Origin of the sequence: Xanthomonas hydrangeae, from assembly GCF_032697525.1 — a bacterium.
GTDB classification, from domain to species: Bacteria; Pseudomonadota; Gammaproteobacteria; order Xanthomonadales; family Xanthomonadaceae; genus Xanthomonas; species Xanthomonas hydrangeae.
Genome location: NZ_CP103836.1, coordinates 2350515 through 2465857 on the forward strand (window position 1 = coordinate 2350515; position 115343 = coordinate 2465857).

General features: G+C 65.5%; 91 protein-coding genes, 1 other RNA gene and 2 pseudogenes (2 of these 94 cut by a window edge). 62 read left to right on the forward strand and 32 right to left on the reverse strand.

Annotated elements, in window-relative coordinates:
* Positions 1-199: the 3' end of a DUF6984 family protein gene (locus NYR97_RS09685; RefSeq protein WP_316697720.1), read on the forward strand. The gene continues 242 nt to the left of window position 1, outside the view; the window shows 199 of its 441 coding nt (coding positions 243-441); its start codon lies beyond the left edge, outside the window; its stop codon occupies positions 197-199.
* 85 nt (positions 200-284) lie between these two features.
* Here NYR97_RS09685 and NYR97_RS09690 read toward each other — a convergent pair whose 3' ends face one another.
* A complete protein-coding gene (locus NYR97_RS09690; protein ID WP_316697721.1) occupies positions 285-1913 on the reverse strand; it encodes an alkaline phosphatase D family protein in 1629 nt (542 codons plus the stop codon).
* 147 nt (positions 1914-2060) lie between these two features.
* On the opposite strand from NYR97_RS09690, the pseudogene NYR97_RS22445 reads away from it, so the two are divergent.
* The 10 genes and pseudogenes from NYR97_RS22445 to rpmG form a co-directional block, all read left to right on the forward strand.
* Positions 2061-2213: pseudogene (locus NYR97_RS22445) on the forward strand (MFS transporter); the annotation flags it as partial.
* A 48-nt stretch (positions 2214-2261) separates the two neighbouring features.
* Positions 2262-2903, forward strand: a complete 642-nt coding sequence (gene rsmG, locus NYR97_RS09695) for a 16S rRNA (guanine(527)-N(7))-methyltransferase RsmG (RefSeq protein WP_316698145.1) — start codon at positions 2262-2264, stop codon at positions 2901-2903.
* 225 nt (positions 2904-3128) lie between these two features.
* Positions 3129-4955: a DUF885 domain-containing protein gene (locus NYR97_RS09700; protein ID WP_316697722.1), complete on the forward strand. Its 1827-nt coding sequence runs from the start codon at positions 3129-3131 to the stop codon at positions 4953-4955.
* A 415-nt stretch (positions 4956-5370) separates the two neighbouring features.
* Complete coding sequence (locus NYR97_RS09710) at positions 5371-5754, forward strand: hypothetical protein (RefSeq protein ID WP_023905633.1); 384 nt, start codon at positions 5371-5373, stop codon at positions 5752-5754.
* Positions 5755-5809: 55 nt separating this feature from the next.
* On the forward strand, positions 5810-7081 hold the full coding sequence (locus NYR97_RS09715; protein WP_316697723.1) for a TolC family protein: 1272 nt from the start codon (positions 5810-5812) through the stop codon (positions 7079-7081).
* A gap of 245 nt (positions 7082-7326) precedes the next feature.
* Positions 7327-8598 (forward strand): permuted SH3 domain-containing protein, encoded by a 1272-nt coding sequence (locus NYR97_RS09720; protein WP_316697724.1) that lies wholly within the window; start codon positions 7327-7329, stop codon positions 8596-8598.
* 141 nt (positions 8599-8739) lie between these two features.
* Positions 8740-11955, forward strand: a complete 3216-nt coding sequence (locus NYR97_RS09725) for an efflux RND transporter permease subunit (RefSeq protein WP_316697726.1) — start codon at positions 8740-8742, stop codon at positions 11953-11955.
* Complete coding sequence (locus NYR97_RS09730; RefSeq protein WP_316697727.1) at positions 11952-12584, forward strand: cation diffusion facilitator family transporter; 633 nt, start codon at positions 11952-11954, stop codon at positions 12582-12584. Before NYR97_RS09725 ends, NYR97_RS09730 begins: the two co-directional genes overlap by 4 nt.
* A 277-nt stretch (positions 12585-12861) precedes the next feature.
* Positions 12862-13098 (forward strand): 50S ribosomal protein L28, encoded by a 237-nt coding sequence (gene rpmB, locus NYR97_RS09735; RefSeq protein ID WP_002809459.1) that lies wholly within the window; start codon positions 12862-12864, stop codon positions 13096-13098.
* A 13-nt stretch (positions 13099-13111) separates the two neighbouring features.
* A complete protein-coding gene (gene rpmG, locus NYR97_RS09740; protein ID WP_002809462.1) occupies positions 13112-13279 on the forward strand; it encodes a 50S ribosomal protein L33 in 168 nt (55 codons plus the stop codon).
* A 274-nt stretch (positions 13280-13553) separates the two neighbouring features.
* Here rpmG and NYR97_RS09745 read toward each other — a convergent pair whose 3' ends face one another.
* The 3 genes from NYR97_RS09745 to NYR97_RS09755 form a co-directional block, all read right to left on the reverse strand.
* Complete coding sequence (locus NYR97_RS09745) at positions 13554-14576, reverse strand: amidohydrolase family protein (protein WP_316697728.1); 1023 nt, start codon at positions 14574-14576, stop codon at positions 13554-13556.
* Positions 14577-14942: 366 nt separating this feature from the next.
* Positions 14943-15998, reverse strand: coding sequence for a 4-oxalomesaconate tautomerase (locus tag NYR97_RS09750; RefSeq protein WP_316697729.1), 1056 nt, complete (start codon positions 15996-15998; stop codon positions 14943-14945).
* Entirely contained in the window at positions 15991-16662 is a 672-nt protein-coding gene (locus NYR97_RS09755) for a 4-carboxy-4-hydroxy-2-oxoadipate aldolase/oxaloacetate decarboxylase (protein ID WP_316697730.1), read from the reverse strand. Before NYR97_RS09755 ends, NYR97_RS09750 begins: the two co-directional genes overlap by 8 nt.
* A gap of 101 nt (positions 16663-16763) precedes the next feature.
* On the opposite strand from NYR97_RS09755, the gene NYR97_RS09760 reads away from it, so the two are divergent.
* The 8 genes from NYR97_RS09760 to NYR97_RS09795 all read left to right on the forward strand — a co-directional run bounded on the left by NYR97_RS09760 (position 16764) and on the right by NYR97_RS09795 (position 26061).
* Entirely contained in the window at positions 16764-18074 is a 1311-nt protein-coding gene (locus tag NYR97_RS09760) for a LysR family transcriptional regulator (RefSeq protein ID WP_316697731.1), read from the forward strand.
* 13 nt (positions 18075-18087) lie between these two features.
* Positions 18088-19506, forward strand: coding sequence for a cardiolipin synthase (gene cls, locus NYR97_RS09765; RefSeq protein ID WP_316697733.1), 1419 nt, complete (start codon positions 18088-18090; stop codon positions 19504-19506).
* Between the two features lie 53 nt (positions 19507-19559).
* Positions 19560-19838: a hypothetical protein gene (locus NYR97_RS09770; protein WP_316697734.1), complete on the forward strand. Its 279-nt coding sequence runs from the start codon at positions 19560-19562 to the stop codon at positions 19836-19838.
* 21 nt (positions 19839-19859) lie between these two features.
* Entirely contained in the window at positions 19860-21251 is a 1392-nt protein-coding gene (locus tag NYR97_RS09775; protein ID WP_316697736.1) for an FAD/NAD(P)-binding protein, read from the forward strand.
* 308 nt (positions 21252-21559) lie between these two features.
* Positions 21560-23746 (forward strand): DNA helicase II, encoded by a 2187-nt coding sequence (gene uvrD, locus NYR97_RS09780; protein ID WP_316697737.1) that lies wholly within the window; start codon positions 21560-21562, stop codon positions 23744-23746.
* A 191-nt stretch (positions 23747-23937) separates the two neighbouring features.
* On the forward strand, positions 23938-24540 hold the full coding sequence (locus NYR97_RS09785; RefSeq protein WP_316697738.1) for a DUF6707 family protein: 603 nt from the start codon (positions 23938-23940) through the stop codon (positions 24538-24540).
* Between the two features lie 383 nt (positions 24541-24923).
* Positions 24924-25505: a sugar O-acetyltransferase gene (locus tag NYR97_RS09790; RefSeq protein WP_316697739.1), complete on the forward strand. Its 582-nt coding sequence runs from the start codon at positions 24924-24926 to the stop codon at positions 25503-25505.
* A 109-nt stretch (positions 25506-25614) separates the two neighbouring features.
* On the forward strand, positions 25615-26061 hold the full coding sequence (locus tag NYR97_RS09795) for a universal stress protein (RefSeq protein WP_316697740.1): 447 nt from the start codon (positions 25615-25617) through the stop codon (positions 26059-26061).
* 146 nt (positions 26062-26207) lie between these two features.
* Here the strand turns inward: NYR97_RS09795 and tagK are convergent, their stop codons facing one another.
* A complete protein-coding gene (tagK, locus tag NYR97_RS09800; protein ID WP_316697742.1) occupies positions 26208-26867 on the reverse strand; it encodes a transcriptional regulator TagK in 660 nt (219 codons plus the stop codon).
* Positions 26868-27417: 550 nt separating this feature from the next.
* On the opposite strand from tagK, the gene NYR97_RS09805 reads away from it, so the two are divergent.
* Together NYR97_RS09805 and NYR97_RS09810 are read left to right on the forward strand one after the other, a co-directional pair.
* On the forward strand, positions 27418-28431 hold the full coding sequence (locus NYR97_RS09805) for a patatin-like phospholipase family protein (protein ID WP_316697743.1): 1014 nt from the start codon (positions 27418-27420) through the stop codon (positions 28429-28431).
* A 245-nt stretch (positions 28432-28676) separates the two neighbouring features.
* A complete protein-coding gene (locus tag NYR97_RS09810) occupies positions 28677-29102 on the forward strand; it encodes a hypothetical protein (protein WP_316697745.1) in 426 nt (141 codons plus the stop codon).
* A 352-nt stretch (positions 29103-29454) separates the two neighbouring features.
* On the opposite strand, the gene NYR97_RS09815 is transcribed toward NYR97_RS09810, so the two are convergent.
* The gene (locus NYR97_RS09815; RefSeq protein ID WP_316697747.1) at positions 29455-30963 is read right to left on the reverse strand and encodes a serine hydrolase domain-containing protein; all 1509 of its coding nucleotides are present in this window, start codon (positions 30961-30963) and stop codon (positions 29455-29457) included.
* 430 nt (positions 30964-31393) lie between these two features.
* On the opposite strand from NYR97_RS09815, the gene NYR97_RS09820 reads away from it, so the two are divergent.
* From NYR97_RS09820 to NYR97_RS09830, 3 genes are all read left to right on the forward strand, one after another.
* Positions 31394-31771, forward strand: coding sequence for a DUF2147 domain-containing protein (locus NYR97_RS09820; protein ID WP_232372870.1), 378 nt, complete (start codon positions 31394-31396; stop codon positions 31769-31771).
* A gap of 133 nt (positions 31772-31904) precedes the next feature.
* Positions 31905-32444, forward strand: a complete 540-nt coding sequence (ecfK, locus tag NYR97_RS09825; protein ID WP_205392906.1) for an ECF-type sigma factor EcfK — start codon at positions 31905-31907, stop codon at positions 32442-32444.
* Positions 32423-34951 (forward strand): serine/threonine-protein kinase, encoded by a 2529-nt coding sequence (locus NYR97_RS09830; RefSeq protein WP_316697749.1) that lies wholly within the window; start codon positions 32423-32425, stop codon positions 34949-34951. Before ecfK ends, NYR97_RS09830 begins: the two co-directional genes overlap by 22 nt.
* 95 nt (positions 34952-35046) lie before the next feature.
* Here the strand turns inward: NYR97_RS09830 and NYR97_RS09835 are convergent, their stop codons facing one another.
* Positions 35047-35328: a DUF2782 domain-containing protein gene (locus tag NYR97_RS09835; protein ID WP_104552338.1), complete on the reverse strand. Its 282-nt coding sequence runs from the start codon at positions 35326-35328 to the stop codon at positions 35047-35049.
* A gap of 77 nt (positions 35329-35405) precedes the next feature.
* On the opposite strand from NYR97_RS09835, the gene polA reads away from it, so the two are divergent.
* Positions 35406-38207 (forward strand): DNA polymerase I, encoded by a 2802-nt coding sequence (gene polA, locus NYR97_RS09840; protein WP_316697750.1) that lies wholly within the window; start codon positions 35406-35408, stop codon positions 38205-38207.
* A 421-nt stretch (positions 38208-38628) separates the two neighbouring features.
* Here the strand turns inward: polA and hemF are convergent, their stop codons facing one another.
* From hemF to NYR97_RS09860, 4 genes are all read right to left on the reverse strand, one after another.
* Positions 38629-39528: an oxygen-dependent coproporphyrinogen oxidase gene (hemF, locus tag NYR97_RS09845; protein ID WP_316697751.1), complete on the reverse strand. Its 900-nt coding sequence runs from the start codon at positions 39526-39528 to the stop codon at positions 38629-38631.
* Positions 39529-40044: 516 nt separating this feature from the next.
* Positions 40045-40620, reverse strand: a complete 576-nt coding sequence (locus NYR97_RS09850; protein ID WP_316697752.1) for a hypothetical protein — start codon at positions 40618-40620, stop codon at positions 40045-40047.
* Positions 40617-41333 carry a hypothetical protein gene (locus tag NYR97_RS09855; protein WP_316697753.1) on the reverse strand — a complete coding sequence of 239 codons (717 nt, stop codon included), beginning with the start codon at positions 41331-41333 and terminating at the stop codon, positions 40617-40619. The genes NYR97_RS09850 and NYR97_RS09855 overlap by 4 nt, the downstream gene beginning before the upstream one ends.
* 308 nt (positions 41334-41641) lie before the next feature.
* The gene (locus tag NYR97_RS09860; RefSeq protein ID WP_316698148.1) at positions 41642-44002 is read right to left on the reverse strand and encodes a S9 family peptidase; all 2361 of its coding nucleotides are present in this window, start codon (positions 44000-44002) and stop codon (positions 41642-41644) included.
* Positions 44003-44407: 405 nt separating this feature from the next.
* Here NYR97_RS09860 and NYR97_RS09865 point away from each other — a divergent pair, with 405 nt between their 5' ends.
* Both NYR97_RS09865 and NYR97_RS09870 read left to right on the forward strand, forming a co-directional pair.
* Positions 44408-45751, forward strand: coding sequence for an AMP-binding protein (locus NYR97_RS09865; RefSeq protein WP_316697754.1), 1344 nt, complete (start codon positions 44408-44410; stop codon positions 45749-45751).
* 35 nt (positions 45752-45786) lie between these two features.
* A complete protein-coding gene (locus NYR97_RS09870) occupies positions 45787-46800 on the forward strand; it encodes a hypothetical protein (RefSeq protein ID WP_316697757.1) in 1014 nt (337 codons plus the stop codon).
* A 140-nt stretch (positions 46801-46940) separates the two neighbouring features.
* Here NYR97_RS09870 and NYR97_RS09875 read toward each other — a convergent pair whose 3' ends face one another.
* Both NYR97_RS09875 and NYR97_RS09880 read right to left on the reverse strand, forming a co-directional pair.
* The gene (locus NYR97_RS09875) at positions 46941-47948 is read right to left on the reverse strand and encodes a chorismate transformation FkbO/Hyg5 family protein (RefSeq protein ID WP_316697758.1); all 1008 of its coding nucleotides are present in this window, start codon (positions 47946-47948) and stop codon (positions 46941-46943) included.
* Positions 47945-49291, reverse strand: coding sequence for an NAD(P)/FAD-dependent oxidoreductase (locus tag NYR97_RS09880; RefSeq protein ID WP_316698150.1), 1347 nt, complete (start codon positions 49289-49291; stop codon positions 47945-47947). Before NYR97_RS09880 ends, NYR97_RS09875 begins: the two co-directional genes overlap by 4 nt.
* Before the next feature lie 340 nt (positions 49292-49631).
* On the opposite strand from NYR97_RS09880, the gene xanC reads away from it, so the two are divergent.
* The 9 genes from xanC to fabG all read left to right on the forward strand — a co-directional run bounded on the left by xanC (position 49632) and on the right by fabG (position 57146).
* A complete protein-coding gene (gene xanC, locus NYR97_RS09885) occupies positions 49632-49901 on the forward strand; it encodes a xanthomonadin biosynthesis acyl carrier protein XanC (protein WP_006451937.1) in 270 nt (89 codons plus the stop codon).
* A 37-nt stretch (positions 49902-49938) separates the two neighbouring features.
* The gene (locus NYR97_RS09890; protein WP_316698152.1) at positions 49939-50622 is read left to right on the forward strand and encodes a COG4648 family protein; all 684 of its coding nucleotides are present in this window, start codon (positions 49939-49941) and stop codon (positions 50620-50622) included.
* Positions 50623-50675: 53 nt separating this feature from the next.
* On the forward strand, positions 50676-51425 hold the full coding sequence (locus tag NYR97_RS09895) for a lysophospholipid acyltransferase family protein (protein ID WP_316697760.1): 750 nt from the start codon (positions 50676-50678) through the stop codon (positions 51423-51425).
* A 71-nt stretch (positions 51426-51496) separates the two neighbouring features.
* A complete protein-coding gene (locus tag NYR97_RS09900) occupies positions 51497-51724 on the forward strand; it encodes an ApeI family dehydratase (RefSeq protein ID WP_232372182.1) in 228 nt (75 codons plus the stop codon).
* The gene (locus NYR97_RS09905) at positions 51721-52695 is read left to right on the forward strand and encodes a lysophospholipid acyltransferase family protein (protein ID WP_316697761.1); all 975 of its coding nucleotides are present in this window, start codon (positions 51721-51723) and stop codon (positions 52693-52695) included. Before NYR97_RS09900 ends, NYR97_RS09905 begins: the two co-directional genes overlap by 4 nt.
* Positions 52619-53266 (forward strand): LolA-related protein, encoded by a 648-nt coding sequence (locus NYR97_RS09910; protein WP_316697762.1) that lies wholly within the window; start codon positions 52619-52621, stop codon positions 53264-53266. Before NYR97_RS09905 ends, NYR97_RS09910 begins: the two co-directional genes overlap by 77 nt.
* 180 nt (positions 53267-53446) lie before the next feature.
* A complete protein-coding gene (locus tag NYR97_RS09915; RefSeq protein WP_316697763.1) occupies positions 53447-55813 on the forward strand; it encodes an MMPL family transporter in 2367 nt (788 codons plus the stop codon).
* Entirely contained in the window at positions 55800-56240 is a 441-nt protein-coding gene (locus NYR97_RS09920; RefSeq protein ID WP_205392892.1) for a hotdog family protein, read from the forward strand. Before NYR97_RS09915 ends, NYR97_RS09920 begins: the two co-directional genes overlap by 14 nt.
* Before the next feature lie 168 nt (positions 56241-56408).
* Positions 56409-57146 carry a 3-oxoacyl-ACP reductase FabG gene (fabG, locus tag NYR97_RS09925; RefSeq protein WP_316697764.1) on the forward strand — a complete coding sequence of 246 codons (738 nt, stop codon included), beginning with the start codon at positions 56409-56411 and terminating at the stop codon, positions 57144-57146.
* A gap of 793 nt (positions 57147-57939) precedes the next feature.
* On the opposite strand, the gene NYR97_RS09930 is transcribed toward fabG, so the two are convergent.
* Genes NYR97_RS09930 through NYR97_RS09945 form a run of 4 tightly spaced genes read right to left on the reverse strand, consistent with a single transcriptional unit; the run spans position 57940 to position 62346 of the window.
* Positions 57940-59562 carry an NAD(P)/FAD-dependent oxidoreductase gene (locus tag NYR97_RS09930; RefSeq protein ID WP_316697766.1) on the reverse strand — a complete coding sequence of 541 codons (1623 nt, stop codon included), beginning with the start codon at positions 59560-59562 and terminating at the stop codon, positions 57940-57942.
* Entirely contained in the window at positions 59559-60380 is an 822-nt protein-coding gene (locus NYR97_RS09935) for a glycosyltransferase family 2 protein (protein ID WP_316697767.1), read from the reverse strand. The genes NYR97_RS09930 and NYR97_RS09935 overlap by 4 nt, the downstream gene beginning before the upstream one ends.
* Positions 60377-61150 carry a beta-ketoacyl synthase chain length factor gene (locus NYR97_RS09940; protein WP_316697769.1) on the reverse strand — a complete coding sequence of 258 codons (774 nt, stop codon included), beginning with the start codon at positions 61148-61150 and terminating at the stop codon, positions 60377-60379. Before NYR97_RS09940 ends, NYR97_RS09935 begins: the two co-directional genes overlap by 4 nt.
* Positions 61150-62346: a beta-ketoacyl-[acyl-carrier-protein] synthase family protein gene (locus tag NYR97_RS09945; RefSeq protein WP_316697771.1), complete on the reverse strand. Its 1197-nt coding sequence runs from the start codon at positions 62344-62346 to the stop codon at positions 61150-61152. Before NYR97_RS09945 ends, NYR97_RS09940 begins: the two co-directional genes overlap by 1 nt.
* Before the next feature lie 218 nt (positions 62347-62564).
* On the opposite strand from NYR97_RS09945, the gene NYR97_RS09950 reads away from it, so the two are divergent.
* The 5 genes and pseudogenes from NYR97_RS09950 to zwf all read left to right on the forward strand — a co-directional run.
* On the forward strand, positions 62565-62825 hold the full coding sequence (locus NYR97_RS09950; RefSeq protein WP_205394972.1) for a YcgL domain-containing protein: 261 nt from the start codon (positions 62565-62567) through the stop codon (positions 62823-62825).
* Entirely contained in the window at positions 62818-66138 is a 3321-nt protein-coding gene (locus tag NYR97_RS09955) for an ankyrin repeat domain-containing protein (protein WP_316697772.1), read from the forward strand. The genes NYR97_RS09950 and NYR97_RS09955 overlap by 8 nt, the downstream gene beginning before the upstream one ends.
* A gap of 26 nt (positions 66139-66164) precedes the next feature.
* Positions 66165-66494, forward strand: coding sequence for a low molecular weight protein tyrosine phosphatase family protein (locus tag NYR97_RS09960; protein WP_205394971.1), 330 nt, complete (start codon positions 66165-66167; stop codon positions 66492-66494).
* Between the two features lie 63 nt (positions 66495-66557).
* Positions 66558-68357: a glycoside hydrolase family 15 protein gene (locus tag NYR97_RS09965; protein WP_316697773.1), complete on the forward strand. Its 1800-nt coding sequence runs from the start codon at positions 66558-66560 to the stop codon at positions 68355-68357.
* Positions 68354-70070: pseudogene (gene zwf, locus NYR97_RS09970) on the forward strand (glucose-6-phosphate dehydrogenase); the annotation flags it as partial. The gene NYR97_RS09965 and the pseudogene zwf, both read left to right, overlap by 4 nt.
* An 11-nt stretch (positions 70071-70081) precedes the next feature.
* On the opposite strand, the gene NYR97_RS09975 reads toward zwf, so the two are convergent.
* A complete protein-coding gene (locus NYR97_RS09975; protein ID WP_316697774.1) occupies positions 70082-71893 on the reverse strand; it encodes a monovalent cation:proton antiporter-2 (CPA2) family protein in 1812 nt (603 codons plus the stop codon).
* 547 nt (positions 71894-72440) lie between these two features.
* On the opposite strand from NYR97_RS09975, the gene mgtE reads away from it, so the two are divergent.
* The gene (gene mgtE, locus NYR97_RS09980; protein ID WP_316697776.1) at positions 72441-73808 is read left to right on the forward strand and encodes a magnesium transporter; all 1368 of its coding nucleotides are present in this window, start codon (positions 72441-72443) and stop codon (positions 73806-73808) included.
* A 92-nt stretch (positions 73809-73900) separates the two neighbouring features.
* Here mgtE and NYR97_RS09985 read toward each other — a convergent pair whose 3' ends face one another.
* From NYR97_RS09985 to NYR97_RS09995, 3 genes are all read right to left on the reverse strand, one after another.
* Positions 73901-76240, reverse strand: a complete 2340-nt coding sequence (locus tag NYR97_RS09985) for a TonB-dependent hemoglobin/transferrin/lactoferrin family receptor (protein WP_316697777.1) — start codon at positions 76238-76240, stop codon at positions 73901-73903.
* 143 nt (positions 76241-76383) lie between these two features.
* Positions 76384-77283: an EF-hand domain-containing protein gene (locus NYR97_RS09990; protein WP_316697778.1), complete on the reverse strand. Its 900-nt coding sequence runs from the start codon at positions 77281-77283 to the stop codon at positions 76384-76386.
* 142 nt (positions 77284-77425) lie between these two features.
* Positions 77426-78211, reverse strand: a complete 786-nt coding sequence (locus NYR97_RS09995; RefSeq protein WP_316697780.1) for a DUF4198 domain-containing protein — start codon at positions 78209-78211, stop codon at positions 77426-77428.
* A gap of 201 nt (positions 78212-78412) precedes the next feature.
* Between NYR97_RS09995 and NYR97_RS10000 the strand changes: the two genes are divergently transcribed.
* The 10 genes from NYR97_RS10000 to NYR97_RS10045 all read left to right on the forward strand — a co-directional run bounded on the left by NYR97_RS10000 (position 78413) and on the right by NYR97_RS10045 (position 90756).
* Positions 78413-81121, forward strand: coding sequence for a bifunctional acetate--CoA ligase family protein/GNAT family N-acetyltransferase (locus NYR97_RS10000; protein WP_316698156.1), 2709 nt, complete (start codon positions 78413-78415; stop codon positions 81119-81121).
* 106 nt (positions 81122-81227) lie between these two features.
* Positions 81228-82268 (forward strand): DUF475 domain-containing protein, encoded by a 1041-nt coding sequence (locus NYR97_RS10005; protein WP_205392878.1) that lies wholly within the window; start codon positions 81228-81230, stop codon positions 82266-82268.
* Between the two features lie 1285 nt (positions 82269-83553).
* Positions 83554-86055, forward strand: a complete 2502-nt coding sequence (locus tag NYR97_RS10010) for a ribonucleoside-diphosphate reductase subunit alpha (RefSeq protein WP_316697782.1) — start codon at positions 83554-83556, stop codon at positions 86053-86055.
* Positions 86056-86229: 174 nt separating this feature from the next.
* Complete coding sequence (locus NYR97_RS10015; protein WP_210762450.1) at positions 86230-87273, forward strand: ribonucleotide-diphosphate reductase subunit beta; 1044 nt, start codon at positions 86230-86232, stop codon at positions 87271-87273.
* A 41-nt stretch (positions 87274-87314) separates the two neighbouring features.
* On the forward strand, positions 87315-88316 hold the full coding sequence (locus tag NYR97_RS10020; RefSeq protein WP_316697783.1) for a hypothetical protein: 1002 nt from the start codon (positions 87315-87317) through the stop codon (positions 88314-88316).
* Between the two features lie 32 nt (positions 88317-88348).
* The gene (locus tag NYR97_RS10025) at positions 88349-88831 is read left to right on the forward strand and encodes a flavodoxin (RefSeq protein ID WP_316697784.1); all 483 of its coding nucleotides are present in this window, start codon (positions 88349-88351) and stop codon (positions 88829-88831) included.
* The gene (locus NYR97_RS10030; RefSeq protein WP_316697785.1) at positions 88803-89129 is read left to right on the forward strand and encodes a thioredoxin family protein; all 327 of its coding nucleotides are present in this window, start codon (positions 88803-88805) and stop codon (positions 89127-89129) included. The genes NYR97_RS10025 and NYR97_RS10030 overlap by 29 nt, the downstream gene beginning before the upstream one ends.
* A gap of 306 nt (positions 89130-89435) precedes the next feature.
* Positions 89436-89843 (forward strand): acyl-CoA thioesterase, encoded by a 408-nt coding sequence (locus tag NYR97_RS10035; RefSeq protein ID WP_316697786.1) that lies wholly within the window; start codon positions 89436-89438, stop codon positions 89841-89843.
* Positions 89844-89910: 67 nt separating this feature from the next.
* On the forward strand, positions 89911-90615 hold the full coding sequence (locus NYR97_RS10040; RefSeq protein ID WP_316697788.1) for a single stranded DNA-binding domain-containing protein: 705 nt from the start codon (positions 89911-89913) through the stop codon (positions 90613-90615).
* A 65-nt stretch (positions 90616-90680) separates the two neighbouring features.
* Positions 90681-90756, forward strand: a non-coding RNA gene (locus NYR97_RS10045) — sX9 sRNA.
* 65 nt (positions 90757-90821) lie between these two features.
* On the opposite strand, the gene NYR97_RS10050 is transcribed toward NYR97_RS10045, so the two are convergent.
* From NYR97_RS10050 to NYR97_RS10065, 4 genes are all read right to left on the reverse strand, one after another.
* Complete coding sequence (locus NYR97_RS10050) at positions 90822-91337, reverse strand: hypothetical protein (protein ID WP_043889539.1); 516 nt, start codon at positions 91335-91337, stop codon at positions 90822-90824.
* A gap of 238 nt (positions 91338-91575) precedes the next feature.
* Positions 91576-92520: a 2-dehydropantoate 2-reductase gene (gene panE / locus NYR97_RS10055; protein ID WP_316697790.1), complete on the reverse strand. Its 945-nt coding sequence runs from the start codon at positions 92518-92520 to the stop codon at positions 91576-91578.
* Positions 92521-92525: 5 nt separating this feature from the next.
* Positions 92526-93329, reverse strand: coding sequence for an ABC transporter permease (locus NYR97_RS10060; protein ID WP_316697791.1), 804 nt, complete (start codon positions 93327-93329; stop codon positions 92526-92528).
* Entirely contained in the window at positions 93326-94345 is a 1020-nt protein-coding gene (locus NYR97_RS10065) for an ABC transporter ATP-binding protein (RefSeq protein WP_316697792.1), read from the reverse strand. Before NYR97_RS10065 ends, NYR97_RS10060 begins: the two co-directional genes overlap by 4 nt.
* 35 nt (positions 94346-94380) lie before the next feature.
* On the opposite strand from NYR97_RS10065, the gene NYR97_RS10070 reads away from it, so the two are divergent.
* Positions 94381-95208 (forward strand): ferredoxin--NADP reductase, encoded by an 828-nt coding sequence (locus NYR97_RS10070; RefSeq protein WP_316697793.1) that lies wholly within the window; start codon positions 94381-94383, stop codon positions 95206-95208.
* An 89-nt stretch (positions 95209-95297) separates the two neighbouring features.
* Here NYR97_RS10070 and dmeF read toward each other — a convergent pair whose 3' ends face one another.
* The gene (gene dmeF / locus NYR97_RS10075; RefSeq protein WP_316697794.1) at positions 95298-96260 is read right to left on the reverse strand and encodes a CDF family Co(II)/Ni(II) efflux transporter DmeF; all 963 of its coding nucleotides are present in this window, start codon (positions 96258-96260) and stop codon (positions 95298-95300) included.
* A 65-nt stretch (positions 96261-96325) separates the two neighbouring features.
* Between dmeF and NYR97_RS10080 the strand changes: the two genes are divergently transcribed.
* On the forward strand, positions 96326-96598 hold the full coding sequence (locus NYR97_RS10080) for a metal/formaldehyde-sensitive transcriptional repressor (protein WP_316697795.1): 273 nt from the start codon (positions 96326-96328) through the stop codon (positions 96596-96598).
* 212 nt (positions 96599-96810) lie between these two features.
* Here NYR97_RS10080 and NYR97_RS10085 read toward each other — a convergent pair whose 3' ends face one another.
* On the reverse strand, positions 96811-98382 hold the full coding sequence (locus NYR97_RS10085) for a GH39 family glycosyl hydrolase (RefSeq protein ID WP_316697796.1): 1572 nt from the start codon (positions 98380-98382) through the stop codon (positions 96811-96813).
* Positions 98383-98713: 331 nt separating this feature from the next.
* Between NYR97_RS10085 and NYR97_RS10090 the strand changes: the two genes are divergently transcribed.
* The 5 genes from NYR97_RS10090 to NYR97_RS10110 are packed head-to-tail and all read left to right on the forward strand — an operon-like array spanning position 98714 to position 103119.
* Positions 98714-99301, forward strand: coding sequence for a hypothetical protein (locus NYR97_RS10090; RefSeq protein WP_316697797.1), 588 nt, complete (start codon positions 98714-98716; stop codon positions 99299-99301).
* Positions 99298-99498: a helix-turn-helix transcriptional regulator gene (locus NYR97_RS10095; protein ID WP_205392858.1), complete on the forward strand. Its 201-nt coding sequence runs from the start codon at positions 99298-99300 to the stop codon at positions 99496-99498. The genes NYR97_RS10090 and NYR97_RS10095 overlap by 4 nt, the downstream gene beginning before the upstream one ends.
* Before the next feature lie 60 nt (positions 99499-99558).
* Entirely contained in the window at positions 99559-101151 is a 1593-nt protein-coding gene (locus tag NYR97_RS10100; protein ID WP_316697798.1) for an alpha/beta hydrolase, read from the forward strand.
* A gap of 31 nt (positions 101152-101182) precedes the next feature.
* Entirely contained in the window at positions 101183-101929 is a 747-nt protein-coding gene (locus tag NYR97_RS10105; protein ID WP_205392856.1) for an ABC transporter ATP-binding protein, read from the forward strand.
* The gene (locus tag NYR97_RS10110) at positions 101926-103119 is read left to right on the forward strand and encodes an ABC transporter permease (RefSeq protein WP_205392855.1); all 1194 of its coding nucleotides are present in this window, start codon (positions 101926-101928) and stop codon (positions 103117-103119) included. The genes NYR97_RS10105 and NYR97_RS10110 overlap by 4 nt, the downstream gene beginning before the upstream one ends.
* Before the next feature lie 441 nt (positions 103120-103560).
* Here NYR97_RS10110 and NYR97_RS10115 read toward each other — a convergent pair whose 3' ends face one another.
* The 5 genes from NYR97_RS10115 to NYR97_RS10135 all read right to left on the reverse strand — a co-directional run bounded on the left by NYR97_RS10115 (position 103561) and on the right by NYR97_RS10135 (position 111198).
* Entirely contained in the window at positions 103561-104580 is a 1020-nt protein-coding gene (locus NYR97_RS10115) for an energy transducer TonB (protein ID WP_316697800.1), read from the reverse strand.
* Positions 104581-104720: 140 nt separating this feature from the next.
* Complete coding sequence (locus tag NYR97_RS10120; RefSeq protein ID WP_316697801.1) at positions 104721-106286, reverse strand: tryptophan halogenase family protein; 1566 nt, start codon at positions 106284-106286, stop codon at positions 104721-104723.
* Positions 106287-106298: 12 nt separating this feature from the next.
* Positions 106299-107312: a cupin-like domain-containing protein gene (locus NYR97_RS10125; protein WP_316697802.1), complete on the reverse strand. Its 1014-nt coding sequence runs from the start codon at positions 107310-107312 to the stop codon at positions 106299-106301.
* Positions 107302-108003, reverse strand: coding sequence for a SapC family protein (locus NYR97_RS10130; RefSeq protein ID WP_205394968.1), 702 nt, complete (start codon positions 108001-108003; stop codon positions 107302-107304). The genes NYR97_RS10125 and NYR97_RS10130 overlap by 11 nt, the downstream gene beginning before the upstream one ends.
* Before the next feature lie 180 nt (positions 108004-108183).
* Complete coding sequence (locus tag NYR97_RS10135) at positions 108184-111198, reverse strand: TonB-dependent receptor (protein WP_316697803.1); 3015 nt, start codon at positions 111196-111198, stop codon at positions 108184-108186.
* Between the two features lie 254 nt (positions 111199-111452).
* On the opposite strand from NYR97_RS10135, the gene NYR97_RS10140 reads away from it, so the two are divergent.
* From NYR97_RS10140 to NYR97_RS10150, 3 genes are all read left to right on the forward strand, one after another.
* A complete protein-coding gene (locus NYR97_RS10140; RefSeq protein ID WP_023905577.1) occupies positions 111453-112142 on the forward strand; it encodes a glutathione binding-like protein in 690 nt (229 codons plus the stop codon).
* Positions 112143-112555: 413 nt separating this feature from the next.
* Positions 112556-114784, forward strand: a complete 2229-nt coding sequence (locus tag NYR97_RS10145) for a S9 family peptidase (RefSeq protein ID WP_316697804.1) — start codon at positions 112556-112558, stop codon at positions 114782-114784.
* 242 nt (positions 114785-115026) lie between these two features.
* Positions 115027-115343, forward strand: the 5' portion of a protein-coding gene (locus tag NYR97_RS10150) for a cytochrome c oxidase assembly factor Coa1 family protein (RefSeq protein ID WP_316697805.1). The gene runs 151 nt beyond the window's last position; the window shows 317 of its 468 coding nt (coding positions 1-317); it begins with the start codon at positions 115027-115029; the stop codon falls past the right edge of the window.

Below are 115343 nucleotides of genomic sequence, written 5' to 3' on the forward strand. Positions count from 1 at the left end.
TATCGATGGATATGAAATTCCTCCATATCATGGGCAGTGTCATTTCCCTGTAGAGATCAGGGCTCTGGATTCCGATGGAGGCGAATTGACGGTAATTATTTACAGTGACAGTAATGGAAGGCTATTTGAATTGGAAGTTATTCGCTGGGACGGAAAGGCTGTTATTGACCCAAGACGGGATACGTTGGATTTTTACTGAATGTGTTGTTCTTTCCCAGGGGCGAGCTCGAAGGCATCGATCAGTCCTGGCCCATAATCTTGTAGATGCAGATATTTATAGTTGATCACGCCTCCACCGCCCCCGCCTTGCCGTCTTCGACCACAAAGCGTTTCAACGTCGAGACCGTGGCCTGGCGATCGCGACGGTCGGAGATGCCTTGCAGGCGCGTTTCCATCAGGCCCGGTGTCAGCGTTACCGAGACATAGCCGCGGGTTTCGCCTTCGGCGTAGTGCACATGCGGATTGAGCGCCATGGTGGCTTGCAGCTCGGCGTTGCTTTGGCCGTCGGAGGTGATCGAGGTGCCGACGAATTCGGTGGCCAGCGTCGCCGAGTCCGGGTTGGCCGGATCGGCCTTCAGATCGGTAACCCAGTACGAGTGGATGTCGCCGCCCCAGAACACCGGGTTACGCAGCCGGGTCTTGGCGATGGCGTCGAGCATGCGCGTGCGTGTGGCCGGGTAGCCGTCCCAGCCGTCGGTCCATTGCCCGAGCATGCCGTCGCGGCCGTGCTGGTTCATCGGTGCCACCAATAGATCCTGCGCGATCACGTTCCAGCGCGCGGGCGATCGGGCGAAGGCGCCATGCAGCCAGCGCTCCTGTTCCCAGCCGAGCATGCTGCGGCGTGGGTCGGTGCGTTCGCGGCAACTGTCGTCCACCACATGGCCGCCGCGCCAGCCGTTGGCCTGCGGGCAGGGTTGTTCGCTGCGGTACTGGCGGCCATCGAGCACGTAGAAACGCGCCAGCTGGCCGTAGTCCAGCGATCGGTAGATGCGCATGTCGGCGCCATGCGGTCGATTGCGCGCACGCAGCGGGAAGTGTTCGTAAAAGGCGCGGTAGGCGGCGGCGCGCCGGGCCAGGAAGGTATCGACCGCAATCGCCGGATCCTGCGACCAGCGATTGGCGTAGTCGTTCTGCACCTCGTGGTCGTCCCAGGTCGCCACGCAGGCGCTGCCGGCGTGCAAGGCCTGCAGGTCGGGATCGGTGCGGTACAGCGCATAGCGGTTGCGGTAGCCGGCCAGATCCAGGCACTCGCCGCTGCCGTGCGGGCGCACGATCTTGTTCGCCGCCTCGCCGTGGTTGCTGTATTCGTAGATGTAATCGCCGAGGAAGAACACCAGGTCCGGTTGTTCGGCGGCCAGATGGCGGTAGGCGCTGAAATAGCCCAGCTCCCAGTGCGAGCAGGACACAAAGCCCAGCCGCGCGGCATCCGGCAATTGATGCGGTGCCGGCAAGGTGCGCGCGCTGCCGATGGCGCTACGCGCACCCAGCGCCTGGAAGCGGTACCAGTACGGACGATCGGCGGCCAGGCCGGCGACTTCCACATGCACCGCATGGCCCCAGGCCGGGCTGGCGACGGTTTCGCCCTGGCGCACGATGTTGCGCATGCCCGGGTCACTGGCCACCTGCCAGCGCACCTGCACCGGTGCGGTCAGCCCGCCGCGTCCATCCGGGTCCAGCGGCCGGGGCGCCAGCCGGGTCCAGAGTACGAAGCCGTCGGCCAACGGATCGCCGGCCGCCACGCCCAGCGTGAACGGGTCCGGGCTGCCGCTGGCGCGCGCGAACGGGCTGAGCAGTCCGGCCGCTGCCAGGGTCGTAGCGGCGAGCAGAATGCGGCGGCGGCCGTGATCCACGGCGGCAGGTGCGTTGTCGGGGCCGGGCAGGGGCGATGCGGACGACGGGTCGATCAGGGGCATGAGCACAAAAGCGATCTAGCGGACGCGACCATAGTGCGACCGGCGGATGTCCGTTCAATGGCAGCGGCAGTGGTGTCGCTGCTGGCGCAGGTTTGCTCGCATCATCGACTGCGGATGGCGGATACGGCGTGTGCCAACGCGGCCGATGCTCCCGCCCACAGCGATACGCACGCGCCGGTACAGCGGCGGCTGTCGTGGTGGCAGGTCCTGCGGCATCGCCAGGCCTGGACGTTTGTGCTGGGCAAGTTCGAGTACGACGGCTTCCTGCCCACGTGCCCACGCGCCACGCATCGCCACCATGCGCGGCACGCGCGCACCTGCACGCCACCCAGCTGCGATAATCGCGCCATGAACGATGCCGCACTCCCCCCCGATGTAGCCGCTGCGCTGGCCAACGGCCTGCAGGCCCAATCCCTGGATGCGGCGTTTGCCGCGCCGTTGTTGCGTTACCTGACGCTACTGGTGCGCTGGAACAAGACCTACAACCTCACCGCCGTGCGCGACCCGCGCGAGATGGTTACCCGCCATCTGCTCGATTCGCTGGCCATGCAGCCCTACATCGCCAGTGGCACCCTGGCCGATCTGGGCACCGGCCCCGGCCTGCCCGGCATCCCGCTGGCGATCACCCGCCCGCAGCTGCAGGTGACGCTGGTGGAAAGCAACGGCAAGAAGGCCCGCTTCATGCGCGAGGCGCTGCGCCAGCTGGCGTTGGGCAACGCGCGCGTGGCCGAATCGCGCGCCGAAGCGCTGGACGAACCGGCCGCGTACGACCACCTCACCGCCCGGGCGCTGGATACGCTGGCCGGCATCATTGAAGTTGGCGGTCACCTGCTGCGCCCGGGCGGCAGCCTGCTGGCGATGAAGGGCATCTACCCGCATGAGGAGATCGCCGCACTGCCCGCCGCCTGGAGCGTAGCCGAGGTGCATCCGCTGCAGGTGCCGGGCCTGGACGGCGAGCGGCATCTGGTGGTGGTGCGCAAGACGGGCTGAAGCGGCGGCCTGCCTGCCCCGGCCGCGTGCATCGGGAGAGCTCAAAAGCCACGGCGCCTGGTCGCTGCTCCCGCCTGCAGGGGAAGGGGCCCGACGTGGCGGTGCGCGCGATCGGCCATAGCCCTCACCTAATCCCCAATCCCCACGCTGGGACTTCCGGCCCATGGCAACGAGCGCCTGCGCTGCCATCATTGCGCGTTCGATCCAGACGCAGGCCGCCCGCACGTGACATCTCCTCTCGCCGCCGCACTCTCGCTCGCCCTGCTGGGCGCAAGCTTCGCCGCCACCTCGGCGCAGGCCGCCGCACCGGCACCGGTGGCACCGCCGGCCACGCTGACTGCCGAGCGCCCTGCTGACGCACGCTTCCGCGCGGTCTACGAGAAAGAATGGGCATGGCGCCAGGCCGAGACCGGCCAGGCCGACGAAGACAGCGACACCACCGGCGACAACACGCATTTGCCCGATGTCGGCCCGGCGGCGCAGCAGGCGCGCCTGGCGGTGTGGGACGGCGTGCTCAAGCAGCTCGACGGCGTCGACCCGAAACAGCTCTCGCCCACCAACCAGGTCAACTACGCCATCTATCGCCCGCAGGTGGAAAGCCTCGCCGCCGAGGTGCGCCTGCGCCTGTACGAGATGCCGTTCAACTCGGATAGCTCGTTCTGGTCCAACCTTGGCTTCATGGCGCAGCGGCCGATGAAAACTGCTGCCGAGTACCGCGCCTATATCGCGCGCCTCAACGATGTGCCGCGCTACTTCGATCAGCAGACCGCCAACATGCGCGCCGGCCTGGCACGCGGTTTCAGCGTGCCGCGCGCGGTGCTCGATGGCCGCGATGTCTCCATCGCCACCGTGGCCGATGTCAAAGACCCCACCGAATCGAGTTTCTACGCACCATTCAAGCAGCTGCCGGCGCAGATCCCGGCCGCCGAACAGGCGCAGTTGCGCGAACAGGCCAAGGCCGCGCTGAGCACCGCAGTGCTGCCGGCCTACGCCAAGCTGCTGAGCTTCTTCCGCAACGACTACATGCCCAAGGCGCGCACCACGCTGGCGGCCGAAGCGCTGCCCGACGGCAAGGCGTTCTATCGCCAGCAGATCCGCGAATACACCACGCTGGAGCTGACCCCGGAACAGATCCACAAGATTGGTGTGGACGAAGTGGCACGCATCCAGGCGCAGATGGACGCGATCATCAAGCAGGTCGGTTTCAAGGGCAGCTTCGCGCAGTTCCTGGCCTTCCTGCGCACCGATCCGCAGTTCTACGCCAAGACCCCGCAGGAGTTGCTCGATCGCGCCGCGTGGATTTCCAAGCGGGTGGACGGGCAGGTCGGCAGATTCATCGGCACGCTGCCGCGCGGGCGCTTCACCATCAAGCCGGTGCCGGACGACATCGCGCCGTTCTGGACCGCCGGGCGCGGCGGCGCCACCACGTACTGGGTCAACACCTACAACCTGCCATCGCGGCCGTTGTACAACCTGCCTGCGCTGACCCTGCACGAGTCCTCGCCCGGGCATTCGCTGCAGGGCTCGCTGGCGCTGGAGCAGGGCGATCAACCGGCGTTCCGCCGCGAAAACTACATCTCCGCCTATGGCGAAGGCTGGGCGCTGTACACCGAGAAGCTCGGCCAGGAGATGGGCATCTACGAGACCCCGTACGAGGAATTCGGCCGGCTCACCTACGAAATGTGGCGCGCCTGCCGGTTGGTGATCGACACCGGCGTGCACCACGACGGCTGGAGCCGCGAGCAGGCGCTGGCCTACCTGCGCGACCGTACCGCGCTGAGCGAGCACGAGGTCACCACCGAGGTGGACCGCTACATCTCCTGGCCGGGCCAGGCGCTGAGCTACAAGCTGGGCGAGATCACCATCGTCAAGCTGCGCGCCGAGGCTGAGAAAGAACTGGGCGACCGCTTCGACATCAAGGCCTTCCACGACGCGGTGCTGAAGCAGGGCTCGGTGACCTTGCCGGTGCTGGAGCAGCAGGTACGGGCGTTTATCGCAGAGAGCAAGGCGCGCCCGGTCGACGCCAAGCGGGCTCGCAACGCGGTGCTGTGATGCCCTGGGGGAGTGGCTGACAGGAACACTGTAGAGCGGCTGGTCTGTGGTTTGGCTGCAGGGCCCTTGCCCGCCCACCATCGCGGGACACGCCGCAAGTACGTCCATGTAGGCTCTTACGCGGCATCCATGCCGCGTAAGGTCCCGCGACGGTGAGCGGGCAAGGACCAGTCGAGTTGGTCTGTGTGCATGGCTTTAAAAAGCCACCGACTAACTCTCGGTGCGGTGTCCTCGCGGATTGCGGGACCGTGTGGCGGCATGGATGCCGCCACCGAACCCCCAGGGACGGATTCACGGCGTGTCCCGCAAGCGGCGAGGGCATCGCGCCCTCGACTCACTAAGCTTTTGACCTGAGCTTCCTAACTACGCCGTGCATGCGATTGTGTAACTAGCCCGGCCCCGATACGCTGCGCCCATGTTGCTTCGCCGCGCCCGCCTGTTGCACCCGTTGCTGCGCCTGATGGCGTTGGCAGTGCTGGTCATGGGCGTGCTGGTCGCACCGGTGGCCTGCGCGCTGGGCGATGTGCATGCACTGGCGCACGACCAGATGCATCTGGAAGACACCGCGCCGCACGGCCATGACGGTGCCGACGAAGGCGATGCCGGCGAGCGCGATGGTGCCGGCCTGATGCACGCCCTGATGCACAGCGGCTACTGCCACGGCCAGAATCCGGCGGTGTTGCCGGCGCTGGCCTGGCTGCCGCTGTCCACGCATACGCAGGCCCAACCTGTGGCGGTCTTCGCGCACTACCGCTCGCAACTGAGCGAGACCGGATTGCGTCCTCCGATCGCGGCCTGATGCATCGCCGGCAGCTGCCGGCCTGTCCATCGATCCCGATTCCGGAGACACCCTCATGTGGTTGCGACTGACGGCAATTGCCGTCTTCGCGGTCGTGCCGTGCGCCATGGCGCAGGACGTACCGCCCAAACCCGTGCTGACCCTGGACGACGCCATTGCGCGCGTTGCCCGGCAGCACCCCGACCTGCGCCTGGCCGATGGTCAGCGCGCGGTTCTCACCGCCGACGCCGAGCGCGACGCATTGCGCCCGCCGTTGCGTATCGGCGCCGAACTGGAAAACGTGTTCGGCACCGGCCCGACCCGCGCGCTGGACCAGGCCGAACTCACCGTCACCCTGGCCGGCGTGCTGGAACGCGGCGGCAAGCTCGACGCGCGCCGCACCCTGGCCCAGGCACGCATCGATGCGCTGGCGCCGCAGCGGGCGCTGGCGCGGCTGGACGTGCTGGCCGAAGTGGCCCGGCGCTATCTGGCCATCGGCATGGCCGCGCAGCGGCATTCGGTGGCGCTGGAAACCCTGGCCCAGCGCCAGCGCACCGTAAGTGCCGCGCGCCAGCGGCTGCAGGCGGGAGCCTCACCTGAATCGGTCGTGCTGACCGCGCAGGCCTTGCAGGCGCGCGCGGAACTGGAGCGCGACCGCGCGCAGCAGGAGCTACTGGCATCACGTCGCCAGCTGGCGGTGTTATGGGGTGAGCGTACGCCGGACTTCGGCGATGTCACCGGCGACCCGCTGCAGTTGCCGGCCATTCCCGAGTTCGAGGTGTTGGCGCAGCTGCTCGATGCCACGCCAGAACTGGCGCGCTTGAACGGCGAGCAGCGCGTGCGCGAGGCGCGGGTGCGGCTGGCACGCAGCCAGGCGCGCCCGGACCTGGACTGGCAGGTGGGCGTGCGCCGGCTCGAGGGCAACGACGCCACTGCGCTGCTCGGCAGCGTCTCGCTGGCCCTGGGCAGCGCCGCGCGCGCGCAACCGGAGATCCGCGCCGCCGAGGCGGAGCTGTCGCTGCTGGACATCGAGCGGCAATCGCAGGCCTTGGTGCTGTACACCACACTGGCCGATGCGCATGGCCGCTACCGCGCCGCACAGCTGGAAGTGACGCGCATGCGCAGCGATGTGCTGCCCGCACTTGCGCGTGCCGACGCCGCTGCCGAGCGCGCGTATCGCGCAGGTGCGACCAGCTATCTGGACTGGGCGCAACTGCAGGCGCAGCGCAGCGATGCACGACAGCAGCAACTGGCCGCGGCACTGGAAGCGCAGACCGCGTTGATCGAGATTCAGCGCCTGACCGGGCAGCCGTTTGTGCTCGACGGTGCTGCGCAGGTGGGGCCATGAGCGCTACGTCCGTTGTGCGTTTTCGCGCGGCCAACATGCGCCCGTCCGGATCTGCTGCGCCGGTATCGGTATCGGTATCGGTATCGGTATCGGCAGTCGCAGCCGCATTCGCAGCCGCAACCGCATCGGCATCCAGCACTCGCCAAGCGATGCTCGCGCCTACCGCGCCTACCGCGCCTACCGCGCAGACCTTCTCCGTTCGTTCGCCCGACGCACTGCGCCGGCGCCAACCAGGACCAATTTCGATGAAAAGTTTTTTGATTGCACCGCTTGTGCTGGCGCTGCTGCTGAGCGGCTGCGGCGGCAACAGCGGCAACAGCGAAGAAGCCCATGACCACGCAACGCCGGGTGCCGAGGGTGAAGCCGACGCCCATGGCGAAGAAGCCGAAAAAGGCGCACACGGCGGGCGCCTGCTCGAACAGGACGGCGACAGCGTGGAGCTGGCGATTGCAGAAGACGGCACGCCACCCACGTATCAAGCCTGGCTATATCGCGAAGGCAAACCATTACCGCCCAGCGCCGGCAGTGTGGAGGTGCGTTTGACCCGGCTCGGCGGCGTCAACGAAGTGCATCGATTGCGCGCGCGCGACGACGGCAGCCTGTTGGCCGACAGCACGGTGGGCGAGCCGCATTCGTTCGATGTGGAGGTGCGCGCCACCGTGCAGGGCAAAGCGCATCGTTGGGCCTATCCCACCTACGAAGGCCGCACCACCATCGCGGGGAAGATCGCGCAGGACGCCGGCATTCGGGTTGCGCCGGTGGGTGCCGGCAGCATTGCCGATCAGCATGAAGTGCAGGGTCTGCTCACGCCGGCAGAAGGTGCGCAGGCGCAGGCCACCGCACGCTTCCCCGGGCCGGTGCGCAGCTTGCGCGTCAATGTCGGCGACCAGGTGCGCGCCGGTCAGGTGCTGGCCACGGTGGAGAGCAATCTCAGCCTGACCACCTACGCGGTCAGCGCGCCGATCAGCGGCACCGTGTTGGCCCGCAACGCCAGCCTGGGCAGCAATGCGGGCGAAGGCCAGGTGTTGTTCGAGATCGCGGACCTGTCGACCTTGTGGGTGGATCTGCACATCTTCGGTGCCGATGCGGGGCACATCACCGCCGGCGCACCGGTGACGGTGACGCGCATCAGCGATGGCGTGGTGGCGCAGACCACCTTGGAGCGCGTGTTGCCGGGCACGGCCACCGCGAGTCAGAGCACGGTGGCGCGCGCGGTTTTACACAACAGCGATGGCCTGTGGCGGCCGGGCTCTGCGGTGAAGGCGCGGGTGACGGTGGCGCAGCAGCCAGCGGCGATGGTGGTGCCGGTGGGGGCGTTGCAGCAGTTCCGCGACTGGGAGGTGGTGTTCGTGCGGGTGGGCGATGTGTATGAGGTGCGGCCGGTGAAACTGGGCGCGCGCGATGCGCAGCAGGTGGAGGTGGTGTCGGGTTTGGCGGCGGGTGATGCGGTGGTGGTGGAGCAGAGCTATCTGGTCAAGGCGGATATCGAGAAGTCGGGGGCGTCGCATGATCATTGATCAGCGTGTTTCCGGTTTGATTCGCCGTCGACCGCACGTGCGTGCGTGGGAGCGGCTCTTCTCTTCTGCGCTTTTAAGCGACGCTCCCGGTAAGCACGGGTGCGGCGATCTCCTCGATCATCGTGCGTGGAGGCGGGTGTCATGCTGACCAATATCATTCGGTTCGCGATTGCGCAGCGGTGGTTGATGCTGGCGTTGACGGGGGTGTTGATTGCGATCGGGGCGTGGAGTTTTTCGCGGTTGCCGATCGATGCGACGCCGGATATCACCAATGTGCAGGTGCAGGTCAATACGGCCGCGCCGGGGTATTCGCCGTTGGAATCGGAGCAGCGGGTGACGTTTCCGCTGGAGACGGTGTTGGCGGGTTTGCCGGGCCTGGAGTCCACGCGTTCGTTGTCGCGCTATGGCTTGTCGCAGGTCACCGCCGTGTTTGCCGACGGCACCGATCTGTATTTTGCGCGGCAACAGGTGGCCGAGCGGTTGCAGCAGGTCAAGTCGCAATTGCCGGCCGATCTGGAGCCGCAGCTGGGGCCGATCGCGACCGGCTTGGGCGAGATCTTCATGTACACGGTGGAAGCCAAGCCGAATGCGCGCAAGCCCGATGGCAGCGCGTGGACGGCCACCGATCTGCGCACCTTGCAGGATTGGGTGGTGCGCCCGCAGTTGCGCAATGTGCCCGGCGTTACCGAGGTCAATACCATCGGCGGCTATGCGCGGCAGATCCATATCACGCCGGATCCGGCGCGCCTGGTGGCGTTGGGTTTTACGCTGGACGATGTAGCGCAGGCAGTGGAAGCCAATAACCGCAATATCGGTGCCGGCTATATCGAGCGCAACGGCCAGCAGTTTCTGGTGCGGGTGCCGGGGCAGGTAGACGATATCGCGCAGATTGGCGCAATCGTGCTGGATCGGCGCGAGGGTGTGCCGATCCGGGTGCGTGATGTGGCGCAGGTCGGCGAAGGACGCGAGTTGCGCACCGGTGCCGCCACGCAAGATGGCACCGAAGTGGTGCTCGGCACGGTCTTCATGCTGGTCGGCGCCAATAGCCGCACCGTGGCGCAAGCGGCCGCGCAGCGCCTGGAACTGGCCAACGCCAGCTTGCCGGCCGGCGTGCAGGCAGTACCGGTCTACGACCGCACCGCGCTGGTGGACCGCACCATCGTCACCGTCGCCAAGAACCTGATCGAAGGCGCCTTGCTGGTGATCGTGGTGTTGTTCCTGCTGTTGGGCAATGTGCGTGCGGCCTTGATCACCGCAGCGGTGATTCCATTGGCGATGTTGTTCACGCTCACCGGCATGGTGCGCGGTGGCGTATCCGGCAATCTGATGAGTCTGGGCGCGCTGGATTTCGGCTTGATCGTCGATGGCGCAGTGATCATCGTGGAGAACTGCTTGCGCCGCTTCGGCGAAGCGCAGTTGCGTCTGGGACGTGTGCTCGAGCGCGACGAGCGTTTCGAACTCACTGCCGAAGCCACCGCAGAGGTGATCCGTCCCAGCCTGTTCGGGTTAGGCATCATCACGGCGGTGTATCTGCCGGTATTTGCGCTCACCGGCATCGAGGGCAAGATGTTCCATCCGATGGCGATCACGGTGGTACTGGCGCTCAGCGGTGCGATGCTGCTGTCGTTGACCTTCGTGCCGGCGGCGATCGCGTTGTTGCTCGGTGGCAAGGTGGCCGAGCACGAAAACCGTGCGATGCGCTGGGCGCGTCGCGTGTATGCGCCCATGCTCGATCGCGCGCTGCGTCACGGCCGTTTGGTCGGCATTGGCGCAGTGGTAGCGGTAGTGGTGTGTGCGGTGTTGGCCACGCGCCTGGGCAGCGAGTTCATTCCGAACCTGGACGAAGGCGATATCGCGCTGCATGCCTTGCGCATTCCCGGCACCAGCCTGGAACAGGCCATCACCATGCAATCCACGCTGGAAAAACGCATCAAGCAGTTTCCGGAAGTGGCGCATGTGTTCGGCAAGCTCGGCACCGCCGAAGTGGCCACCGACCCGATGCCGCCATCGGTGGCCGATACCTTCATGATCATGCATCCACGCGCGCGATGGCCGGACCCGCGCAAGCCCAAGGCGCAACTGGTGGCCGAGATCGAGGAGGCGGTAAAGCAATTGCCCGGCAACAACTACGAGTTCACCCAGCCGATCCAGATGCGCATGAACGAGCTGATTTCCGGCGTGCGTGCGGATGTGGCGATCAAGGTGTACGGCGATGACCTGGACACGTTGGTCACGCTGGGGCAACGCGTCCAGGAAGTCGCCAGCACGGTGCCGGGCGCGGCCGACGTGAGCCTGGAGCAGGCCACCGGCTTGCCGATGCTGGCGGTGGTGCCCGATCGCGCCGCATTGGCCGGTTACGGCCTCAATCCCGGCGTGGTGCAGGACACCGTGTCGGCGGCGGTGGGTGGGCAGGCGGCCGGGCAATTGTTCGAGGGCGACCGCCGTTTCGACATCGTGGTGCGCCTGCCGGAAGGCCTGCGTCAGGATCCCACCGCATTGGCCGATCTGCCGATCCCTCTGCGTGGCGATGGCGAGCGCGCCGATGCGGACGAGTCCAGTCGCGCGGCCGGTTGGCGTAGCGGCGCACCGACCACCGTGCCGCTGCGTGAGGTCGCCAGGATCGAAACCGTGCTGGGGCCCAACCAGATCAATCGCGAAGACGGCAAGCGCCGCATCGTGATCACCGCCAATGTGCGCGACCGCGACCTGGGCGGATTCGTCGCCGAGGTGCAGCAGCGCGTGCAGGCAGAGGTCGTGCTGCCGACCGGCTACTGGATCGGCTACGGCGGCACCTTCGAGCAATTGATCTCTGCCGGCCAGCGCCTGGCCTGGGTGGTGCCGGGCACCTTGTTGCTGATCTTCGCGCTGCTGTACTGGTCGTTCGGCTCGCTGCGCGATGCGCTGGTGGTGTTCAGCGGCGTGCCGCTGGCATTGACCGGCGGCGTGGTGGCGTTGGCACTGCGCGATCTGGCGTTGTCGATCTCCGCAGGCGTCGGGTTTATCGCGTTGTCGGGCGTGGCGGTGCTCAACGGCCTGGTGATGATCGCCTTCGTGCGTAGCTTGCGTGCCGAGGGCATGTCGCTGGAGCAGGCGCTGCGCGAGGGTGCGCTGAGCCGTCTGCGCCCGGTGTTGATGACGGCGCTGGTGGCCGCCCTGGGCTTTGTGCCGATGGCCTTCAACGTCGGCGCCGGTGCCGAGGTGCAGCGCCCGCTGGCCACGGTGGTGATCGGCGGCATCGTTTCGTCCACGCTGCTGACCTTGCTGGTACTGCCGGTGCTGTATCGCTGGTTGCATCGCGAGCGGGTGGGGCGATCCGGACCGGTCTTCGCGGCTACGCCGCAGGCAGGCACGCCATGAGCGAGTCCTGTTGCGGGTGCGGCAAGACCCTGGATGTGGCCGCAATGCAGGCCCGTCAGCGGCGCGTGCTGTGGTGGGTGCTGGCGATCAATGCCGGCAGCTTTGCGCTGATGCTGGCCGGCGCGCTGCATAGTGGCGCCGCTTCGCTGCTGTCCGGCAGCCTGGATAACCTGGGCGATGCGCTGACCTATGCATTGAGCCTGGCGGTGGTGGGGGCCAGCCTGGCGGCCAAGGCGCGGGTCGCCTTGCTCAAGGCCGGGTTGATCCTGCTGGCGGCGCTGGCGGTGGCCGCCGAGATCGGCTGGAAGCTGGCCCACCCGCAGCTGCCGCTGTTTCAGAGCATGGGGCTGGTGGCCGCGCTGAACTTTGCCGCCAATCTGGTGTGCATGCGCCTGCTGTGGCCGTACCGTAACGGCGACATCAACCTGGCCTCGGCCTGGGCCTGCTCGCGCAACGATGTCTACGAAGGCCTTGCGGTGCTGGCTGCCAGTGCGGCGGTGTGGGCGTTCGGCAGCGGCTGGCCCGATCTGGTGATCGCGGTGGCGTTGCTGCTGCTGTTCCTGCGCTCGGCCTGGCAAGTGGCGCGCGGCGCATGGGCGGAACTGCATCGGGTCGCTGCGCTGACGTAGGTCCGGGGAGGCTGATCGACCGCCGCCGTCGGGCCAGGCGCCCACTGCGGCGGGGTTGGCGGGCAAGTGCTGTAAGTGCTTGCGGCACAAAGGAAAGCCGTGCATAATGCGCGGCTCGCTGTGCCCGGATCGCTCCGGATGGCGGCACCCAGCGCGATGGGGTTGCCGGCTTGTTCCCAGCGTAAGTTCTTGATTCCCAACGTTGCGTGGCAGCCTAGCGCTGTCGGGGCCGCCGCTCCCCAGGCTATGGGTGGCAATTCATTTATCGAGGTGCGTAATGTCCCGCGTATGCCAAGTGTCCGGCAAGCGTGTGCAGACGGGTAACAACGTCTCCCACGCAAACAACAGAACCCGTCGTCGCTTCCTGCCCAACTTGCACGAGCGCCGCTTCTGGGTCGCCAGCGAGAACCGCTGGGTGAAGCTTCGTGTCTCCGCGCATGCATTGCGCACCATCGACAAGAACGGGATTGATGCCGTTCTGAAAGAGCTGCGTGCGCGCGGCGAAAAGGTCTGAGGAGTAAGCAGTCATGGCAAAAGGCAAGCGTGACAAGATTCGTATGATTTCCTCGGCCGCTACCGGCCACTTCTACACCACGGACAAGAACAAGAAAAACACTCCGGGGAAGATGGAAATGATGAAATACGACCCGGTCGTGCGTAAGCACGTGATGTACAAGGAAGGCAAGATCAAGTAATCCACCGATTACGTGATCTGCACCGAGCAAACACCCGCCGAAAGGCGGGTGTTTGCGTTTGTGGTGTGTGCTGCGGGTTTTATCGCAACCAAGGTTTTAATCCGCAAACTTCCTGGGCCAATACAACTCGGCGGACTGCATCCCCTCTCCCTGCGGGAGAGGGGTAGGGGTGAGGGTACGGGGCGAAGCCACTCGCAGTAGTTTGAGTGCCAGCGGCTTCGCACGTACCCTCATCCGCCCCTGCGGGGCACCTTCTCCCGGAGGGAGAAGGGGATTACATCCCGCGCGCGCGCAACTGCGCATCCAGGCGCGGATACACCCGCCTGGCATTGCCTTCGAACACCTTGCGCTTGTCGGCATCGGAGATCGCCAAGGCATCGATGTAGCGTTTGGTGTCGTCGAAATACTGGCCGGTCTGCGGGTCGATGCCGCGCACCGCGCCGACCATCTCCGAGCCGAACAGGATGTTGTCGATGTCGATCACCTCGAACAACAGGTCGATGCCCGGCTGGTGATACACGCAGGTATCGAAGAACACATTGCGCATCACATGCGTGGACAGCGGCGGCTTGCCGAGCATGTCGGCCAGGCCGCGGAAGCGGCCCCAGTGATACGGCACCGCGCCACCACCGTGCGGGATGATGAAGCGCAAGTCGGGAAAGTCGCTGAAAAGATCGCCTTCGAGAAACTGCATGAACGCGGTGGTATCGGCGTTGAGATAATGCGCGCCAGTGGCGTGGAAGTTGGCGTTGCAACTGCCGGATACATGCACCATGGCCGGCACGTCGAGCTCGACCATTTTTTCGAAGAACGGATACCAGGCGCGGTCGGTCAGCGGCACGCCGCTCCAGTGGCCGCCGGACGGGTCGGGATTGAGATTGCAGCCGACGAACCCGAGCTCGCTGACGCACCGCTCCAGCTCGGCGATCGAGTGCGCAATCGCCACGCCCGGCGATTGCGGCAACTGGCACACGCCGATAAAGGTGTGCGGATACAGCTGCACCACGCGCGCGATCAGGTCGTTGCAATGCCGCGTCCAGACCTGGCTCACCGCCTCGTCGCCAATGTGGTGCGCCATGGTGCTGGCGCGTGGCGAAAAAATCGTCATGTCCGCGCCGCGCTCGCGCAGCAGCCGCAGTTGATGCTGCTCGATGCTTTCGCGCAATGCGTCGTCGGAGATCTGCGGATACACCGGCGCCGGTAACTGCCGGTCGTCGTAGTGTGCGATCTGCGCCTTGCGGAAGGCGTCATGTGCAGCGGGCGCGGTGGTGTAGTGGCCGTGGCAGTCGATGATCATGAGAATGCTCGTTGAGGTGCGTAGAGCGCGCTACGCATCCGACCGATAGATGTGCAGTGCGCATGTGGACGGACGTCTGGATTCGGATGCATGGAGCTGGGAGCGATGCAGCTGCGCGTATGCACTGCCATCGGTCTGCAGTTGTCGACGAAGCAATGCATCGCACCCGAGCGAAGCGGAATGCCGCGCTGATATCCGGCCGGTAGCCCGAAAAGCGAATCGCGTTGGTCGAGTGCGCAGAGAACGCGCGACGCGCGATCGTGAGTAGCTGGCACGCAGGCTGCAGGACGCAGAAAACCACGCAGCAACGATCCGGGTTCAAGCCAGCGCAATGCCGACCGCCGCATCGCATGCTGGCAGCCGCGCTCAAGCAAACAACTCACCATCGAACAGTTTGCGTGCGGTACGCAGCACGGCGGCACCTACCACCTCACCGTGGGCGCCGAGCGTGATGACGCAGCTGCTCGCACCGCTCGGATGTTCGACATCCAGCTGCTGTGTGCTGCCGCCAGGCAATTGCGCCAGCGCATGCGCGGGAGCGCCGGGCAGCAGGCAGGCAGTGGCGACGGTGACCGCGCCCAGCACGCCGATCGAGGCATGGCAGCGGTGCGGGATGAATGAGCGTACGCTGATCGCGCCGCCGTTGCGCGGTGCGGCGACCAGCATCATTTTCGGCACGGTGGCATCGGTGACATCGCCCAACCGCATCAACGGGCCGGCCTGCAGGCGAATCGATTCCAGGCGGGTCTTCAGCGCGTCGTTGGCATCGAGGCTGGCGCGGTCTTCGTAGCCGCTGATGCCGAGATCGCCGGCGCGCAGCACCACGCAGGGCATGCCGTTGTCGATCAGGGTGACCTCTACGTCGTCGAGTGTCTGCACCGCATGGCCGGTCGGCAGCAACGCACCACACGAAGAGCCGGCGATCTCGGCAAACGCCAGCGCAATCGGCGCAGCGGTGCCGGGCACGCCGTCGATACGGGCATCGCCGTCGTAACGCACCTTGCCGCCGGGCGTCTGTACGGTGGCGGTGGCCAGCGTGTTGGTATTGCGCATGAAGATGCGCACCTCGGTTTCGCCATCGTGCGCGGGCAACAAGCCGCGTTCCAAGGCGAAGGGGGCGACGCCAGCGAGCATGTTGCCGCAGTTCTGCGCATCGCTGACCTGCGCCTGTTCTACCGACACCTGCAGGAACAGATAGTCCACGTCGGCATCGGCACGCGTGGAGCGCGACACCACCGCGACCTTGGAGGTGAGCGGGTCGGCGCCGCCCATGCCGTCGATCTGGCGCAGATCCGGCGAACCGTAGGCGCGCAGCAGAAACGCATCGCGTGTGGCGCGATCGCCGGGCAACTCGTCGGCCAGAAAAAACCCGCCCTTGGAGGTGCCGCCGCGCATCCACATTGCGCGTACGTGCTCAGACATAGCGCAGGCCTTTTGCCGCCAGGCGTTCGCGCATGGCGTAGATATCCAGGCCCAGTTCGCCGCGCGCCAGGCGCTCGCGTTTGAGCAGCTCGCGCGCTTCGCGTGCCTGCGCTTCAGCCAACACCTGCGCAGCAGTGGCGCGCGGCACCACGCAGACACCGTCGTCGTCGGCCACCACTACATCGCCCGGCTGCACCAGCGCACCGGCGCAGACCACTGCCACGTTGACCGAGCCCAGCGTCTCCTTGATGGTGCCCTGCGCGCAGATGGCACGGCTCCAGGCGGGGAACTGCATGGCAGTGAGATCGCGCACGTCGCGCACGCCGGCATCGATGATCAGCCCGCGGCAGCCGCGCGCCTGCGCCGAGGTGGCCAGCAGGTCGCCGAAGTAGCCGTCGCAGCACTCGCTGGTCGGCGCCACCACCAGCACGTCGCCGGGCTGCAGTTGCTCGATGGCCACATGCATCATCCAGTTGTCGCCGGGCGGAATCGACACCGTGACCGCAGTGCCGGCAACACGGCAGCCGGCGTAGATCGGGCGCAGGCGGTGATGCAGCAGGCCGCTGCGCCCCTGCGCCTCGTGCACGGTGGCCACGCCGGCCTGCGCGAGCCCGTCCACGATGGCCAGCGGGGTGCGCTCGATCCGGGTGACGACCTGGCTCATCCATCCATCCTCGTTAGGGGTGTGCCAAGTCTGTGCGCCGATCGCCTGACAGCTCAAGATTCATTTGAGGTATGCATATTGGTTTTGTTTATAGTTAGAGCATGCCGACAATTCTGGAACCGAACCTTCGCCATCTGTACGCCCTGGTCGTGGTGCACCGGATGGGCAGCGTCAGCGCGGCCGCGCCACAGGTGAATCTGTCCCAGCCGGCGTTGACGCAGGCAGTGGCGCGGCTGGAACAGCAGCTCGGGGTGCGCCTGTTCGATCGGCATCCGGGCGGCATGGTCGCCACCGAGGCCACGCAGCTGCTGGTGCCGCGCATCGAGCGTGCGTTGGAGCAGCTGGGCCGTGGCATCCGGGTGGCGCGGCGTGCGCTGCGGCTGCCGGCACGCCCGGGCCTGGAGCGGCGGGTCTCGTTGGGGCAGTTGCAGGCGTTGATCGCGGTGGATGTGGCGGGCAGTTATTCGCTGGCGGCGGCGCGCGCCGGTGTCTCGCAGCCGGCGATCTACCGCGCGGTGCAGGCGCTGGCCGAGGTGATCGAGGTGCCGCTGACGGTGCGCCGCGGCAAGACCATGCAGCCCACGCCGGTGGCAGTGCGGCTGTTGCGGCAGGTACGGCTGGCGCTGGCCGAGCTGCGCGCCGGGCTGGACGAAGTGGCCGCGCTGCGCTCGCAGCACGCCGGCCGGCTCACGCTGGGGGTGATGCCGTTGGCGCGGGCGATCCTGCTGCCGCAGGTGCTGGCGCGGTTTGTGCGCGCGCATCCCGGTGCCAGCGTCAACGTGGTCGAAGGGCCGTATACCGAATTGCTGGCGCATCTGCGCGATGGCGAGCTGGATCTGTTGATCGGTGCGCTGCGCGAGCCCTTGCCGGTGCGCGATGTGCTGCAGGAGCCGTTGTTCGACGACGCGCCGGTGATCGTGGCGCGCAGCGGGCATCCGCTGGCCGGGCAGGCCTATGCGTTCGCGCAATTGCTGGAGTACCCCTGGGTGATCGCCACAACCGGCACGCCGGTGCGCGCGCGCTGGGAGCAGATGTTTCGCGATCAGGGCATCGAACCGCCTGCGCTGCGCATCGAATGCGGCGCAGAGCTGACCATCCGTGGGCTGCTGCTGGAAGACGATTGGCTCACGCTGATGTCGCGCGACCAGTTTCTGTTCGAGCGCCGCGCCGGGTTGCTGTGCGAGATCGGTGCCACCGGGCCGCAGTTGCGTCGTCAGATCGGCATGACGCTGCGCAGCGACTGGCATCCCACCCGCGCGCAGTCGGCGTTCGTGCAAACGCTGCGGCAGGTCTGCGCCGAGCGCGTGCAGCCGGCCGATGCGCACGGCGGGCCGTTTCGCTATTGCGCGCCGGTCAGCGGTATCGCGCCGTTGCGTTCACACGCGGCGCAGTCAGAATCGGAGTCTTCTTGAGAACGGATCGCTGATGCTGCCCGACTGGTTGCAAGGGACCTGGCTACTGGCGCTGGACTGGGCGATCCGCCTGGCCGCGCTACTGTGGATTCCGGCCCGCACCACGCCCGGCGCGGCGCGCAGCTGGCTGTTGCTGATCGGCTTCGTGCCGGTGGTCGGCCTGCCGCTGTATCTGCTGTTCGGCCACCCGTGGTTGTCGCGCTTGCGGGTGGAGCGCCAGGCCACCGCCTCGCAGGTGATCCGCGAGCAGCAACTGCCCTTGCATGCCTTGCGCTGGATGCCGCAGGCAGATTCCAGCAGCGCCGAGGTGGTGCCGCTGATCGAACGCCAGGGCGATTTCATGCCCACGCTGGGCAATGCGGTGGAGTTGCTGGACGACTACGCGCAGTCGTTGCAGGCCTTGACCGACGCGATCGATGCGGCGGAAAAGCGCGTGCATCTGCTGTATTACCTGATGTTCGACGATGCGGTAGGCGATGCGGTGGTGGCCGCACTGGAGCGTGCCAGTGCGCGTGGCGTACGGTGCCGCGTGCTGCTGGATGCGGTGGGCGCCAAGCGTGGCTTGCGCCACTACCGCAAGCGGCTGCAGGCCGGCGGTGTGGAGGTGCTGGCGGTGTTGCCCGGTGGGCTGCGCTGGCGTCGCAGCGGGCGCATGGATCTGCGCAATCACCGCAAGATTGCGGTGATCGACAACCAGGTGGGCTTTGTCGGCTCGCAGAATCTGGCCGACGCCGGCTTTATCGAAGGCGTGCCCAATCGCGAACTGGTGGCGCGCGTGCGCGGGCCGGTGGTCAATCATCTCGAAGCGGTATTCGCCAGCGACTGGTTCACCGAAACCGGGCAGCGCCTGGACGTGTGGCCGGACGCGCCGGTCTGCGAGGCCAACATCGCCACGCAACTGTTGCCGAGCGGGCCGGCATATCCGTTTGAAAACGCGCGCGATGCGATCAATGCGGTGATCCATCTGGCGCGCCGCAAGGTGGTGCTGGTGACGCCGTACTTCGTCCCCGACGAAGCCTTGCTCAGTGCGTTGCGCATTGCCGGGGTCTCGGGTGTGGATGTGCAGCTGATCCTGTCGGAGAGCAACAACCAGGTCCTGGCGGCGTGGGCGCAGGAGGCGTATTTCGAAGAGCTGCTGCGCTGCGGGGTGAAGATTGCGCTGTACCGCCCGCACTTTCTGCATGCCAAGCATCTGAGCGTGGACGAGGACATCGCCCTGGTGGGGTCGATCAACCTGGACATCCGCTCGTTCGCGCTCAACGCCGAGATCGGCATGCTGTGCTACGACCATGGCGTGGTGCAGCGGCTGCGTGCGATCGAGCAGGATTACCTGGCCAACGCACGCCAGCTGCGGCTGGAGCAGTGGCGTAGTCGCCCCGCCTGGCGCCGCAGCCGCGAAGGGATTGCGCGGTTGGCGGATGCATTGATGTAGGGATGGCGTGTGCGTGTTGTATGAAGACGCATTGCCAGCTGGAACGCGCGTCGATGCCTGCGGGTGCGGGCGCATTGCTGGGCGCAAGCACAGGTTGGCAAGGCCTTGCTGCGTTTGAGAGTGCCCGCCTTTCGGCGCAGGCCTCAGGCAAGCCGGCTATTTCCAACGTGACGACGAGCACCTCGCTCGTCGTCACCCAGGTCGGATTGGACGGATTGTGCTCATCGTCTTCCCGGATGTCGGACAACGCGCATCGCACGACGGCGTCTGCGCGGCGGTACGTGATCCCGGCCATGACAGCGGCCATGGCGGTTGTCATCGGTGCGACGTGACGCATCGCCTACAATTGCCGGATGAATGAACTGCGTGATCCCGGCGATGCAGTGATCGCCATCGTCGGCGGCGGCGCATCCGGTGTGCTGGTGGCGCTGCAATTGCTGCGTCAGGCGACCGCGCCGGTGCGGATTGTGTTGATCGAGCCGCACGCCCTGCTGGGCGAGGGCGTGGCGTATTCCACCACGCGTGCCGAACACCTGCTCAATGTGCCGGCAGCGCGGATGAGTGCGCTGGTGGAGGCGCCGCAGGATTTTGTCGATTACCTGAGCGCGCACGCCTGCTGCCTGGAGCTGGAAGACGCACAGCTGCCGCAGCAGTTCGTCGGGCGCCGGCATTACGCGCCTTATCTGCGCGATCGTTTGCAGGCCGCACGTGCGCAGAGCCCGGCGACGCTGACCGTGCAGGCCGCACGCGTGCAGACCTTGCAGCCCACTGCTTCCGGTGCGCTGCTACAGCTGGACGACGGGCAAACGCTGCAGGCCACCAGCGTGGTGCTGGCAGTGGGCAATGCGCTACGGCCGTTGCCGCTGCGTGGTGCCACCGGCTTGTCGAGTGCGCAGAGGGTGGAAGCCTGGGACACAGCGGCGGTCGCCGCGTTGCCGCAGGACGCGGCGGTGTGCATCGTCGGTTCGGGGTTGAGCATGGTCGACACGGTGATTACGCTGGCCGCGCAGGCGCATCGCGGGGCGGTACACGTGGTGTCGCGGCATGGCTTGTTGCCGTTGCCGCAGACGCATTGCGTCGCGGCCGACTTCGATCCGCAACCGTTGTTGGCACTATCGCTGCGTGCGCGCATGCGTGCGCTGCGTCGGCATGCGCGCAAGGCGATGGCGCAGGGGTCGCCCTGGCAGAGCGTGATGGAGCGGATTCGGCCGCTGAGTCAGGCCTTGTGGCAGACGCTGTCGGTCGCCGACCAACGCCGCTTTCTGCGCCATGTGGTGCGCTACTGGGATGTGCATCGTCATCGCATCGCCGCACCGGTGCATGCGCAGCTGCAGGCGATGCATGCGCGCGGACAACTGCAGCTGCATCGCGCGCGGCTGGATGTCGCATTTCAGGTTGGCGGCTGCGTGCGGGTGAGTGCCGGCGCCAGGGCCGGGCATGCGCTGCAGCTGGACGTGCAGACGCTGGTCAACGCCACCGGTGTGGAAATGCGCGTGCAGGCGATGCGCAACCCGCTGCTGCAACAGCTGCTGGGGCAGGGCATCGGGGTGGCCGGGCCGCATGGGATCGGGGTGGGGACCGATGCCGATGGCAGTCTGATCGATGCCGAGGGACGCGCCAGTCCGCAGCTGCGGGTGATCGGCAGTCTGCGGATCGGCGCGTTGTGGGAAAGCCTGGCGGTGCCGGAGTTGCGTGAGCAGGCAACGGCGATTGCGCGGGATGTGCTGGCATTGCTTGGGCGGTGAGGGGCGTTGTTCCCTTCTCCCTCCGGGAGAAGGTGGCGCGTAGCGCCGGATGAGGGTGCGCCTCAGACATCTGCCAGTGCCTGGAATGACAAACGCGTCGCCACGCGCCTTCAGAAGTGATGCACCGACTGCTTCGCCCCGTACCCTCACCCCAACCCCTCTCCCGAGGGGAGAGGGGCTTTGTTTCCTTCTCCCACCGGGAGAAGGTGCCCCGCAGGGGCGGATGAGGGTACGTGCGAAGCCTCGCAATCCCAAACCCTTCATCGCAATCTCAGCCGCAGCGACGCCACAACCGGTAAAATGGTCCGGTGGATGTCTCTCATTTGCTCGATCATTTAAACCCCGCCCAGCGCGAGGCCGTTTCCGCGCCGCCGGGGCATTACCTGGTGCTGGCCGGCGCCGGCTCCGGCAAGACGCGCGTGCTGATCCATCGCATCGCCTGGCTCAACGAAGTCCAGGGCGTGCCCAACCACGGCATCTTCGCGGTGACCTTCACCAACAAGGCCGCCGGCGAAATGCGCCACCGTACCGACCTGCAGCTGCGCAACGGTAGCCGCGGGATGTGGATCGGCACCTTTCATGGGCTGGCGCATCGGCTGTTGCGGCTGCACTGGCAGGACGCGCGGCTGCCGGAAGGCTTCCAGGTCATGGACAGCGACGACCAGCTGCGGCTGGTCAAGCGCGTGGTGCAGTCGCTGGAGCTGGACGAGGGCAAGTATCCACCCAAGCAGATGAGCTGGTGGATCAACGAGCAGAAGGACGAAGGCCGCCGTCCCCAGCATATCCAGCCCGAGCCCAACGACGACTGGACCGAGGTGCGCCGTCAGGTGTACGCGGCCTACCAGGAACGTTGCGACCGCTCCGGGCTGCTGGATTTCGCCGAGTTGCTGCTGCGCGCGCACGAACTGCTGCGCGACACCCCGGCGTTGCTGGCGCATTACCGCGCGCGCTTTCGCGAGATCCTGGTCGACGAGTTCCAGGATACCAACGCCATCCAGTACGCCTTTGTGCGCGTGCTGGCCGGCGAGACCGGCCACGTGTTCGTGGTGGGCGACGACGACCAGGCCATCTATGGCTGGCGCGGTGCCAAGGTCGAGAACGTCCAGCGCTTCCTGAAGGATTTCCCCGGCGCGCAGACCGTGCGGCTGGAGCAGAACTACCGCTCCAGCGCCAATATCCTGGGCGCGGCCAATGCGGTCATCGCGCACAACCCGGACCGCATCGGCAAGCAGCTGTGGACCGATTCCGGCGATGGCGACCCGATCGATCTGTATGCGGCCTACAACGAAGTCGACGAGGCGCGCTATGTGGTCGAGCGCGCGCGGCAGTGGGTGCGCGATGGCGGCAGCTACGGTGAAGTGGCGGTGCTCTATCGCAGCAACGCGCAATCGCGCGCGCTGGAAGAGGCGTTGATTTCCGAGCAGCTGCCGTACCGCGTGTATGGCGGCATGCGCTTCTTCGAACGCGCCGAAATCAAGGATGCGTTGGCTTACCTGCGCCTGCTCAGCAACCGCAGCGACGATGCCGCCTTCGAGCGCGCGGTCAACACGCCCACGCGCGGCATCGGCGATCGCACGTTGGATGAAGTGCGCCGCCTGGCACGCGCCAATGCCTTGTCGCTGTGGGAAGCGGCGATGCTGTGCACGCAGGAAAACACCCTGGCGGCACGCGCGCGCAATGCGCTGGCTACGTTCCTGAGCCTGGTCGGCCAGCTGCAGGCCGAAACCGGCGACATGGAACTGGCCGAGCGCATCGACCATGTGCTGATGCGCTCGGGCCTGCGCGAGCATTGGGCCAAGGAAAGCCGCAGTGGGCTGGATTCGGAATCGCGCACAGAGAACCTGGACGAACTGGTCTCGGTGGCCTCGCGCTTCACCCGCCCGGACGACGAAGACAGCCAGGGCATGACCGAGCTGGTGGCCTTCCTCGCCTACGCCTCGCTGGAAGCCGGCGAAGGCCAGGCGCAGGCCGGCGAGGAAGGCGTGCAGCTGATGACGCTGCATTCGGCCAAGGGCCTGGAATTTCCCATCGTGTTCCTGGTCGGGCTGGAAGATGGCTTGTTCCCGAGCGCACGTTCGCTGGAAGAAAGCGGCCGGCTCGAAGAAGAGCGTCGCCTGGCCTACGTGGGCATCACCCGCGCGCGCCAGAAGCTGGTGCTGTGCTACGCCGAATCGCGGCGCATCCACGGCCAGGACAACTACAACGTGCCCTCGCGATTCCTGCGTGAAATTCCACGCGAGTTGCTGCACGAAGTGCGCCCGAAAGTGCAGGTCTCGCGCACCGCCTCGCTGGGCGCGACGCGCGGCGGGCCGGTACACGGCGTGGTGGAAACCGCACCGATCAAGCTCGGTGCCAATGTCGAGCACCCCAAGTTCGGCGGCGGCGTGGTCGTGGATTACGAGGGCGACGGTGCACACGCGCGCGTGCAGGTGCAGTTCGACGAAGTCGGCGCCAAGTGGCTGGTGATGGCGTATGCGAATTTGACGGTGATGTAGCGGCGGTTGGTGGTTGATGCAGATGCCGTAGGCATACAACCGATCGGCTCCATTCCGGCCCGCACGCGCGTGCAGTCTTGCTTGCGCATATGTAGCCGATTACGTCACGGTACAGCGATGACCAAGGCGCGCAGACAGATGAAGAAAAAGATCGTCATTCTTGTGAGCACCTCATCATGCCGGATCACATCATGAACGCTTTCGAGGCACTCGGTCTTTTTTCAAATGCCGATAAAAAACTAGCGCAGCACTTGGAAAAATTGCCAGCCAAGCAAAAGAGAACAGCCAAAGGCGTCCTGGAGTCATCAGTGAAACTGGCGTATGTGCTGTTTGCCATGGGTGACACGCGCGCTGCCTCTGAACTGGTAGAGCCTATTTCCCAGATCCCTTTTGCCAATAGCTATGATTGTTGGACTTGGATTGAAGCTGCCTTGGTGATGAAGGGTCGGCTGGCAATTGCTCAAGGTCATAACGAAGAATATGACGAGGCATTTCGAGCCGCCGTTGCCGCTCTTAAATCAGGCAGCGAGCTTCAAATGACGGTAAAGGCAAATGTTCACGAACGTTTTATGGATGGACAGACGCTGGACACGGCGTTTGAAGATGAAGAGAATTTCGTGGATGAGTTCGAAATGCGACTTTCCTATATCACTGCACTTATGAAGATTGAATTTTTTGGGTGCAGCGAAACTTGGACTGGCTCCAGAATAGAAAGTGAGTTGCTGAGCAATATTGCTCGGATGAACGATATCATTGTGGCCAAGGGTATCTATAAGCTTGCACCTTACAAGTAATTGGGCCGCTGGAAGTTTTAGCGGCTGAGGGTACATGCTGATCGTAACGATACAGTCTTATGGCAGTTGGTCATGCGCCGGTGCGCCGCCTTCGTGGCCGGAACTTGCAACGTCAACTTGGCAGTTTACGAACGGAGCGCAGTTTTCCCTGCAGAAGACGAGGTGCATGGCACCAGTTGCGCGCCTGTTTCACTGCGGCTAGGTTTCTTCCATCGCGGCTAATCTCCAGGTGCTCCGGCGCCGAGAAGCGATAATCGTCTATCAGTGCGGCGTGCATGTTCCTTGAACCTGTGCATGCACACGATTGGTGCATCGCTCGATGCCTTCTTCGCGGCATCCGTGGCACCCTGTGCCGGCACCGATCGCACAGAGATACGCGCACCATGCAGACCGAGAAACAAAAAATGCTTGCAGGCGAGCTGTACAACGCGGCTGATACCGAATTGCAGGCCGACCAGGCTGCCGCCGCCGACTGGATGGTGCGGTACAACGCCACCGCCGCGAAGCCGTCTGCACAGCGGCGCGCGCTGCTGGTAGAGCGATTGGCCGAGGTAGGCGAAGGCGCGGTGATTCGCCCGCCGTTTCATTGCGACTATGGCTACAACATCCGTTTGGGCGCGGGAGCGTTCCTCAACTTCAATTGCGTGATTCTGGATATCTGCGAGGTCAGCATCGGCGAGGGCACGCAAGTTGGTCCTGCGGTGCAGTTCTATGCTGCCGATCATCCGCGCGATGCGGCAGGACGCGCTAGCGGGCTGGAGTTCGGGCGGCCGATCCGCATCGGTCGCAACGTGTGGATCGGCGGCAGTACGATTATCTTGCCCGGCGTGAGCATCGGCGACGATGCAGTGATCGGCGCCGGTGCGGTGGTCACCCGCGATGTCCCGGCAGGCGCGACTGCGCTGGGAAATCCTGCGCGCGTACGCGCGAGCCGCAACGATCCCGATGCAGCGCCAACTGATTGAAGTCGTGCAGCAATCCGCGTCTCGGCATTGATCTGTATCAAGGCAGGCGCCGGCGCATGATGTCAGGCTGATTCCGCCGGCAAAGCTGGTTATTCAAGGAGATATCACCATGTACAAACGTATCCTGATCGCCATCGATGCATCCGAGCTGTCGCATCGTGGTTTGTTCCAGGGCCTTGAACTGGCCAAGGCGACTGGCGGCAAGGTCGATGTCGTCACCGTGTCCGAGCCATGGGCGATGGGCATGTACGACGCGATGGGCTGGAGCGTGGGCTACGAGGCAAGCCCGGAATATCGCACCGAGCGCGAGGCCGCTGCCGAGAAGATTCTGCGCCCGGCACTGGAACTGGCGGCTGCGGCCAATATCAAGGCCACCTCGCATCACGTGCTGGATCGGTTCGCCGCCGAAGGCATCGTGCAGACCGCCAAGGACTGCAACAGCGATCTGATCATCATGACCTCGCACGGACGCCGCGGCGTGCGCCGCATGCTGCTCGGCAGCCAGACGGTGGAAGTGCTGACCAACAGTTCGATTCCGGTGCTGGTGATTCGCTGACTGGCGGAAGTCTTGCTGCACAAGAACACGCGCAGTGCATCTCAGGTGTCAGTCCGCATGTTCCAGTGTAGGAGCGCGCCTGAGCGCGAGAGGCGTTACCGGTAATGCCCCATCGCGCGCAAGCGCGCTCCTACGCGGATTACGGATCAGTTTTCCATTAGCTCCGGCTGACCCGCAAAGCGGCTCGCCGGCTGTGCAAGACGCCGTAGCGCTTCGGTATGCATCAGCGGGGCGGGCTGGACCGGCAGCGTGCCAGGGCGCACCGGTGCGTGATCGCGTTGCGCATCTTGGCTCAGCTCGCGCATGAAGCGCCATAGCGGCATGTAGTGGCCGCGGCGCGGCGAATGCGTTGCCGGCGCAGCCCGACAGTGGCGGCGCCATTGCATCGGCTGCATGCCGAAACGCTGTTGAAAACAGCGTTGAAACTGCCGTTCCGAGGCGAAGCCCATCTCATACAGCAACCAGGTCAGGCTGCACTCCGGGTAGGCCTGCAAATAGCGGTGCGCGGTGCACAGGCGCTGCTCGCGGATGTAGCGGGCCACGCCGCCACGCGACTGGAACAGCCGGTACAACGAGGCGCGCGATAGCGCGAACGCCTGTTGCAAGGACTCGGTACCGAGCTCGGCCTCGCCGATGTGCTGCTCGATGTAGGCCAGCAGATCGATCATCAGCAGTGCGTGCGCCTCAACCGATGCCGATGCCTGCGGGACGATGGCGTTGTAATCGCCGGTGTTGCTCATGCGGGTGCTGCCTGCGGCCCACTCCCCGGGGCCTGTTATCTGATCAACCGAGAAAAGCGGCGCCAACCCATCACGGTCTTTTATGAACTCCGTGCTGCGTCACGCATCGGTGCGATCGACGGCGATCCAGGCCAACCGGCTGGCCCCTTCCTCAATGCACCGCGACGCTGGGAAGCCGCATGGACCCTGCCTGCACTTTGGGCAGCGACCAATGCAAAACCCATCGCAACGGTATCGCATCGAGATCAGGGCTGTGAACAGCGCTGGCTAGCACTGCGCTGCATGAGGTCGCGCCGATTCGCTGATTCGAAAAGACTGGTTCCTGCAGCGCGATGCCGGTCGCCAGGTGAATACCGAGCTCCGCACGACCGAAGGCACGCAGAAAGGCGGTGGCAGATCACATGATCAATACGCTGAGACGATTTGTCGGGTGATCGACGAAGGTGCTTCTAGGGTGACGCAACGGGAGACGGAAGCGTCGTCGCCACGACTTTCACGCACACGTGGAATCGTCCTGACAGCTGTCGGTATCCGCGCTAGCGGGACAGTCAGATCGCTTGCTCTTGACGCCTTCGCACGCACTTTCAGGACAGTGCTCGCTCTCCAGGAGACTTCAATGTCGTTCAATATCATCAGCTGCGATGGCGGCGGAATTCGAGGACTGATCACCGCGATCCTCATCCAGGACCTGGATCAGCACAGCAACATCCTCAGCCATGCGAATTGTCTTGCCGGCACTTCCACCGGTGGCCTGCTTGCTCTGGCATTGGTGCAGAACGTCTCGATCAACACGATTATCCAGATGTACATGACCAAAGGCGCAAGCATTTTCGAACCCAACGGGTGGCTTCTCGATCAACAGGCCGAGTCGCAACAGCAAGGGGTGGACGCGACGCTGGGTAGCGGGCCGGGCTTCTTCAGCAGCCAGTACAAGAACGATGGATTGATCCAGATTGCGAGCGGATTGTTGGGTACAACGTCGCTTGCAGACGCGAAGCGGCTCGTCGTCGTCAACGCCGCGCGCCTGTGGGACGCGACCAGTGGAAACTGGATGCCTGCCACCTTCTCCAACGGCGTCAACAATGCGTACAGGCAGATCAGCATGGTCGATGCCGCATTGGCGACGTCTGCCGCGCCAACCTACTTTCCGCCTTATCGGGTTTCCGGAGCATACGGCGACTATGGGTTCTTCGCCGACGGCGGCGTGTTCGCCAACAATCCGGCCATGACCGCCGTGGCCGAGGCCATTGCAAGTGGCCTGGTGAACAGCGTCGGCGATATCCAGCTGCTCTCGCTTGGAACCGGCAGCAGCCCGCAAGGAATTCCATCCGCCGCGATCGGCAACCCGCTCGACTGGGGCGCAAAATCCTGGCTGTATCCCTGGGCAAGCGGCTCGGTGCCGGCCATGCCGCTACTGAATCTGACCATGGATGCAACGGCCGAACTTGCAAGCATCCAGGCCGAGCAGGTGCTGGCCGGCAACTTCAAGCGCGCCAATGTCGAACTGAAACGTCCTTACGCACTGGATGACTGGAAGCATGTCGCTGATCTGGCCAGCGAAACCCAGGCTTACCTGCAGACAGATGCGTGGAAACAGACGCGTGACTGGGTCGCCAGCCGCTGGACATAGGGCAAATCTCGGATTTTCGCCTAGGTGCAGCGTGGAACTGCCGGAGCGCAGCTGCGTGGAGAGCCCGCACGCTAGGTTCCAATCGTTTTGTCCGCATCCACCTCGCAGCTCGCTGTGCGTTGTTTGCCAGTCCTGGCGTTGACCCGGAATCGGGACACGCCGGCAGCGACATCGTCATCGCTTTCAGGTTGTAGCAGTGTTCCAGCCGGAACGCAGTGTCTTGGTTTGCCATCAGGAGATAACGAATGAGCACCGCATCGCCACATCCGCATGATGAATCCGGTATCGAATGGACCGACGCCGTCAGCGACAAAGGAATTCCCTACCAAATCGGGTTTCGCGGCAGCAGCCAGGAGACCGAGCAAGCCGATGCTGCAGGCGAAGAAGCGAAGAGAGATTTCGGCATTGCTGTCGCTTGGCCGCTGACCGGAAACAATTGGATCGATACCGCCGCAGAGGTCAAATCGATTGCTGCGATTTCTCGCTATAGTCTCGGAGTCAACGGCGGGACATGGGCATATATCCTGTATTTCAGCAACACCGAACACTACGACTACTATTTCTACGACAAGACAGGCGACAGCTATCAGGTCAACACGTATCGCAATGGCGACCATTACGTGAGGTACAACTCGAGTGATCCGGCGATTGCCTTTATCAAAGGCAGCTGATTGCAGGATGTCAGGCAAAGACCGGCCGCAACGAATCGATTGCGGCCGGTTTTTCAACGCGTCTCGATCCCGACGGGGGTCCCAAGACGTTGTGTCGGATAGTGCGTCTATCTAATTCCTGATCCTGACTCAAGCTTGGAAGACGTTGGCAAGCGGCATGAGTCCAGGCGGTGAATCGATTGGTGTGCATACTCTGGTGACTCTCATGACCGAGACTTCCTGCGAATCAGCGACTGTTCTGCCACTATAGGGAGCAGTAAATCGCAACGGCGTGCTTCGGGCATCATGCCCGTGCTCCGTTACCAGCCATCGGCGTCATGGTGGAAATTTTATGCTGCTTTCCAAGCTTGCTTCACTCGGGCGCAAAAACCATCACTCCATCCCCAGCCATCACTCTCAGCGTCACCACACGACGATCGCTGCCTCGATCAAACTGAAACTGCAGCGTCCCCGCAGGAATGGATGCATCGGCAACAAAGCGATGGCTGTTGAGCGGCTTCAGCGAGCGAGGCCTGCTTTTACCTTCCAGCACCAGTCCCTCGCTGTTTTGCGAAATCACGACCTCCTCGCCGAGAAAGCTCATATCCAGCACGCCGGTGAGCAGCGGTTCCTGATTGGGCCGCCGCACATAGCGGCCGATGTAGTCCTTCAGGAGTGTGGTGAAATCGACGGTGCTGACTTGCACCGACCAATCGCCTGGCCAATGCTGCGCATCGGAGACCGCGTTGCGAATTTCGTTATGGAGCAGGTCGCCGTTTTCACCGTTGGTGAGCACGATCAGGCCGTCGCCGCTTTCGAGATTTCCTTCGAGATAGGCCTTGTAGCTGTCGTTGGATCCGGCATGATGAAAGATGCGCGATTGCCCTTGCCCGGCGAGGCGTGGCCCGAGCCCGTGGATGCCGGGGGCCACCTCGGTCATCATGTCGATGGCCAAGGCTTGCGGCAGAAATCCGCCACTGCTGCGGTAGGAGCTACCCAATGCGATGACCAAGCGGCTCAACTCCTTGGCCGAGGTCCAGAAGCCGGAAGCCGCCAGTTCCGGGAAACTTTGCCATCCGCGCGGTAGTGCGACAGGAGCGCCCGAGTCGTCGTGTGCGTGCGCTACATCGCGCGTGTCTGCGGCAAGGCCTGCATCGAACCTGCTCCTGCGCATGCCCAATGGGCCAAGAAGATGCTCGGTGGCAATCGCATTCAGCGGTTTGCCCACAGCGTCTTCGATCACCGCCTGCGCGATCATGTAACCGCCACCGGAGTAACGTGCGCGGGTGCCGGCAGTATCGATCCGCTGCAAAGGCTTGTTGACTGCGGGCGATGTGCCGGTGAGCGTCTGTACCAGCGTGGGCAATGCAGCGCCTGGGTCGAAGTCCTTGAAGCCGTGCACGTTGAAACCTGCGGTATGCGACAACAGCATGCGCAGGGAAATCTTGCTGGTATCGCCGTCCGGCCCTTGCGGTATCTGCCAACGGCGTAGCCAGGTGCCGACGTCTTTATCCAGATCCACAATGCCAAGCGCGGCAAGCTTCACGCACAGCGCGGCTGTCACTACCTTGCTGACCGAGCCAACCGAGAACAAGGTGTCTTCGCCGATCGGTGAGCGACGTCCCGCCGTTGTCGATCCGAAGCCTTTGATGCTGTGGATCTGTCCCCCGCGCAGGATCGCAACTGCCACGCCTGGCACGCGGTGATGTTGCATGCGCGCTTGCAAGGCCCACTGCTCGTGACCGGTGTGCACGGTTGGGCGCAGCAATGTTTCGAACGAGGCAGGCGGGCTTGATGTTTTTGCGTGAGCAGCGATCGGCAGTGACCACAGTGGCAACGTCAGCCCGCCAATCAACAGCTCACGACGATGGATGACAGGCATGACGATCCTTGTACGTTAGGGCGAGGCAGTGGGAGAAGTGAGCCAGCGTTTGCAGGAGGCCCAGCTAATTGTTTTTGTGATGGTGCAATGCGATTGAAATTTTTTCTGGGCGATAGCAGTGGGTGAGGTTTGCTTGTTACTTCGCTCACCAAGCTATTCGACATCAGCAAGGTAAGCGCAATCGGTGCAAGCCTGATATCAGGTCAAAAGTTTCCATGGATGCGGCCATGCGTGCTTGCTGGCAAGTGATCTAATCATCTCCCAAGACTGCATCGATACGATCTGACCCGCCTGATTCTAACGCTGCTGCGGCTGTGTCGGCGACGCTGCACCAGCGAAAGCACGTTGCGCGTCAATTGCTCTTATCGAAGCTTGGGGAAGTCCAATGAAATGCATCTCCGCAGTATGTTGTGTCGTTTTCGGCCTTGTCGTGCAGAGCACGCCTGCATTCGCCGCCGAACCGATCACCGGAAAATGGTTTACCGATAATCAGCAGGCACTGGTCGACATCCAGCCCTGCGGCACGTCGCTGTGCGGCACCATCGTCAAGGTGCTGCGGGCCAAGCCCGGTAGCCGGAAGACCGATGCGTTCAATCCGGATCCGGCCAAGCGCCACAACCCCATGGAAGGCACGGTGATCCTGAGCGAGCTGGTGGATGCAGGAGATCTGTGGAAAGGCAAGATCTACAACCCCGAATCCGGCAAGACCTACAACGCCAAGATCAAGCGTGGCGCCGATGGCTCCTTGAAGGTGGAGGGCTGCGTGGCCTTCATATGTCAGGGGCCGACCTGGCAGCCCGCACCTTGATGGCTGCCTGACCTGGCCGGCCCGAGGCGCGTTTGCCAGGCCCGGCGCAAGCGAGCTAAACCGTTTGGTTTTGAAATGCCTACCCGGCCGCCAATGCGGGATACTGCGCTCCCACGCAGGCGAGATGGGTCCGATGTCCGAGCTGCCGATCACCGAGTTGTTGCAGGCCTGGCAGCGCGAGGAGCCCGGCGCGGGCGATGCATTGGCGCGGCAGGTGTACAGGGTGCTGCGCGAGACGGCGTTGCGGGTACTGCGGCGCAATGCGCGCGGCGGGCTGCAGGCAACCGAGCTGGTACATGAGGCGTGGATGCGGCTGGAGCAGGGGCAGCAGGGATTTCGCTCGCGTGCGCACTTCTATTCGGTTGCCGCACTGCAGATGCGCCATCTATTGGTGGATCTGGCGCGGCAGCAGGCCAGCGCCAAGCGGGGTGGGCAGGCGGTGACGTTGACCATCAGTCTGTCCGATGGCGCGCCGCGACCGGAGGCCTTGCTGATGGTGGCCGATGCCTTCGACAAGCTGGCGCGCGTGGACGAGCGCAAGGCCAAGGCGTTTGCGTTGACCGAGCTGGTGGGTTTCAGTGTGGCCGAGGCAGCCGAGCAACTGGAGGTGTCGGTGCCCACACTGGAGCGCGATCTGCGCTTTGCACGGGTGTGGCTGGCGGCGCAGCTGTGAGCGTTGTCGCCACTTCCTGGCAACGCCTGGAGGCGCTGTTTCATCAGTCCTGCCTGCTGCCGGTTGAGGCGCGCGAGGCATTCGCGCGTGCGCAGGCCGGTGACGATGTGGTGCTGCGCGATGCGTTGCTGGCGATGCTGGCGGTGGAATCGCAGGCCACGCTGCGCGTGCGTGCGCCGTTGAAACAGGCGGTGGCCGCCTTGTGCGCGCCTCTGCCGGAGCTGCCGGCCGGCACGCGCTTTGGTGCATGGGCGATCGACCGCCTGATCGGCGTCGGCGGCATGGGCCAGGTGTATCTGGGCCATCGCGCCGACGGCGCTTACGAGCGCGAGGTGGCGATCAAGCTGGTGGCCGCCGATGCGCTGGATGTGCAGGGCCGCGCGTTGTTCGAGTTCGAATGCCGCTTGCTGGCGCAAATGGTGCACCCGGCGATCGCGCAGATTCACGATGTGGGCACCGATGCGCACGGCCGCCCGTATCTGGTGATGGAATACCTGCGCGGCGAGCCGATCACCTGGTGGTGCGATGCGCATTTGCTCTCGCTGCATGCGCGCGTGCTGCTGATGCTGCGGGTGAGCGAGGCGGTGCAGCACGCACACCAGAAAGGCGTGATCCATCGCGACCTCAAACCCAGCAATGTCTTGGTCAGCGAAATCGACGGGCGGCCGATGCCGGGCGTGATCGACTTCGGCATCGCCATCGATGCGGCCAACCCCGGCATGACCTCCGCGCATGGCCGCGGCACGCCCGGCTACATGAGCCCGGAACAGGCGCGCGGCGTGCAGGACGTGGATGCGCGCAGCGACATCTATGCGTTGGGCGCAATGTTCTATGAGTTGAGCTGCGGGCTGGCACCGGTGGCCGGGCGCGATGGGCTGCCGCAGCCCCCCTCGCAGCGCGTGGCGGCAGTGCCGGCCGATGCGCGTGCGCGGATCTGCGCCGCACGCGCGACCACCCACGCCCGACTGCAGCGGCAATTGCGCGATGGCCTGGATGCGATCGTGTTGCGTGCGTTGGCGCCCGAGCCGGTTGCACGCTATGCGTCGGTATCGGCCTTGCTGGACGAGTTGCATCGTTGGCTCGACGGCTACCCGCCACGCGCGTTGCAGGCGGGCCGGTGGTGGCGGCTGCGCAAGTTCGCCCAACGCCATCGCAGTGGCGTGCTGGCCGCCGGGCTTGTGTCGGTCGCGCTGATGGGTGGTCTGGGCGCCACGCTGTGGTCGCTGCAGCAAGCCGCGCGCGATGCGCAACGCGCGCAGGTCACCGGCGATTTCATGAGCTCGGTGTTGTCCAGCGTGGACCCTGGCATTGCGCAGGATCTGGACAAGACGCTGATGCTGCGCGTGCTGCAGCAAGCCTCGCAGCGCGCCGCGCGCGAGCTGGCCGATCAACCGGATGCACGCACCGAGGTGGAACTGACGCTGGGTCGCACGCTGATCGCCTTGTCGGACTATCCGCAGGCGGTTGCGCATCTGCGCACCGCGCAGGCGCTGGCGCAGCAGAGCGCGGGTGCCGGCAGCGCGCCGGCGCTGGAAGCGGCCTCCATGCTGGGCCAGGCGCTCAGTGGTGCGGGTCAATCGCTTGAGGCTGAGCGCGTGCTGCGCGCCGGCATGGCGCAGGCCGCGCGCGGCAATGCGAAGCAGCAGAGTCTGGGTAACGACATGCGTGCCCGGCTGGCGTGGGCGCTGCGCGATCAAGGCCGCATGCTGGAGGCGCTGGCGGAAAGCCGGCATGCCTACGTCGCCGCATTGGCCAACGTGGCCACCACCGCAGAACGCCGCATCGATGCCGGCAACAGCTACGCCGGCATGCTGGCCGAGAATGGGCAGCTTGCACCGGCCATCGCCTTGCAGCGCAGCCTGCTGCGCGAGCGCATTGGCGTCCGTGGGCCAGAGCATCCGCTGGTGCTGTCGATGCGCAACAGCCTGGCGGTGTTTTTGCTGATGCAGCGCGATTTTGCCGCTGCCGAAGCCGAACTTGCCCCGCTGCTGCGCATTACCCGCAAGCTGTACGGCGACAACGCCGCCGATACCTTGATGGTGGAAGGCAATCTCGCCGACGCCTTGCGTCAGCAAGGCAAGCTGGCCGAAGCCGGCCCGCATTACCGCGCTGCGATGGAGCGCGCACGCGCCGCCTTTGGCGACGATGCGCGAGCCACGATTACCTACCGCAGCAACCATGCCTTCTGGTTGCTGGATGCCGGGCAGGTGCAGGCATCATTGGTCGAACAGCGCGCTTGCCTGGCCTCGTCCTTGCGCGTGTTGGGCCGTGCGCATCCACAGACCGCCGAGATCCTGCGCGGCATGTCCGAAGCCGAGCGCAGGCTTGGCCAGATCGCCGCTGCGCGCGACCACGCGCAGCAAGCGCTGCAGATGTTGACCGGCATCTACGGCGATGCCGAAGAACCGCTGCTTGCCGCACGCCAGACCCTGGCGCTGGCAGCAGCGGCCGAGGCAATGCCGGCCACCTCAAGCGCAGAGACCACCACCGCGGTTGCGCAACGCTGAGACGAAGTTGGCTTCACCGGCACCAGCGGCCAAAGAGCCGCTGCGCTTACGCTCTACGAATCCCGAATCCCGAATCCCGAATCCCGAATCCCGAATCACCAGCTATACAACTTCCAGTACACCTTGTTGACCTTGTCCTTCTCCGCATCGGTATGGCCGTCATGATCGCGGTCGTACAGGAAGTAGGGCGCACCGCGCGCGGGCGTCACCCGCACCATTTCCAGCTGGCCATTGACCCGGTACTCGTCTACCTTGTCGCCGTTGCCCATGGTCTTGCTGGTGACATCCGCACCGGCCGGCACGTTGCCGCTGGCGCCGTTGGTGGCGCAGCCGCCGAGCAGCAGTAACGGCAGCAGCAAAAGACTTGCTCTCATCATCGTCGTCATCCGTTCTAGGTCGTTGCTCAGTATGCGCTGGGCGGCGTGGGGTGAGCGTGCAGCGTTAGAATTGGCCGATGAGCAAATTAGTCCTGATCGACGGGTCCAGTTACCTGTATCGCGCGTTCCACGCGCTTCCGCCGCTGACCAATGCCCAGGGCGAGCCCACCGGTGCCTTGTTCGGCGTGGTCAACATGCTGCGCGCCACCTTGAAGGAACGCCCGGCTTACGTCGCGTTCGTGGTGGATGCGCCCGGCAAGACCTTCCGTGACGACTTGTATGCCGACTACAAGGCCAATCGCCCGTCGATGCCCGACGACCTGCGTGCGCAAGTGCAGCCGATGTGCGACATCGTGCATGCGCTGGGCATCGACATCCTGCGCATCGACGGCGTGGAAGCCGACGATGTGATCGGCACGCTGGCCCTGCAGGCCGCCGCCGATGGCCTGAGCGTCACCATCTCCACCGGCGACAAGGACTTCGCCCAGCTGGTGCGCCCGGGCATCGAACTGGTCAACACCATGAGCGGCAGCCGCATGGATTCGAACGCGGCGGTGATCGCCAAGTTCGGCGTGCGCCCCGACCAGATCGTCGACCTGCTGGCGCTGATGGGCGACACCGTGGACAACGTGCCCGGCGTGGAAAAGTGCGGCCCCAAGACCGCCGCCAAATGGCTGGCCGAATACGACTCGCTCGATGGCGTGATCGCCAACGCCGACAGGATCAAGGGCAAGATCGGCGAGAACCTGCGCGCCGCGTTGCCACGGCTGCCGCTCAACCGCGAACTGGTCACCATCAAGACCGACGTGACCCTGGCCAGCGGCCCGCGCGCGCTGGACCTGCGCGAGCCCAACGCCGAAACGCTGGCGGTGCTGTACGCACGTTACGGCTTCACCCAGGCGCTGCGCGAACTCGGCGGCGCTGCTGCCCAGGCCGGCCTGCTGACCGAGCCGATGCCGTTGGGGGCCGCCGCCGCCAGCGCCCGCACCGAACCCGGCCGCGCGCGCGGCACCGGCTTCGTGTCCGGTCCGGTCAGCGCCCCGCTGGAAGTGGACCCGGCGCTGTCGGCACGCGGCAAGTACGAGACCATCCTGACCCAGGAACAGCTCGACGGCTGGATCGCGCGCCTGCGCGCCGCCGGCCAGTTCGCCTTCGATACCGAAACCGACAGCCTGGACCCGCTGCAGGCCGACCTGATCGGCCTGAGCGTGGCCGCCGAGCCGGGCCAGGCGGCATATCTGCCGTTCGGCCACAACTTCCCCGGCGCTCCGGCCCAGCTCGAGCGCAGCCAGGCGCTGGCGCAGCTGGCGCCGCTGCTCACCGACCCGGCGGTGCGCAAGCTCGGCCAGCACGGCAAGTACGACCTGCACGTGATGCGCCGCCACGGCATCGCCCTGGCCGGCTACAGCGACGACACCCTGCTGGAGAGCTTCGTGCTCAATTCCGGCAGCGCCCGTCATGACATGGACAGCCTTGCCAAGCGCTACCTGGGCTACGACACCGTCAAGTACGAGGACGTCTGCGGCAAGGGCGCCAAGCAGATCCCGTTCGCCCAGATCAGCCTGGACGACGCCACCCGCTACGCCGCCGAAGATGCCGACATCACCCTGCGCTTGCACCACGTGCTCGGCCCCAAGCTGGCTGCCGAGCCGGGCCTGGAGCGCGTCTACCGCGAGATCGAGATGCCGCTGGTGGAAGTGCTCGCCCGCATCGAAGCCAACGGCGTGTGCGTGGACGCGGCCGAACTGCGCCGCCAAAGCGCCGACCTGTCCAAGCGCATGCTCGCCGCCCAGCAAAAAGCCACCGAGCTGGCCGGGCGTACCTTCAACCTGGATTCGCCCAAGCAATTGCAGGCGCTGCTGTTCGACGAGCTCAAGCTCCCCGCCGTGGTCAAGACGCCCAAGGGCCAGCCCTCGACCAACGAAGAGGCGCTGGAAGCCATCGCCGACCAGCACGAGCTGCCGCGGGTGATCCTGGAGTACCGGGGCCTGACCAAGCTGCGCAGCACCTACACCGACAAGCTGCCGGAGATGATCCACCCGCAGTCCGGGCGCGTGCACACCAGCTACCACCAGGCTGGCGCCGCCACCGGGCGGCTGTCCTCGTCCGATCCCAACCTGCAGAACATCCCGATCCGCACCGAGGACGGCCGCCGCATCCGCCGCGCCTTCGTCGCCCCGGCCGGGCGCAAGCTGATCGCCTGCGACTACTCGCAGATCGAGCTGCGCATCATGGCGCACCTGTCCGGCGACCCCGGCCTGGTGGGCGCGTTCGAGTCCGGTGCCGACGTGCACCGCGCCACCGCCGCCGAGGTGTTCGGCCGCACCATCGACACCGTCAGCAGTGATGAGCGCCGCGCCGCCAAGGCGATCAACTTCGGCCTGATGTACGGCATGAGCGCGTTCGGCCTGGCCCGCCAGCTCGGCATCGGCCGTGGCGAGGCGCAGGACTACATCGCGCTGTACTTCAGCCGCTACCCGGGCGTGCGCGACTTCATGGAAACCACCCGCCAGCAGGCGCGCGACAAGGGCTACGTGGAAACGGTGTTCGGCCGCCGGCTATATCTGGACTTCATCAACGCCGGCAGCCAGGGCCAGCGCGCCGGCGCCGAGCGCGCCGCGATCAATGCGCCGATGCAGGGCACCGCCGCTGACATCATCAAGCGCGCCATGGTCAGCGTGGACGGCTGGATCGCCGACCACGCCGAGCGTGCGTTGATGATCCTGCAGGTGCACGATGAACTTGTGTTCGAAGCCGATGCCGACTTCGTCGACACGTTGCTGGACGAGGTCACCGCGCGCATGTCGGCTGCAGCGCAATTACGCGTGCCGCTCGTGGTCGACTCCGGCGTCGGCGATAACTGGGATGAGGCGCACTGACCCAGCAGATAACGCTGTTATGCTGAATGCGCAGACCAGAAATAATGCGGATGAGGCCTGCGTCGATGGAATGAATAACCGCTAAATTCTACATATTTTTAACAGTTATCTTCACGATCCATCAATGTAGAAAATGTTGTTATATCCCTCGACGGGCGCAACGCCTGTCGGCAGATCTCTCCCATCCCCTGGAGCAGATCTCGGAGCGGAAACTACTCCCCAAGTTTCCGTTCCCTGGCCCCGCCGACCTCCCCCTGGTCTGCGGGGCTTTTTATTTTCAGGCTTGAATTTTGCTCCGCAACATAACCGGCTCATTGCGTGAGGCGAATGATTCGGTTGCGCTGGCAATCACAAATTGAAACAGGCTTAATTAAATCAATCAACACAGCGTTTCATTCAACGCCGTGTTTAATCAGCCCGTTCAGCCTAGCCAATCGCGCGGCACCAGATAGTCCATCAGACGCGCCTCGGCGCTGCCCGGTTCCGGGGTGAATCCGTATTCCCAACGCACGCGTGGCGGCAAGCTCATCAGGATGCTCTCGGCGCGCCCGCCGCTCTGCAGCCCGAACAGGGTGCCGCGGTCGTAGACCAGGTTGAATTCCACATAGCGGCCGCGACGGTAGAGCTGGAACTCGCGCTCGCGCTCGCCGTACGGCGTGTCCTTGCGGCGCTCGACGATCGGCATGTAGGCATCCAGAAAGCCGTCGCCAACCGCACGCTGATAGGCGAAGTCGCGTTCGAAGTCCTTGTCCAGGTCGTCGAAGAACAGGCCACCCACGCCACGCGTCTCGTTGCGGTGGCGCAGGAAGAAGTATTCGTCGCACCAGCGCTTGTGCGCGGCATAGCGTTCTTCGCCAAATGGGGCGCACAGCGTCTGCGCGGTACGGTGCCAATGCAGCACGTCTTCGTCGACCGGGTAGAACGGGGTGAGATCGAAGCCGCCGCCGAACCAGGCCGCCACCACGTCGCCATCGCGCTCGGCGCGGAAGTAGCGCACGTTGGCGTGGGTGGTGGGGATGTGCGGATTGTGCGGATGGAACACCAGCGAGACGCCGCAGGCGCGCCAGGTCGCCCCGGCCAGCTCGGGCCGATGTGCACTGGCCGAAGGCGGCAGGCGCGAGCCGGACACATCCGAAAAGCCGATGCCGGCCTGCTCGAACACTGCGCCATCGCGCAGGATGCGGGTGCGCCCGCCACCGCCTTCTTCGCGCCGCCAGAGGTCTTCGGCAAAACGCGCGCTGCCATCGATGGCTTCCACGGCAGCGCAGATACGGTCCTGCAAGCCGGTCAAATAATCGCGTACACGGTCGAATTCGTTCATGCCCCGATTCTAAGCGGTGCATCCTGGTTCGTGCATCGGGACGAACGCGCCCGTTTGTCGCAGGGCGATGCAACACAGCGGAAAGCGGCTGATCTGCGGATTTGCTGCAGGGTCCTTGCCCGCCCACCCTCGCGGGACACGCCGCAAGTACGTCCCTGTAGGCTCTTACGCGGCATCCATGCCGCGTAAGGTCCCGCGACGGTGGGCGGGCAAGGACCAGTGGAGGTGGTCGGTGTGCGTGGTGCAAGCAGTGCATGACTTGCGTCGTTTGAGTAACGGCGCGCCCGATCAGCTTTGCAACGCAGCGCGATCAATAGGCGGGCTTTCAACAAGGCAACCTAAAACTTTCTGGTGCGGTGCCCTTACCGATTGCGGGACCGTGTGGCGGCATGGATGCCGCCACCGAGCCCACATGGACGTACTTGCGGCGTGTCCCGCAAGCGGTGAGGGCATCGCGCCCTCGACGCGACTGGTACGCCCTCGAAGCTGTCCCCGCAGATCAAACGCAGCGAACGATCAAACCTCGCGCGATTTAGCAAATTCAGCGCGCACGGCCGGCGTACACAGCCGCCACGCCAGCGCTGCGTGGATGCAGCCGAGTGCCAGGACGCCCGCGCCGGTCAGCAGCAATGCGAGCTGGCGCGTCGCTTGCAGGCGCGCCTGCAACTGCGGCCACTCCGGGCTGTGCAGCACATCGGCGGGCAGCATGGCCTGCACACCCTCGAACAACGGCCCGATCAAGGCCAAGCCGCCGAAATTGAGTAGCCCTGTCACCAGCAACACCGCCACGAACCCGACCCGCGCCCACTCGCGTCGCTGCAGCAACGCCCAGCTGAGCCACGCAAACGCGGCCGATAGCACTGCACCTGCAATCGACAACGACAGCGCATGATCGATCAACCACTGCCACGACGCCGGCAGCGTCATGCCGTCGGGCAACCCCATCGACGTCGCGTCCGGCATGATCGCGATCATCATGATCTGCAGCAGATTGCCCATCGCGCTGACCAGCCCGAGCAGCAACGATACCCATGCCAGCGGCGTGACAAAGCCGCCATGCGACCGCGATGACGGTGGCAGCGGTGCGTTCATTGCAGCGAGGCGATATGCGCGGCCACCGCAGCCTGGCCATCAGGATCCAGCGACGGCTGCAGTTGCGCGTACCAACTCGGCAGCGCATCGGCCGGCAGGCACTCGCGCAACAACGGCGTGCTGCGCTCAAGGAATGCTTCGAAAAACGGTAGCCCTCGCACGTAGAGGAAATGGCTGTCGGTGATCGACATTCCTGCGTACGCCTCGCGCAACCACTCCAGATGCGGCAACGCGTGCGCACCGTGGCCGGCGTGGGTCAACGCGGTGAGGAAGCTGGTGCGTGCGGTGGCCGGCGAGGTGGATCGCTCCTGCGCATTCAAATCGTCGAAGGTCAGCAGCCACTGCTCGCCACGATCGATCTCGTTGCACATTACCGAGGTGGTCGCCAACTGCAGCGCGTTGTGTGCGGTAGGCTCCAGCTCGTACAGCGCCAGCCAGTGCGGGTACGCCTCCCGATAGCGGTCCAGCGCGCTCAATGCCAATGCACACAACCGCTGCGCATCGGCGCCCAGGTGCAGCTGTGCCTGCGCGGCGTTGTAGGCGCCCACCTGATCGCCGCGCTGAAACAGCGTCAGCGCTGGCAGCAATGCGGGGTCGATCTCGGCTTCGGTTTCCGTATCGTCGGCTGCGGTGGCCGGCGCCACTGTCGGTTCGGCTCGTGGCGTCTTTGCCGCCGGGGTCTTGCGTCCAAACAATCGGTCCCACAGGCCCATCGCGATTACCTTCTGCGCGCCGGTCGGTGAATGGATAGCCGCTGCGGTACCGGCGGCGCTCCGGTCGGGCGGCAGACCGATGCAGAGGGGAGCGCGATGCGCCAGCGATCTGCCGATCCTGCGTTAAGCTTAGAGCCAGTTGCGTACGTGGAGGTGAGTGCCAGGCACGGTGTTGCAGGGCGATGCGTATGCGACACCGCGCGTGCAACGCGCGCTACCTGCTGCTTGCCGCAAGAGCCGGATGCTGCTGCATGACGTGTCATCGGCCGGGCGACGCAGCACGCATCGCCCGGCCGCAATCGCATGCCTTACGGCTTCACCTGCTCATTGAACAGTTTGAGGATGCGCTTGTATTCGTCCAGCCACGAATCGGCACGCGTAAAGCCGTGGCGTTCCAGCGGATACGGTGCCACCTGCCAGTTGTCCTTGTGCAGCTCAACAAGTTTCTGGGTCATGTCGACCGAGTCCTTGAAGAACACGTTGTCGTCGATCATGCCGTGCGCGATCAGCAGATGGTCGCGCAGCCCGTCTGCGTAATTGATCGGCGAAGATGTTTTGTACGCTTCGGGATCGAGCTCGGGGGTGTTGAGGATGTTGGAGGTGTAGTCGTGGTTGTACTGCATCCAGTCGCCGACCGGCCGCAGCGCCGCGCCGGCCTTGAAGGTGCCGGGGCTGCGGAACAGCGCCATGTAGGTCATGAAGCCGCCGTAAGAGCCGCCGTAGATGCCGGCGCGTGCACGGTCGCCCTGCTTGGTGGCGACCAGCCAGTCCAGGCCGTCCAGATAATCCTCCAGCTCCGGGTGGCCCATGTTGCGGTAGATCGCGGTGCGCCAGTCGCGGCCGTAGCCCTCCGATGCGCGGTAATCCAGGTCCAGCACGATGTAACCCTGCTGCACCAGCAAGTTGTGGAACATCTGCTCGCGGAAATACGGTGTGTAGCGCTGCGACACGTTCTGCAGATAGCCCGCGCCGTGCACGAACATCACGATCGGATACTGCTTGCCGGGCTCGGGATTCTGCGGGCCGTAGTACTTGCCCCAGACCGTGCCGGCGCCGTGTTTGGACGGCACCTGCACGTACTGCGGTGCGATCCACGGCTGCGCCTTGAAAGCGGGTGTACGCGTATCGGTCAGCACCGTGGCCTGACCGCCCGCCGCCGGCACCACCGCCAGCTGCGGCGGCAGATAGGCGCCGGAGTAGCGCACCAGCAACTGCTGCCCATTCGGCGACAGGCTAAAGCCTTCCACGCCGTTCAAGGCTGTCACTTCGGTGAGCTGGTCGGTGCGCAGATCCAGCTTGCACACCTCGTAATCGCCCGGCCACTTCTGATTGCACAGGAAATACATGCCGTTGCCATCGGCGCTGGGCACCGGCATCGACACTTCCCACTTGCCACGGGTGCGCTGACGCGGCTTGCCGTTGCCTTCCACCGTATACAGCTGCGAATAGCCGGATTCTTCGGACAGCAGCCACAGCATGCGGTTGTCGGGCAACCAGCCGAAATCGTTGAAGTCCCAGTTGATCCAGGCGCTATCGCTCAGCCGATGACGCGGCTGCAGTTTGGCCGCATCCAGATCCACGCTGGCGATCCAGCGGTCCTTGTTGTCCACCGCGCGGATTTCCACGGCCACGTTGCGGCCATCGTCGCTCCAATGCACCGCCGGGCCGTCGCCGTCGCCATCGCTTTCCACGCGCACCGCGCGGTTGCCCTTGAGCGGGTCGCGCTTGGCGGCCTTGCGCAATGCGGCCAGCGGGTCGGTGGCGATGCCGGGCAGCGCGTCAAAAGACAGCTGGCGCGCGCTGCCCGCGATCACGTCGACCAGCCACAGCGTGTGTGCGGCTGGCATGTTGCGGCCGACGCGGGGGCGGGTTTCCTGGAATTCTTCGTAGCCGGATTCGGTCACGTACTTGGGCATCTTGCCGGCCTGGCCTTCGTCGGCATTCTTGGCCTGGGTCATCACCAGCAGGTGGCGGCCGTCCGGCGACAACGCGCTGTCGACGATCTCCACCTCATCGCCCAGATACACCGGTGCAGTGGCACGCGTGGCGTCGGCGCGTCGCCAGGTGTCTTCCTGCGTGCGCAGCGCCTCGCGCTGCTCGCGGTCGCGGCGCAGCGTGGCCAGCGTGGCAAGCTGCTGCTCGCGCAACACATCGGCCTTGGGCGCGGCATCGGGATCGCGTTCGGCCTTGACCACCGCCACCTGCGCGGTGCCGCCATCGGCGCGCCAGTGATACCAGTTGTTGCCCGCACGCCAGATCGCACCGCCATCGCTGGCGAATTGCGGACGCGATTCGACCTCGTTGCTGCGGGTCAGCTGGGTCAGCGCGCCGGAGCGCAGATCGCGCAGAAAGATGTCGCCATTGCGCGCGAACAGCATGCGCTGGCGCGTCGCGTCGTAGCTGGGGTTGGCCGCATCCAGGCCGGCGCGGGCGTTGTCGGCCACGCGTTCTGCCGCCGCGCCGCCGGTGCCCTGGCGATAGGTATCGCGCACCGGGCTGCCATCGCGCTTGAGCAGGTATTGCACCTGTTTTCCATCCCACTGCCACCAGGCCTGATCCACCGATGGCCCGTTCCAGTCCGGGTCGGCCATTACCTGTTCGATGGTGAGCGGTGCAGGGGACTGCGCGTGCGCAGTGACAGCCAGCAATAACAAGGACAGCGGCAACAATCTGGGCATCGGAAACGACTGGACGCAACGAAAGAGCGGCCAAGCCTAGCAGCTCGCTTCTGCCGGGGGCTTGGGCCACAGGTCATGCGCGGGGTGGGTGGTGGAGTGTGTCGTCGAAGCGGCGGGATCTGTGTGGGTGGCGAGCTCGACCGGATGCGCCCTGACGGTAAATGCGCAGTCCACGCGGCAGCACGCGCGGCCTGGCCGATCTCACCGCATCACTTTCAATATCAGTTTCAATGCATTCCACCTCGCGATGCGCAGCTGCCACGACGCCAAGGATGCTTCACCACGCCAGCGGCGACGCTGCGAACATCCAGTACTGCGGCGTAGCCACAAACCCTGCGACTTGCCAGCAGCCCAGGTGGCGGCCAAGCTAGCGCGCTTTTGCGACTGTCGGTTCACATGTCCAGCCTGCCTGCTTTTGTTGTTTCCCACCCCATGGCCGTTGGCGCGCCCGGCCGGCCGTTGGCCTGGCGGGCAGGGCAGTCGGTGGATCTGGCGACCTTCATCGCGCACGTGCATGGTCTGGCGCAGCAGCTGCCGGACGGCCGCCACGCGGTGAATCTGTGCGAAGACCGCTACCGTTTCATGGTCGCCTTCTACGCCTGCGCACTGCGCGGGCAGGTGTCGCTGCTGCCGTCGTCGCGCGCACCGGCGGTGGTCGGTGAAGTGCAGGCGCGACACGCCGATGCGTATTGTCTGGGCGATCTTGCCTTGGAGCTGGCACCGCCGCGCTATTGGCAATTGCCGGCCGAGCTGCCGCAGGCCGGTGGCCCGATGCCGCAGCTGGCAGACGATGCCCTGGTGGCGATTGGTTTTACCTCCGGCAGCACCGGCAGCCCGCAACCGAATCCCAAGACCTGGGGCAGTTTTTTGACCAGCACGCGCCAGGATCTGGTCGCGCTGGAGAGCCTGTGGGCGCACACCGATGCGGTGCCGCACGTGGTGGCCACGGTGCCGCCGCAGCATATGTACGGCATGGAATTGTCGGTGCTGCTGCCGATGGTGACCACGCTGGCCGTGCATGCCGGGCGGCCGTTCTTCCCCGACGATGTGGCGCATGCACTGGCGGAAATTCCCGAGCCGCGCCTGTTGGTGACCACACCGGTGCACCTGCGTGCGCTGGTCGAATCGGGCGTGCAGTTGCCGCCGCTGGCCGGCATCGTGTCGGCCACCGCACCGTTGGCGCAGGACATCGCTGCTGCGGCCGAAGCACGCTTTGGCGGTGAAGTGCGCGAGATGTTCGGTTCCACCGAAACCTGCGTCTTCGCCGTGCGGCGCACCGCACTGGAAGCGGCGTGGACACCGCTGCCGGGCGTACGCCTGGAAACACAGGCCGCCGGCACGCTGGTGCACGCACCGCATCTGGCAACGCCGGTGCTGCTGGCCGACATGATGGACGTGGCCGCAGACGGCCGCTTCCAGGTGCGCGGCCGTCAGGCCGATCTGCTGGAAATTGCGGGCAAACGCGCTTCGCTGGCCGACCTCACCCGCCGCCTGCTGGCCATTCCCGGTGTGATCGACGGCACCATCGTGCAGCTCACACCGGACCCCGGGCAGGCCGTCGGCCGCATCGCCGCACTGGTGGTCGCCCCAGCCCTGGACGAAGCGCAGATCCTCGCCGCCCTGCGCATCAGCGTCGACCCGGTGTTCCTGCCGCGCCGCCTGCGCAAACTGCCCGCATTGCCACGCAACGAAACCGGCAAGCTGCCACGCGATGTGGTTTTAGGCTTGCTCAACGGCTGAGCGATACTTGCCGAACACCAAGGAGGAGTGGGCGCATGCGCAAGGGATCTGCAAACAGGAAATTCGTGATCGGTGCAGTGATTGCGATTGCGATCGTGATGACGTGTGTGGGGTGGCTGCGATGGCATCGCTCCGATCGTTCAATTGAGGCAGTCCCCCTGCGTGCACCCAGCGCTGTCATGCCGGGCAGGCAGGCCAAGCCTGCCGTAGCTTCGGCGCCGCTACCTCCTGCTGATACGCCGTTGCGCCAGGTCTTCGACGAGCTCAGTCGTCGCGCCGAGCAGGGTGATCCCGCTGCTACGTGCCGACTGGCAATCGAACTGGAGCGTTGTGATGGGATCCAGCAACAACTTGCCACTTACGACGAGCTGGTATGGCGCGCGCAGCGTGCCCGTGAGCGAAAGGTCGTCACCACGCATGAGGGCGGCAATTTTGATGCCTGGAACAAGATGCTGGACGGCATGGCGATGGGGTTGGTGAAAGCTGCCGATCGCTGCGAAGGTATCCGGCAGGTTTCCGTGGCCGAGCGGATCGCGTTGTGGCGACAAGGTGCGCTTGCCGGAAATCCAGGTGCATTGGCGCATTATGCAGCCGGTAACGCGTTTCGGCGACGCGACATGCTGGAGCTTCTACCCGAATTGCAGCGTTATCGGAAAGAAGCGGAGACCCTTGCATTGCAGGCAGCCTCACGCGGAGATATGCAAACCTCGCTGGCCTTGGCGGCCGCCTATTCGCCACGCCGCGATAGTGGTGAACGTTTCTTCCTTGCGCAGGTGGTCAAGCCGGATCTGGCCCGATCATTGGCGCTGTATCGACGCGGCAGCCAGCGGCTGCCGGCAACTGCCGGCCCGCGATCGCGTGAGGTGATCGACGACAATATCGCCTGGTTGCAACAGCACGCGACAGCCGGCGATCTTGCAAGGGCCGATATGCTGGGCAACGAGTGGGCGCGGACGTGGTCTGCTACGCCGACGGCTGAATCAGCCAAGCTACCGGTTAATGAAAACGGGGCCGTGACCGACATTGATCCAGCTCAATGCGCCCACTAAGAGCGACCAACCAAACCTAGAGTTGCCAGATAGGCGTGGACGGCGCACTCATAACCGCAGTGTACGAGCGGCACATGAAATTCCGAGCACCGGCCGTGGCGGCCTGGCGGCTGTATCGTATGTTTTAGGGTCGCAATAACTCACCCATGCACCCCATCGATCTCCACCGCCAACTCGTCGCGGCAGATCACCGCGTGCAGCAGCAGGCGCGGCACGGCGTCGCCGAAGCGGGCGTCCAGTGCCTGCGCGACCTTGGGCAGGTCGTCGTGTTCGCGCACATAGACCTTCAAACGCGTGCCGGCGCCGAATTGCGCGGGCAGGGCGGGGGCGTGCTGGCGTGCGGCGCCGAGCAGGGCGTCGAAGTTGGCGAAGGTTTCTTCCAGCTGCGCGAGCAACTGGCCGGTGTGCATCGAGGCATGCCCGACCACCGCGGCGGTGCCTGACAGCAGCAGCGGCATGTCGCTGCCGGCCGGCGGCAGCATGGCGCGCGCAAAACTCGGCGGCTGCGGGCCGTACTGGCGCGGGTAGTTGTAGGCGCTGACCTGGCGCGGATTTTCCAGCGGTGTGCCGGCATCGGCGGCGGCCAGCCAGTAGATCTGGATGATGCGCTCGGCATCGCAACGGCCCACCGCAGTAGCGGCAGGCAGCTGTGCGGTATCGAACGCGCCCAGGCCGCGTGCGCGGCCGATGCAGAACTGCCGATAGCGCTCGCGGTCGCCGCTGCCCAGGGTGATCGCATCCAGGTAATTCCAGATGCGCAGCAGGCGTGGAGTCTGGCTGCCGGTGACGAAGGCGATGATTTCCGCATACGCCTTGGCGGCGGCTTCTTCGATGTCCACATCCTGCTCGTCGATCTCGATCACGCCGAACTGCAGGCGCCCGTCGCTGGACCAGGCGATGTTGCCGTCGCGCCCACTGCGCACCGGCGAGTCGCTGCGCCACACTTCCAGCACGCTGGCCTGATACGGCTGCAGCGGCACGCGCAGGTAACGCGGGTCGTCCAGACGCGGTGCCTCGGTGCCGAAGCCGAACACGGCCAACACCTGCGGATCGGTGAGCAGGGCAGACGGGTCGGTCTGGTCGACATAGTCGACCTGCAGGCGGGGATGGCGCACGGCGTGCGTGGTCTGGGCCTGGGAAGCGGTCATTGCGTGTCTCGTTGTTGCGTATCGCGTTGCAAGGTGTCGCCGTCGAAGCCGAGCGTGGCCTGACGCCGGCGTTGCCGCCAGGAGTGCCAGGCGCGCGGCATCATCGACAAGGTGGTGATGGCGTAGATGGCGCGGAACGCACGCAGACGCAGGCGGACCTTGGGGCTTTCGAACACGTCGCCGGCCAGCATCGCCACCACGGCCTCCTCGATCTGCCAGGTGTTCTGCGGTTGCGCGAACAGGGTGCGCATGGTCGGCGAGGTGAAGCGGTAGATGAACCACTTGAACTCATCCACGCCGCGCTTGAGTTCGCGCTGCAAGGCCCGCTGCAGTTTCGCCTCGTGCTGCGGCGTGCGCAGGGCCTGGTCCACCATCGCCGCGCCGCGCTCGGCGCTGTGCATGGCCAGAAACACGCCCGAGGAAAACATCGGGTCGACGAAGGTGTAGGCATCGCCGAGCATCAGCCAGCGCGGGCCGGCCATGCGCGTGCATTCGTAGGCGTAGTTGCCGGTGGCGTGCACCGGTGCCACGCGCTCGGCGCCGTGCATGCGCGCGGTGACTTCGGCATTGAGCGCCAGTGTGCGCATCAAAAAGCCTTCGCTGTCGCCCCTGCGGGTCTTCATGTATTCCGGGTAGCAGACCGCGCCCACGCTCATGATGTCGTCCGGCAGCGGGATCAGCCACATCCAGCCGTGCGCATGCCGGTAGATGCTGATGTTGCCGGCATCCTCGCCCGGCCGGCGCGTCACGCCGCGGAAATGGCTGAACAGCGCGGCCGATTGATGCTTGGCATTGGCGCGTTTGAGCTTGAAGCGGTTGCCCAGAAAGGTGTCGCGGCCACTGGCGTCGAGCAGATAGCGCGGGCGGAACTGCTGCTCGCCGTTCACGCCGCGTGCCTGCAATACCGGCTGTTCGCCATCGAAGCTGACCTGTTCGACCTTGACCTGCTCGCGCGCATCCACGCCAACCGCACGCGCGCGCTCGAACAACACCTGGTCGAACTGCGCACGCGGCACCTGGAAGGCGAAATCGGCCTTGGCATCGAGCGCACGCGAGAAGCGAAAGGTGTTGTAACCGCCGGCATCGTTGGGAAAGTCCGCGCCGCGCTTGAGCACGCCGATACTGCGCACGTCTTCGAGTACGCCCAGGCGTTCGAGGATCGGTACGTTCATCGGCAGCAGCGATTCGCCGATATGGAAGCGCGGGTGCTGCTCCTTCTCCAGCAGGGTGACCTGCCAGCCCTGCTGCGCGAGCACGATGGCGGCGGCGCAGCCCGCCGGCCCGCCGCCGATGATCAACACATCCGGGCACTCGGGCCCGGAGGCCGGTCCGGCTGCCGGCATGGCGGTCGGGGTGGGGCGAACAGCGGTGGAAGTCATCCTGGAACGAACCTGCAGCGGGCGAGCGTCATGCAGTCATGATAGCCTGACCGGCGGCCCGGACAGGTGCACCCGGATTGCCTCACCGCTCTCACCCGATCACCAACAGACCGACGGCGCGGCCGCTCGTCGGACGTGGCCGGTACCCGGAAGTGGCAGCGGCGGCGACGTACACTGCGGTTCCAAAGCATCGCCCTCCCTCGACCTGCCGGTTGTTTGCGACGCGTTGCTGGTTGTTCGAATTGATTGCCTTGATTGATTTTTCCGAATTTGTTGCCCGACCCTCACCTGTGGAAGCTTCTGGATGTCCCTGCAAACCGCTGCCGAACGTGAACTGGCCGAACTCCTGGTCGAAAGCCTGAACCTGGAAGACGTCCAACCCGCCGACATCGATCCGGAGGCGCCGTTGTTCAATACCGGGCTGGGACTGGACTCGATCGACGCGCTGGAACTGGCGCTGGCGATCAGCAAGCGCTATGGCTTCCAGCTGCGCTCTGACAACGACGAGAACCGTCGCATCTTTGCGTCGCTGCGCGCATTGTCGGCGCATGTCGAAACCAACAAGACCGTCTGATCCGCCCACTGTAGCGCCTGCCGATGCACCCCCGTGGGTGCTGGGGCTGGGCGTGCTGCTGGCGGTGGCGTACTCGCCGTTGGCGCACTGGGCCAACGCCAGTCATCGCCCGGACCTGGCGGTCATCGCCGGGGCCTTGCTGGTGCTGATGGTGTTGATCGAGCCGATAGTCGCGCGCCGGGCCTGGGCCTGGGCGCTGGCGGTGCTGACGCTGGCCGGCCTGAGCGCGTTGTGGCACTCGCCGTACGCGATGCTGCTGCTGGCCGCGCCGCCAGTGGTGTTCACCGGCTGGATTGCCTGGTTCTTCGGCCGCAGCCTGCGCCGCAGGCGCACGCCGTTGATCAGCCGCATTGTCGAAGGGCTGTATCGCCAGGCCGGCATGCCGATCACGCCCGAGCAGTACCGCTATACGCGTCGGCTCACCCTTGCCTGGGCGCTGCTGCTGTGCGCCCTGACGCTGGTGAATCTGGTGCTGGGCCTGTGCGCCGAGCCCAGTGGCGTGCTGGCGCAACTGGGCTACGCCTCGCCGCTGCCGATCAGCGACGCGCGTGCCTCGTTGTTCGCCAATCTGCTGGCCTATGGCGTGGTGGGCGGGTTCTTCGTGGGCGAATATCTATTGCGCGGCCGCTGGTTTCCACAGCGTCCCTATCGTAATCTGCCAGACTTCTTGCGCCAGATGGCGCGGCTCGGGCCGGAATTCTGGCGCGATCTGCTGCGCTGAGTGCGTGGCCAGGGGCAGCGACGTACGTGCACATTTTCAGGGACAAGACAAAAATGCCGTTGGCAAGGATGCCGTCGCGCCTGGCGTGGGCCGTGTTGAACCTGTTGCAGCTGGCCTTTACGCTGATCTTCACCGCTGGCGGGATCGTGTATTGCCTGGTGTTGCTGGCGATCACCCGCGACCCGGATCGGTTGCTGCGCATGGGCGGCTGGATGTGGTCGCCGGTGCTGTTTCGCGGCGCCGGTGCCCAGGTGATCGTGGAAGGCCGCGAGCGCGTGGACTGGTCCAAGAATTACCTGTTCGTCAGCAACCATCAGTCGGTCATCGACATCTGCGCGCTGTTCTATGCATTGCCGGTGCCGCTGCGGTTTCTGCTCAAGGACGAAATGCTCAAGGTGCCGTTCGTGAACTGGTTCGCGCGTGGTACCGGCATGCTGTTCCTGGACCGCGACAGCCGGCGTGCCGGTGCGATGGTGCGGCGTCAGGCGGCCGCGCTGCTGCGCGAGGGCAAACAGTTGTGTCTGTTTCCCGAAGGCACCCGCAGCCGTAGCGGCGCGCTCTTGCCATTCAAGGCCGGGCTACTGCAGGCCGCTATCGATGCAGGTGTGCCGGTGGTGCCGGTGGCGCTGGATGGCTGCGGCAAGGTGCTGCCGGTGGAGGGTATGTTCAGGGTGCGCCCCGGCATCATCCGCGTGCGCATCGGTGACCCGATCCCGGTAACCGGGCCGGATGCGCCGGACCGCCAACAATTGACCGAGCAGGCACACGCCGCCGTGGCGGCCATGCTTCAACCCAGGATCTGAGTTACCCGCTTATGGATTTCGTCGTGCCACATGATCATCCCTGCCTGCCTGGGCACTTCCCGGGGCGCCCCGTGGTGCCCGGCGTGGTCGTCCTCGATCACGTGCTGCAGGCAGTGGAAGCCGCGCATGGCCCACGCGTCGCAATGCGCCTGCCGCAGGTGAAGTTCGTGCAGCCGTTGCTGCCCGGCCAGACTGCGTCGGTGACACTGGACGGCGCTGGCCCGCGTTGGCGCTTTCGCGTGCAGCGCGCCGACGAACTGCTGGTCAGCGGCGAGCTGGTCGCGGAGGCGGCGCCATGAACAGCCAGTGGAAACACCGCCCGGAAGGCGGCGGACGTTTTGCGTTGTGGCTGATCCGCGGCATCGCCCGGTACGCCGGGCGCTCGGTAGCGCGCGCGCTGCTGTACCCGATCACGCTGTACTTCCTGCTGGTGCGTGCGCCCGAGCGCAGTGCCTCGCGTGCCTATCTGACGCGCGTGCTCGATCGCCCGGCCACGCTGCGCGATGTGGCGCGGCATATCCATACCTTCGCCTCGACGATCCTGGACCGCGTGTACATGCTGTGCGGGCAGATGCAGCGCTTCCAGGTCGACATCACCGGGCTGGATCAGCTGCACACGCAGATGGATCGCGGCCGCGGCGTGCTGATCTTCGGCTCGCACCTGGGCAGCTTCGATGCGCTGCGCGTGCTGGCCACCGAACGGCCCGACGTGCAGGTCAAGGTGGTGCTGGACAAGGCGCATAACCGCGCCATGACCGACCTGCTGGGCGCGCTGAATCCGCAGCTGGCCGCCAACATCATCGACGCCGGCATGGACGCGACCTCGATCGTCATGGCGATCAAGGACGCCACCGACGCCGGCGCGCTGGTTGCGCTGCTGATCGATCGCCCGCGCGAGGGCGACCCGGCATTGCCGGCAATGTTCCTCGGCCGCAACGCGATGTTTCCGACCTCGCCGTGGCTGATCGCCGCTGCGCTCAAGGTGCCGGTGGTGCTGGCGTTCGGCCTGTATCGCGGCGGCAATCATTACGAGCTGGCGTTCGAGACCTTCAGCGAAGGCCTGGATGTGCCGCGTCGCCAGCGTGCGCCGGTGCTGGCGGTACTCATGCGCGATTACGCGGCCAGGCTGGAACATTACACCCGCTACGCGCCGTACAACTGGTTCAACTTCTACGATTTCTGGAACACCCACCATGCCGATGTGCCGCACCCTGCCGTGGATGCTGATACTGCTGTTCAGCGCCGCACCGCTATGCGCCGCACCGCCTGAGACGCTGGACGTCGGCCAGGTGCTGCAGCGCCTGGCACGCCCAGCACCGGTCAGTACCGAGTTCGTCGAACTGCGTGGCTCGGCCCTGCTGAAGACACCGCTGCGCGTACAGGGCCACTACCGCCGCCCGGATGCGCAGACGCTGGTGCGCGAGGTCAGCGCGCCGTATCGCGAAACCACCACCTTGAAAGGTGACGAAGGCGTACTGGAACGCGAAGGCAAATCGCCACGGCGCTTTTCGCTGAGCCGTGTGCCCGAGCTGGCCGGTTTGAAATCTGGCTTCGGCGCGTTGCTGGCCGGCGACCGCGCGCTGCTGGAGCAGCAGTACCGCGTCAGTGGACAGGGCCAGCCGCAGGCCTGGCAACTGACCCTACAGCCCAAGGACGCCGCTGTCGCCAGGCAGGTCCGCGAGCTGCGGCTGTACGGTCGCAACGATGAACTGCGTTGCATCGAAAGCCTGCCGGTGAAAGGCGATGTGCAGCGCACGCTGCTGGCCGGTGCGGCGCGTGATGCTGCAAGCGTGACCGATGCGGCGGCGCTGACCACGCTGTGCCATGGGTCGGGCGCGTGAGCCATCGCGTAGGGGTCTTGCGCACGCAGTCGGAACACGCGCTTACCAAGCAAAAAGTGACCGCCTTCGGCAAACCAAAGGCGCTGGTGTTGCACGCCTTCAGCAGAAGGAACGCGTCACTGCAGCTCGATGCCGCGCGCGCGGCCGGTGGACGTTCCACTGGCGCAGCGAGGCTTTCGCATGGCGCTTGAATTGAACGCAAACCGCCGCATCGGCCTGGCGCTGCTGTGGCTGGCACTGCTGGCAGTTGCCGGCTTCTGGTTGAGCCAGACGCTTCAGGTCACCGGCGATCTACGTAAATTCATGCCCGCCCCGCGCACGCCAGCGCAGAAACTGCTGATCGAAGAACTGGGCGAAGGCCCCGGCTCGCGCCTGTTGTTGATGTCCTTGTCCAACAGCGACCCGGCAACCTTGGCCGCGCAGTCGCAGGCGCTGCAGCAGGCCCTGGCCGCACAGCCGGCGTTGTTCGAACTGGTCGGCAATGGCGGCAATGCGGGGTTGGATGCGATCCCCGAGCGCTTGCTGCCGTATCGCTATCTGCTCAGCGACAGCTTCGATGCAACCCCGCTGGATGGGCAGACCTTGCAAGCGGCATTGCAGGCGCGCGTGCAGGATCTGGGCTCGCCTGCGGCCGCGATGGTGGAGCCGTTGCTGCCGCGCGATCCCACGCTGGAAATCCTGCATCTTGCAGAAACCCTGCAACCTGTCGCCGCGCCGCAGACGCGTAACGAGGTGTGGTTCGACCGCGCCAGCACCTCGGCCTTGTTGATCGTGCAGACGCGCGCAGCCGGTTTCGATCCCACCGGTCAGCAGCTGGCGTACGACGCGGTGCAAGCGGCCTTCGCCAAGGTCAGCAAGGGCACTGCCACGCAGCTCGTCCTGACCGGCCCCGGCGCGTTTGCGGTGGAAATCACCGCGCGCACGCAGGGCGAGGCGCAATGGATCGGCACGCTGGATACGGTGGGGCTGGTGCTGTTGCTGCTGGTCGCCTACCGCAGCTGGAAGATTCCGGTGCTTGGCGTGCTGCCGTTGGCGAGCGCGGGTCTGGCCGGCCTGGGTGCGGTGGCGCTGCTGTTCGAGGGTGTGCATGGCATCACCGTGGCGTTCGGGTTCACCCTGATCGGCGTGGTGCAGGATTATCCGATTCACCTGTTCAGTCATCAGCGCCCGGGGCTGGATCCACGCGACAACGCGCGCCATCTGTGGCCGACGCTGGCCACCGGCGTGGTCTCCACCTGCATTGCCTATGTGACCTTCCTATTTTCCGGTGTGGACGGCTTGCGCCAGTTGGCGGTGTTCACCATCGCCGGCTTGGCCACCGCCGCGATCACCACCCGTTGGCTGCTGCCGTCGTTGATCGACCCGGCGCCGCGCGACTACGCCGATTCGCGCATGCTCGCCGCGCTCTGGCGTGGCATCGCGCGCTTGCCGCGGCCGCGCATCAGTCTTGCGGTGATTGCCGTGATCGGTATCGCGGTGATCGTGTTTGCGCCAGGGCAGTTCTGGCAGAACGATCTTTCGAAATTGACCCCGGTGCCACCCAAGGCGTTGGCGCAGGACGCGCAGTTGCGGCAGGAACTGGGCGCCCCCGATGTGCGTTACGTGCTCGCGTTGCCCGCAGCGAACGATGAGGCGGCGCTGCAGGCCAGTGAGCAATTGCGCCCGCGCCTGGACGCCCTGGTGCGCGCGGGTTCGTTGACCGGCTACGACATGGCCGCGCGCTATCTGCCCAGCGCCAAGACCCAGCGCGCCCGCCAGGCCGCGCTGCCGGATGCCGCGCAAGCCCGCGCACTGACCGACAGCGCGGTGGCGGCCACGCCGTTCCGCAGCGATGCGTTTGCGCCATTCCTGCAGGATCTGGACGCCGCCAAGCATGCCGCAGCGCTGTTGCCGAAGGACCTGGCCGGCTCGCCGCTGGCAACCTCGGTCGGTGGGCTGCTGCTGGGGCGTGGCGATCGCAGCACCGCGTTGGTGTCGTTGACCGGCTTGCGCGATCCGGCGGTGTTGGCCGCAGCCGTACAAGGCAGCGGCGCGCAGTTGCTGGATCTGAAGGATGCTTCCGAGTCCCTGGTCGCCGCGTATCGCGGTCGTGTGCTCGGTGCATTGGTGCTGGCTGCAGTGTTGTTGGCAGTGACCGTGGCCATCGCGCTGCGCAGCCCGCGCCGCATCGTGCGGGTGTTGTTGCCGATGGCGCTGACCACGGTACTGATCCTGGCGATCCTGCGCGGGATGGGGGTGGAGCTCAATCTGTTCCATCTGATCGCGCTGATCCTGGCGGCCGGTCTGGGCCTGGATTACGCGCTGTTCTTCGACCACGCCGGCGACGATCACGCCGATCAACTGCGCACGCTGCATGCGCTGATCGTGTGCAGCCTGATGACCTTGCTGGTATTTGCGCTCTTGGCCGCGTCCAGCATTCCGGTATTGCGTGCGATCGGCAGCACGGTGGCGCTGGGCGTGTTGTTCAATTTCATTCTGGCCTTGCTGGTGTCGCGCGAGCCGGCGCTGGAACGCACAAAGAACGGAGAACCGCATGCAGGGACGTGACGCGATTGCCGCGCTGATTCCGCATCAGGGCAGCATGTGCCTGTGGGAAGCAGTGGTGGAGTGGGATGCGCAACGCATCGTGTTGCGCAGTGATGCCCATCGCAGTGACCTGCATCCGCTGCGCTCCAATGGACGCCTGCGCGCACTGCATCTATGCGAGTACGGCGCGCAAGCCATGGCCGTGCATGGCGGCTTGCTCGGCAGGGAATCGGGCAAGCCGGTGCGTCCGGGCATGCTGGTGGCGCTGCGCGCGGTGGACCTGCACGTCACCTATCTGGACGACCTGCCCGATGCGATCGTCTGCCAAGCACAGGTGTTGCTGCAGGGCGAGGACAGCCAGCAATACAGTTTTCGCCTGACCCATCGGGATCAGTTGCTCGCCGAAGGGCGCGCCACGGTGATGCTGGGCGCGGCGCAGGCCCTGTAGGAGCGCGCTTGCGCGCTATGAAGCGTTACCGCTGACGCCGCATCGCGCGCAAGCGCGCTCCTTCCGAATGTGGGCGATCAATGCGGGCGATCTATTCCTGCGCTTGCTGCCAGTCGTTAGGATGAGACTCTTTCCGCCGTCGTTTCTGCGGCTTTCATCGAGGCTTTTATGAGCACATCCGTTCCTCAGCGCCGCGCGCTGGTTACCGGCGGCAGCGGCGATCTTGGCGGTGCGATCTGCCGTCAGCTGGCTGCACAAGGTCGGCACGTGATCGTGCACGCCAATCGCAATATCGCCCGCGCCGACGATGTGGTCGCGGCGATCGTGGCCGACGGCGGCAGTGCCCAGGCGGTGGCGTTCGATGTGGCCGATGCGCAGGCCAGTGCTGCGGCGCTGGCAAGCCTGCTGGAGGCCGGCCCGATCCAGATCGTGGTCAACAATGCCGGCATCCACGACGATGCACCGATGGCCGGCATGAACGCCGAACAGTGGCATCGGGTCATCGACGTGTCGCTGCACGGGTTCTTCAATGTCACCCAGCCGCTGCTGCTGCCGATGGCGCGTACGCGCTGGGGTCGCATCGTCAGCGTGTCGTCGGTGGCGGCGGTGCTGGGCAATCGCGGGCAGACCAATTACGCCGCGGCCAAGGCCGCCTTGCACGGCGCCAGCAAATCGCTGGCACGCGAGATGGCCAGCCGCGGCATCGCCGTCAACGTGGTCGCGCCGGGCGTGATCGAAAGCGACATGGTCGGCGAAAGCTTCGCGCCGGAGGTGATCAAGCAACTGGTGCCCGCCGGCCGCGTCGGCAAGCCCGACGAAGTGGCCGCATTGGTTGCGTTTCTGTGTTCGGAGTCAGCTGGCTATATCAACGGCCAGGTCATCGGCATCAATGGCGGCATGGGTTGAGAGCCGCTGATAGAACGACGATGCCTCCCCCCAGGTAGGCGCGGCTAGTTTGGTTCCCATCAGCGCACGACCAGGTTGGCAGGTGCGGTGTCCTCGCCGCTGTGAGTTTGCTGCAGGGCCCTTGCCGGCCCACCATCGCGGGACACGCCGTGAATCCGTCCATGGAGGCTCTTACGCGGCATCCATGCCGCGTAAGGTCCCGCGACGGTGGGCCGGCAAGGGCCAGTCGAGTTGGTCGGTGCGCAGGGTTTTCAATAAAGCAGCCGACCAGCTGTCTGGTGCGGTGTCCTCACCGGTTGCGGGACCGTGTGGCGGCATGGATGCCGCCACCGAGCCCCCAGGGACGGGTTCACGGCGTGTCCCGCAAGCGGTGAGGGCGCCGCGCCCTCGACTCACCGAGCTTTTGATCCAAGCATCCGATCGCGATTGAACAACCACGCCAGTGCAGGTCTGCTGCTTTTGCACGTGTGTATCGAGGGCTTGGAAAGTGCGGATGGATCAACAGCAGAGCGGTCGATCTGGTGCTTGGTTGCAGGGCCCTTGCCCGCCCACCATCGCGGGACACGCTGCAAGTACGTCCCTGTAAGCTCTTACGCGGCCTCCATGCCGCGTAAGGTCCCGCGACGGTGGGCGGGCAAGGACCGGTAGAGATGGATGGTGTGCCTGTGCAAGCAATGCACCTCGCGTGGCCGTTCGATGCGGTGCGGTTTGATCGGCGTCTTCCGATCCGGCATTTGGATCAAGCCAGCGCGGATCCAGAAAAAGCGCGCCGTTGCCGGCGCGGTCTTCAAGCTCACGCCGCGTCGGCGTACCAGGCGGCGGTGAGGATCGGCTCGCCGATGGCGTTGGCGGTCAAGGCGTCCAGCCCGTGGTCCGGCAGTTCGGCATGGCGCTGGCGTGCCTGCTGCAGGATCTCGCGTGCCAGCACCGCCATCTGCGCGACATTGCTGTGGACGCGCGCGGCAAAGGCATCGTCGTCGAGGGTGTCGTGCAAGGCGTCGTTGAGTTCGTTGAACCAGCCGATCAGGTATTGATCGAGCAGGCGCCCGTCGTCGCTGGCCAGGCCTTGTGCAGTGTTGTGCTGGCCCCAGTCGTGCAGCACGCGCTGCATCGCCAGATTCATGTCGCGCGCGTAGAAAAAATCCGCCTTCATGCGCGAGAGCAGGCTGAGGTCGGCGATCCGTCCGCTGCAGAACAGCGGCGCCAGCAGCGACCAGTAGTAGGTGTAATCCCAGATCACCTTGACCGGCATCACCTGCGCATCGCCGAACAGGGCGTATTGATCCTGATACAGGGTCAGGGTGTTTTCGTAGAACGAGAAATACAGTTGCTGATACAGCTCGACATACGGGCTGAGCGATCTGCCGGCGCGGTCGCGGCCGATCAGTTCGCAGATGTAGGTGTTGGAGATCGCAATGAAGTCGCTGCCTGGCGAATAGAACGGATCCAGGAACAAGCCCGCTTCGCCGGTCAGCGCCCAGCGCTGCGGCGAGAACACCTGTTTGCAGCCGTAGGAGAAATTGCGCAGGAACAGGAAGTCCTGCAGCCGGTAGTCGGCCTTGTCGAGGCTGGCGGCGACCTGCGGCTGATGCGTGCGCAGCCAGGTCATCGCTTTTTCGTGCGTGTTCATGGTGTCCAGCGGATGCATGGACGCATCGCAGACGATGCCCAGCGAATGCGCGCCGGACGACAACGGAATCAGCCAGAACCAGTAGCCCGGCCCGCACATGTGGTTGGTCGAGCGCCAGCGGTCCGGCGGCGTGCAGCGTTGCAGCCAGCTGCTGTCCTGCGACCAGCCATTGGGGTCGATCAGGCCTTCCACGCGCCACCACACTGCGTTGGCATCGTGCGCGTTGTCCTGCGCCAGGCCGAGCTTGCGCTTGAGCAGACCGGCGCGGCCGCTGGCATCCACCACCCAGCGTGCGCTCAGCGTGCCGGCCTCGCCGGCGCGCTCGTAGCGCACGGCGTGGTCGGCCTCGTCATCGGACAGGTCCACGCCCTTGACGCTGCAGCTGTCGACAAACGTAATGCCCTGCGCGCGGGCGCGCTCGCCGAGGAAATTCTCGAAGCGGCCACGGTCGATCTGCCACGAGGGCGTCGGCAGGATCTGGCTGACGCCCAGTTCGGTGCAACGGTCGATGTCCTGGCGCCTGTCGGAGAAGAAGAAGCGGAAGCCGAACTTGCGGATCTGCTCGGTCTCCAGATGCTCGCGCAGGCCCAGCACGTCGGCAAAATAATGCGCGCCGATTTCCACCGTGGATTCGCCGACCTTGAACGCGGCCTCGCGTACCGGGTGTGCGCGGCGCTCCAGCACGGTGATCGCCAGTTCGGGGTCGCGTTGGCGTAGCTGCAGCGCCAGACTCAGGCCGGCCAGGCCACCACCGGTGATGACGACATCTGCACGCTGTGCATTCATGGGGATTGGCTGCTCTTGGTGACCGCAGGCACAGTAGCAAATTCGCCGTCAGCGTCGTCGATCAGCACCGGGTTGGCGCGCACGCGGCGGTATTCGCGCCAGATATGCCCGTAGCTCCACGCCTGCACGACCACGTGCGAGGTGATTTCCCACAGGTCCCGCACCAGGCGGAAATGGCTCTTGCGGAAGGTGCCTGGCGAGGTGCCGGCGTAACGGGTTTCGATCGGCACCGCGACCACCCGCGCGCCGGCCTGGCGCGCAGCGGAGATCAGCAGCTGCGCTTCGAACACGAAGCCTTCGCCAGGCACGTCGGGCAGGGTGAACACCGAGGCCGGATACAGGCGTTGCCCGCTCTGGCTGTCGACCAGCTGGAAGCCGCAGGCCCAGGCGATGCCCCAGTCGCCGAAATCGTTGCCGATGCGGCGGATGGTGGGCTGGGTGGCGCGCTTGCGCATGCGTGCGCCGACGATGACGCAGCCGGGGTGGCGATTGGCCGCGGCCAACAGGCGCGGGAAATCGGCCGCCCTGTGCTGCCCATCGCCGTCCATGGTCATCACTGCGCGCATACCCAGGCGCTGCGCTTGCGCAAAACCGCTACGCAACGCGGCGCCCTTGCCCAAGCGCTGCGGATGACGGATCAAGGTGATCGGCAGGTCGGCGATGCAATCGGCGGTGCCATCGTCGGAGCCGTCGTCGATCACGATCACGTTGGAGCAATAGGTCAGCGCATCGTTGACCACTTCGCGGATGCGCAGCGATTCGTTCAGGGCCGGCACCAGGATCGCGGTGTCTTCGCGGCTCAATGGCTGGCGGCTCATCGCTGGACCTCCACGCGCAGCACCCGGCCCGGGCCGGCGTACAGCGCCACGCTGTCGCCGTCAGCGGCGATCAGGTCGAACAGCGGCAGCATCGGCGCCATCGCGTTGCTGGCGACATGCCGCGACAGCGGGCCCTCGCCCGCGGAAGGCGTGCCGTCGTCCAGCCGCGCCCGCAGCTGCGGCTTGCCGGCCTGGCCGGGCGCGCCCAGCACCAGCGCACCGCCGAGCAGACCCTGGCTGGGTGCGACCCGGCCCAGCGGCCCGACCGAGCGGGCGTCGTAGCCGGCCAGCAGCACCGCGTCCATGCCGGCGGCGCGCTGTACCAGCGCTTCCAGCAGGCCCTGCGCGAAGCTGGCCCGGCTGGCGCTGATCGCCGTGGTCGGAGTCATCGCCCCGGCGCCGATGGTCCAGTAGCCGGCCGCGGCGTTGTGCACCGAATTGTGGAACTTGGTCGGCGAGATCGCCGATGGGTCGCTGGCCAGGGTCGTACACATGTAGTCGGAGATGGCCAGATCGCCGTACGTGGAGGTAAAGATCGACGGCAGGCTGGCCGGATCGCGGCCGGCGGCGGTGCAGGCGGCCAGTGCGGCTTCCAGCGAGACCGCTACCGTGTCCGGTGCACGGCGGCGCTCGTTGGCGGCCAGCAGCTGCGGCGCCGGGCGTGCCGTGGTCTCCTGCAGCTCGCCGCCGTGCACGAGGGCAATGGCGGCCTCCCAGTTGGGCAGCCCTTGGGTCCAGAAGCCGATCCCCTCGATGCTGGCAGCCAGCATCAGCGGGCCCGCCCGAACAGCAGCGAGCAGTTGTTGCCGCCGAAGCCGAAGGAGTTGTTCATTGCGTAATCGATCTTGGAATGGGCGTTGTCGAAACGGATCTGCGGGCCGCAGGCCGGGTCGGGCACGGTGCTGTTGAGCGTGCCCGGCAGCACGCCGTCGCGCAGCGCCAGCAGCGCGATCGCCGATTCGACGATGCCGGCCGCGCCCAGGGTGTGGCCGGTCCAGGCCTTGGTCGAACTGGCGTGCAGGGTGGCGGGGAAGATCGCCGCCACCGCGGCCGCCTCCACGCTGTCGTTGGCCGGCGTGGCGGTACCGTGCAGATTCAGATAACCCACCGCATCGGCGTCCAGGCCGGCGCGATCGAGCGCGCCGCGCATCGCCAGCTGCGCGCCCAGGCCCTGCGGATGCGGGGCAGACATGTGATGCGCATCGCTGGATTCGCCATAGCCATACAGCCACAGCGCCGCGTCCGGTGCGGCGGCGGGGCGTTCGAGCATGGCAAAGCCGCCGGCCTCGCCCAGGCTCAGGCCGACCCGGCGCGCATCGAACGGTTGGCACAGCTCCGGCGCCACCACCTGCAGCGAGTTGAAGCCGAACAGCACGCTGCCGCACAAGGTGTCCACACCGCCGACCAAGGCTGCGTCGACCACGCCGGCGTCGATCAGGCGCGCGGCCTGGGCGAACACCTTGGCGCTGGACGAACAGGCGGTGGCCACGGTCATGCAGGGGCCGCGCAGGCCGGTGGCGTGCTGCACGAAATCGCCCAACGAATGCGGGGTGTGCACGATCGGGCGATCCAGATCGTCGGGAAAGCGCGCACCGTCGGCATCTTCGACCAGACGCGTATAGGCCTCTTCGCTGGCACCGATGCTGGAGGTGGAGGTGCCGATGATCACCGCCACGCGTTCGGCGCCGTAGCGCTGTGCGGCCGCCTGCACGGCCTCGGCCATGCCGTCCTGCTGCAGGGCCAGCCAGGCCAGGCGATTGTTGCGGCAGTCCCAGCCTTGCAGGGATTCGGGCAGTACCACGGCTTCCACGCCGTCGACGCGGCCGATCCAGCACGGCAGCGGTTGCGGGCCGAAATCGTTGCGGCGCATGCCGCTGCGGCGAGCTGTCAGGGCGGCGGCCTGGGCGTGGAGCCCGGCGCCGAGCGCGGTGGTGGAAGTGAAAGCGGTGACGGCGACCGGGGCCATCTGGGACGAATGCTGCGCGTGGCTCACGGTGGTCTGGCTGGCAAAAAGTGTGCTCAGTATATCGATGGTGTGTCCGCGGCCCGTCGATGGCGCAACTGAACGTGCCGGTCATGTCGCTGACGCTGCTGGGATTTTTCGCAACGGCCGCGCTTTCGCCATGGGCGCAATTGGGACACAATCCTGCGACACACTTCTCAAACGAGCGCGACCACGCGCGCATGCACGCCTACGTCTATAAAAGCCAACGCAAGCAAGACACCTTCGTCTATCTCGCCATGCGTGACGACTTCTCCGGTCTTCCGGCCGCCGTGCACGCGCAACTGGCGCCGTTCGCGTTCGTGCTGGAGGTGGCGTTGACGCCGCAGCGCCGCCTGGCGCAAGCCGACGTGACCACGGTGCGCGAAGCGCTCGGCAAGCACGGTTTCTACCTGCAACTACCCAAGACGCTGGTGCTGGCGGGCGAGTGCGACTATGACTGAGGCCACGCGTGCCGCGCGGTGGCGCGCCGCAGCGCTGGCCGGCGCGGCCGGGGTGGTGTTGTCGTTGCTGGGCGGCGTTGGCGGCAGCGTCGCTGCGGTGACGCTGTGGCTGGCGCAGCCGGCCTTCGCGCTGGCGGTGTCGTGGGCACGTGGCACGCGCGCATTGCCGAGCCAGCCGCGTGCGGTCGCGCAGGCGCTGCCGCCGTTGCTGGCGATCTGGGGCGTCGGTCTGTTGGCCCTTGCGGCCTTGATCACCTGGCCGCTGACTGCGTTGCGCGATAGCGGCAGCCTGGCCGCCGCGTTGGCGCTGAGCGTTGCGGTCAGCGCCGCGCTGCTCGGGCTGTGGCGGACCTGGCCGCTGTGGGGCGAGGTCGAGCGCGACGGCGGCGCCCTGGCCCCGCGGTGGCATGCGCTGGCCACGCAGGAATTGCATGCCTGGCGCGGCCTGCTGGCCGCCGCATTGGTGCTGGCGATGTGCACGTTGGCCGTGGCGCTGGCCTGGCCGGGCTGGTTGTCGAGCAGTTGGCGCTGGAGTCTGGCGATCGCCGCCAGCGTGCTGCTGCCGGCCGCCCATCTGCTGTTGCAACGCACCGCCGCGCCGGTGCGCAGCGATGCCCCGGCAGCCTTGCAGGCGGCCGATTTCTTTTCCGAAGCGGCGGCCGAACCGCGTCCGCTGGAGCCGGTGGCCCAGCATCAACTGGTGCCCGAGCTGTTCGAGGCCGCTCGCAGCGGACGCGTGGACCGCGCGCTGCAGTTGCTCGACGCCGGCGCCGATCCGCAGGCGCTACCGCTGCCGGAATGGCGCGACCAACGCAGCCTGCCCGCGCTGGCTGCGGTATTGCCGGATCTGCGCCTGCTGCGCGAACTGATCGTGCGCCGCGTCGACGTCAACCAGCCGCATCGCGGCATGACCCCGTTGCTGGCCGCCACCCGCGACAGCTGGCACGGTCGCCCCGATGCGGTGATGACGCTGCTGGCCAATGGCGCCGACCCGCGCGCCACCGACAACGACGGCAATACGCCGCTGCATCACGCGGTGCGCAGTTCCGACCCGGGCGTGGCCGCGCTGCTGCGCGATGCCGCCGCCGAGCTCGACGCGCTCAACAACGAAGGTCATTCGCCGTTGGCGATGGCCTGCCAGGTCGGCAACTGGCGGCTGGCCAAGTTTCTGCTGGAACGCGGCGCGCATTCCGAACCGGAAGGCGGCGCACCCGTGCTGCTGGCCGCCGCCGGCACCGAGGAAGACGACCCGGCCGGCGTGCAGCTGCTGCTCAAGCACAAGGCGCGCGTGGATGCGCGCGACCGCCAGCGCCGCAGTGCCCTGCACGAGGCCGCGTTGGCCGGGCATGGCGATATCGTCGAAGCGTTGTTGTCGGCCGGTGCCAATCTGGAAGCGCGCGATCTGCTCGGCCGCACGCCGTGGCTGGACGCGGCGCGGCAGGCACGCAGCGGCGTGCTCGAACGCCTGGTCGCACGCAAGGCCGATGTGCTGGCCATTGATGGTGACGGCCGCAATGCAGTGACGCTGGCCTGCGCCGCCGACCGCGTGTCGCCGGCCCTGATCCGGCGCCTGCTCGATCTGCAGGTGCCGGCCGACAGCGCCGATGCGCACGGCCGTCGCGCAGTGGATGTCGCCGCCGAGGCCGGGCGCTGGGCGATCGTGCAATTGCTCGATCCTGCGTATCCGCTGCCGGCCGCAGTCAGCGATGGACACGGCGATACCCCCGGCGTTGCGGTACTGCCCGATCGCCCGCCCTTGGTGCTGTTGCGCGAAGGCCTGCAGTTCGGTCAACGCGATGGCCTGGACGCATTGGCCAGGCTGTGCGGCCCGGAAGAACTCGGCGGCCTGTTGCACGATGCGCATCTGGCCCTGAACGCCGACGCCGTGGACTGGCTGCTGCGCCACGGCGCCGATGCCGACGTGCGCGATGCCTGCGGCGACGTGCCGATGTTTGCACTGCTCTCGCGTGGTGTGGAGGCGGTGCCGGCACTGCAGGCGCTGCTGCGCCATGGCGTCTCGCCCGCCGGTGCCGGTGGCCTGACCCGCCTGCTCAGCGCCTGCGTGCAGCACGACGCGGCATCGCGCGGGCTGGAACAGTTCGCGCTGGAATTGCTCGAACGCGGCGCCGACCCGTTTGCCGCGTCGGCGGCCGGCGACCCGCCGTTGTCGCTGGCGGTGCGGCTGGGCTGGCTGCGCCTGCAGCAGTGGTTGCTGGAACACGGCGTGGACCGCGAGGCCCGCGACAGCCACGGCATGACCGCGCTGCATCTGGCCACCGCGCTGGGCCGGGAAGCCTCGCTGAAATTGCTGGTCAAACAAGGCGCCTCGCCGGAAGCGCGCGCGGCCGACGGGCAGACCCCGCTGGGCGTGGCGCTGTCGATCGGTCGCCGCGATCTGGCCGACTGGCTGGACTGGCGCATCTGGTCGCTGCCGCACCGCACGCTACGCGAAGCCGATGTGCCGGCTGCGGCCATGGCCGGCGACACCGATGCGGTGCGGCGCCTGATCGATCTGGGCCTGCCGGTCGATGCGATCGACGCGCAAGGCTGCACCGCGCTGCTGCGCGCCGCCGGTGGCGGCCATCTCGCCGTGGTGGCGCATCTGCTGGGGCGCGGCGCCGATCCGCAACGTGCGGCCAACAGCGGCGCCACGCCGTTGTCGGCGGCGGTGAGCATGCGTCAGACCGAGATCGTGGCCGCCTTGCTGCAGGCCGGCGCGCAGATCGAGCATCGCCTGCCCGGCGGTGTCACCGTGCTGATGCTGGCCTGCGCGCTGGGCCTGCCGGATATCGTGGCGCGCCTGCTCACTGCGGCGGCCGATGTGCACGCCAACGACGACCAGGGCCTGGCGCCGCTGCATTGCGCCGCGCTGTACGGATTCACCGCGCGCGACAAGAGTCGCCTGCTGGCCTTGCTGGACACCTTGCTGCTGGCCGGCGCCGATCCCGAGTATCTGGCCGGTGGTCGGGTCAGCCCGTTGCTGCTGTTGCTGGGCGCGCGCGCCGAACCGGGCAACGCCTGCGACGAACAAGTGGTGCTGGCCGGTGTCGAACGCCTGCTCGACGAAGACGTCTCGCTGGATGTGGCCGATCAACGCGGCTTCGGTCCGTTGCATCTGGCCGCACTGCACGGCTTGCCCTTGCTGGTGCAGCGCCTGTTGCGTGCCGGCGCCGACGGCGACCGCCGCGACGCGCTCAATCGCACCCCGCGCGAGATTGCGATCATGCGCGGCTTCATCGATGTGGCCGGTCAGTTCGAGCCCGCCTTGCCGGGTGTCTCCTCGATGGCGCGCTTCCTGCGCGAAGGCCGCTGAGCCAGCGCGGCGGCGCACCGTTGCAGGTGCTGTTCGTGTGCAGCCGCAACCGCCTGCGCAGCCCTACCGCCGAACGCGTGTTCGCCGACTGGCCGGGCGTGCAAACGCAATCGGCCGGGCTGGCCGCAGATGCGGACGTGCAGGTCACACCGGAGCTGTTGCATGAAGCGCAGCTGGTGCTGGTGATGGAGCGCCGGCACCTGCAGCTGTTGCGCAAACGTTTCGCCGCGCAGTTGCGCCATTGCCGGGTGATCTGCCTGCACATTCCCGACGACTACGCCTATATGGATCCGGCACTGATCCGTCGCCTGGAACACACGGTGCCACCGTTGCTGCGTCTGCCGGCGCAGTCGTAACCCGATCCCGACACTGCGCGTGCAAGACTGGGCGTTCCCTCGCACGAAGGAAGCGCCTCTACGATGAGCGTGCGTATCGAAGACCACGCCATGCTGGGCAATTGCCACAGCGCGGCCCTGGTCGACCACTGCGGCACCATCGACTGGCTGTGTCTGCCACGTTTCGATTCCGATGCGTTTTTCGCATCCCTGCTGGGCGATGAGCAACACGGGCAATGGGCGTTGTCGCCGGTCGCCGCATTTCGCAGCGAACGCGCTTACGAAGACGACAGTCTGGTGCTGTGCACGCGCATGCGTACCGACACCGGCACGGTGGAACTGGTCGACTTCATGGTCGCCAGCGATGAGAGCGACAGTCACCAGCATCTGGTGCGGATCGTGCGGTGCGTGCAGGGCGAAGTGCCGATGCACATGCGGCTGACGTTTCGCTTCAACTATGGCCGTACGGTGCCGTGGGTCACCGGCATCGAGGGTGGCATTCGCGCCATCGCCGGTCCCGACCAACTCGCGTTGCGCTCGCCGCAGCAGCTGCACGGCGAGGACCTGGGCACCGAGGCAGACTTCACGCTGCGTCAGGGCGAGAGCACCTGGTTTCTGCTCAGTCATGGGTTATCGCATCAGCCCACCCCGGCGGCGATCGACCCGGAACAGGCGCTGCAACGGACCACCGCGTTCTGGCATGGCTGGGCACGTCGCTGTACCGATGTCGGTCCGTGGACCGAGCAGGTGCGGCGTTCGCTGGTGGTATTGAAGGGGCTGAGTTATCTGCCCACCGGTGGCATTGTCGCCGCGCCCACGGCCTCGCTGCCCGAGCATCTGGGCGGCACCCGCAACTGGGATTATCGCTACTGCTGGCTGCGCGATTCGGTGTTCACGCTGATTGCGTTGCTGCAGGCCGGCTATCGCGATGAAGCCGCGGCGTTTCGCGATTGGGTGCAACGCACCATCGCCGGTTCGCCGGATCAGTTGCAGGCGTTGTACGGCATCGCCGGCGAGCGCCGGTTGCAGGAATGGGAAGCGGACTGGTTGCCCGGCTACGAAAACTCCGGCCCGGTGCGCATCGGCAACGGTGCGGTGGATCAGTTCCAGCTCGATGTGTATGGCGAGTTGATCGGCGCGTTCCATTACGCGCGCGAGAAGGGCGTGGCGCCGCCGTCCGACGACGATGGCTCGTCGGCATCGCTGCTGGAAAAGATCCTGGATACGCTCGAAGACCTGTGGCGCCTGCCCGATGAAGGCATCTGGGAGATTCGCGACGAGCGCCGTCATTTCGTGCATTCCAAAGTGATGGCCTGGCTGGCGTTCGATTGCGGCGCGCGCGATGGCATCACCAATGCCGACGCAGAAAAACGCGCACATTGGGGCAGGCTTGCCGAGGAAATCCGCGCCGAAGTGCTGGAAAACGGCGTACATCCGGATGGTCACTTCGTGCAGAGCTATGGCTCCGACCGCCTGGACGCCTCGCTGCTGCTGATTCCGATCGTGGGGTTTTTGCCGCCGGAGGATCCGCGCATCGCCGCCACCGCCGATGCCATCGCACGCGATCTGACCATCGATGGATTGGTCGAGCGCTATCGCGCCGACGACAGTGCCGATGGCCTGCCGGCCGGCGAGGGCACCTTTCTTGCCTGCAGCTTCTGGCTGGTGGAAAACTATGCATTGCTCGGGCGCACCGAGCAGGCGCGCGTCTTGCTCGAGCGCCTGCTCGGATTGTGCAACGACGTGGGCCTGCTCGCCGAAGAGTACGACCCGCGCAGCAAGCGCATGCTTGGCAACTTCCCGCAAGGGTATTCCCACGTGGCCCTGGTCAATGCGGCATTGCGCCTGCACGGACGCATGGGCGAAAAGGAAACACGTCCATGAATGAGCAAGAAACCACTCCGCCGTGCGTCATCGTGGTGCTGGGCGCACGCGGCGATCTGACCAAGCGCCTGGTGATGCCGGCGCTGTACAACCTGCGCCGGGCCGGTGCGTTGGGCGAGCAGTTCGCCATCGTCGGCATGGACCACGGCGATATCAGCGAGCGTTCGTGGCGCACGATGATGGGTCAGTCGATGACCGAGCTGCTCAGCAGCCGCGATGCCGAATTCCAGACCGACGAGTTCGACACCGACACCTGGGAGTGGCTGCGCGAGCGCATGCATTATCTGCGTGGCGATTTTACCGATTTAGGTGCCTATCAGGCGCTGGATGGCGTACTGGAGAAACTGCACAAGCGCTATGGCACCCAGGGCAATGTGCTGTTCTATCTGGCCACCGCCGCACGTTTCTTCGAGCCGGTACTGCTCAACCTGGGCGAAGCCGGGCTGGTCAAACAGCGCGAGGGCCAGGGCTGGCGGCGGGTGATCGTGGAAAAACCGTTCGGCCACGATCTGCCCAGCGCCGTCGCGCTCAATGCCACCGTCGCCCGCGTCTTGCACGAGGATCAGGTATTCCGCATCGACCATTTCCTCGGCAAGGAAACCGTGCAGAACATTCTGGCGTTCCGTTTTGCCAATGGCTTGTTCGAGCCGGTGTGGAACCGCGACCGCATCGATCATGTACAGATCACCGCCGCCGAAACCATCGGCGTGGAAGGGCGCGGGCGTTTCTACGATCCCACCGGCTGTTTGCGCGATATGGTGCCGAATCATCTGTTCCAGTTGCTGGCGATGATTGCGATGGAACCGCCGGCCGCCTTCACCACCGAAGCCATGCACCGCCGCCGCGCCGAAGTGATCGAAGCGGTGCGCCCGATCAAGCCCGAAGACGTGGTACGCGGCCAATATGCCTCCGGCGCGGTGAGCCGCAGCGCGGTGCCGGGGTATCGCGAAGAAGACACCGTGCCGGAGGATTCGGAAACCGAAACCTATGTGGCGATGAAACTGCAGGTCGACACCTGGCGCTGGGCCGGCGTGCCGTTCTACCTGCGCACCGGCAAGCGGCTGCGCGAGCGCACCACCGAGATCGCGATCCGCTTCAAGCCTGCGCCGCTGGCACCGTTCCGCAGTACCGAAGTGGGCGGTTACGGACCCGACTGGCTGGTGCTGCACATCCAGCCCGACGAGGGCATCTCGCTGCAGTTCGACGTCAAACGCCCGGGCGCGCAGGTTGCGCTGGCACCGGTGCGCATGGACTTCCGTTACCGCGACTGGTTTCCCAAGGAATACACGGTGGGCTACGAGCGCCTGCTGCAGGACTGCATGAAGGGCGAGGCCGGCCTGTTCCAGGATGCGGCCATGGTGGAAGCCGCCTGGCGCATCGTGCAGCCGATCCTGGATGCCTGGAAACAACCGCCAAGCGACTTCCCCAATTACGCCGCCGGCAGCGCCGGCCCGTCGGCTGCCGATGCCTTGCTGGCGATGAATGGCGGGCACGCCTGGCGCGCGCTCACTCCGGGGCGCAAGCCACCGCCGCGCCGCGCACCGGAAGCACGCAGCAGCGCTGCAACGCCGGTCAAGAAAGCCACCAACAAGACCGCGAAGAAAGCGAGCAAGGCGACACCCAAACGTGCCGCCGCACCTGCTGCAAAATCCGCTCAAGGCGCAGCCGGTTCGCCCGGCAAGGTGGCAAAGACATCCGTCACCAAGCGCGCTCCTACGCAGAGCTCAGCGATCGGGCGTTACCGGCGCGGGTTCGGCATCAACATCCGCCTTGACGTCGGCTTCGAACAGATGCATCAGGTCTGCGCGTGCATCGCGCGAGGTCTGGATCACCTTGGCTTCGTCGTCATAGACCAGGTGCTGGCGATGCAGCAACTCTTCGTCGTGCTGGCGGAACCGTTTGACGTGCTCCTTGGCAACCGCTTCGCCCAGGCCGAGCGAGGTCAGCACGCGTTCGCTCAGCTCCAGGCTGGAGGCGAATACCTCGCGGAACGGCTCTGCGCCCAGGTCCATCAATTTCCAGGCGTGCTGGCGGTTGCGTGCACGCGCCAGCACCGTGGCCTGCGGGTACAGGCGGCGGATCAACCGTACCGCCTTGATGTTGGTTTCCGGGTCGTCCACCGCGATCACGAACACCTTGATGCGGTCGGCGCCGGCGGCGCGCAGCAGTTCCGGGCGTGTGGGGTCGCCGTAGTACAACTGGCTGCCGAAGCGGCGCAAATCCTCCACGGTGTCCGGATTGTGTTCCAGCGCCACGAACGGCACATGCCGCGCGGTGAGCAGACGCGCGACGACCTGACCGAAGCGGCCCATGCCGGCGACCAGCACCTTGGGCGTTTGCGCATCGATGGTGTCGAACGGGCGGTCGGACTTGGGTGCATGCAGCCGCAGCGGCCCGTTGAGGATGCGCTGCATGCCGAGCAGCAACAGCGGCGTCAGCGCCATCGAGACACCGACAATGGCCACCAGGCGGTCGTGGTTGGCGCGCTCCAGCAAGCCGACGCGATCGGCCTCGTTGAACACCACAAAGGCGAATTCGCCGCCCAGCCACAACACGCTGCCCAGCATCAGGCTGCTGCGCAGCGGCAGCTTGGCCACCGTGCCGATCCCGACCAGCAGCGAGAACTTCACCACCAGCAGGATCGCCACGCCGCTGGCGATCAGCCACGGCTCGGCGACCACCCGGTTCAGATCGATGCCCATGCCGACCGAGATGAAAAACAGTCCCAGCAGCAACCCTTCGAACGGCTCGATCTGCGATTCGAGCTCGTGGCGGAATTCCGAATCGGCCAGCAGCACACCGGCCAGAAACGCGCCCAGGCTGGCGCTCAATCCGGCTTCCTGCATGATCCAGGCGGTGCCCAGCACCACCAGCAAGGCGCTGGCGGTGAACACTTCCGGCATGCGCGTGCGCGCCACCATGTTGAACAGATAGCGCAGCACGAAGCGCCCGCACAGGATCACCAGCGCCAATGCGGCGACCGCCTTGGCCACGTCCGGCCATGCCAGCGTGGCGTTCTTGCTGCCACCGAGCAGCGGAATGGCCGCCAGCAATGGAATGGCGATCAGATCCTGAAACAGCAAAATGGCGAACGCCAGGCGCCCGTAATCGCTGCCCAGCGCCTTGCGCTCGGCCAGCAGCTGCAGGCCCACCGCGGTGGACGACAACGCCAGCGCCACGCCGACGATCAACGCGCTCTTCCAGCCCAGATTGCCGAGCATCAGCAGGCCGCCCAGGATCAGCGTGGTCACCACCACCTGGGTGGCGCCGGCGCCGAACACCGAATGCCGCATCACTTTCAAACGCGACGGCGACAGTTCCAGGCCGATCACGAACAGCAGCATCACCACACCGATTTCGGCTGCGCCGCTGATGCGTTCGGCATCCTGCACTACGCCCACGCCGTCGGGCCCGAGCACCACACCGGCGACCAGATAGGCCAACACCGCGCCCAGCCCGAAGCGCTTGAACACCGGCACCGCCACGATGGCGGCCAGCATCAGCACCAGAGCCAGTTCCAGACCGCCGCTATGCATGCGCACTCTCCGTTGAGGTGCGCATTATGCCGCGCACTGCGGCTGACCAGCTGGCACCGACGTGCCGGAGTCGCCGGCAATGCGCAGCGGCCACGCGTTTCCGGTAGCCGGTTTGCTGTTTCCGATCAGCGCCTCGGTAGCAGCGTGTCTGGAGCCCAGCGTGGCCCTCGGCAGCGCTGGCCGGCAAGCGTGTTCAAGGCCGCGACCAGCGCGCCGTTGTCGCAACCACCGCACGCATCTGCGCCGTCGGCCCACGCTCGCTGCCATCTCGATGAGACGCACCCTCCTGCGCATGCTGCGCATCGGCAAGATCGGCGGATTGCACGCTCGCTTAAACGTGCCTCGTGCGAGCCATTGACCAAGCCGGCTCAGGCGCGCAGACTGCGCCCCGCCGCCGCCCGGATCACCGGTCGGTACGCACTTCTCGGAGCCTTACTCATGTCCAGCGACAGTCACCCTAGACCCGGGTCGATGACCCAGCTGGCGCGCGCCTGAGGCTTTGGGTTCGCCGGCTGTCATCGACGACGGTCGTCACCAGGCGAACCCCATGTACAACGAAACCCTGCGCCTTGCCCAAGGCGTCAATGCCTTGATCGCACCCATCGCCGATTTCAACACGGCCGATGCGGTGGAATACCTCAACACCCTCGACCGCGACGAGGCCGCACAGGTGCTGGCCGCGCTGCCGCAACCGCGTGCGGTGAAACTGCTCGAACAACCCGAGCTGCACGATGCCAGCGCATTGGTGGCGCAACTGCCGGCCGAACAGGCCGCCTCCTTGCTCGGGCAGATGGCCGACGACCGCGCCACCGACATCTTCCACGGCCTGGACGCCGACCAGCGCGCGCCGCTGCTGTGGCTGCTCAGTGCCGAGGCGCGGCTGTCGATTCAGGCCTTGATGCGTTACCCGCCCAACACCGCCGGCGCGCTGATGACCACCGAGTTCGTGGCGGTGCCGGCCGACTGGACGGTGGGCCGCACCTTGCAACACATCCGCGAGGTGGAGCGCAGCCGCGAGACGGTGTATGCGATCTATCTGCTGGACCCGCATACCCGCGTGCTGACCCAGGTGGTCACCATGCGCCGATTGATCACCGGCGCAGACGACGCACCGATCCTGGAGGTGGCGCAGGTCAATCCGCCGGTCACGGTGGACCCGGCGCTGGATCAGGAGGAAGTCGCCCGGCTGATCCGTCGCCACGACCTGCTGGCCATTCCGGTGGTGGATGCGCACGGGCATGTGCTGGGCATCGTCACCGTGGACGATGTGCTGGATGCGTTGATCGCCGAATCCACCGAGGACGTGCACAAGTTCGGCGGCATGGAAGCACTCGACAAGCCCTACATGCAGATCGGCTTTGGCCAGATGATCAAGAAGCGCGCCGGCTGGTTGAGTGTGCTGTTTCTCGGCGAAATGCTCACCGCCAGCGCGATGCAGCACTTCGAGGACGAGCTGTCCAAGGCGGTGGTGCTGACCTTGTTCATCCCGTTGATCATGAGCTCGGGCGGCAACTCAGGTTCGCAGGCCACCTCGCTGCTGATCCGCTCGTTGGCCTTGCGCGAAATCCGCCTGGGCGACTGGTGGAAGGTGGCCCTGCGCGAGCTACCCACCGGCCTCACCCTGGGCACCATCCTGGGCCTGCTGGCGATCGTGCGCATCACCATCTGGCAGACCGCCGGCCTGTACGACTATGGCCCGCACTGGCAGATGGTGGCGCTGACCATCGGCGCGGCGCTGATCGGCATCGTCACCTTCGGTTCGCTGTCCGGCTCGATGCTGCCGTTCGTGCTTCAACGCTTCGGCTTCGACCCGGCCAGCGCGTCGGCTCCGTTCGTGGCCACCTTGGTGGATGTCACCGGCTTGGTGATCTATTTCAGCATCGCTGCCGCGATTCTCAGCGGCACGTTGTTGTAGCGCGGAGAGGCGATGGCCAGGCCGTTATTGCCTGGTCCACTCCGCATCGCTGCACGGTAGGCCGTGCAGCGATGCGGGGCGGCGAGCGCCGGTCAGAAGTTCACGTACAACGTGGCACGCAGGTTGCGGCCGGGTTCGCTGTAGCGGCCGATGCCGTCGTCGGTGGCATAGCCGTACAGATAGAAATCGCCACGGGTGACGTTGCGGATGCGCGCCCATTGCGAATAGCGCTCGTCGAACAGGTTGTACACGCCCAGATTGACGCGCACATGCCCGTTGAAGCGATAGCTGCCGAATAGATCGACCACGCTGTAGGCGTCGCTGAGGAACGGTTCGGCCGGGGCGCCGAAGATATCGTTCTCCACATTGACGTCCTTGGCCTTCTTGGCCAGCGCATGGGTGATGTTGGCAGTGATGCGCAGGCGCTCGTCCAGACCCTGCCAGCTCAGGCCGAGCACGCCGCGATCCGGATTGATGCTGTCCAGCGGGCGGCCGTCTTCCAGCTCGCCCTGGTTGTGGGTCCATGCCGCGCGCAGCAGCCAGGCGTCGCCAAGCTTGAACTGCGCATCCAGTTCCACGCCCTTGACCTCGACCTGGCCGACATTGAGCAGCGTGGTGTAAGCGTAGCCGTTGCGCGTGGTGCACACGCCGCGGGTACAGGTCTGGTAGAGCGTGCCGGCGTTGGCGGTGACGGTCTCGCTCTGGATGAAGTCGTCGTAGCGGTCGCGGAACACCGACAGGCCCACGCGCGCCCACTCGCTCTCCCAGCGCCAGCCCAGTTCCAGGTTGAGGCTGCGCTCTGCTTCGAGCGCGGGATTGGCGGCCACGGTGGGCACGTTGACGGTGTTGCCGGTCGCAACTTCAGTCAGCGCGGTGATGCTGGTGGGGGCGTACATCTCGGCGGTGGTCGGCGCCCGGAAGCCGCGCCCGGCCTGGAACCACAGCGTCTGCTGCGGGGTGACGGCGTAGCTGACGCCGGCCTGCCAGGTGGGCGAGGCGAAGGTCACCTCGCGCACCGTGCCGGTGACATCGGTGAAGGTGGACGACAGCGTCGGCGCGTAGCGGTAATGGTCGTAGCGCGCACCCAGGGTCAGCTGCAGGCGGTCGTCGAGCAGGCCGATGCGGTCGCGCAGGTACACGCTCCAGCTGTCAGCATCGGTCCTGGGCACCTGCGCCGGGTCGATGGTGGCGGTGTCCAGCGTGCCGGCGTTGTTCCAGCGGTAGTCGATCGCGCTGAAGTCGATGCTGCGGCGCTGCCAGGCGGCGCCATACAGCAGTGATTGCGACCAGCCGTTGCCATGCAGCAGCTTGTCGAAGTCGACCGCGAGGCGGTCCAGGGTCTGCTCGGTGTCACGATCCTCGGCACGGCGGCAGGGCAACGCCACCGTGCAGCGGGTGGTGGCGGCCGTGGCCGGGGTGCTCGAGCTGCCGCTCTGGGTGAGGATGCGGGTGGTGCCGCGGCTTTCGGTCTGCTGGCGGTCCAGCTGCGCTTCGAGCGTGTCGAACAGCGCGTTGTTCGCGTTCCAGATGTAGCGCAGGCCGTAGCGGTCACGGTCGTTGCTGTCCTCGCCGATGCGTTCGGCGTAGCTGGGCGCGCTGACGCGGCTCAGGTTGTCGACCCGGTTCTGCGAGCGGTTGCGTTCGTAGACCACGCCGAAGCGGTGCTGCGCGTTGGGCACCACGTCGAGCTTGGCCAGCACGTTGTCGCTTTCGCTGTCGATCGGGTCGGGCGTGCGCCGCGCGCTGCCGGTGTCGATCTCGGTGCTGGAGTACCAGCCCTCCGACTCGTGGCCCTCGCGGCGGGTATAGGTCAGCATCGATTCGACGATGCCGGTGCGGTTGGCCACGGTGATATTGCCGAGCAGTTGGTCGTTGTGGCCGGTGTAGCCGGTCTTCAGGCCGACATAGCTGTCGTTGCCCTGCGCCTTGAGGTAGTCGTAGGGATCCTTGGTGGTGAACACCACCGCGCCGCCGAGCGCGCCGCTGCCGGCACTGATGGAGTCGGCGCCCTTGACGATGTCCACGCTCTTGAGCGAATCCACATCCACGCCGCCGCGGCCTGCGCGGAAGAACTCGTAGTCGCGCGCGGTCTCCACGCCTTCGGCCATCGACAGGCCATCGATGGTCATCGCCACGCGGTCGCCTTCCAGGCCGCGGATGTTGAAGCCGTTTTCGCCGAAGCGGCCCATGTCGGCGATGCTCACGCCGGGGATGTAGCGCACCAGGTCTTCCATGCTCTCGGCCTGTTCCTGCTGCAACTGCGCGGTGTCGAGGGTGGTGACATTCTGGTTGCTGGAGGCGCGCTTGTCGCGTGCGGCCTTCACTTCCACCGGGTCGAAGGTGGTGGCGTCGGCGGGCGCCTGTTCGGCATGCAGCGGGAAGGCCAGGCCGGCGGCGATCGCCAGGGCCAGCAGGGTCGGTGTCGAGGTCATCGTGGAGTCCACAGTCAGGAAGGAGGAATGAGCGCCGGAGGGCGCGGACCTGGCTGTGGGCGGCAGGGAACGGCCGCGTGGCTGGGTAGGGCCCGCCAGTGGCGGGCCGGGCGCTGCGGGCAGCGAAGCCCGCGGCAGGAAAGTCAGTCGGCGCGCGCCGGCGTGGCGGCCGGCGCAGTTGCGGTTACAGGAGCAGGCAACGCGGCGTCGCTGGCATCGACCACGCCGTCGTGATTGCGGTCGACGCGGGCGAAGGTGCGCAGGCCGGAGGCCTGGTATTCGGCGAAGCTCATGCGCTGGTTCTTGTCGGTGTCGAGCACGGTGAAGCGCACATGCACCTGGTGGTCGTCGGCCAGTTCGAGCGCGGTGAGGCGGCGGTTGAGGCGGTCCTCGAATTCGACTCTGTACTCGTCCAGCGAAAGCGCACCGTTGTGGTCGCTATCGGCGCCGGCAAACTGCGCTTTGCGCAGGTCTGCGTATTCCGCCTCGCCCACCTTGCCGTCGCCGTTCTCGTCGTACAGCGCGAGAAAGCCCTCGGCCGAGCCGCTGTCGGGCATGCCGGGGCGGCCGCCATCGCGGTCGAAGGCGGCCGTTGTGTCGCCCGATGCAGCCTTGGCAGCGGCCGACACGGCTGCCTGTCCGCGCGCCCAGTCCTGCGCACCGGCCGCGTCGAATTCGGCACGCGACACCTGCCCGTTGCCATCGGCATCCAGTGCCGCAAAGCGGGTCTTGCCTTGTGCGGCCTGTGCGCTGCGTTCCTGCTCCAGCGCACGCTGGCGGCGCTCGCGAAACTCACCCACGTATTCGTCCTCGTCGACCGTGCCGTCGTGATTGCGGTCGGTGGCATCGAAGCGGCTGCGGCGGAAGCTCGCAAAATCGGCGGCGGTGATGCGGCCGTCGCGGTTGTCGTCATGCTGGGTGATGAAGGCCTGCACGTTGTTGCCGTGGCCGCCGAGCAGCGGGCGCGGCGCGGATTGGGCGAGTGCGGTAGCAGGAAGCAGCAGCGCGCACAGGCACGCGCCGGCCAGGGAGCCAGTGTTCATGGATTGCCTCTTGATGGGAAAAACGGTGTCGGGCCGTGGCGTTGGCTGGGCCTGCAGGGGGAGTGCGATGCCGGGCGAATGCGCCGCGCCGGTGTGCGAGACGCCGGTGGAGATGCGCAACCGCCGCAGCGGTTGCACGGCGCTATTGTTCGAGCACCTGAAACGTCAGCGTGGTGCTGTTGCTGTACTCGCGCACCGGGGCGTCGGCCGGAGCCGGGGTGCGGTGGCGGGTCAGCGCCAGCCAGGTGCCGGCGCGGTCCAGCTTCAAGGTTGCGCGGCCGGCCGCGTCGGTGGTCACGCTGATCAACGTCGGCTTGCGATCGGAGGTCCACACCGCCTCGCTGATGTCCACGGTCTGCTTGGCCAGCGGCACGCCGTCGTATTGCACCGTGAAGACGAAGCTCTCGCCGACATACAGGTCGTTGGGATGCGTCACCGGCACCAGTTCCAGACCCTGATTGCGCGGCGCCAGCGCGCTGCGATCGGGTTTGCCGACGCTCAGATAGGTCTGGGCCAGGGTGCGCGACTGGAAGCTGGCAATCAGCGTGGCGCCCTTGGGCATGGCCACTTTCGGGTCGCGCACGGTCTCGCGCTTGCCGTCCAGTTCCCAGGTGCGGAACTGCGCGCCCACGCGCAGGCCGGTGCTGACCCGGTAGGTGCCGGGCTGCTTGCCCAGGCTGTGTTCGACGACGGTGCGGGTGTCGAGCGCCTGCACACGCGCCGGTTCGACGTCGCGGCCATCGGGCCCGGTGATGCTGAAGCGGCTCTGGTCGAAGGCCGCTTCCGGGACGAAGAAAGTCTCGGCAAAGGCCGCGTCCAGGGTCACCGTCTGACCGGGCTGGGGAGCGAAGGTGTTGGGTGCCAGATAAGGCGTGTGCGCAGAGGCGGAGGCGGCAAGCAGCAGCGCCGACAAGGTCAGCAGTTTCATGGGGGGCCCTGTTCCGAATGAGTCGCTGGCGGCATGGGCGCGGGGCGGCGCTGAAAGCTGGCTGACCACGCAATATTAACGAAAATGCGAATCGTTCACAACAAGTGTGTGGACGCCGTTGCTGTCCTGCAGCCCTCGGGTCGATGACGTCGGCTTGGGCCGACGTGTACCGTGTCCGCTTCCCCCGTCGTCGTCGTCGCCATGAGCACCTATCACCTGCAGCAGGTCTTTCGTCCCACCACCGTGGCGGTGGTGGGCGGCAGTCCGCGCGATCGTTCGGCCGGACGGGCGGTGGTGCGCAACCTGCGCGCGGCCGGGTTTCCCGGGCAGATCGGCTGGGTGAGCCCGCGCTATACCGAGATCGACGGCGTGCGCACGGTGGCGCGGCTGACCGATCTGCCCTGGGTGCCGGACCTGGTGGTGATCACCGCGCCGGCGCGCATCGTGCCGCGCATCGTCTCGATTGCCGCACGGCGCGGTGTTGCCGCGGCGATCATCCTGACTGCAGGTCTCGGCAGCGGCCCCGGCTCGCCGGCCGCGCGGATGGAAGCGGCCGCGCGCGCCAAGGGCATGCGCATCCTCGGCCCGCACTGCCTGGGCGTGATCGCCCCGCATGCGCGGCTCAATGCCAGTATCGCCGCGCATTGCCCGCAGGCCGGCGACCTGGCATTGATTTCCGAATCCAGCGCGATTGCCGCCGCGCTGGTGGAATGGGGCGTGGCGCGCTCGGTCGGGTTCTCGGCGGTGGTGTCGCTGGGCGATACGCTGGATGTGGATTTCGGCGACCTGCTCGACTACTTCGCCACCGACTACCGTACCCGCGCGATCCTGCTGTATGTCGAACGCATCGGCGATGCGCGCAAGTTCATGTCGGCCGCACGCGCCGCCGCGCGCGCCAAACCGGTGGTGGTGGTCAAGTCGGGCCGCCAGTTCCGCATCAATCCCAATGCCGATACGCATGCGCAGGCGCTGGCCGGCTCGGATGCGGTGTATGGCGCCGCATTCGCGCGTGCCGGCCTGTTGCGGGTGGGCGCGCTGGACGAGCTGTTCGCCGCCGCCGAAACGCTGGGCCGGCTCGGCAGTTTTCCCGGCCGGCGGCTGGCCATCCTCAGCAATGGCGGCGGGGTGGGGCAGCTGGCGGTGGACCAGCTGGTGCTGCGCGGCGGCACGTTGGCGGAGTTGTCGGCCAAGACGCTGGAGCGGCTGGATCAATCGCTGCCCGAAGGCTGGTCGCGCAGCAATCCGGTCGACATCATCGTCGACGCCGACGGGCCGCGGTATGCCGCGGCGATCGAAGCCTTGCTGGACGATCCGGAGAACGACGCGCTGTTGGTGGTCAACGTGCCCACCGCGTTCACCTCCTCGGCCGACGCGGCCAAGGCGTTGACCCGCGCGCTGGACCAGCGCGACCGCTATCAGCGCGAAAAGCCGGTCTTCGCGGTATGGCTGGGCCAGGACGATGCGGCGATCGCTGCGCTCAATGCGGCGCGCGTGCCCACCTACGCGACCGAGTCGGACGCGGTGCGCGGCTTCACCCACCTGGTGCGCTACCGCGAGGCGCAGGCGGCGTTGATGGAAACCCCGCCCAGCCTGCCGGAAGACTTCGTGGTGGATGCGGCCATCGCCCGTACCGTGGTCGATGAGGCATTGGCGGCCGGTCGGCGCTGGCTGGACCCGGTCGCCACCAACCGCCTGCTGGCCGCCTACGGCATCCCGATCGTGCCGCTGCAGGTGGCCGCCACCGCCAACGACGCCGCATTGCTGGCCGACCCGCTGCTGGCTGTCGGCCGCACGGTGACCTTGAAGGTGTTGTCCAACGACATCGCGCACAAGTCCGATGTCGACGGCGTGCGCCTGAATCTGTCCAGCGTGGCGGCGGTGCGCGAAGCGGCGGCCGGCATCCTGGCGCGCGCGCGCGCCGCACTGCCGAACGCGGTCATCGAAGGGGTGATCGTGCAGCCCACCGTGCTGCGGCCCAAGGCGCGCGAACTGATCGCCGGGATCGCCGACGACCCGGTGTTCGGCCCGGCGATCGTGTTCGGCCGTGGCGGCACCGCGGTGGAAGTGATCAACGATCGCGAACTGGCCTTGCCGCCGCTGGACCTGCGCCTGGCCCATGAATTGATCGGCCGCACGCGCGTTTCGCGCATCCTCAAGGCCTATCGCGACGTGCCGGCCGCCGACGAGCGCGCGGTGGCGCTGGTGCTGGTCAAACTGGCGCAGCTGGCCGCCGACATCCCCGAAATCACCGAGCTGGATATCAACCCGTTGCTGGCCGACCGCGATGGCGTGATCGCGCTGGACGCGCGCGTGGCGGTGGCGCCGGCGCGCAAGCTGCACAAGGGCCGCGGCCATCCGCGCTTTGCGATCTTTCCGTATCCGAAGGAATGGGAGCGCCAGATCGCGCTCGGCGACGGCACCCATGCGCTGGTGCGCCCGGTCCGACCGGAAGACGATGCGCTGTTCCGCGCGTTCTTCGCGCGGGTCACCGACGAAGACCTGCGGTTGCGTTTCTTCCAGTCGGTCAAGCATTTCAGCCATGAGTTCATCGCGCGGCTGACCCAGCTCGATTACGCGCGCTCGATCGCGCTGGTGGCCATCGACCCCAAGAGCGGCGACATGCTCGGCGCGGTGCGCCTGCACGCCGACGCCGACTACGAGGGAGGCGAGTACGGCATCCTGATCCGCTCCGACCTCAAGGGCCATGGCATCGGCTGGCAGCTGATGCGCATCATGATCGAGTACGCGCGCTGGCTGGGCCTCAAACAGATCGAAGGCCAGGTGCTGCGCGAGAACCGCACCATGCTGGCGATGTGCCAGAGCCTGGGCTTCGGGGTACGCCCGGATCCGGACGATGCGACCCTGATGGCGGTGACACTCCCTATAATGGGCGAGCCGCGCCCGGCCTGACGTTGCGTCACGCCGCGGTCCCCCATCCTCCACCGCACGCCGGATCTGCCGGGCCTTGCCCTAGCCCGTTGCTCCGGCTGTCGTCTCGGCCCGCCTGGGAGTGTCAATGTTTCGCGATTTCAGAATGTCGTTCTTGGTTACAGCCGTCTGCCTGGGCGTTGCTGCCTGGTGGGGCCACACCACCTCGATGGGCCTGTGGCAGGCGCTGTGGCTATGCCTGGTGCTGAGCGTGCTGGAAGTGTCGTTGTCGTTCGACAACGCAGTGGTCAACGCCGGTGTGCTCAAGCACATGAACGCGTTCTGGCAAAAATTGTTCCTGACCGTGGGCATCCTGATCGCGGTGTTCGGCATGCGCCTGGTGTTCCCGATCGTGATCGTGTCGGTGGCCACCGGCATGGGCCTGGTGCCGGTGATGCAGATGGCGCTGAAGGAGCCGGACCGCTACAGCCAGGTGCTGACCGACAACTACCCGTCCATCGCCGCCTTCGGTGGCATGTTCCTGTTGCTGGTGTTCCTGAACTTCCTGTTCGATCAGGAGCGCAAGCTGCACTGGCTCGGGCCGGTGGAGCGGCTGGTCGGCAAGCTGGGCAAGGCCGATGCGATGTCGGTGATCGTGGCGGTGACGGTCCTGCTGTGCACCAAGCTGTTCCTGCCCGAGGCGATCTTCCAGAGCGTGCTGTTCGCTGGCCTGGGCGGCATCCTGCTATACCTGCTGGTCGGCAGCGTGGATGCCTTGTTCGAGTCCGAAGAGAGCGAAGACGGCATGGGCCCGGCCAAGCGCTCGGGCATTGCCGCGTTCCTGTATCTGGAAGTGCTGGACGCTTCGTTCTCGTTCGACGGGGTGATCGGTGCGTTCGCGATCACCCGCGATGTGGTCATCATCATGCTGGGCCTGGCGATCGGCGCGATGTTCGTGCGCTCGATGACGGTCTACCTGGTGCACAAGGGCACGCTGGACGAGTTCGTGTTCCTGGAGCACGGCGCGCATTACGCCATCGGCGTGCTGGCGATCATCATGCTGGTCGGCACCGTGTACCACGTACCGGAAGTGCTGACCGGCCTGATCGGGGTGGCCTTCATCGCCGCCTCAGTGTGGTCCTCGATCCGCTACCGCAAGCGCCACCATATCGGCCCGACCGAGATCTGAGGCCGCGCATGGGCTGCGCACAAGGCGTCACGTAGTTCATTTGAGAGGGGCTGACAAAGCGCCTTCTTGGCCAATGCATGGCGTGTCCCGCGAGCGGCGAGGGCACCGCGCACTCGACGCACCGAGCTGTTGATCCAAGCACCCGATCGCAACCGAACAACCTCCACCGTTACAGGTCTAGGTTGCTTTGTGCGTTGTGTATTGAGGGTTTGGAAAGTGCGAATGGATCAGCGGCAGAGCGGTCGATCTGGCGCCTGGTTGCAGGGCCCTTGTCCGCCCACCGTCGCGGGACACGCCGTGAATCCGTCCATGGAGGCTCTTACGCGGCATCCATGCCGCGTAAGGTCCCGCGACGGTGGGCGGGCAAGGACCAGTCGAGATGGTCGGTGCGCATGGAAGAGCAGTGCTGGATGCGCCCTGTTCGATCATGACGTATCGGCTCCATGTCTGAGAGGCGCCGCACTACAGACAGCTTTTTAAACGAGCGCCGACCAACTGTCTGGTGCGGTGTCCTCGCCGGTTGCGGGACCGTGTGGCGGCATGGATGCCGCCACCGAGCCCCCAGGGACGGGTTCACGGCGTGTCCCGCGAGCGGCGAGGGCACCGCGCACTCGACCTAGATTCGGCAGTGGCGAGTTCCTCCCGTCGCTGGGTCAGACCAGGCGCGCCAAGCGTGCGGTGCCGTTAGCGGCAGTCGCGGCAACTGTGACCGGCTTCAGCATCGATCCGTGTCGCAGCCAGCCCAACCGGACCCAACTGGTCAGCAAAAATACCGGTTTAGGGCTTGACTGCGCAGTCCACTTGGACGGGTTCGCAGCCTTCCGCCGACCGTTCGTCAGACAGTGCTTTGTGCTGTAAGGGTTTTCGGGATTTTCCTACATTTGGTGTTGACCCCTCCGGGTGACCCCACTATCTTGGGGGAGTCGGTGGTTGGTCGCCCCAAGGCGACCGGACCAGCGGGAGCATGATTTGCAGCTGGTTGCCAATCAAACGCCTCTCCGCGGCGGCAGCAACGAACGATCACGGCCATCTGGGCGTCGCCTGGAGCAGGCGGCGTGGTCTCGTTGCGCCGCTGTTGTTTCGCCACCGACCACCGCGCGACAGCACACCGCGCGGTGGCGGCCGTGGAATCTCCGGTAGGGAGATGGCTGGTGAAGGCGATGCCGCCGCAGACCGTGGGTCTTGCGTGCTGGTCGTCGCGCACCGCCATCGCTGTCCAGGGAGAAACCGGATCCGGTCGCAGCCCGTCCCCAGCCGGGTTCGTGTGCCTACGCATGGAGGACGCATGACCACCAACGACACCCTTGCCGCGATCGCCGCCGGTACCTTAGCCACCACCTCCAGCGTTCCGGCCAGTGTCAGCACGCCTGGTCACGGCGCGCTTGAATCGACCGACCCGTCGGATGTTGTGCCGCCCCCCCGCCAAGCCATTGCAATGCACGCACAGACCATCGAAGAACAAACCGTCTCCACCTGGATCACCAAGGAAGCCGGCAACCGCAAGATTCCGTTCGAACCGGAGCGCCTGGAGCGCGCCATCGACCAGATCCATGCCGAATTCCCGCAGCTGGACGTGGCCGACTACAAGCGTTCGGTGTTCGGCTTCGTCGATCGCAAGGACAGCGTCAACGCCGACGACCTGGTCGACCATCTGATCCGCGAGGCCGAGGCCCGCGTCGATCTGACCACCCCGGAGTGGGAGCACTTTGCTGCGCGTCTGTACCTGCGCCGCCTGTACAAGCGCGCCAGCCGCAACCGTTTCTACGACGCCAGTCAGAAGTACGGCTCGTTCGTCGGCCTGCAGGAGAGCCTGGCCGACCGCAATGTCTATTCCAACGACATCCTGCGCCGCTACTCCAAGGACGAACTGATCGAAGCCGGCAAGATGATCGAACCGGAGCGCGACAAGCTGTTCGCCTACAACGGCCTGTACCTGCTGGCCACGCGTTACCTGGCCACCGACAACTCGCGCGGCGTGTTCGAGCTGCCGCAGGAGCGTTGGCTGACGATTGCGCTGTACCTGATGCAGGACGAGATCGGCAACGGCAAGGGCAGCCGCGAGCGCCGCATGCAGCTGGTCGGCGAGGCCTACTGGGCGCTGTCCAATCTGTACATGACCGTGGCCACCCCGACCCTGGCCAATGCCGGCAAGGTCGGCGGCCAGCTGTCGAGCTGCTTCATCGACACCGTCGACGACAGCCTGCAGGGCATCTACGACTCCAATACCGACGTGGCGCGCGTGTCCAAGCACGGCGGCGGCGTCGGCGCGTACCTGGGCTATGTGCGTTCGTCCGGCTCGGCGATCCGCGGCGTGTCCAATTCCTCCGGCGGCGTGGTGCCGTGGATCAAGCAGCTCAACAACACCGCGGTGTCGGTGGATCAGCTGGGCCAGCGCAAGGGCGCCATCGCGGTCTATCTGGACATCTTCCACCGCGACATCGAGGCGTTCCTGGATCTGCGCCTGAACAACGGCGACCAGCGTCTGCGCGCGCATGACGTGTTCACCTCGGTGTGCATCCCCGACCTGTTCATGGAAGCGGTCGAGCGTCGCGGCGACTGGTATCTGTTCGATCCGCACGAAGTGAAGCGGATCAAGGGCTGGTACCTGCAGGACTTCTACGACGAGAAGAAGGGCGATGCCAATAGCAGCTTCCGTCGCAAGTACGAGGAAGTGGTTGCCGACGAGCGCATCACCCGCAAGACCGTCAAGGCGATCGAGATCTTCAAGCGGATCATGGTCAGCCAGCTGGAAACCGGCAACCCGTTCATGTTCTATCGCGACGAAGTCAATCGCAAGAACCCGAACAAGCACGAGGGCATGGTCTATTCGTCCAACCTGTGCACCGAGATCCTGCAGAACATGAGCCCGACGCGGATGATGCAGGAGATCATCAGCGGCAATCAGATCGTCACCACCAAGAAGGCCGGCGACTTCGTCGTGTGCAACCTGTCCTCGATCAACCTGGGCCGCGCGATCATCGCGCAGGACGACCAGGCCGATCTGCTGGGCGCCGACGTGCTGGAGCGGCTGATCCCGATCCAGGTGCGCATGCTCGACAACGTGATCGATCTGAACCAGCTGCCGGTGCCGCAGGCCACCATCACCAACCAGAAGTACCGCGCGATCGGTCTTGGCACCTTCGGCTGGCACCATCTGCTGGCGCAGAAGTCCATCCACTGGAATGCCAAGGAAGCCGAGGACTACAGCGACGAGCTGTACGAGCGCATCAACTATCTGACCGTCCAGGCGAGCATGGAGCTGGCCAAGGAAAAGGGCACCTACAGCGTGTTCCGCGGCAGCGACTGGCACACCGGCGAGTACTTCCGTGCGCGCGATTACAACAGCCCGCAGTGGCTGGAGCTGTCGGCGCAGGTGGCGGTCAATGGCGTTCGCAATGCCTGGATGCTGGCGGTTGCGCCGAACATGAGCACCGCGCAGATCGCCGGTTCCACCGCCTCGATCGACCCGATCTACAGCGCGTTCTATTACGAAGAGAAGAAGGACTTCCGTCGTCCGGTCGCCGCGCCCGGCCTGTCGCTGGAAACCTGGCCGTACTACGAAAAGGGCGCCTACAAGGTCGACCAGTTCGCCAGCGTGCGCCAGAACGCGCGTCGCCAGCGCCACGTCGACCAGTCGATCAGCTTCAACTTCTACGTGCCCAGCACCATCCGCGCGAGCACGCTGCTGGACCTGCATATGACGGCCTGGCGCGAAGGCTTGAAGACCACGTACTACGTGCGCTCCAACGACATCGACATCAGCGAATGCGAGTGGTGCAGTAGCTAAGCGCATTCGCGCTTCGCTTCCACGGTTCGCGTTGCGAACCGTGGACCCTGCTTCATCAGCTCCCACACCCCGCGCCTTCGGCGCGCCCCCTGACTCAGGGGGCTTTCCTCCAGAACGATTGCTGCCGTCGTCCCTGCTGCACGCGTGCGACGCCTGAAACACGAGTAGAGACCCATGTCCGCAACACCGCTTGAACGCATCAAGATCCTGGAGCCGCGTCATCCGAACCGCTCCACCGCCATCATCAATGGCGAAACCTCCGGCATCCTCAACTGGAACGACATCCCGTACCCGTCCTTCTATCGGGCCTACAAGGAGCTGTCGACCAACTTCTGGATCCCCGACGAGGTGGACATGAAGGGCGACGCGCGCCAGTACAACGAGCTGTCGGCGCGCGAAAAGAACGCCTACGATTCGATCATCGGTTTGCTGGCCACGCTGGATTCGCCGCAGACGCGCTTCATCTACAACGTTGCCGAATACATCACCGACCCGGCCGCGCATGCCAATGCCGCGATCATCGGCCAGCAGGAAGTGATCCATAACGAGAGCTACAGCTACGTGCTGGCCTCGATCACCGGCCTGGCCGACCAGAACCGCGTGTTCGAGCTTGCCCGCACGCACCCGACCATCATCAAGCGCAACGCGCCGATCATGGGCGCCTACGACGACTTCCTGCGCGACAAGACGGCCGAAACGCTGATCCGCGCGTTGATCCAGTCCTCGATCCTGGAAGGCATCAACTTCTATTCCGGCTTTGCGTATTTCTACAATCTGGTCCGCCAGAACCGCATGACCGGCACCGGCAAGATCATCAGCTTCATCAACCGCGACGAGCTGGCCCACTCCAAGTTCATCAGCGAGCTGATTCGCGCCATCATCGGCGAGAACCAGGCATTGCAGGGCGATCAGCTTACCGATTACGTGCACAAGGCCTTCGAGCACGCGATCGACCTGGAAACGGTGTGGACGGCCGAAGTGCTGGACGGCATCGACGGCATCGACGTGGACGAGATGATCCGCTACGTGAAGTACCGCGCCAACAAGATGGCCGGCATGCTCGGCATCGAGAAGCTGTACGAAGGCGCCAACGACAACGTGATGCCGTGGATCAAGGCCTACGCCGACAACTTCACCGAGACCAAGACCGACTTCTTCGAGATGCGTAATGCCAGCTACAAGAAGACCAACTCGGATAACGGCTTCGACGATCTGTAACCGATAAAATCTGTGCACGCGCACAGTAGAGGCGATAGGCCATGTTATCAACAGAGTTAAGCCTACTCGAGAACGAGCCGCAGCCTTGGTCTCGCGAAGTGATCGAGGAGGCTTACTTTAAAAATTTCGTGAGAACGCCAGAAGTTATTGATGAAACTGCAGGTGGTCAATTGTGGCGCTCGCTTAATGATCTACAGGACACCATATGGATCTTTCAGCAGTCCGCCACGGAACTATTCGATGAGATAAGCGTTTTTGCGGATCGAAGTAGGGATGCTGCTTTTTGGCAGCAAGCGAACTCCAACCAAGCGGATAGCCACACGAGAGTGGTGAAAAAGTGCATTTTTAACTGCACGTCTTCTCTAATGGCTCTTGTCGATCACGCGCGTTCTTTCCAAGAAAAATATCCGGTTAATGGCTACTTTGATAAAGCGGAAGAAGTGTTCCCTAGCGATGGTCTTCACGCATTTCTTCAGAGATTTCGGAACTACAACACGCACTGGCGAGTTGCGGAAGCTAACTGGAACATCAATCATAATTTTGAGGCCAGAGCACGCGAAGTGCGATTTGTCATAACGAAGAAAGAGCTACTCAGATGGACTGGTTGGAATGCCAGATCTCAAGAGTACATAGCGAAATCTTCTGACCCAATTGATGTTCGCCATATTTTTTCTGAGTATCGAAAGTGCGTCCATACGTTTTATTCCTGGCATTGGGGTGAGGTCCTCTCTCAATACGCGGACACGTATCAGCCCTACCTTGAGTACAAGCGGATCCTTAGCGGAATTCGAAAGAAAATACTTTGGAACATGCTCCTCTCACGCGCGCCAAAGAATGCCAATCCTTACGCATATATTGGCAGATACCTTCCTAAAGAGCAGGTTGAGAGACTTTTGGCGTTGAAGAGCCGAAGTGAGGCACAGGTTGATGCATTGATTGAAATGCTAGATATGCATGAGTTCTGCAGCCAGGAGCTGAGGGCGAAGGCGATCTCCATATTCCAAGGCTCAGAGTCTTGTCCCACGCCAACTTCGGACTGCTGATGTTGCATCGACGTTTCTTTTGAGTTGACTCCATGCGCATTCTCCTCGCCCACACATCGCTCAGCGGGAACACACGCGATGTCGCGCGCGCGATCTGCGCGCGCTGCGAAGAGCTGGGCCATGCGGTGACCTGGATCGATGCCGACATCCAGACGTTGGCGCAGGCGTGCCCGGGCGGCGCGGAGCGCGATCTCTATATCCTCGGCAGCTGGAGCATCAACGCCGGGCGCACGCCGCCGGAGATGAGACGCTTCATCGAGGAGCTCGTCACCGCGGTCGGCAAGCCGGAGCGCCTGGCGGTGTTCGGCACCGGCGAGACGCAGTGGGGCGAGGAGAATTACTGTGGCGCGGCGCGGCGCATCGCCGCGTTCTTCGGTACGCGCTACCCGCGGCTGGAGATCGAACAGATGCCCCACGGCGAACGCGACGCCACTAAGATCCAGCGCTGGACCGATCATATTCTTGCCTGTACAGAGACATCCCCCCATGCAAACTTTCCACGCCTCCACGCCTGACGACTACGTTGCCGCCCTGGCCGCGCATCCGCGCTTGCTGGTCGATTACTACAAAGACAATTGCCCGGGCTGCAAGATGCTCGACATGTCGCTGACCAAGTTCGCCGCGAGCGAGGACGCCGCCGGCATCGCACTTCTCAAGGTGAAACTGGAAGTGGTTGGCGAAGACTTCTTCCGCGATCTGGGCTTGCGGCAGACGCCGACCCTGGCGTTGTTCAAGGACGGCGCCGAGGTGGCACGCCTGCCCGGCTTCCAGTCGCCGGCGCAGGTGGAAACCGCGGTCAAGAGCAACCTCTGAGTCGTCGATAGCTCTCTCGTAGGAGCGGCCCCGGCCGCGACTGCCTTCCCGATAAAACATATCGCGCGCAAGGCAGTTCGCGGGCATGCGCCACGCAGGATGCCCGCCATCGGCAGATGCAGTTGAGCCGGCAGCATTTCCTCCAACGCGTGTCTGCGCCGGCGTCGGCACGACGGACAGCGATACAGCAGCGGCGCTGCGTTCCGGCGGACGCCGCTGCGGCTTGAAGGCATCTCCGGCGCGCGCCCGGCTGCTGCAATCGCTTCGGCACGCAGTGGCCGCACATCCCCCTCTTTGGAAACCCGCATGTCAGACAGCCCGCAGACGCCTCCCCCGATCGAAGTCCGCATGGCAGAGATCGTGTTCCCCAACCACACCAACCACATGGGCACGCTGTTTGGCGGCCAGGCACTGGCGTGGATGGACAAGGCCGCGTTTCTGGCAGCCTCGCGCTATGCGCGGCGTGCGGTTGTAACCGCGCGTTCGGATCAGGTGGATTTCAAACTGCCGATCCGCCAGGGTCAGATGGTGGAAACCATCGCGCGCGTGGTGTCGGTGGGGCGCAGTTCGATCAAGGTGGAAGTGGAACTGATCGCCGAGGATCTGCTCAGCGGCGCACGCGAGCTGTGCACGCGCGGCCACTTCGTGATGATCGCGCTCGGCGACGACGGCAAGCCGACCACGGTGACGCCGTTGCCTGCACCGCAGGACTGAACCGCTTGCGGTAGGCGGCAGTGGTGCACACGGTAGACTCGGTCTCTTTCTCACAGGAAGTCATGCGATGCGAAGGATCCGCGCACCGCGCTGGATGGCGGTGGTGATGATGACCTCGCTGCTCGGTGCGTGCCGTGTGCCGCTGCCGGCCGAGAGTGACCAGGCCGTTGCGCCGATGGATCCGGATCGGGTGCTGATCGGTCGCATCCAGGGCAGCGATGACATCAGTCCGTTGCTTGGGAAAAAAGTGGCCATCGAAGGCATCGTGACCCGCAGCCTGGCGGGCGATAGCGGCGAGATGGGTCAGGAGCTTGCCGAAACCCTGGGCGATGGCGATGGCGATCGCGGCAAGGTGGTGGGCTGGTTTGTGCAGGACGAAGGCGATGGCGTGGACGCAACCTCCGACGCCGTGTTCGTGCTCGACCAGGGCTATGACACCGGAATCGGTGTACCCGGTGAGAGCGAGTACACGATGCGCATGGGCACGCGCATACGCACGGGCGACCGGATCAAGGTGCGTGGTGTGGTCGCCGAGGTGGCGCAGGACATCGCGGCCGACCAACCGCGCAGCAGTGGGCATCAGGTCGGTCGCGGCGATCCGGCGGGCAGCATCACCACGATCAAGGCTGGATGGATCACCCTGCTGTCGCGCCGTGAGCGCCGTCCGGCGATCGCGTTGGTCGACACGGATCCGGAGCGCAGCGCGGAAGAATCCGCCGAGGCGATGCGTCTAGGTGCTCCAGGGTCAGCGGCTGCCATTGCACGACCCTGAGTAAGAGCGGCTATCAAAACTACTGCGCGACAACCAGGCGGGCGAGGCCGGTGCTCGGGATCGGCATGTACCACCCGTACATTCCGGTTCCTCCGCGCCGTCCGCATCCACCTGACGACCACTCGCTACGTTTTGTTAGCCACTAAAAAGACTGACGGCTCTGTCGGCCGGTTTAATGCAACGCCATGCGGCCGCGCGCGACTTGCTTACTCCTCGACTTCGCGGTCCTCGCGCTTGGTTTCTTCCATCGCTTCGGGCTCTAGCTCTTCGGCGCTGCGGTTGAGTTTGACGAATACGCCCCAGGCGATCAGCAGCAGCGCCGCGCACAGGCCAACCGCAGCCGCATACGGCAGCTTGGCCGGGTCGTCGTGCATCAGCTCGAAGATCGACACCAGCGTTTCGATTGCCAGCGCAATCACGATCACCACGAAAAAGCGCGACAGATAGCGCCGCACCCGCGTGGGTCCGCTGACTTTGACATCGCGCAGGATCTCTTCTTCGAAGATGGTCTGGCCCAGTTCCAGCGTCACCAGCGCCACGGTGAGCAGGCCGATCGCCTCCAGCACCACGTTGAAGCGGTCGCGCACCACCATGTCGCCGCCCGGCGTAAACCCATGCCACAGCTCCAGCCCGGCCATTGCCACCAGACCCGCCGCGCACAGCACGAAAAACGCCAGGATCACGAAGTGACCGGCACGGAACAGGTGGCTGAGCAGTTTCATGGCGAGCACGACGGGCGAGGGGACGCAGAGCATCGTGCGCAACGCGTCGTTACGGCGCGAAGGTAGCGGCAATGCCGATTTCTATCGCGCGTGGCGCGCGGCATCGCATTCATGCAGCGATGCGCAGTGCCACCTCGATGTATCGAGATCACCCCTTCCCCCGCCGGGGGAAGGTGCCCGCAGGGCGGATGGGGGTACGGTTCACACGTACACCTATCGCCCCGCACACCTAACTGAATCAGCTATGCCGCAACACCTGATACGCCTGCAAATGCACATTCGCTGCCATCAGCAGCGGCGCGTTGCGCCCGGTCTCGCGCACGCGCTTCAGCATGTCGCCGACGATCTGCGCCGCTTCTACGTCCTGGCCGGCCTCCAGATCGCGCAGCATCGAGGCCTTCAACGGCGAATCCACTTGCAACAAGGTCTGCAGTGCCTTGGCGCGCGCGCTTTCCGGAATCGGCTGCCCGGCCGCATCGGCGGCCCACAGGCATTCGTTGTACAAGCCATTGATCAACGCGCGGCCATCGTCGGTGGCCACGATCGCTCCGACCGGCGCACGCATCAGGCAGGTGGCCGCCGCCAGCGCGGTGAGGAAGCTGTACTTGATCCACTGCTCCTGCGCGATCTGCTCGCTGGCCACATGGGTGATGCCTGCCTGCGCGCACAGCGCAGCAAACGCCTGCACCCGCGCCGACGCGGCACTGCCATCGCGCTCACCGAAGGTCATCGCCGCCGGCTTGCCCAGATGCAGGATTTCGCCGTGTTCGCCCTTGGTCGCGCTGATGAAGCACAGCCCGCCCAACACTCGCGCTGCACCGAAGCGCTCGTCCAGCGCCGCATAATGCCGCAGACCGTTGAGGATCGGCAGCACCGTGGTGTGCTCGCCGACGGCCGGCGCAATCGCCTCGAGTGCGCTGTCCAGGTCGTAGGCCTTGCAGCTGAGGATCACCAGATCGAACGGCCGCTGCGCCACCAGGGCCGGCAAGTCCTGCGCGGTGACAGTTGCCACCGGCAGATCCGCATCGCCCAGCGGACTGCGAAGACGCAAGCCATCGGCCTGCAGCTGCGCCGCCCGTGCATCGCGCACCAGGAAGGTGACATCGACCCCGGCCTGCGCCAGACGTCCGCCGAAATAGCCGCCGGTACCACCGGCGCCGAGGATGAGGATATGCATCGCCATCGTCATCAGCTCCGCAAACCCACACCACGGCGCAGCAACCACAGCGCCAGTGCGCTGAGGACCGCGACAAAGCCCAGCATCAGCGCGTAGGCCACCCAGATCGGCACGTCCGAGCTGCCGAGCAGGCCGTAGCGGAACGCATTGACCATGTAGAAGATCGGGTTGGCGTGGGTGGCCGCTTCGGCCCACGGCGGCAGCAGCTTCACCGAATAGAACACGCCGCCCAGATAGGTCAGCGGGGTCAGGATGAAGGTGGGCACGATCGCCACGTCGTCGAATTTCTTGGCGTAGACCGCGTTGACGAAGCCGGCCAGCGAAAAGATGATCGCGCCCAGCACCACCGTGCTCAGCGTGACCAGCGGATGCGGGATGCGCACCGGGGTGAAGAACATCGCGATGATCAGCACCAGTGCGCCGACCATCACCCCGCGCAGCACCGCGCCGGAGACGTAGCCCCACAGGATCACCCAGTTGGGCATCGGGCTGACCAGCAGCTCTTCCACATGGCGGCCGAACTTGGCCCCGAAGAAGCTGGAGGAGATGTTGCCGTAGCTGTTCTGGATCACGCTCATCATCACCAGGCCCGGCACGATGAACTGCATGTAGCTGTAGCCGCCCATATCGCCCACGCGCGAGCCGATCAGCCCGCCGAAGATCAAGAAGTACAGCGTCATGGTGATGGCCGGCGGCACCAGGGTCTGGCCCCAGATGCGCAGGATGCGCTGCACTTCGCGGCGCACGATGGTGCCCAGCGCAATCCAGTTGCGGCGTGCGTTGGTGGGTTCGCTCACGGTGCGGATCTCGTTCATGGCTGGCCTCCGCTGCGCGGCTGCGTTGGCGGTGTGCCGTTGGGAATGGGCGTCGCGGGTGCGGCGGCGTCTGGCGCCGGCGCATCACCGGTCAGGCGCACGAACAGCTCTTCCAGCCGATTGCTCTTGGTACGCATCGAGCGCACCCGGATGCCGGCGCTGCCGAGCGTGGCGAACACGCGGTTGAGGTCCATCGCGCGTGGCATGTCCAGGTCCAGCGTGTGGCCGTCGATGGCGGTGAGCGTGGTGCCTTCGATCACCGGCAATTCGGCCGGCAAGTCACCGTCGATATCGAACAGGAAGCCTTCCACGTCGAGCTTGGCCAGCAGCTCACGCATCGGCCCCTGGGTGACGATCTGGCCGTGGTTGATGATGGCCAGGTTGCGGCACAGGTGCTCGGCTTCTTCCAGGTAATGCGTGGTCAGGATGATGGTGGTGCCGGCGGCGTTGATCTCCTTGAGCACGCGCCACATGTCGCGGCGGATCTCGATGTCCACGCCGGCGGTGGGCTCGTCCAGGATCAGCAGGCGCGGCTGGGTCATCATGGCGCGGGCGATCATCAGCCGGCGCTTCATGCCGCCGGATAGCGTGCGGCTCATCACCTGGGCCTTTTCCCACAGGTGCGAGCGGCGCAGCTCCGCTTCGGCCAGACGCTCGGCCTCGGCGCGCGGCATGCCGTAGAAACCGGCGTAGTTGACCAGGATGTCGAAGGGTTTTTCGAACAGGTTGAAGTTGACCTCCTGCGGCACCAGCCCGATCAGGCGCATCGCATCGCTGCGCTGGCCGACCAGGTCGGTGCCGAACACTTCCACCTGGCCGGCGGACAGGTTCACCAGCGAGCTGATGATGCCGATCAGGGTGGATTTGCCGGCGCCATTGGGGCCGAGCAGGGCGAAGAAATCGCCTGGCGCCACGTCCAGCGAGACGCCCTTGAGCGCCTGGGTGCCGTTGTCGTAGGTCTTGCGCAGATCGCACACACGCAGCGCGGGTGCGGTGATCGGAGATGGGGAATTCAAGATGTTCCTTCGCGTCAGCGTGACGGCGCAGCGAGTTGCAGGCCGTTATTATAGAAGCCCGCGGGGGCAAGCCCCGATCACAGACTGTCCCAAATACGTTCGTGCCCGTTCAATTCCCCCTCAAGCTTGTCGACCGGCGCATGATCGCGCCTACCGTGGCCCACTGCCAGTTCCTGCGTGACGACGGGCAGCCGCTGGATTTCCAGCCCGGGCAGTTCATCCAGATCCATTTCAGCGGCGCCGATGGCACGCCGACCAAGCGCAGCTATTCGCTGGCGACCATCCACGACCACGCGTTCGGACCGGGCGAGGCGGTGGATATCGCGGTGAGCTTCGTGCCCGGCGGTTCGGCCACTGCGCTGTTCGAAGGCCTGCAGATCGGCGACCAGTTGCAGGCCAGCGGGCCGTACGGCCGCTTCTGCCTGCCACCGGGCGACCACAACCGGCGTTATGTGCTGATCGCCACCGGGACCGGGGTCACCCCATACCGTTCGATGCTGCCGTTGCTGGCCGAGGCGATTGCCACCCGTGGCGTGCAGGTGGTACTGCTGCAGGGCGCGCGCACGCCTTCCGAATTGCTATACGGCGATGACTTCCGTGCGTTTGCCGATGCGCACCCGCAGTTCCGCTACGTGCCGTGTTTCTCGCGCGAGCTGCCCGACCAGCCGCATGCCGATGTGCGGCATGGCTACGTGCAGCAGCAGCTGGTGGAGTTCGCGCCCAGTGCCGAAGGCGATATTGCCTACCTGTGCGGCAATCCGGACATGGTGGACAGCTGCATCGAAGCCTTGAAGGCAGCCGGCCTGCCGAACGCGCAGATCCGTCGCGAGAAGTACGTCAGCCCGGCGCCTTCGAAGACCTGAGCAACCAGGTCCGCAGCGCAGCGATAGCGCCGGCAGCTGCATGCACGCTGTGCAGCATGCAACGTGCATGCGGTTGCGCATAGGCGGTGCTACGCCCGCGCTGCGTGCAGTGCCGGGCGCTGCAACTCGACGGTGATATGCACCAGTTCTTCGTGAATCTGCAGCGCCTCGCGAACCAGCTTCGCATCGATGTCTGCCGCAGTGATCAGGCTGACCACGCAGGCATAACGATCGCTGCCGACGCGCCAGACATGCAGGTCGCCGATGTCGATGGCATGCGGCAGCTCGGTGATGACCTGCTTGACTTCTTCCACCACCGGGGCATCCATCTCCGCATCCAGCAGCACGCGGCCGGTACTGCGCAGCAGTCCCCACGCCCACACGGTGACCAGCACCGCGCCGACGATGCCCATGATCGGGTCCAGCCAGGTCACGCCCCAATGCATGCCCGCGACCAGCGCGACAATCGCCAAGACCGAAGTGGCGGCATCAGCGACCACGTGCAGATACGCCGCTCTCAGATTGAGATCGGCGTGACCGTCGTGGTGGTGACCATGACCATTACCATGACTGTCATGCGCGTGCTCATGGCCGTGAGAATCGCGTAACCACCAGGCGCAGATCAGGTTGACCAGCAGGCCGATGACTGCAATGACCGTGGCTTCCTGATACTGGATGGGTTTGGGCGAAAACAGCCGTTCCACTGATTGAAATGCCATCAGGCCGGCAACGCCCAACAGCAGAATCGCATTGGTGTAGCCACCCAGCACTTCGACCTTCCAGGTGCCGAAGGTGAAACGCACATTGTTGGCGTTGCGCCGCGCGAAGCGGTAGGCGAACAGCGCCAGGCCCAGGGCGAGCGCGTGCGAGCTCATATGCCAGCCATCGGCGAGCAGGGCCATGGAGTTGAGCGTCCAGCCGCCGACGATTTCCACCACCATCATGACCACGGTCAGGATGACGGCCTTGCGGGTGCTGTGTTCGGCCAGCGGATTGGCGCTGGCAAAGGTGTGCGACTGCGCGCAGTGCGGCGCGGCGTGCGTGATCGACATCGGAAGTGGCTCTGGCTACGATACCCCCCTATGGTATCTCAGATACCCCTAGGGGGTATATGGCAATGGCTCATCTGAATCACGACAAATCCAAACTGCTCGCCCGCGTGCGCAGGATGCGCGGACAAGTGGAAGGGCTGGAAAAAGCCCTGGCGCAGGACGTGGATTGCACTGCGTTGTTGACGCAGGTGGCGGCGTTCCGCGGCGCGGCGCAGGGCTTGATGGTCGAGTTGCTCAGCGAGCACCTGAAGCATCACGTGGCGGCGCCGGAGACATTGGGTGACAGAGAACTTGCCGTCGAGGACATCGCGGCCATTCTCAAAACGTATCTCAAGTAACAGGCCTGCCTGACGGCGCTGGTGTTGGTGGTGTCGCGTCGAGCAGAGCGGCCAATCCACACCGCTCACGCTGCCATCGACGATAGGCGTGCGGTGCGTTGGAATCGTAGCGCCACGCGCTCATTCGGGTCCGCGCACCGATGCACCATCAACGATGCGCGCCGTGGTCGAGCAGGCGCTCGACCGTGACAAACGCGTGCTGCCGCGGGCTGTCAGCGCGCTGCCGGCTCCAACGTCATCAGCACCACATCGTTGCTGCGCATCGGGACGCGGATCTCCACCACGCCATCGGCGCCCACACGCACGCGCCGGTCCTGTTCGGGCGTATCGCGCGTGGCCTGCTGCAGCTGCACCAGCTGACGCGGTGCCAGCTCCTTGGGCATGCCCATGTCGAGGTACAGCGACAGCGGGTCGTTGCGCCGGTAGCCGGTCTTGTGCACCTGCAGCCGGTATGTGCCGGCCGGCACCTGCGTCAGCCGGAACAGCACCGGCGCGCTGTCGGTGCTGGGCACCTGCCTGGTATAGAACGGGGTATTGCTCACCGCCTGCACCGGTTGCTGCCAATCCCATGCCAACGCCGCGATGCGTTTGCCATCCACCGCCGCAAACGCGTGCGCATCACGCAGCGGAATGTCGCGGCCCTTGAGTACGTTCAAGTACTTGTAGGCAAACCAGGCCGGCTTGCGGATGCCCTCGCGATTCATCAGCCCGAAGCCACCGTGGAACGGCGTGGGCGGCGGGCCGGGTTCTTCGAACAGATCGGTGTAGGTCCAGTAGCTCATGCCCTGCACCAGGCCTTGCACCTGTTTGAGCTTGGTCAGGATGTAGGGCGCGCTGATGTAACTGTCGTGGACGAAATCGCGCGGCGTGTAGCTGCTGCTCCACTCGGTGAAATACAGCGGCAGATCCGGAAACGGCGAGGCCTGGATCTGCGCGCGCACCCGGCGCACATCGCCAACGATGGCATCCGGCGATGCGGACAACTTGGTGTCCTGCTTGCCGTCTTCATCGAGAAAGCCGCCGTCCACGCCATAGGTATGCGTGGTGACGAAGTCGATCGGCAGTTTGTTCTTGGCAACATAGGCCAGCAGTTCTGGCACCCAGTCCGCCCCGGCGGTGGAAGGGCCACCAACACGCAGCTGCGGATCGATCGCCTTGATCGTGCGAGCGGTGTTCGCGTACAGCGCGAAGTAGGCCTGCTGGTCGGCGTTTTCCCAGAAATCCTTGAGGTTGGGCTCGTTCCACACCTCGAAATACCACTGCCGCACCTCGTCGGCACCGTAGCGCGCGCGGATATGACGCACGTACGCATCGATCAGCTGCGTCCACTTGGCCGGGTCCGGATGCGAGGTGTTGCCCTTCCAGTAGAAGAGCGTCTGCTCGGAGGTCTTCATCGCGTTGGGCGTAAAGCCCAATTCCACAAACGGACGGATGCGCTTGGCCAGCAGCGCGTCGTAGAGCTGGTCCAGCCTGGTCCAGTCGTACACCAGTTTGCCGTCCACCTCCTTGACGGTGCCGAGCACGTCATGGAACACGTCGTGGAAGCGGATGTAGCGAAACCCCAGCTCCTGTACGGCCGGAACCAGGTGTGCCTGAGCGTCGCTGCGGATCAAGGTGCCGGGAAAGTCCGAGCCGATCGACAGGTCGTAGAAGTGGTCGACCGGTTTGCCGGCGGCAGCCAGATCCACCTGGATCGTGCGAGGTGCAGGCACCACCTCTTGTGCCACGGCAGAGGTCGCCACGCAGCCACTCAGTGCGATTGCCAACAAGATCTTCAGACGCATTGGCGCTCCTGCCGAGGTTCGATCAGGAGAGCGTAACCCAGCTCGGATCCCGCGCTACGCACCTCGGGCGCTTGCGTCTTCCTCCTGCGATCTTCGAGTCGCGATGGGGAGGAATCGCACGCGATCGAATATGTAAAGGGTGCTTGACAGCTGGCCGCGCCAGGCGCATCGTGCCTGTCAAGTTGACTTGACAGGTGAAGGGAATGCGTCAGCAGCATCGGCAACTGCAATGCATACCGGCGTGGTCGGCGCAGCCGTTGATGCGTGGCGATGTCGGAGTGGGGAGCGGTGGCCTGCCACTGCGTGCATCAATATCCGCGAGGCACGGCGCATGACCGCCTGCAATCGCAACGCGCTGATAGCGCTCGGTCTGGGCGCGGGCCTGCTCGCTGTAGGTGCACTCGGGTATTGGCAGCTGCTGCCGCTGGGTGCTTACCTTGCCGGGCTGAGTGCGGGTGTGGGCGTGTCATGCCTGTTGCTGTCGCTGCTGCTGTGGCTGTCACGCGGCAGCATGCGCGACAGCACGCGCCCCGCATTGGCGCGGCGCTATCAGCGCGAATTCGGCGTGCCGATGATGTTGTACGTGGTGGTGATGCTGGTCTGGAAATACCTGCTGGCCCACGTGGATCCGAACTGGGCGCGCGTGCTGATTGCGTTGTTGCCCGCAGTGTTGGTGGCGTTGGTGATCCGCGCGGTGGCGCGCTACGTGCGCGACTCGGACGAGATGCAGCGACGGATCGAACTGGAGTCGATCGCCATTGCCGCCGGCCTGGTCAGCGGCGCGTACATGACCGGTGGATTCCTGCAGGCTGCCGAGCTGATCGACATCCCCGCAACGGTGGCGATGCTGTGGGTGTTTCCGCTGTTGTGCGGAATTTACGGCGTCACCAAAAGCATCAACGCACGACGGTTTCAATGAATAGTCGTGTGCGCGAACTGCGCGAGGCCAGTGGCTGGTCGCAAGGCGAGCTGGCCGAGCGGTTGGGCGTGTCGCGGCAGACCATCAATGCGCTGGAGACCGGCAAGTACGATCCCAGTCTGCCGTTGGCGTTTCGCATCGCGCGCTTGTTCGGGGAATCGATCGAGCACGTCTTTCTTTATGAAGACGGGCAGTAGTCGCAGCGGTCACACCCGACCGGCTGCGGTGTCAGGGGATAGGGAATACCAGGAGAGATGGTGGACATGGTGAAGCAACCCACAGTGGTGGCGGCATTGCTGATCGCGATGCTGGCTGCCGGATGTCAGCGTGCAGGCAAACCTGCTGAAAACACGCCTGCGAAAGATGCGCCTGCTGCAACCAAGGCTGGCGCAACTGCACCCGGCAGCGCGCAGCCACGTGCAGCAACCACGCAGACCGGCACGGCCGCAGCCAATCGCTACGGCACGCTGCAATTCGTCCCGTGCACGCTGAGTTCCGGCAGCGCGGCCGGCAACATCGAAGCGCAGTGCGCAAGCCTGCGCGTGCCGGAAAACCCGGCCGCACCGACAGGGCGCAGGATCGACCTGAAGATTGCCTGGCTGGAAAGCGATGCCGGCGCAGGCAACAAGCCGGATCCGGTGTTCTTCATCGCCGGTGGGCCGGGGCAATCGGCGACCGAAGCTGCCGCCATCGCGGCCGCTGCGTTGCGCGAAGTGCGCAAGAACCGCGACATTTTTCTGGTCGATCAACGCGGCACCGGGGGATCTCACCCCATGCGGTGCGAGACCGCCGATGGCAAGCCGTTGCAGGCGGGCATGGCGTCCAGTCCGGAAGAATTGAAGGCCTATGCGCAGCAATGTGCCGAAGGCTTGCAACGCCATACCGACCCGCGGTACTACACCACTGCCGAAGCCATCGGCGATCTGGATGCCGTCAGAGCTGCCCTGGGTGCGCCACGCATCGACCTGGTGGGAGTGTCTTACGGCACGCGCGTGGCGCAGCACTATGCCAAACGCTATCCCGCACAAACGCGCGCTATCGTGCTCGATGGGGTTGCGCCCAGCGATCTGGTGATCAGCGGTGAGTTCGCACGCACGTTTGAAGACGCTCTGATGCTGCAGTCCGAACAATGCCGTGCCATTGCGGCCTGTCGCGCGCGCTTTCCCACCGATGTGCGCACGCAGCTGCGTACCGTCATGGACCGGTTGAAGACCGAATCGCCGGAAGTGGAGTACCGCGATCTGCGCACCAACGCCATCAAGCGCGATCGGGTAACTGCTGACGCGGTGATCGGTCTGGCCTTTACCTTCTCCTACGCACCGCAGAGTGCTGCCCTGCTGCCGCTGGTGCTGGATGAAGCCGCTGCAGGTCGCTACGCGCCGTTGATGGCGTTGTCGCACATGGACATGCAGATCAACCAGCCCATGCAATGGTCGGTGGTGTGCGCCGAAGATGCCGACCGCTATCGTCCGGTGCCCGCGCACCAGGCATTGCTGCTGGGCGAGGATGTTCCGCGCAGCGTGTTTGCCGCATGCCCGGTGTGGCCCAGCGGCAAGCGTGCCGCCGATTTCACCGCGCCGCTGCGTTCGCAGGTGCCGGCCTTGCTGTTGTCCGGTCAGCTGGATCCGGTCACGCCGCCACGCTACGCCGACACCGTGCTCAAGGGGCTGCCCAATGGGCGGCATCTGGTTGCACCCGGCCAGGGACACAGCGTCATGGCACTGGGGTGCATCCCCAAGCTGATGGCGCAGTTCATCGAAACCGCCAATGCCGGTGCACTGGATGCGCGCTGCGTTGCCGATCTCAACACCGTGCCTGCGTTTACCTCGTTCAACGGATGGGAACCATGAGCCGCACCGACCACGCCACGGAGGCGCACGCATGATCGTCGTCGACAACCTGCACAAATCGTTCAAGACCAAGACCGGCCTGGTGAAGGCGGTCGACGGGGTCAGTTTCAGCGCCGCCGATGGCCAGATCACCGGCCTGCTCGGCCCCAACGGTGCCGGCAAGACCACCACCTTGCGCATGCTCTACACGCTGATGTCGCCCGACCAGGGCAGCGTGACCGTCGATGGCGTGGATGCCGCCCGCGATCCGGTGACCGTGCGCCGCGCACTCGGGGTGTTGCCGGATGCGCGTGGCGTGTACAAGCGGCTGACCGCGCGCGAAAACATCGCCTACTTCGGTGAGCTGCACGGCCTGTCGCGCACGCGCATCGCCGAGCGCACGCGGCTGCTCTCGGCGGCGTTGGACATGGACGACATTCTCGATCGTCAGACCGAAGGCTTCAGCCAGGGCCAGCGCACCAAGACCGCGATTGCACGCGCGCTGGTGCACGACCCGCGCAACGTGATTCTCGACGAGCCCACAAACGGCCTGGACGTGATGACCACGCGCGCGATGCGCGGATTTCTGCAGCAATTGCGTGCAGAGGGGCGCTGCGTGATTTTTTCCAGCCACATCATGCAGGAGGTGGCGGCGCTGTGCGATCGCATCGTCATCGTCGCCAAGGGCACGGTGGTGGCCTGCGGCAGCGCCGACGAACTGCGCGCTGCCACCGGTGAAGACAATCTGGAAGATGCCTTCGTCAAGGCGATCGGCTCGGACGAGGGACTGCACGCATGAGCACCACATCGTTGTTGTCCACCCTGTGGACGGTACTGCGCAAGGAGTTACGCGATATCGGCCGCGATCGCCGCACGCTGGCATTGGCCTTGCTGCTGTCGCCATTGCTGTACCCGATCCTGATTCTGGGCATGGGCGCACTGAGCGAAAGCCGCGTGCGCACGCAGATCGACAAGCCGCTGGAGATCCCCACGCTCGGTCGCGAGAACGCGCCCAATCTGGTGCGTTTTCTAGCCGCGCAAGGGCTCAACGCGGTCGCCGCACCAGCCGATCTGACCGCCGCAATCCGCACCCAGGAGGTGGATGTGGCGCTGCGCATCAGTGACGGCTACGCCGAGGACTGGCGCGCCGGCCGCCCGGCCTTGGTGGAGGTCATCAAGGACAGCACGCGGCGCGAGGCCGACGTGCCGAGCATGCGGCTGCAGGCCGCGCTCAGCGCCTATAGCCAGCAGGTCGGGGCTTTGCGTTTGCTGGCGCGCGGTATCGATGCGCAGGTGGGCAGGCCGCTGGAAATCGCAGCCCAGGACCTGGCCACTGCCGACGCCAAGCGCGGGCAGATGATGGCGATGCTGCTGCCGGTGCTGCTGGTGATCACCTCGTTCCTGGGCGGGGCCTCGTTGATTCTGGATGCCACCGCCGGCGAGCGCGAACGCCAGTCGCTGGAGCCGTTGCTGGCCACGCCGGCGCCACGTAGCGCGATTGTCAGTGGCAAGATCGCCGCCGCCTGCGTGATCGGCATGGTGTCGTTGTTGCTCACGCTGCTGGCGTTCAAGCTAAGTGCGCAGTTGTCCACCTCGAACCTGGGGCGCCAGCTCAATGTCGGTTTTTTGCCGATGTTGCAGATGCTCTTCATCCTGGTCCCGATGTTGTTCGTCGGTACCTCGCTGCTGACCTATCTGGCCGCTGCCGCCAAGAGCATGAAGGAAGCGCAGGCGCACATGACCTGGCTGTTGCTGCTGCCGATGCTGCCGGGCTATGCGCTGATGGCGTATCCGCTGAAGACGCAGTTGTGGCACTTCGCGGTGCCGTTTCTGGCGCAGAACCAGATGCTGTTGAAGGTGATACGCCATGAGCAGATCAATGCGCAGACCTGGGCGGTGTATCTGCTGGCTGGCTTCGGTGTAGCGGCGGTGTTGTGGTACGCGGCGGTGCGGCGGTATCACCAGGAACGGTTGGCGATTTCCGGGTGATGTTCCTTCTCCCACCGGCAGAAGGTGGCGCGCAGCGCCGGATGAGGGTACGGGTTGCTGGTGCGAATGCGCAGCTACGATTGTTGATATTTGTGTGCAACGTGGCTGTTGTCTATCAAGTTCGTGATGTCCACTTCGCCGCCGTACCCTCACCCCAACCCCTCTCCCGACGGGAGAGGGGCTTTAATCCTTCTCCCCTCGGGAGAAGGTGCCCGAAGGGCGGATGAGGGCACGGATCACCAGGAAACAAAAAGCCCGCATCGCTGCGGGCTTTTTGTTTGGTGCCCGACATTCGCCGGGAGTGCAGTGCATCGATCATCGGCAGCCATGAGCCATGAGCCATGAGCCATGAGCCAATCAACCAATCAACGACCAAGCAATCAAGCAACCAACGGGCTCACTCAGCCGCATGCAGAACTACTCGATCGCCCAACGCCCCACTCAACCACCCGGGTTAAACGACAGCGTGCGCCGCGTCGTCACCGGCGCAGCCACCGGTTCGAAGCGCCAGCGCTTGACCGCATTGAGCGCTTCGCGGTCGAACACGCGTGGCGGATTGGCACGCAGCACGCGCGAGGCGGTGATCGAGCCGTCGGTGCCGACGGTGAGTTCCACCAGCACTTCGCCGGAGGTGCCGGCACGCAGCGCTTCGGGGGGATAGCGCGGTGCCGGGGTGCTGATCGGGCGCAGCGACTGCGCGCTCGGTGCAGCAGCGGCGGGCGCTGCAGCCGGTGCCGGGCGCGTGGCGGCCGGGGTCGGTGCCGGGGTCTCGGCCTGACGGCGCGCGGCCGCCTGGCGTTCGGCCTCGGCGCTCTGCTGACGCGCGGCCTCCTGTTGCGCGGCGATCTGCTGCGCAGCGGCGGCTTCGCGGGTCTGCTGCTCGGCCAGGCGCTTCTGTTCGGCGGCCTGCTTGGCCTTGTCTTCGACCAGCTTCTTGGCCTGCTCGGCATCCTGCTCGGAGCGGTTGGCGGCGGTCTTCATGCCCGCTTCCAGGCCGGTCTTCAGGCGCGGCAGTGCTGGTGCCTTGGGGTCGACCTTTTCGATCAGCGCGATCAGGCGCTGCGCTTCGGGGAATTCTTCGCGGCTGATGCCCTGTTCGGCGGCGATCAGCGTGTACGGCAGCAGGTCGGTCAGCGCGCTGTTGACGGTGGCGTCCTGCGGCTGCTTCTCGCGCAGTGCCAGGTAGTACTCCACCGCGTTGTCGCCGGCCGGGGCGTACATGCGGTTGTCCTGCAGCGCCTTGGTGGCCGATGCGCGCAGCTGGTCGGCGGCCATCGACTGCACCTGCGGCGATACCGCAGTGGCTGGCGTGGGCGCGGCGGCTGGTGCCGCAGGCGTGGCGCCGGTGGCCGGCGCGGTGGTGGCGGCCTTGTCTTCCTGCTTGGAGCAAGCGGCCAGGCCAACCAGCAAAATGACCGGCGCGATCCGGCGTGCCATACGGCCCTGTGTCAGATCCAACATGCGTCCCCCTTACCCCGAGTGCGATAGATAACGTTGCTGCGGCGAGCGCCGGCCACTGTTCCCGCAATGGACGGCAAAGCCGCAATCTAGCATTGCTGGGGCGGTCTAAGCCAAGGGTTGCGCCGAGGCCGGGCGCAATGTCATGCCGCTGGGGTGGCGAGCACCGGAGTGGCAGGCAGCCGCGTGGCCGGCTCGGGCAATGGCGGAGCGGGGCAGTAGCGCCGCAGAAAGTCCGCATGCGCGGGCAGCCGTACCAATGCCGCATCGACCCGCGTGCGGATGTTCTCAAGAAAATGACCGAGTTCGGCGTCGCCCATCAGGTCGGCCACCGGGTGGTGCTGCTGCGGCGTGATGCCTTGGCCCAGCAGCACCTGCACCCAGGAGTTCTCGGCAAACAGTTCGTTGGCCTGATGAAACACCCGTCCGCTCTGGCGGAACAACTCCACCCGGTGCCGCAGCGTATCGGGGATCTCCATCGCTGCGCAGTCGCGCCAGAACGGCGTGTCGCGGCGGTCGGTGGCGTGGTAATGCAGGATCACGAAATCGCGGATATGGGTGATTTCGGCGGCGGCCTGGCGGTTGTATTCGGCGATGTCGACATCGTTGATGACCTGCGGAAAGGTCTGCATCAGCCGGATGATGCCGCGCTGGATCAGATGGATGTTGGTCGATTCCAACGGCTCCAGAAACCCGCTGGCCAGGCCCAGCGCCACGCAGTTCTTTTCCCACACCCGATGCCGCTGGTTCGGTGTGAAACGCAACGCGCGTGGCTCGGTGAGCGCGCGGCCAGTGAGATTGCGCTGCAAGACCTGCGCGGCGCCGTCCTGGTCCATGTAGCGGCTGGAATACACGATGCCGTTGCCCACCCGATGCTGCAACGGAATGCGCCACATCCAGCCGGCCTGATCGGCGCGCGAGCGGGTGTAGGGCACCGGTGCGCCGACCGATTCGGTCTGCACCGCCAGCGCGCTGTCGGCAAATAACCAGTGCGACCAATCGTCCGCGCCTACGCCCAGCGTCTTGCCGATCAACAGGCCGGCAAAGCCGGTGCAATCCAGGAACAGATCGCCTTCCACCCGCGTGCCGTCGTCCAGCACCAGTGCAGTGAGATAACCGCTGTGCGCGTCGGTCTCCACGTGACCGATGCGCCCTTCGATACGTTGCACGCCGAAGCCTTCGCTGAAGCGGCGCAGGAAGCGCGCATACAGGCCGGCATCCAGGTGATAGGCGTAATTCATGCCGCCATTGGGCAGATGCGCAAAGCGGCCTTCCTGCGCGGCGCGCAGCTCAAGACAGTAGTCGCCGAAGTCGCGCGCCACACCGCGCTGCCGGCCCTTCAACCAGAAATGCTGGAAGCCCGCGCTCCAGTGATCGGTGCCGGTGTGGCCGAAGGAATGGATGTAGTGCCGGTCCACATCGCGCCAATGCTCGAAGCCGATGCCCAGCTTGATGGTGGCTTGCGTGGCGGCCATGAACGCGGCCTCGTCGATCTCCAGCAGGCGGTGGAAGGTGACCAGGCTTGGGATGGTGGCTTCGCCTACGCCCACCGTGCCGATCTCGTCCGATTCCACCACGGTGATCTGCAATTGCCGGCCCAGCACTTTCGACAAGGCCGCAGCGGCCATCCAGCCGGCGGTACCGCCACCGGCGATGACGACGCGGCGCACCGGGCGCTGTTGTGGGTCGGAAGACGGGGTGTCGGGCATGGCGAGTGGTCCTCAGCGATTCAGGCGTTGCAGCAATCGCGCGCGCAGGCTGCGGGCACGGGTCTCGTCCATCGGCGCCAGTACGCCGCGCGCAGACTCCGGCATGTGTGCGGCGGTGTCCGCATCGGCATCGAACACATAATGCTCGAATACGTCCTGCCAGATCGCGCGTTGCTCGGCTGGCAGGTCGCGGATGGTGAGCAGCGCCAGCATCAGCGCGTTCATCGGCGAATCCATATAGGCCGGGCTCTGCCGCCACCAGAAATTCACCAGCACGTTGAAGGACTCCAGCGCTTGGATGTGATGCCACCACATGCTGGGAATGAACAACGCATCGCCCGGTTCCAGCTCGGCCACCAACGCGTGTTCCAGCGCCTGCGCATAGCGTGGAAAGCGCTGCAGATCCGGCGCGGCGATATCGACCAGGCTGACCGGCTGCCCGGCCGGCGTCAGGTCGAGCGGGCCAATGTAGAGATTGGCCAATTGCGTGGGCGGAAACAGGGTGAAGCGGCGGCGCCCGGCGACCACGCAGGCCAGGTTGTCGGGCAGATCCTGGTGGGCGGCGATGCGGGTGCGGTTGCCGATCCAGATGCTGGCCAGCGGCTGCGCCTGGGGCAGGGCGATCGGGTTGTGCGCGCGCAGGCCCGGCAGGTAGGTGTCCAGCGTGGTGGAACCGACATAGATCGCCGGTGGTTGCGGGTTGTGCAGATCGCGCAGCAAGGTCTCCAGCACCACGCTCAGCGGCACGCGTTCGGGGCGAAAATTGAAGCCGCTCATGTCCGCGTTGTAGAAGAAGCGCCCACCGATGTCCGGCGGACCGACCTGCGCCACCACCGCCTCGCCGCGATCGAAACCGCGCAGATACGCGGCCGCCGCGTGTGCAGAGGTGGCGCCGGCCTGCGCCAATGGCCAGTCGCGGACCAGCCCGCGCAATACCAACGGCGTTGTCGAGCGCAGCACGGCCGGGTCCAGCTGTTGCGGGTCCAGTCCGTGCAATTCTTCGATGGCGCGCGGCTCAGCCAGCATGGCGGCGCTGCATGCGGTCGAGCAGGTGGCGGAACTGCGCGATCGAGGCCACCGCCATGTACAGCGGTTCCAGATCGCCGTGCCGGTGCAACTCGAGCAACGCCGCATCGTCGAGCGCGCGCAGGCGTTCTTCGTGCACTGCGTAGAGCCCTGCCAGGCGGCATTCCAGTCCGTTTTCCAGCGTGGCCTCGAACACGAACGGTTCCAGCAGATCGTAGCTGAGCAAGCGTGCGACGAATGCCTCGCTCGCCGCCAAGCCATCATGCAAGGTGCGCAACACCTGGCTGATGCGGTCGAGAAACTCGGTGGTGCCGCCGTGTTCGCGAAACAGCAGCTCGCCGTCGGTGCGGCTGATGCGCGGGCTGTCCAGATCCACGTGCACCATCGGTCCGTCCGCTTGCTCGCCGATCAGGAATGGTTGGCGCTGAATCGCCAGCGGCACGTACGGCGCATCCCAGCGTGCACCGTCCAGAAACAGGTTTTCGCCCAGGCGCAGGCCCAGCAACGCCAGCGGCTGAAAACTGCGCTCGCCACTGCGATGGAACACGATCGGGTACTGCGCCTGCAGCTGGCGAAATTCCTGCGGAAACGTCGCAGCCGACATCACGTCATCGCCGAAGGCGGCGCCGTGCGTGGTGATCACGCGCAGATCGCGGTGATCGAGATTGTTCAACAACACGGCATTGGTCATGGGGGAAAGTGACACATCACGCGGGGGCGCGTGGCCCATGCTTGGACAGTTGCTTCGGCGTGGCAAGTCCCGGATGCAACACATCCGGGAAACGCAAGGTAGAGCGTCGTGCGAGACGCTCCGGCAGACTCGCTGCCGGGAGCGCTTAAAAACGCATCACTGCATGACCAACGCGCGGCCTCACCAGAACTTGTAGCGCACGCCCAACATGTAGCGCGGGCCGGTCTGGGTGGCATAGACGATCTGGTTCGGGTGACGGCCATGCTGACGCTGCACCTCGTCGGTGAGGTTGATCGCCTCCAGGCTCAACGACAGGTTCTCGGTCCATTGGTAGCCGATGCTCAGATCCAGCTGGCCGTAGGCTTCGGTATAGACCGGATTGGGCTGGCCGCTGCCGTCGAAACGCGCGGCCAGGAATTCGTCGCGCCAGTTGTAGGCCGCACGCACCTGCCACTTGTCCCGGTCGTAGAAGCCCACCACGTTGGCCGAATCGCTTAAGCCTTCCAGCGCGAATTGCTCGCCGATCACTGCGTTGTTGTAGGTCAGCCCGGAGTCGACCATGGTGTAGTTGGCCGACACGCCGAAGCCGCTGTCGCCGAACATGTGCTGCAGGTTGAACTCCCAGCCATCCAGCGAGGCCGAGCGCTGGTTGGCCGGCGCGGTGATGGCGAAGTTGGCCACCGGGTCGCCCGGCTGCCCGCTGATCACGCCGGTAGCGTTGCCGTTGGCATCGTCGGCTCCGCGCACCACGCCGGGCGCGCCGCCGCGGTTGCGGAAGATGTAGTTGCGGATACAGGTCAGGTCGGCCGAGGCGCAGCCGTTGCCCAGCGCTTCGTTCCAGTACGCACCGCCCACCGGGGTGTTCAATCCCAGCGATGTGTCGTTGCGCGTGGTCACGCCGATGTAGTTGTCGATGTTCTTGCGGAAGAAGCCCACCGAGGCGTAGCTGGCATCGCTGTAGTACCACTCCAGCGAGAAATCGATGTTGTGCGAGAGCAGCGGCTTGAGGCCGGGGTTGCCCTCCTGGCCGGTGCCGCCTTCCAGCCGCGCGATCTGGTTGAGCGTCTGCCCGCCCTGGATGTCGCCCCAACCGGGCCGGCCGATGGTTTCGCCGTAGCTGCCGCGCAGCACCAGGTCTTCGGTGAGCTTGAAGCTCAGGTCCAGGCTGGGCAGCCAGTATTCGTACTTGCCGCTGCCGCTGGCGAACGCCGAATCGGCCAGGCGGATCGGCAACTCGTTGTTGGCGACCCAGTCGATGCCCACCGCCACCGGCACTAGCGCCTGCGCGTCCACCTTGGTTTCTTCGTAACGTACACCGGCGGCCAGGCTGATCGGCACGCGCAACTCGTCCCAGCTGTTGTTCCACTGCAGGTAGGCGTTCTTGGATTTTTCGGTGACGCGGCGGTCGGTGGTGAACACCGGCGAGATGCGGTACAGCGCGTCATCGCCCGCCGCTTGCGCGGCCGCCTGACGGGCGCGCTCGAAGTCGAACAGGAACAACTGGTCGAACTGCGCCGGATTGCCGCTGCCGTCGATCGCATCGAAATACTGCGCGAACGAGCTCGGAATCCATAGATCGTCCGGATAATCGGCCGCGGTGCCGTTGCCGCCCCAGGTATCGCGCTGCACGTTGGAGAACGCCGAGCGGTTCTTGACCTCGGTGCTGCCGATACCGAACTTCAACTGCGAATAATTTTCGAAGGTGAAGTCGCCGTTGACCTGGGCCTGGTCGATCTCCGACTTCATGTAGCTGTTGCGGAATGCCGAGCCGGTGACCAGCGTGCGCGAAGGATCCAGGCCGTTCAGGCCGAAGCCCAACTGCTGCTGCAACACCGGGAAATCCTTGCTGAAATCCACCACCGAGGTGCCGCGGTAAAAGCCCGAGACGCCCAGCGAATTGCTCGAGCCGTACGGGCTGTCCGCACCGGCTTCGGCGGTGGAGCGGTGGATGTCGAAGTTGAGCTTGAACTGGTCGTTCACCGCCCAATCCACGTTGAAGCCCAGCGACTTGTTCTGGTTGCGCGTGGCCGCGTTGGAGCCGGCGGTGGCCAGATCGCTGGTGGCCGGGTTGACGAATTCCGAGTAGGTGATCGGACCTGCCACCGGACCGTTGGTCCAGGCGCTGGCCGAGGGGCCGTAGTTGAACCACACCGACATCTCGTTGCGCTGCTGCTGGATCTTGTTTTCCGAGTACGTGTAATCCAGCGTGGTGGTGATGTTGTCCAGCGGCTTGTACTGCAGCACCAGCTGCCCGTTGGTGCGCTGGCGTTCGACGCCGACCACACGGTAGTTGAGGTTCTGCGGCACCGAGTAGATGTCGTTCGGGCCGGGGCGGTTGACGATGTTCTCCGAGCCCGGCGCACCCGGCTGCGGGATGGTGCCGTAGGCGGTGGAATCGCCGCGGAACGAACGCCAGCCATTGGGCACGCCGACCTGGCTGTAGCCGAAGTCGCGCTCCTGGTAGCTGCCGCTCAGCGACACGCCAAAGCGCCCGTCGGCCGAGGTGTTGCTGAAGATGCCCGAGATTTCCGGGGTCAGCGCATCGCCCTGCAGGCGGCCGGGCAGGTTCTCGTTGGACGCATCGTGCACGCCCTTCAGACCGACATTGGCATGCATGCCCGGGTTGTCCAGCGGCCGGGCGGTCTTGATGTTGATGGTGGCACCGATGCCGCCGGTGGGCGTGCTGGCGCGGCTGGTCTTGAACACCTCGATGCCGGAGATCGACTCGGACGCCAGGTTGGCGAAGTCGAACGCGCGCGAGTTGGAGGCGTTGGATTCTTCGATGCTGGCGCCCGGCATCTGCCGGCCGTTCAACAGCACCAGGTTGAAGTCCGGGCCGACGCCACGCACGGTCACGCGCGAGCCTTCGCCCAGCGAGCGGTCGATCGACACGCCGCTGATGCGCTGCAGCGACTCGGCCAGGTTGGTATCGGGGAACTTGCCGATGTCCTCGGCCACGATGCCGTCGACGATGCCTTGCGCATCGCGCTTGACGTTCATCGACGAAGTGAGGCTGCCGCGAATACCGCTGACCTGCACGGTATCGAGCGTGGCGGGGTCGGCCTGGCTGGAGCCGGGGACGGTCGAGGCCGACTGCGGCGCCGGCGCGGTTTGCGCGGCCAGCGGCGTCGACAATGCGAACAACAAGGCAGACGTCAAGCGCCGTGTGCGCGGCAGGGTGCGGAGCTCTCTCACGATGATTTCTTCCCCAAGCGAAAAAAAGCCGGCCCCAAGTTGGGACTGGCAAAGGTCGATGAAACAATCACGCATTTGTTAGCGCAGGCTTAACGAAGTCAATTTGCACTGCAGCATCGGTCGCGACCCAATCGCGTCACACATCGTTCCACTCGGGGCCACGGCGAGCGCACGCACTGGTAGCGGGCTTGGTCGTACCATCGAACGCCACGACACGCGGCTGCGTGCAAAATCCTTCAGAACTGGAGCACCCGATGATCGACCTGTACTACTGGCCCACCCCCAACGGCCACAAGGTCACCTTGTTCCTGGAAGAAGCCGGGCTGGACTACACGCTCAAGCCGGTCAACATCGGCAAGGGCGAGCAGTTCGAACCGGCCTTCCTGCAGATCTCGCCCAATAACAAGATGCCGGCGATCGTCGACCACGCACCGGCCGATGGCGGCCCCGCGCAGAGCGTGTTCGAGTCCGGCGCGATCCTGTTGTACCTGGCGGAAAAAACCAGCCGCTTCCTGCCACGCGATGCCCGCGGCCGCATCGCCGCACTGGAATGGCTGTTCTGGCAGATGGGCGGGCTGGGCCCGATGAGCGGCCAGATGGGCCACTTCAACGTCTATGCGCCGGAAAAGATTCCCTACGCGATCGAGCGCTACAACGCCGAAGTGCGCAGATTGCACGGCGTGCTCGACAAGCGCCTGGCCGAGTACGCGTTCCTGGCCGGCCCCGAGTACGGCATCGCCGACATGGCCAGCTATCCCTGGATCGAGGTCTATGGGGACCTCAAGCCGGACTACGCTGCCTTCCCGCATCTCAAGCGCTGGCACGACGCCATCGCCGCGCGCCCGGCCACGCAGCGCGCCTATGCGCTCAAGGACCAGGTCAATCCCAACGCCGGCAAGCCGCTCGGCGAGGAAGAGCGCAAGCATTTGTTCGGCAAGCGCTGAAGCAACGTCGTAGGAGCGGTTGCGCAACAGTACACGCGCATCAACCGCACGCGGCACATCAACGGGGCGGCTCGAGCCCCTCTCCCCCCGGGGCGCCAAGGCACGGCTTGCGCGCCACTGGCGCGCGTGCGTTGGTGCGCCCGCGCCGCAAGCGCGGGCTGGGGCGCGGAGCGGGGGTTGGGGTGAGGGTACGGCATCGCCGGAGACTGACAGCGAACCCCCAATTGCGCTCCCTCGCCACGCGTAGCGACGCGTTAGTCCCCACCGCCCCCAGGCAGCTCGCGATGCATGCACACCCCCGGCACCATCCATCCCCACGCGCACACGCCTGAGTGGCCAACGCCAGGATCGCCGCGCTTCTCAAATCCGTAGTACCCCCGCATCCTGTGCGTAGTCTTCAGACAGGATCTTCGATGCGTTCCCTGTTCGCCGCCCTTGCCCTCATGCTCAGCACGATCACCACCGCCCACGCCGAAAAACTCACCCTCGACGCCATCACCGGCCCGTTGCCGCTGTCCGGCCCGACGCTGATGAAACCCAAGGTCGCCCCCGATGGTTCGCGTGTGACCTTCCTGCGCGGCAAGGACAGCGACCGCAATCAGCTGGATCTGTGGGAGTACGACATCGCCAGCGGCCAGACCCGCCTGCTGGTCGATTCCAAGCTCGTCTTGCCCGGTACCGAAGTCTTGAGCGATGTCGAAAAGGCCCGCCGCGAACGCCAACGCATCGCGGCCTTCGCCGGCATCGTCGATTACCAATGGGCGCCGGATGCGCACGCGCTGCTGTTCCCGCTCGGCGGCGAGCTGTACCTGTACGACCTGCGCAAGACCGGCGCGGCAGCGGTGCGCAAACTCACCCACGGCGAAGGTTTCGCCACCGACCCCAAGCTCTCGCCCAAAGGCGGCTTTGTCAGCTTCGTGCGGCAGCGCAATCTGTGGGTGATCGATCTGGCCAGCGGCAACCAGCTGCAGCTCACTCACGATGGCAGCGAGACCATCGGCAATGGCGTGGCCGAGTTCGTCGCCGACGAAGAAATGGATCGCCACACCGGCTATTGGTGGGCGCCGGACGATTCGGCGATCGCCTTCGCGCGCATCGACGAATCCGGCGTGCCGGTGCAAAAGCGCCCGGAAGTCTATGCCGACCACACCGAGGTGATCGAACAGCGCTATCCGCAGGCCGGTCAGCCGAATGCGGTTGTGCAACTGGGCGTGATCGCACCGCGTGCCAGTGCGACGCCACGCTGGATCGATCTGGGCAACAACCCCGATATCTATCTCGCCCGCGTGGACTGGCGCGACCCGCAACGGCTGACCTTCCAACGCCAATCGCGCGATCAGAAAACCCTCGAGCTGATCGAAACCACGCTTGCCAGCGGCAAGCAACGCGTGCTCATCACCGAGACCTCGCCGACCTGGGTGCCGCTCAACAACGACCTGCGTTTTCTCAAGGACGGCCGCTTTGTCTGGAACTCCGAGCGCAGCGGTTACGAGCATCTGTACATTGCCTCCGAAGACGGCCGCACGCTGACGCCGCTAACCTCCGGCGCCTGGGTGGTCGATACACTGCTTGCCGTCGATGAGCACGCCGGCACGGTGTACTTTTCCGCAAGCAAGGACTCACCGACCCAGACCCACATCTACGCCGTGCCGCTGGCCGGCGGTGCGATCGACAAACGTTCAAAAACCAACGGCACGCACGCAGCCAGTTTCGCCAGCAATGCCAGCGTCTACGTCGATAGCTGGTCCAACACCAGCACGCCGCCGCAGATCGAGCTGTTCCGCGCCAATGGCGAAAAAATCGCCACGCTGCTCAAAAACGACCTGGCCGATCCGCAGCACCCTTACGCGAAGTACCGCAACGCGCAACGCCCGGTGGAATTCGGCACGCTCACCGCTGCCGACGGCACCACGCCGCTGCAGTATCGCCTGATCAAGCCGGGCAACTTCGACCCGGCCAAGCGCTATCCGGTGATGGTCTACGTGTATGGCGGCCCGGCCGCGCAGACGGTGCTCGATGCCTGGCCAAGCCGTGGCGATGCGCTGTTCGATCAATACCTGGCCCAGCGCGGCTATGTGGTGTTCTCGCTGGACAATCGCGGCACCCCGCGGCGCGGCCGCGACTTCGGCGGTGCGCTGTACGGCAAGCAGGGCACTGTCGAGGTGGACGACCAACTGCAGGGTGTGGCCTGGCTCAAGGCGCAGCGCTGGGTCGATCCCGCACGCATCGGCGTGCAGGGCTGGTCCAACGGCGGCTACATGACCTTGATGCTGCTCGCCAAACACAGCGATGCGTATGCCTGCGGCGTGGCCGGCGCACCGGTCACCGATTGGGGGCTGTACGACACCCACTACACCGAGCGCTACATGGACCTGCCGGCAGGCAATGCCGACGGCTACCGCGACGCACGCATCGCCACCCATCTGGATGGCCTGCGCGCCAGGCTGCTGCTGATCCACGGCATGGCCGACGACAACGTGCTGTTCACCAACTCCACTGCGCTGATGAGCGACCTGCAGCAGCGCGGCACCGCCTTCGAGTTGATGACCTATCCAGGTGCGAAACACGGCTTGTCCGGCAGCACTGCCTTGCATCGTTACAAGACCGCAGAGGCCTTTATCCAGCGCTGCTTGATGCCGTAATCCAGGCATCGGCTGGCTGCGCGGTTGCCGCAGCCAGCTCACTGATGCCTTGGTGTTCATCGTGATCGATGCGGCGCGCTACACCTGCGGCCATCACACGGAAGCGCCACCGCGTCGGCGCAACGTCTGCCGTTCTTCCGCCAACGGTGCTGTGTCGGCATTCTTGTGCAACTGACAGACACGCGTGGTTGCGGCCAGCCGCCTCCGTCAACCGTTGCTCACCGCACTGCAAAGGATCTGCCATGTCACTCCCGCCACCGATTCCGGGGTCACCGCAACGCGGCGCGCGAGCACCCGAGTTCTGGAGCCGCAACTGGAAATGGATCGTGCCCGGCATCGGGCTGGCGCTGTTTCTGGTGTTGGCGCTGGTGGTCGGCGCGCTGGTCTACGTGATCACCGGGGCGGTGAAGTCCAGCGATGTGTACAGCGGTGCGCTGCACATCGCGCGCTCCGATACACGGGTGATGCAAGCGCTGGGCACGCCGATCGACGAGGCTTTTCTGCCCGACGGCAGCGTCAGCTACGTCGGTCCACTAGGGGAAGCGCATTTCAGTGTTGG

Excerpts from the sequence above, each read along its gene's own strand:
- hemF (WP_316697751.1), bottom strand. The coding sequence starts at position 39,528 with ATGAACGAATTCGACCGTGTACGCGATTATTTGACCGGCTTGCAGGAC.
- mgtE (WP_316697776.1), top strand. The coding sequence starts at position 72,441 with ATGTACAACGAAACCCTGCGCCTTGCCCAAGGCGTCAATGCCTTGATC.
- NYR97_RS10030 (WP_316697785.1), top strand. The coding sequence starts at position 88,803 with ATGCAAACTTTCCACGCCTCCACGCCTGACGACTACGTTGCCGCCCTG.
- NYR97_RS10015 (WP_210762450.1), top strand. The coding sequence starts at position 86,230 with ATGTCCGCAACACCGCTTGAACGCATCAAGATCCTGGAGCCGCGTCAT.
- NYR97_RS10110 (WP_205392855.1), top strand. The coding sequence starts at position 101,926 with ATGAGCACCACATCGTTGTTGTCCACCCTGTGGACGGTACTGCGCAAG.
- fabG (WP_316697764.1), top strand. The coding sequence starts at position 56,409 with ATGAGCACATCCGTTCCTCAGCGCCGCGCGCTGGTTACCGGCGGCAGC.
- NYR97_RS09895 (WP_316697760.1), top strand. The coding sequence starts at position 50,676 with ATGCCGTTGGCAAGGATGCCGTCGCGCCTGGCGTGGGCCGTGTTGAAC.
- NYR97_RS09950 (WP_205394972.1), top strand. The coding sequence starts at position 62,565 with ATGCACGCCTACGTCTATAAAAGCCAACGCAAGCAAGACACCTTCGTC.
- NYR97_RS09905 (WP_316697761.1), top strand. The coding sequence starts at position 51,721 with ATGAACAGCCAGTGGAAACACCGCCCGGAAGGCGGCGGACGTTTTGCG.
- NYR97_RS09915 (WP_316697763.1), top strand. The coding sequence starts at position 53,447 with ATGGCGCTTGAATTGAACGCAAACCGCCGCATCGGCCTGGCGCTGCTG.
- NYR97_RS10040 (WP_316697788.1), top strand. The coding sequence starts at position 89,911 with ATGCGAAGGATCCGCGCACCGCGCTGGATGGCGGTGGTGATGATGACC.
- NYR97_RS10060 (WP_316697791.1), bottom strand. The coding sequence starts at position 93,329 with ATGAACGAGATCCGCACCGTGAGCGAACCCACCAACGCACGCCGCAAC.
- NYR97_RS10020 (WP_316697783.1), top strand. The coding sequence starts at position 87,315 with ATGTTATCAACAGAGTTAAGCCTACTCGAGAACGAGCCGCAGCCTTGG.
- NYR97_RS09865 (WP_316697754.1), top strand. The coding sequence starts at position 44,408 with ATGTCCAGCCTGCCTGCTTTTGTTGTTTCCCACCCCATGGCCGTTGGC.
- rpmB (WP_002809459.1), top strand. The coding sequence starts at position 12,862 with ATGTCCCGCGTATGCCAAGTGTCCGGCAAGCGTGTGCAGACGGGTAAC.
- NYR97_RS09990 (WP_316697778.1), bottom strand. The coding sequence starts at position 77,283 with ATGAACACTGGCTCCCTGGCCGGCGCGTGCCTGTGCGCGCTGCTGCTT.
- NYR97_RS09935 (WP_316697767.1), bottom strand. The coding sequence starts at position 60,380 with ATGAGCCGCCAGCCATTGAGCCGCGAAGACACCGCGATCCTGGTGCCG.
- dmeF (WP_316697794.1), bottom strand. The coding sequence starts at position 96,260 with ATGTCGATCACGCACGCCGCGCCGCACTGCGCGCAGTCGCACACCTTT.
- NYR97_RS10080 (WP_316697795.1), top strand. The coding sequence starts at position 96,326 with ATGGCTCATCTGAATCACGACAAATCCAAACTGCTCGCCCGCGTGCGC.
- NYR97_RS10115 (WP_316697800.1), bottom strand. The coding sequence starts at position 104,580 with ATGTTGGATCTGACACAGGGCCGTATGGCACGCCGGATCGCGCCGGTC.
- NYR97_RS09940 (WP_316697769.1), bottom strand. The coding sequence starts at position 61,150 with ATGCTGGCTGCCAGCATCGAGGGGATCGGCTTCTGGACCCAAGGGCTG.
- NYR97_RS10000 (WP_316698156.1), top strand. The coding sequence starts at position 78,413 with ATGAGCACCTATCACCTGCAGCAGGTCTTTCGTCCCACCACCGTGGCG.
- NYR97_RS09690 (WP_316697721.1), bottom strand. The coding sequence starts at position 1,913 with ATGCCCCTGATCGACCCGTCGTCCGCATCGCCCCTGCCCGGCCCCGAC.
- NYR97_RS09975 (WP_316697774.1), bottom strand. The coding sequence starts at position 71,893 with ATGCATAGCGGCGGTCTGGAACTGGCTCTGGTGCTGATGCTGGCCGCC.
- NYR97_RS10010 (WP_316697782.1), top strand. The coding sequence starts at position 83,554 with ATGACCACCAACGACACCCTTGCCGCGATCGCCGCCGGTACCTTAGCC.
- NYR97_RS10095 (WP_205392858.1), top strand. The coding sequence starts at position 99,298 with ATGAATAGTCGTGTGCGCGAACTGCGCGAGGCCAGTGGCTGGTCGCAA.
- NYR97_RS09995 (WP_316697780.1), bottom strand. The coding sequence starts at position 78,211 with ATGAAACTGCTGACCTTGTCGGCGCTGCTGCTTGCCGCCTCCGCCTCT.
- NYR97_RS09755 (WP_316697730.1), bottom strand. The coding sequence starts at position 16,662 with ATGAGCCAGGTCGTCACCCGGATCGAGCGCACCCCGCTGGCCATCGTG.
- NYR97_RS10130 (WP_205394968.1), bottom strand. The coding sequence starts at position 108,003 with ATGACCAATGCCGTGTTGTTGAACAATCTCGATCACCGCGATCTGCGC.
- NYR97_RS09815 (WP_316697747.1), bottom strand. The coding sequence starts at position 30,963 with ATGCCTGTCATCCATCGTCGTGAGCTGTTGATTGGCGGGCTGACGTTG.
- NYR97_RS09955 (WP_316697772.1), top strand. The coding sequence starts at position 62,818 with ATGACTGAGGCCACGCGTGCCGCGCGGTGGCGCGCCGCAGCGCTGGCC.
- NYR97_RS09790 (WP_316697739.1), top strand. The coding sequence starts at position 24,924 with ATGCAGACCGAGAAACAAAAAATGCTTGCAGGCGAGCTGTACAACGCG.
- NYR97_RS09710 (WP_023905633.1), top strand. The coding sequence starts at position 5,371 with ATGTTGCTTCGCCGCGCCCGCCTGTTGCACCCGTTGCTGCGCCTGATG.
- NYR97_RS09760 (WP_316697731.1), top strand. The coding sequence starts at position 16,764 with ATGCCGACAATTCTGGAACCGAACCTTCGCCATCTGTACGCCCTGGTC.
- NYR97_RS09715 (WP_316697723.1), top strand. The coding sequence starts at position 5,810 with ATGTGGTTGCGACTGACGGCAATTGCCGTCTTCGCGGTCGTGCCGTGC.
- NYR97_RS09850 (WP_316697752.1), bottom strand. The coding sequence starts at position 40,620 with ATGAACGCACCGCTGCCACCGTCATCGCGGTCGCATGGCGGCTTTGTC.
- NYR97_RS09795 (WP_316697740.1), top strand. The coding sequence starts at position 25,615 with ATGTACAAACGTATCCTGATCGCCATCGATGCATCCGAGCTGTCGCAT.
- NYR97_RS09770 (WP_316697734.1), top strand. The coding sequence starts at position 19,560 with ATGCCTGCGGGTGCGGGCGCATTGCTGGGCGCAAGCACAGGTTGGCAA.
- NYR97_RS09965 (WP_316697773.1), top strand. The coding sequence starts at position 66,558 with ATGAGCGTGCGTATCGAAGACCACGCCATGCTGGGCAATTGCCACAGC.
- NYR97_RS09835 (WP_104552338.1), bottom strand. The coding sequence starts at position 35,328 with ATGATGAGAGCAAGTCTTTTGCTGCTGCCGTTACTGCTGCTCGGCGGC.
- NYR97_RS10090 (WP_316697797.1), top strand. The coding sequence starts at position 98,714 with ATGACCGCCTGCAATCGCAACGCGCTGATAGCGCTCGGTCTGGGCGCG.
- NYR97_RS09875 (WP_316697758.1), bottom strand. The coding sequence starts at position 47,948 with ATGACCGCTTCCCAGGCCCAGACCACGCACGCCGTGCGCCATCCCCGC.
- NYR97_RS09720 (WP_316697724.1), top strand. The coding sequence starts at position 7,327 with ATGAAAAGTTTTTTGATTGCACCGCTTGTGCTGGCGCTGCTGCTGAGC.
- NYR97_RS09910 (WP_316697762.1), top strand. The coding sequence starts at position 52,619 with ATGCCGATGTGCCGCACCCTGCCGTGGATGCTGATACTGCTGTTCAGC.
- NYR97_RS09920 (WP_205392892.1), top strand. The coding sequence starts at position 55,800 with ATGCAGGGACGTGACGCGATTGCCGCGCTGATTCCGCATCAGGGCAGC.
- NYR97_RS09985 (WP_316697777.1), bottom strand. The coding sequence starts at position 76,240 with ATGACCTCGACACCGACCCTGCTGGCCCTGGCGATCGCCGCCGGCCTG.
- NYR97_RS10140 (WP_023905577.1), top strand. The coding sequence starts at position 111,453 with ATGATCGACCTGTACTACTGGCCCACCCCCAACGGCCACAAGGTCACC.
- NYR97_RS10025 (WP_316697784.1), top strand. The coding sequence starts at position 88,349 with ATGCGCATTCTCCTCGCCCACACATCGCTCAGCGGGAACACACGCGAT.
- NYR97_RS09785 (WP_316697738.1), top strand. The coding sequence starts at position 23,938 with ATGAACGCTTTCGAGGCACTCGGTCTTTTTTCAAATGCCGATAAAAAA.
- rpmG (WP_002809462.1), top strand. The coding sequence starts at position 13,112 with ATGGCAAAAGGCAAGCGTGACAAGATTCGTATGATTTCCTCGGCCGCT.
- polA (WP_316697750.1), top strand. The coding sequence starts at position 35,406 with ATGAGCAAATTAGTCCTGATCGACGGGTCCAGTTACCTGTATCGCGCG.
- NYR97_RS10120 (WP_316697801.1), bottom strand. The coding sequence starts at position 106,286 with ATGCCCGACACCCCGTCTTCCGACCCACAACAGCGCCCGGTGCGCCGC.
- NYR97_RS09725 (WP_316697726.1), top strand. The coding sequence starts at position 8,740 with ATGCTGACCAATATCATTCGGTTCGCGATTGCGCAGCGGTGGTTGATG.
- cls (WP_316697733.1), top strand. The coding sequence starts at position 18,088 with ATGCTGCCCGACTGGTTGCAAGGGACCTGGCTACTGGCGCTGGACTGG.
- NYR97_RS09805 (WP_316697743.1), top strand. The coding sequence starts at position 27,418 with ATGTCGTTCAATATCATCAGCTGCGATGGCGGCGGAATTCGAGGACTG.
- panE (WP_316697790.1), bottom strand. The coding sequence starts at position 92,520 with ATGGCGATGCATATCCTCATCCTCGGCGCCGGTGGTACCGGCGGCTAT.
- NYR97_RS09730 (WP_316697727.1), top strand. The coding sequence starts at position 11,952 with ATGAGCGAGTCCTGTTGCGGGTGCGGCAAGACCCTGGATGTGGCCGCA.
- NYR97_RS10145 (WP_316697804.1), top strand. The coding sequence starts at position 112,556 with ATGCGTTCCCTGTTCGCCGCCCTTGCCCTCATGCTCAGCACGATCACC.
- xanC (WP_006451937.1), top strand. The coding sequence starts at position 49,632 with ATGTCCCTGCAAACCGCTGCCGAACGTGAACTGGCCGAACTCCTGGTC.
- NYR97_RS09870 (WP_316697757.1), top strand. The coding sequence starts at position 45,787 with ATGCGCAAGGGATCTGCAAACAGGAAATTCGTGATCGGTGCAGTGATT.
- rsmG (WP_316698145.1), top strand. The coding sequence starts at position 2,262 with ATGAACGATGCCGCACTCCCCCCCGATGTAGCCGCTGCGCTGGCCAAC.
- NYR97_RS10050 (WP_043889539.1), bottom strand. The coding sequence starts at position 91,337 with ATGAAACTGCTCAGCCACCTGTTCCGTGCCGGTCACTTCGTGATCCTG.
- NYR97_RS10085 (WP_316697796.1), bottom strand. The coding sequence starts at position 98,382 with ATGCGTCTGAAGATCTTGTTGGCAATCGCACTGAGTGGCTGCGTGGCG.
- ecfK (WP_205392906.1), top strand. The coding sequence starts at position 31,905 with ATGTCCGAGCTGCCGATCACCGAGTTGTTGCAGGCCTGGCAGCGCGAG.
- NYR97_RS09810 (WP_316697745.1), top strand. The coding sequence starts at position 28,677 with ATGAGCACCGCATCGCCACATCCGCATGATGAATCCGGTATCGAATGG.
- NYR97_RS09930 (WP_316697766.1), bottom strand. The coding sequence starts at position 59,562 with ATGAATGCACAGCGTGCAGATGTCGTCATCACCGGTGGTGGCCTGGCC.
- NYR97_RS09945 (WP_316697771.1), bottom strand. The coding sequence starts at position 62,346 with ATGGCCCCGGTCGCCGTCACCGCTTTCACTTCCACCACCGCGCTCGGC.
- NYR97_RS09880 (WP_316698150.1), bottom strand. The coding sequence starts at position 49,291 with ATGCCGGCAGCCGGACCGGCCTCCGGGCCCGAGTGCCCGGATGTGTTG.
- NYR97_RS09745 (WP_316697728.1), bottom strand. The coding sequence starts at position 14,576 with ATGATCATCGACTGCCACGGCCACTACACCACCGCGCCCGCTGCACAT.
- NYR97_RS09750 (WP_316697729.1), bottom strand. The coding sequence starts at position 15,998 with ATGTCTGAGCACGTACGCGCAATGTGGATGCGCGGCGGCACCTCCAAG.
- NYR97_RS10105 (WP_205392856.1), top strand. The coding sequence starts at position 101,183 with ATGATCGTCGTCGACAACCTGCACAAATCGTTCAAGACCAAGACCGGC.
- NYR97_RS10125 (WP_316697802.1), bottom strand. The coding sequence starts at position 107,312 with ATGCTGGCTGAGCCGCGCGCCATCGAAGAATTGCACGGACTGGACCCG.
- NYR97_RS10035 (WP_316697786.1), top strand. The coding sequence starts at position 89,436 with ATGTCAGACAGCCCGCAGACGCCTCCCCCGATCGAAGTCCGCATGGCA.
- NYR97_RS10005 (WP_205392878.1), top strand. The coding sequence starts at position 81,228 with ATGTTTCGCGATTTCAGAATGTCGTTCTTGGTTACAGCCGTCTGCCTG.
- NYR97_RS09855 (WP_316697753.1), bottom strand. The coding sequence starts at position 41,333 with ATGGGCCTGTGGGACCGATTGTTTGGACGCAAGACCCCGGCGGCAAAG.
- NYR97_RS09775 (WP_316697736.1), top strand. The coding sequence starts at position 19,860 with ATGAATGAACTGCGTGATCCCGGCGATGCAGTGATCGCCATCGTCGGC.